The organism is Streptomyces sp. NPDC045956, from assembly GCF_056430705.1.
On the sequence record NZ_JBWKKZ010000005.1, the window covers coordinates 1 to 110932 of the forward strand.

Below are 110932 nucleotides of genomic sequence, written 5' to 3' on the forward strand. Positions count from 1 at the left end.
GCGCATCCCGCTCACCGGCCTGGCTGCGCCAGGCCGGTGACGCTCCGTCCGCTGCGCTCCCGGAGCGCGGGGGCTGCGGCCCCGACGAGGTGGCCTCCGCTGCGCTCCAGCCACCTCGTGGCGCTGCGCGCCAGGAAGGCCGGCCCCGCTGCGCGGTGCGGCCAACGGGCCTGCGGCCCGGGCGGCGAGGAGAGGGGGCCGGGGCCAGGCGGTTCTACTCGGGCTGGGTCACAGTCAGAGCCCAGCGGACACTGTCATCTGAGGCGTCAACGCCCACAGTGAAGGAACCTCGCTGCACGCCCCCGGGATCCATGGTCACCGAGCCCACACCCGCACTGCCGGCAGGACAGTCCACCGAAAACTCAGCCACGCGTGCCTGCTGCGATTCCATCGTCACCGCCACACTGCCTCCGCCTTCACAGGCCACCGTGAGCACGGTCGACAGCCCTTCCCATGCCCCACCGGACGCGACCCCGCCGTCCCCCGTCCACTCCGGCACCCACACCAAACCCTCAGGCCCGGGATGAGGAAGAAGACCACCATCCGCCGCGGCCGGCACCGCCCCTGCGCCCACCGCCCCGAAAGCCGCCAACAACACCACTGCTACGGTCCTACGCGCATTCATCACGTCTGCTCCTCCTGATGGTCTGTCACGGCCAAGACAGTGTGACGAGAGGGAAGACCGCCACGCATGAGTACAACGACTCATGGCATCCAGAGCACTGTGCGCCTCAAACGGTCCGGCCCGAGCAGAAGGGCACGGAGGTGAGGGCTTGGCTCACTCAGCCGTCGCGCGCTGCGGCTTTCCTCCTGGCCCGGCTCGCCACCCACTGCGTCACCACGTTTACTACGGCCACGAGAACCACGAAGACAAGCGCGTCGAGCCATGTTCTGCCTGTAACAGTGCGCCACACCACCGCGGCCGACCCGTAGATGGCCACAACGACCACCCAGCGCACCCACCGTCGAGACCACCACCCGGCCAACCAATCGCGTCCCCGCATGCCACCTCGGCTACCCCAGAACGCGCCTAACGAGCACCGCACCGGAGCCGAGCTACAGAGAGCTCCCGTCGTCTGCCTGGACCGCGTCCTCATGGCGTTTCAGTCGGGTGAAACTCTGGGCCGCGAGGGCCGGCCAGATGAATGCGCAGGCCCCCGGGAACCACAGGTTGAACCCCGCGGGCCCGTACTCCCCCCGCCCCAATGCCAGTCCGAATTAGACCAGCATGAGCACCGCCACGGCGAGCTGCACCCACCGCATCGTCCGCAGCGTCTCGGCCTTACTCTCGGGTAACGGATATGAACGGTCTGCCATGCCTATCGGCTACCCCCAGACAGCGGACGCTTCAACCACCATCTCTCACGCGAGGGGCGCCGACCGCTAGCGCCGGAGCTGCATCGCCTCTTCCTGCCGGTGACGGCGGAGGGTCCGAAGAGTGCCGAGAAGGAAGATCAGAAACATGACGGTGCACGCGGTCGCCCGCACGATCGCTGCCTGGCCTTCATCGCCCTCGATCGTGTCGATCAGCAGTAGGCACCACAGCACCGCACATGCTGCGTGGAACCAGCGCCCGAACCGGATGATTCTCACTGTCCACGCCGGGAGCGGATACTGGCCTCGCCATCTGAACTGACTCATAGGCTTCGGTTACCCGTCGACAGCTAGTTCGCTCCCGGGTCCCCCTCTGCACGGTAGTGCACCCATGCTTCATTCTCTATTGCGGATGGACTCTGGAAAGTTTTGGCAGCACTGATAGCATTGTTCTCGCCTCCGACTCGCCGTGCCCCGATTTTCTGTGCGCTGGCTGTCCGTGGCATCGCTGCTGCCAAGGATGTACATCTACATGCAGCTTTCCACGGCGCACCGTGCGGACACAGCCATGAGAAGGAAGGCGAGAAGACCGTGAAGGAACTCCGGTCTCACCAGCGGGAAGCCGTAGACTCGGTACTTCGAGCCCTCGAATTGTCTGCAAGATCGCGTGTGCCCGAGCGAGGGCTTCGGACGCAGGTGGTCATGGCGACCGGATCCGGAAAGACCCTAGTCGCTGCCCGCAGCGCCGAAGAGCTCCACGCGAACCGTGTTCTCGTCCTCGTGCCCTCACTGGACCTGCTCGCCCAGACCGAGGCCGCGTGGCGTGAGGGGGGCCGCCGGGGGCCGGTAATCGGGGTGTCCTCGCTGCGGGGTGAGGAGGTGTCCTTCCCCAACACCACGGACGTGGACAAGCTGGTGGAGTGGACGCAGGGCCTGGAGAGGGTGACCGTGTACGCCACGTACGCCAGCCTCGGACTGGGGACACTGGAGCGGGCGCACGCCGGGGGCCTCGCGGCCTGGGACCTGATCGTGGTGGACGAGGCCCACCGCGTTTCGGGCCGGATCGGGAAGCCGTGGGCGGTCGTCCATGACAACCAGAAGATCCCGTCCCTGCGCCGTCTGTACATGACGGCCACGCCCCGGCTGTGGCAGCTCGGGGACGACGACGCGGCCGGCGCACCGGGCGAGCTGGTGGCGAGCATGGAAGACGACCCCGAGGGCCCCTTCGGCAGCCGCTGCTTCACCCTGACGCTCTCGGAGGCCATCGACCGGGGAATCTGTGCCCCCTACCAGGTCGTATGCGTGGACGTCACCGACACTCAGCTCCAGGCCGCGCAGCTCCTGGGCGCCGAAGGCCGCTCGGCCGAAGTCCGCGGGGCGCGGCTCGCCGCCCTGCAGACCGCCCTGGTGAAGGCGTCGGCGGAGGAGGGCTTCCGCAGGACGCTGGTCTTCCACCACCAGGTCCGCGAGGCCGAGGCGTTCGCGGCCGGCCTTCCCGACGTCGCCGCGCAGCTGCACGCCAGCGACCCGGAGCTGTACCCGAAGACGATCTGGGCGGACTGGCTGTGCGGCGACCACAAGCCGCTCCACCGCCGTCGGCTCCTCGGGGAGTTCTCGGCCGGGACCGCCACGGACGGCACCGTGGTGGAGAAGTGCTACCTCAGCTCGGTGAAAGTCCTGGGCGAGGGCGTCGACACCAAGAACTGCGACTCCGTGTACTGGGCCGACGTGCGCGGCTCGATGCCGGACCTGGTCCAGGCCGTGGGCCGGGCGCTGCGGATGCAGCCGGGCGAGGGCAAGGTGGCGAGCCTGGTGGTGCCGGTGCTGCTCGGGCCGGGCGAGACGTCCGACAACATGCTCACCTCCCGGGCCTTCGGCGGGCTGGCCAAGCTGCTGGAGGCGCTGCGGGCGCACGACGCCCGCGTCGTGGAGCAGCTCGCCGAGCAGCAGGCACAAAGCAGCGTCCGGGGCGTGCGGAGTCTCTCGGGCAGCGAGGAGGGCGAGGGAGGCGCGAGCGACCGAAGCGACCGGTTGTCGGTGCCCGCCCGGGAACTGTTGAAGTTTTCCGCTCCCCGTGACCCTGCGCAGCTCGCCGTGTTCATCAACCTGCGTGTCCTCAACCCCGAGCGCGAACACTGGCGGCGCGGCGTGGAGGCCGCCGTCATCTACGCCCGCGAGCACGGCGACCTCCGTGTGCCGTTCACGTTCCGGGTGCCCGCCGTCGACGGCCGGGAGCAGGGGGAGGAAGGTGCGGGGTGGCCGGCCGCGCTCGCCGGGTTCCCGCTCGGGCAGTGGACCGCCGACGCCCGCCGGTTCTACGCCCGCGGCCGTCTGGACGAGGACCGCGTCGCGCAGCTGGATAAGCTCGGCATGATCTGGTCGCACTACGACGTCGCGTGGGAAGAAGGCCTGTCCGCCGCGCGCGGGTGGGCTGCCGAACACGGTCACCTTCTGGCCCCGCTGGACGCCACCTACCAGGGCGCGAAAGTGGGCATCTTCCTGAAGAACGCGCGGGCTGCCGCCCGTAAGGCGCGGGAGATCGAGCAGCGGCGTGCCGAGGGGCTGCCGGTTCAGTCGTCGGCCGGGGCACTGTCGGAGGGGCGACGCGAGCAGTTGGAGGACATCGACCCCGCATGGTGCCCCGCGTGGCCGGTTTCCTGGCAGCGGTGCTTCCACCTCGTGCGGATGCACCTGGACGCCGGTGAGGCGCTGCCCACCGAGGTGGGCGGCATCGTCCGCCAGGGCGAGGACCTCGGGCGGTGGGTGCAGTGGGTCCGGCTCGGCTGGGATCAGCTCACGACCGTCCAGCAGTGGATGTGCGAGCAGGTCCTCGGGATCGAGCCCGCTACCGAGGACGAGAAGCCGCCGCCGCGCCGCACGCAGGCCGACAAGTGGGCGATGCACTACCAGGCTGCCAAACAGTTCTACGAGCGCGAAGGGCACCTCCAGGTCCCCAGGAAGCACGTCGAGACGATCGTCGTCGGCGATGGCCAGAAGGAACGGGAGCACAAGCTGGGGGCCTGGATCGGGAACCAGCGCAGCCGGGCCGCGACCCTGACGCCGGAGCGGATGGAGCAGCTGTCCGCCATCGGGATGCGCTGGACGTAGGCGACAGGCTTGATGCGGGTTGAGCGGGGCGTCGGCCGCCAAATGTTCTTCCGCATCGAGGACTACCTGCGGCTCCGTGACCGGGTGGCCGCCGCGGGCTGTGACACCCCGATCATCCCCGAAATCATGCCTGCCACCAACGTACGCCAGTTCGCCCGCTTCGCGCAGCTCAGCGGCGCGGCCTTCCCTGAGGAACCGGCCTACCGCCTGGACGCCGCGTCCGACAACCCCGCGGGCGGGTTTCGCATCGGCGTCGAGTACGCCACCGCCATGGCGGAGCGGCTCCTTGCGGAGGGGGCGCCGGGGCTGTACTACATCACGCTCAACCGCTCGACGGCGACGCTGGAGATTCACCGCAAGCCACGGGGCGCGAGGAGCACCCGGCACCCCCTCGGGGCCCGTCAGTCCCGCACGTCCTGTGGGTACCAGCGCAGCTCGACGGTGTTGCCGTCCGGGTCCTCGATGTAGATCGACTGCGCGTCGCCTCGGGCGCCGTAGCGGCCGACGGGGCCTTCCAGCACGGTGAACTCGCCCGAGGCGATGACCGCCTGCCAGTCCAGCGGCTCGACGCTCAGACAGAAGTGGTCGACGTTCGACTCGGTGCGCGGGCGGTTGAACAGATCGATGATCAGGGTGGGACTGACCCGTGCCGGCGGGAACGGGGCCTTACCGGCCCGCCATTCGTCCACGCGAACCGGTTCCAGGCCGAGTGAGCCGCAGTAGAACTCCAGGGAACGCTCGACGTCGCGCACGTTGAGCACCATGTGATCGAAGTCTTTTACTCGCACTCGCATGGAAACATGCCTTCCAGTGATGACGGCCCCGTACGTTTCGGCAGCCCGTAGCCGTGTCCGCAGGATGATCCGATGTCCATGAAACCGTGGCCGGGAGGGGAAGAACAGACGGTCCCCGGACGGGGCCCGGCCGGTCACTCCTCCTCGATGCCCAGCAGCTCCAGGAAGGCGGCGGTCGCCGGGGTGCGGCTCTCCCGGCAGCAGATCACGTACTCGGCGCGGGCCGGTGCGTCCGTGACTTCGATCGTGGCCATCCCGGCCAGGCCCGCGACGTACGCGGGCGGGAGCAGGGCCACGCCCAGACCCGATCCCCGACCGCGGCAGCTCGATCCGCAACAACTCCGACCGCACCGCCCGTGTCCACGAGAAGCGCAACTACGCCGGCCGCTGGGTCTGCGTCACCCGCAGCGGCGGCTCCATCCACGACAGGCCGACAAGTGGGCCATGAACTACGCCGCCGCGAAGCAGTTCTACGAGCGCAAGGGACACCTCCAGGTACCGCGGAAGCGCATCGAGTGGACCGTGGGCGAGGACGGGCACGTCCGGGAGGACAAGCTGGGGGCATGGGTCGGGAACTGGCGGAGCAGGGCCGCGGCGCTGGCCCCGGAGCGGGTGGACCTGCTGTCCGCGATCGGCATGCGCTGGACCTGATACACCGAAGCCCGCACGCGAGGTCCGGTGGCTTCAGCAGCCCCTGGCCCAACGGGGAGGGGGCCAGAGGCTGCCTGCCGTGACAGGACGCGCTCTCCAGATGAATGAGTCCAAGGGCTTGTAGCCGTAGGCCCTGTGAGCGGTGGCACCTGTCGGTTCCATGGCTTGCGCCGCGTGTGTAAGGCAGCCCACCGTCCGGGCTGTCTGTGGAAACGGCGTGACGCGTGCCCGGCGACTTGGAGTGCCTCGGCCGGGGCCCAGCTGTGGAATAGCCTTGAGTCTCCAGTGACTGGAGACAGCAGGGTAGGGGGCATGGACGCGACGACCCTCTACTCGATCGGGGAGCTGTCCCGGCGGACCGGCTTGTCTGTGAGGACCATCCGGTTCTACTCCGATTCGGGGGTGGTCGCGCCGACGACTCGAAGTCCCGCCGGCTATCGGCTCTACGACGTCGACGCACTGCGTCGCCTGGAACTCCTGCGCACCCTGCGTGAGCTGGGCATCGACCTGGCCACGATTCAGCGGGTCATGGACCGGGAGCTCTCGGTGGCGGAAGTCGCGGCTGCGCACGTCGAGGCCATCGACGTCCAGATCCGGGTGCTGCAACTGCGTCGGAGTGTTCTGCGAGTCGTAGCTGGACGCGGTTCCGATCCCGAGGAGATCACGCTCATGCACAGGCTCACGCAGCTGTCCGTCGAGGAGCGACGGCGCTTGATTGACGACTTCGTGGAGGGCACATTCGGCACGGTGGATGCCGACCTGGCCGCGGCAGCCATGGTTCGTGCTGCCGCTCCCGATCTCCCCGACGACCCCTCCAGCGAGCAGGTCGCCGCCTGGGTAGAAATCGCCGAGTTGGTCAGCGACGACGCGTTCCGGACCCGGATGCGCCGAATGGCCTTGCACCAGGCCGTCGGGCATACGCCCGCCATTGAGACCGAGGTCGGCGAGGAACTGATGACCTTTACACGTCAGCAGGTGACCGAAGCTATGGAGTCCGGCATTGACCCACTCACCGACAGGGCTGCACCCGTCATCGACGACCTTGTGGAACGCTTCAGCGAGGTGTTCGGACACTCTGCTGACAAGGAGTTCCGGTACTGGATGGCCCGGAGGTTCGAAGAAGCGCACGATCCCAAGGTTGACCGGTATTGGAGGCTGGTCTGGATCGTCAACGGCTGGCAGGTAGTACCGAGCCTGGTCCCGGTGTACTCCTGGCTCATCCAGGCCCTGCGGATGGACCGCGACCTATAGTCACCGCGCTGGGGACAGCCCGGATCACCGGATCGCCTGCGGACATGACGCGAGGGCGTCCACGGTCAGTGTGTGAAGACAGATCTGGACACCCTCGCGACTGCACTCTATGCCCGGATCGACGACGAGTTGAGGGCTTCGCAGTGGTTGCTGCCTGCCCGGCCGGCCGGCCGTCGGGATCGCTCCGAGGCTCAGAGGTCCTGACAAAGGCGCTGGACATGGCGGTAAGTGATCAGGCCAGTGCCGTGCGGCTCGCCCCGTTCAGCGATCACGGGGCGGATCCCTCGCTGCCAGAGCAGGCGGCGGTACTTGTCGTGGTCGTAGCCGCGGTCAGCCAGTAGCGCGTCGGGGGCGTCGGCGGGGTCTGCCGCGGGTGGTGTTGCGGCAGGCGGGGCAGGTCCCACAGGAGCACCTCGGGCATGAGCCGGGTGGCTTCGGCGGCGGACACGGTGAGCGGTCCGAGCTTCGGTCAGCGGTCGATGATGTTGACGTCGATGCCGTCATCGGCCTGTACGAGCCCGCTGCCTCACCGCCGGGCCGCGCACCATCGCGCTCCGCAGGATGGTGCCCAGGCCGCCTCACATGTTCGTGAGGCGGCCTGGGCACCAAATGGGCGGACAGCTATCTACTTCGATCCATGCGGATCAGCGCGATCAGGACAATGACCGCAGCTACCCCGCTCACGACGGCGTAGGCCACGTTCTCCGACATGACAGAGACGACTAGCGCGACCAGGAGACAGACGAGCGACGCCAAGAAGAGATACGCCCGTGCACTCATGGCAGAAGACCTCCGAGGAGTCCGCCAGCAGGAGTATCGGCAAGTTCTTCCACTACGCCATACCCGCCCCTCGTGACCCAGCTGGGGCAGGACTGAGTAGCGTTGTAGCCCGAGACCACGGCGCCGATGGACGCACCCGCAAGGCCAAGACTGGCGCCCGCGGTGAAGGGACTGGCCGCGGCGGCACCGCCAGCCCCCAAAGTACCGCCCACCAGCAGCGCTGTGTCCTTGACGCACGCTTCCGTATCGAGGCCGCTCGGGTCGGTCATACTGACAGGGTCACCACCGGCGTAGAGGTAGGGGTTGGTTTCCTGCCCCGACGGGTCGGGCTGGGTGAAGCGGCCGAGGGTGGGGTCGTAGTAGCGATGGCCCATCTTGTACAGGCCGGTCGGGTCGGCGTAGGCGCCCGCGTAGCGGTACGGCTGGGGGACGGCCTCGGTCGGTGTGGTGCGGGGCAGGCCGGTGGGTCCGTACGCGTAGGTGTGGGTGCGCGGGCGTTCGTCGAAGTCGACGGCGCCACCATGGGCCCCGAACGCCTCGCCGCGAAGCTCGGTGCGTACGCCCGCCTCCACGACTACGTGCCCGCGCCCCCGCCCGGCACGGCCCCACCTGGGCATGCAGGAGAAGAGCTGGCGGCGACGCCACCCGCTCTGTTTCTGGATCGAGCGCGGCCAGCCGTGAGCCCGCCCGTACGATGACCGCGTGACAGCCCGCCGCACCCTTGGCTCCGGCCCTCAGTCAGCGCGCACCATCCGCGCCGCCCAGGCCGACCTGATCGACGCACTGCCTGGCGTCCGTCTCCCGGACGTTGCCGAGCTGCGCGCCCGGGGAGTGGTCGGAGGCCCGTCGGCGACGGCCCCGGCCCCGCGGCGGGCCCTCGGAGCCGGCGGCCGCGCCGACGAGGAGCCGACCCCCACCGCCTGAGCTGGCTTACCGGCTTGCTGCTGAAGGCCGAAGACAATCGATTGGTTGTCGGACAGAGAGGCCCGGCGGCGACAGGTCTACGCTGCACCGCGCAGTGAACAGCGGCACGGTGTCTGCGGGACCGGGCCATTGCGCAGCCCCGACCGTGGCCTGCAGAGACCCCGACCATGGACTGTGCAGCCCCGACCACAGACCGATCATGCAGGTCACAGCGTTGTGCAGCCTCAACGGCCGGATGGTGCAGACCGCCCACGCCCTGCACAGTGCGCACATTCCGAGCCACCTCTGCGCAGTCCGTAGGGACCTGCACCGCGGGGAACGAGGTCACATGCCGAACAGCGGCACAGAGTCCGGGGGCAGGTCGAGGCGAGGACGGTGAAGGCGTACGGGGTGGGGCCACCGGCCGGCCCCGTCCCGGGCGACGTCGACCGCTGCCTCCACCACCAGCTGCGGGTCAACGAGCGTGACGTCCAGGACATCGCGCGTACCCCAGCCGGCGGTGAACGTGCGGCCCGCCCACGGATGCCCGCCCACCGCCGGCGCCAGGACTTCCGCGAGTGCGGCGGTCACGGCACGCGAGCTGGCCCACCTCGCCGGCGACCACCTCGCCGATGTCGCCGAACGCGGCATCCGGCGAGTCTGCCGCAGCGAGCAACTCCCATGGTCCTTCCTCGCCCACACCGGCCTGACCGTTCATCCCCAGACACCATAGAACTGACGAAGCACTCAGTAGCCAGCCAGTCACGGTGACGGCCAGCCCTCGTGGTGTGGACTGGCCGTCGCGGGGCCGGGTTGCTGGCGGACGTCATCCCGTTGTGGGGGGTTCCTGTTCGGCGGCGTTGCCGCGTCCGATGGTGAGGGCCCAGGTGACGGTCGAGGGGGCCGTGACTGCCACGGTGCCGGCCTTGTGGGCGGCGTTCATGACGAGTTGGTTGTAGGTCACGGCGGGCTCTGCTGTGCTGCACTCGAGCGGAAAGTCCGTTCCCAGTACGGGCAGCGAGACCTTCACGGTGCCCGTGCCCCGGCAACTGACCGCGACGATGAGCGCCTTGCCCCGGGGACCCGCGTCGTAGGAGAAGCTCGCATTGCCGCGAGTTTCGCCGCGCTGGCCCGCTGTGTCTTCACCGGCCTCAGGATCGAGCGCGGGCGGTGTGAGCGTAGCGCTGTGCGGGCTGGTCGGTGGGCCCGACGTCCTGGGTGCCGCAGGCGTGGCCGCGTCGTCCGTCTCGTTGCCGGAGGTACAGCCTGCTGCCGCCAGGGCCAGCAGCAGAAGGGCCGGCGCCGCTGTCCTGCGGCGGACCGTCACTTGGTTTCCCACAGCACCCAGCCGGTCCGGCGGGGCGTGTAGATGGTCACGTTCTTCTTCACGTCCTTGGTGCAGTTGGCGTACACGTACTGGTTGTAGCCGTAGGACTTGAGCCGGTAGACGCCGTAGCGGGCGTGGGTGGTCCGCTTCGAGGGAGTGTTGACGGCGATGGTGTTGCCCAGCTTCGCCGTGAGTTCCACGGCGACGTTGACGCTGAACTTGCCTTCGATCTCGGCGACTACGACCGAGGCTCCGGCTTTCAGCTCGCCGGTGTAAGAGATGCCGACCTTTCCGGTTACCTCGGAGGTGAAGGTGGATCTCGCGGTGCGCGAGGTGCCGTTGTAGTTGGCCTGCTCGGCGCCAACGCCGTTGTGGTAGTCCTTGTCCTTGTTGGTGGGCGTGTACCGGTAGCCCGGTTCGCAGGGCCTCGCGTCCAGGGTGTCGCTCGGCTTGGACGTCGGCAGGTCGATCTCGTCATCTCCCGCGGTGGCATCAGGTGCGGGTCGTTGGCGCAGGGGCCTCGCCGGTGGGAGCGCCCTCAATGAGGTCGGTTTCCTCGGGCTCCGGCGGCGGAGCAGTCTCGACGACGGTGGTGTCGGTGGCCGTCGGTGACGGCTCCTCAGCGACTGCGGTGCCGCCGGCGGTCAGTCCGGCGAGGGCAGTCAGGCAGGTAAGGGCCGGCATTTTTGTGGATATGCGGGCTCTACTCATGAAGCCACCAGTTCCTGGTGGATCGCCCCCGTGGCGATCGAGTGTCCCGAACACTAGACGTGACGGCATGTACACAGCCAGCACAGGTGTGTTTTCTGAGCACGATGTGAGCAATCAGCGCAATTGAAGCGGCCAGTGACATTGTCGCCGCGTTGTCGCCGCAACTTGAGACGGGACTGGAGGCGGCAGAGCAGTCCTGCCGGGGTGAAGGGGGCCGGTATGACCGTTGCACTGTCACGGGCGGCGCACTCGGCGAACCGCTGATCGCGCCTCTCCCCCGCCGCTGTCAACAGCTCATGTCACGTCTGTGCTGCGCGGCTTGGCCGCCGCCTTCCTCGCCGTCCTGTCCGTCTTCGCGTCCATGCCGGCTCACGCGGTGGAGACGCTTCCGGTCGCCGAAGCCGTCACCCGCTTCCTGCTGAACGGCACCTGGACAACGACATCGAGAGGTCTTGGGCGCGGCGCCCCGCCCGGAGGGAGCAGGCCACCGCATACAGGAATCGGAACTCGCATCGGACGTAATCAGCGCCGGCGGGATGGGCGGGGACGAGGCGCGCCGAGCACCGCCCCGGGGGAGAGAACAAGGGCATGCTGAGAGCCGGAACGACCCGCACCGACGCCATCAATTTCCTGGATAACGATCTCGTGGCCGGGAGCCTCAACGACGTCTCCATTCGGACCCCCCCCCACATGAAAACGGGCGCGGATGCCGAGGCCGAGATGCGGGCCGTGCGCACGCGATACGACGAGTGGACCTGGAAAACCACCGAGGAGCTCAACCGGCGGTTCAGCGACCGGGAAATCGCGGGACAGCTCCGCGCAGGCCGCTACCGGGCGATCCTCACCGCGCCGCTGAACGAGGCCCGGCTGATGATGTACGTGGAACTCTCCGAGCTCCGCGACTACTTCTGATCCGTGGCCAACCGGGTGCGTGCCGTGCAGGAGCGGTACGGGCGCGGCGGTGCCGTCCGGTACGCGGTGCTGGACACGAACACCACGCTGCACTTCACGCGGTTCGGCAAGGTCTCCTGGCAGAAGGTGTCCGGGAAGGGCGCCGCGGTCATGGTGCCGCACCTCGTGGTCGAGGAGATCGACACCAAGAGCTACCAGACCGGGGAGAAGAAGATCTCGGGCGGGCGCGCGGCGTGTTCCGGCTGCTGTGGTCGGTCCTGGAAGCAGGAGCCCAAAAGTCGATCGCGGACGACGGAACCCCGTGTTCGTCGCGGCCGATGAGCCCGGGCACGCCCGCCTTGCTGTGCCGGACGACGAGTTGGTGGCCTCAGCGCTGCGTCTGCACCGGGCCGTCGCTCCCGCGCAGGTGGTCCTCGTCGGCCGCGACATCGGTGTACGAACCCGCGCCCGCACCTGGGGGCTGCCTGCACGGCCCCTGCCCGACACGTACCTGATCGAGGGCGGCGAGCTTCGCCAGCAGGAACTGGAACAGGCGGCCGCCGAGCTCGTGCCTGGTGGTGACGTACCGCAGCAGGCGGAACCGTAGGAATCCGCCGCTTCCTCCCCCGGTTCGGCGGCACGTCAGGCGTGGGGTGTTCCGCGGGGCCAGCGCTGCTAGGCCTGGTGGACCTGGCCCCTCGATCCGCGGCGAACAGCCATCCAGGAGGGGAAACAAGCAGCCCGCGCACAAGCCACCGCACAAGCCCGCGCAAGCACCTGTCCAGGTCCGCTTACGGGTGCGTGTCCAGCCGCGTCGTTAGGATCGGGTGCCATGCCGCTGACGATGACCGATGTGGACCGCTTCGAGGCCGCGCGCCCGCGCCTGGAAGCCATCGCCTACCGCATGCTCGGTTCCGCAGGCGAGGCCGAGGACCTCGTGCAGGAGACGTATCTGCGCTGGCAGGCGGCCGATGTCGAGCGGATCGAGGTTCCCGAGGCCTGGCTGACCAAGGTGCTCACCAACCTCTGCCTCAACCAGTTGACCTCGGCTCGCGCGCGGCGAGAGACCTACGTCGGGCAGTGGCTGCCCGAGCCGCTGCTCGAAGGCGATCCGATGCTCGGCCCGGCGGACACGGCCGAGCAGCGTGAGTCGGTCTCGTACGCCGTCCTGACGCTCATGGAGCGGCTCTCCCCCAACGAGCGCGCGGTGTACGTGCTCAAGGAGGCCTTCGCGTACGGGCACCGGGAGATCGCCGAGATCCTCGAGATCAGCGAGGCCGCCAGCCAGCAGACGTTCAGCCGGGCGAGGAAGCGCCTCGCGGAGGAGAAGGGCGGCAAGACGCGCACCGAGATCGACAAGGCGGCGGCGAAGCGGATCGTCGAGGAGTTCCTCGCGGCCGCGACCAGCGGGCGGACCGAGCCGCTCGTGAAGCTCCTGACCTCGGACGCCATCGCGATCGGTGACGGCGGCGGGAAGGTCCCGGCGAAGGCCACGCCGTTCGAGGGTGCCCTGGCCGTGGCCACCTTCCTGCGCGGGATGTTCAAGCCCGCCGACAGCAAGCGCCGCCTGCTCGGCGGCGCGCCACAGGCCTACGCCACCACGGCCAACGGCTCCCCGGCCCTCGTCGTCGTGGTCGAGGGGCGGGTTTTCGGGGTCATGTGCCTGGAGCGCACCGAGGAAGGCATCGTCGCCGTCCGCAGTCAGGTCAACCCGGACAAGCTGGAGCGGGTCACGGATTCCTGGGCCGCGTCGGAGCACGGTGAACCGCTGGTCCTGGAGGCCTGGTGACCGCACCCGAGGCGGTGTGACGCAGGTCACTTTCTCTGTCTGTCAGGAATCCGGGGGCTGCCCGGTTCAAGGGGCGTAACCGCGAAGAGGGACCCCGATCCGAGGGCTCGGGGACTGACAGGCAGGGGCAGGAACATGACCGCGATCCGCAAGCACCGCATCGTCGTCCTCGGAGCCGGCTACGCCGGAGCGGCCGCGGCAGGCCGCCTCGTCAAACGGCTGCACCGCGAGGATGTCGACCTCACCCTCGTCAACGACCAGCCGGACTTCGTCGAGCGGGTCCGCAACCACCAGCTGGCCGTCGGCCAAGACCTCAAGGACCGCCCCTTCGACGCGATCTTCGCCGGCTCCGGTGTGGAACTGAAGATCGCGAAGGTGACCGGGGTGGACGTGGACCGCAAGGCCGTGACCGCAACCGGTGCGGCGGGCGAGGAGGAGCTCGGGTACGACACGCTCGTCTACGCCCTCGGCAGCCGCTGGAACGACCACGGCGCGCAGGGCGCCGTCGAGCACGCCCACGAGGTGGCGAGCCGGACCGGTGCGCTGCGGCTGCGGACGCGGCTCGCATCGCTCACGCCCGGCCGGAAGGTCCTGGTCGTCGGCGGCGGGCTCACCGGCATCGAGGCTGTGACCGAGATCGCCGAGACCCGCCCCGACCTCGACGTCGCCCTCGCCGCCCGCGGTGAGCTGGGTGACTGGCTGAGCCGCAAGGGCGCCGCGCACCTGCGCAAGGTCTTCGGCCGGCTCGGCATCACCGCCTACGAGCACACCGCCGTCGCCGCCGTCGAGGCGGACCAGGTGAAGACCGCGGACGGTGAGGCGATCGCGGCCGACGTGACCGTGTGGACCACCGGCTTCGCCACCCACCCGATCGCCGGGGCCAGCGGTCTTCAGGTCACCGAGGGCGGCCAGATCGTGGTCGACGCGATGATGCGCTCGGTCTCGCACCCGGACGTGTACGCGGTCGGCGACGCGGGCTACGCGATGGGCGCCAACGACAAGGCGCTGCGGATGTCCTGCGCCACCGGCATTCCGATGGCCTGGCAGGCCGCGGACGCGATCGTGTCGGAGCTGACCGGTCGCAAGCAGCCCAAGGTGCCGCTGCGCTACTTCAACCAGTGCATCTCGCTGGGGCGCGGGGACGGCCTGATCCAGTTCGTGACCGCCGACGACACCTCGGTGGAGCGGGTCCTGACCGGCCGGACGGCGGCGCGCTACAAGGAGCTCATCTGCAAGGGCGCGGCCTGGAACGTGGGCAATCCGGGAGCCACCGTGCTCGCGCGCGGACGGCGCGTGGTGCGTGGGCGGGCCGCGGTGGAACAGGCCGCCGCCTGAAGCCGCCCGGCGGACGTCACGCAGGAGCGGATGTCACGTAGCGGCGGACGTCACGTAGTGCCCGAGACGGACCCCGAAGGATCCGGCTCCTCCTGTTGTTGATGATCCGGGGGGTGTCACCAGGCCCGGAGGCGTCGACAGACCACTGCTGAACAGACCACTGCTGAAGGGCACCGGCTAACACCGAGCCCACGCTCCGCGAGCTGTTCGCCAAGCTGAGGCGAGCACGGGACGGTACTGGTCGTGGTCGACCAGCCGGCCTCGATCGGGGCCCTGCCGTTGGCGGTCGCCCGGGACATGGGCTGCCCGGCCTGACGATGCAACGGATCGCCGGCCTTTGCCCAGCCCGCGGCTCCCTGACCCTGGCCGCCTGCGACCGCGCCCCCGGCCACAGCGTCAGCCTCGGCACCGGGCAGCAAATCTCCATCGGCGACCTCGCCACGGCACTGATCAACGCCTCCGGACTCGACGCGGGGATCGTCGTCGACCAGAGCCGACTGCGTCCCGTCGGCAGCGAGGTGCAGCGGCTGCACAAGGTCCTCCCCTGCGTCTTCCATCCGGCTTCACCGTCATCGGGGCCGACGCGCCCCAAGCAGCCGCGCAGTGCGGCCTGTTCGAGACCGCTCCCGCCGCGGCGCGCGAGAAGGCACCGGCCTGGCGGCGGCACGTGCGGGAAGCCGAATGCGGGCAGCCCGGCGGGCCCGGCGGCGAAGGGACCCTACGACCGCACTACGACCCACAGCGGCACACGCCGGCCCGGCGCGAGCAGGCCAAGGCCGAGGAGCTGACCGCGCTGGGCTGTGGCCGGGTGTCGCGCACCACGGTGCAGCGCATGCGCCTGGCCTACCGCAAGCAAGGACTGTGTGGGCTCCTCGACCACCGCACCTTCACCGTCTCAGCAACGCCATGCCGGGAGTCGCCAGAACGATCGGCGGCCCCGGGGCGCAGGCCCCTGACGCTGTCGAACGCCCCCGGCATGCACCGGAGCGCCCCCGCGTGAGGGGATGACCGTCGGCGCTCTCGCGCCAACCATGGGAGTGGGCCAGGACCGGCGCCATGGAGGCGAGGGCCGTCGAGAGCGTGCGGGAGGCAGCGATGGGGCGACGTTGGCTGGTGACGGGGTGCTCCTCGGGACTGGGCCGGGCGCTGGCCGAGGCGGCGGCGCGGGAGGGGCACGAAGTGGCGGTCACCGCGCGCGACACCGCCGCCCTGGACGACCTGGCCGCTGCCTGGCCCGGACGGATCGTCCCCCTCCCGCTGGAACTGCGCGACGCCGCCCAGTGCGAGGATGCCGTCCGCACCGCCGCCGACCGCCTGGGCGGGGTCGACGTCCTCGTGAACAACGCGGGCGCCGGCCTGTTCGGCGCGGTCGAGGAGGTCTCCGACGTCGAGCTGCGCGACCAGCTGGAGACCCTGGTCGTGGGCCCCTGGCGGCTGGTCCGCCTGGTCCTGCCGCTCATGCGCGCCCAGGGATTCGGGCACATCGTCAACGTCTCCTCCCTGGCGGGCCGGATGGCGTTCCCCGGGCTGGGCGCGTACGTCGCCGGGAAGTACGCCCTGGAGGGTATGAGTCAGGCGCTGGCCGCGGAGGTGGGCGGCCAGGGCGTGCGAGTCACCGTGGTGGAGCCCGGCGGTTTCGCCACCCGTTACGGGACCTCGCTCGCCGAGTCGGGCCGCCGGCTGCCTGAGTACGCCGCGGTCACCGCCGAAACCCTGGACGCGGTGCGCGGCATGGCGGGCGACCCCGCCACCGGACGGCCCCAGGACTTCGCCGCCCGGATCCTCGCCATCGTCGGCGCCGACGTGCCCACCCCGTTGCGTGTCCCGGTGGGGGATGACGCCTACGCCTACCTGGAGATTGCCGAGCAGGCCGCCCGCGAGGAACTCGCCGCCGCCCGCGCCCTGGTCGGGGGACTGTCACCGCTGCCGTCCGTCACGCCGTAGGAGCCGCGCCGCGCACCGCCGACCATATGACAGGGGGGGCACGGCCTGGTCGGTCCCCAGAAGCGGCGCAGCGGTGCCGACGCAAGGAAGCAGGGGCGGGTCGGGACCGGGTGCGGCCGCGGTGAGCATCACGTCCGGCAGTGTCCAGGTCACCCGGGATGGCTTCCACGGCCGTCGCCCGATTGGCTCTGTTCACGAGAACGGGTTCTGGCACGAGTTGTGTGACGCGGGCGCACGTTCCACGACGGCCCTGTGCCTGCCTAGTAGATGTGGTCGTCGGCGCGTTCATCCTCGGGCGTCCGTCGGAGACGCCACGCACCGAAGGCGACCCCAAGAGACCCGCCCATGAGAGCTGCCGCTCCTGCCCACACGCCGCTGGTCGAGAGCGCCGCAGCGAACAAGCCGGCCAACAGGGCGCCCACCAACAGGTACATGACGACGATGAAGCACGCAGCGAGGTAGCGATTCCTCAGAGGCGTCATGCCACCTTGCATGAGGTCCTCCTGTCCCCTTCGGCTGGTTCCCTTCTCGCATATCCCCGAACGTTCACGACAATCCGGTTCACGGGTTCACGTCACAGGAGTTGAGCCAGTGCCCGTCCTCGTGAACAGAGCCACCCGATCGATCCCGTGAAGGCCAGCCTCGCCCGTTCACAGGCAGGCCAGTCGATGACGCGCAGTTCGACGTCCGGCTGGCAGTGCCCGCAGGCCCGCGGCGAGCAGGCGCCGTGCCTCGTCGCGGTCGACGGCGCGGCGTCGCGCGCCCGCCATGGGGCAGTCCCCGGCGTGTACCTGTACTGGCGGGCGCCGATCCCCAGCTCCACGATCCACTCTGGGGGGGCGCGGGGCGGTTGCGGTGGCCGTGCTCCTCCTCCCCCTGGCATGGCGGGCGTCCTGCTGGGCAAGGCCGCGGTCCCCGCCGACGCGCGGGAAGGGCTGGCCCCGCGGGTGGGCGCCCTGTCCGTGCAGTGCGTGCTGCCCGACCGCCTCGGCACGGTGCCCGTCGACCGGATCGTGCAGCTGCGGACCCGCTACGAGGCGGAGTTCCACCTTCAGCGACGCGGTGGAGCGGACCGCGCACACCCTCCGGGAGACCGTGGGCGACGTCGGCAGCCGGCAGGCACTGGAGATGCACCTGCGCGAGGCGGTGCACCGTGACTTCGAGATCCAGGTGGACGAACTGCGCAAGGTGATGAACGGCATCGGGCTGCAGACCATCACCACGGCCGCCGGCAATAGCTTCGAGATGCCCGCCTCAGTCGCCCTGGCCGGGGCGGCATCCGGCGTGGCGGTCGGCACCGCCATGGGCACGCTGGCCGGCGCCGTCGGCACGGCCGCCGTCGCGGCCTTCGGCGTCGTCACCGGGGCACGGCGGCAGGCGGACGCGGCCCTCGCGGCGAACCCGGCCGGTTGCCTGCTGCGCGTCGAACGCGGGCTGCGGCCCGCCACCTTGTGGGGTCGACCGGGCGCTGCGCCGCGGCGTGGGAGCGGGCGTTTGACCGCGGGCGCCTGGCGCTCTCACGGCCGCGGGACCGCCAGTCGGTCTCGCGGCCGCGCGGACCGGGTCAGTCCGCGTGAACGAGGATCAGGACCAGGGCCGCGAACGGCACGGTGGTCGCGCCGAGCAGGGTCAGGGCCGCCGGGACCGCCGCCGTCAGGCGCTCCCTGCCCCGGCGCCGGCCCGAGCGGAGGACCAGGCGGGCCAGGGCGGGCGGCAGGGCCACGAGGGCGAAGAGGACCACCGGAACCGCGACCCGGCGGAACACGGTAGTGCCCGCGTCGGTGACCAGGTGCAGGCTGGTCGTGCCGAAGACCACGGCCAGGGCGGCCAGGAAAACGAGGGAGAGGGCTGACGCCACGGCGACGGTCAGCCCTTCGGTCAGCCGCTCGGCGCCCGCGCGTTCCCGGCGCACCCCCGCAGCCCCGCCGTTCCCGCTGTCCCCCACGACCGTCCCCCCGTTGCCGCCGTCCGTGCCGCCAGGGCCCCGGTCGCATGGCGCCGCTCCCACCGTGACCGGCGGAAAGCGACGGCACCGGGGCGTGCGGCCACGGAGACGATGATCCCATGACCCGCCGGCCGCGCCGCAGGCCGGTGCCCTTGCCGTGGAACCCGTGAAGGAGGCCGCCTGCTTCAGCGGGCACGCAGACCGGAATCCGGCGAGACGTCCGGACGCCGCTCGCCGGACCCCGCGCGTCCTGCTGGAGTACTAGCCGTATCGGCGGCCTTCGCCGCGGCAGCAATGGTGTCCGCACCGGTCGGGTTGTGCCGGAACCAGGGCCGTGTGCCAGGCGGCTGCGATGCTGCTGCCGATCGCCGTCCGAGCCCGGGTGGTAGGGGCTGGACGCCGGCCGGGTCGGTCAGGTCGGCGGACCCGGCCGCTGCGATTAGTCCGGCCTCCCTGATCGGGGTCTCGGTCTGGCGCCGGTGGTCACACGTCTCGCACAGCGTGGCCGCCTGGTCCTGCCCGCAGTCCTCGCACGGCAGAGCCTGGCGCACCGCCTCGGCGGCCGCCCCTGGCGCTCGCGTTCCGCCCGCTCCCGAGCAGCCGCACGGACGGCGTGTGACGGCGGGCCTGCTGCGCCCGCGCGGCGGGGGCGCCCTCGAAGCGGAGCGGGACTCGACCGTGGTCTGCGGCCGCGGAGTCTTCCCGTCCCCGGTGGAGGTGTTGCTGTTGGCCGGGCCGATGACGTCCGGGGCAACCACACTGAAGATCATCGTTTCCCGTCGGGCACACGGCGCCCACCGTGAATGCGCGCGAGCCCGTGTTCCGTTCGAGCGCGCGTAGGACCGCACTGAAGGCATGCAGACCTGCCCCTCATCGCAACTTCCCCCGCACCAGGACATGCTGACAGCAGCCACTGACAGCACGTCAGCAGGTCAGCAGGTCAGCACTCGTGGTGATCAGGGAGGGGGGACAGGTCAGGCCGGACATGACGAGGGCTGCGCGCCCGTCTCGGTGCCGGGCGGGGCAGAGGTGGTTCTTCGGGCGAGTGCGGGGGTGGGGGTGCCGTGCTTCGGGTCGATCGCGCCAGGGAGTGCCGGGCCTGTCTCGTCGTCGGCGACTGGGCAGTTCCCGCCGCGTAGGCGTCAGCTGACCGGAAGGCCGACCGCCAGCGTCAGTTCAAGGACCCGGTGGGGCGATGCGAGGTCCGGAAACACCTCCCGCAGCTGCGACATCCGGTACCGGACCGTCTGGGGATGGACGAACAGCGCCGCTGCCACCTCGTCCCGCCTGCCCTGGTGCAGCAGCCACGCCCGCAGCGTCTCCTCCAGCCGCCGTGCGGTCGCGGCGGGCAAGGTCCGCAACGGTGCGAGAGCTCGGGCACGTAGGTCTGCGAACGCGTCCGCGTCGGCGCTCAGCACCAGTTCGGGCAGGTGGTCCTCGGTGTCGCGGATATCAGGGGAGAGGGAGCGCGCGCGTACGGCTCGTGCGTACGAGGCGGACGCACGAGTCCACGGCCGGGCCGGGCCGACCACGGCGGTGCGGTCGGTCAGCTGCCGCAGGAGATGTGATCGGTCGGCATCGGGGACGAGCAGCACACCGGTGGCGTCCGGCAGGTCGTCGAGGACCAGGGTGCTCGGGTCGAGCGCGCGGTAGGCGGGCCGGGTCTGGGCGGTGGGCAGCAGGACCGCGGTCAGCGAGACCGGAGGCTGCCATCCGGCCCGTTGAGCAGAGGCCAGCAGCACGTCCGGGCTCGCGCCGGCGAGGAGGTCGCGGGCCAGGTGTTCGAGGTGGCGCTCGTGGGCCCTGCCCCGGGCGGCCAGTTCGTCGGCGTGGCCCGCGGCGCTCGCGGCGGAGAGCTCGTCGATGTAGGCGAAGGTCAGCTCGGCGAACTTGGCGACCTCGGCGGCGGGCAGACCTGCGGGTACGGCGCCCGCTGCCAGGCATCGCCAGGCCACGCGGGCGCCGACGCGGTAGGCGCTGAGCAGCGCGTCCATCGAACGGCCGTCGCGCACCTCGCCGCGGCCCAGCTCGTAGGCGGCGTCACCGGCGTCGCCGCCCGTGGCGCTCCCGCTCGCGAGGTCCAGGTAGTGCCCCAGGGCGGTGCGGACGGCTCGGCGGATGGTGGCGCCCATGTGGCCGGAAAGGGCGTTGGCGTAGGGAGGGACCTCGTCGATGATCGCCTGGACGACCTCGTCGGCGGTGGTCTTCAGCGCGGCCCGAAGTGCGGTGACCGTCGTCTCGTCCAGAGCCAGTTCGCTGGCCCTCCGGATCACATGACTCACGTTTTTTGTTCCCTGCGAACAATTCAGCCGACCAGATTCACATCCTGCGGTCAGGACTTTACGCCCTGAGACGCAGCAAGCTGGAGTCATGACGAGTGCAGCCCTCCGCAGCAGGGCATGGAAGCTGCTGGAGATGGTCACGACGCCGCTGCTGCCGTCGGACTACCTCGACCTGGTCAGCCCGCTGCGTGCGGGCGCTGACCTGCGTGGGCGCATCGAGGCCGTACACCCCGAGACGGGTGACGCCGCGACTGTCGTGATCAGGCCGGGGCGGGGCTGGCGCGGCCACACAGCCGGTCAGTACGTGCGGATCGGGGTCGACGTCGACGGGGTGCGCCTGTGGCGTGCCTACTCCCTCACCTCGCCGACCGACCGCCGGGACGGCCGCGTCACGATCACCGTGAAGGCGATCCCGGACGGCAAGGTCAGCAACCACCTGGTCCGCAGGGCGAAACCGGGCACGCTGATCCAGCTCGACCAGCCGACCGGTGACTTCGTGCTGCCGCAGGCCAAGCCCGCCAAAGTGCTCTACCTGACGGCCGGCAGCGGCATCACGCCCGTGATGGGCATGCTGCGCGACACCGAGTTCGACGACGTCGTCATGGTCCACTGCGCGCCGCAGCCGCAGGACGTGATCTTCCGCAACGAGCTGCACGACCTGGTCGCGGCCCGGAAGCTGCGGCTCACCGAGGTGCACACCGACACGGAAGGCATGCTCGACCTCACCCGCCTCGACGAACTCGTGCCCGACTGGGCCGAGCGCGAGACCTGGGCTTGCGGGCCCGCGGGCCTGCTCGACGCCGCCGAAGAGCACTGGACCGGGCACGGCGTGCAAGAGCGCCTGCACACCGAACGCTTCCGCCCCGCCATCGTCGTCACCGGCGAGGGCGGCGAGGTCACGTTCAGCGCCACCGGCAAGACCGTGGACGCGGACGGGGCCACGCCGTTGCTGGACATCGGCGAGGAGGCCGGTGTGCTCATGCCCTCCGGGTGCCGGATGGGCATCTGCTTCGGCTGCGTCACGCCGCTCAAGGCGGGCGCCGTCCGCGACCTGCGCACCGGCGAGATCACCGAGGCCGAGCCGGGCGTCCTCATCCAGACCTGCGTGTCCGCCGCGGCGGGCCCCTGCGACATCGAACGGTAGGAGCACCTTGACCGCCATCGACCCCACTGCCCACCTGTCCGCGGAGCAGATCGAGGAGCTCGGCCGCGAGCTGGACGCGATCCGCGACGAGGTGATCGCCGGCCGCGGCGAGAAGGACGCCGCCTACATCCGTAAGGTCATTGCGGCGCAGCGCAAGCTCGAGCTGGTCAGCAGGGGCGTGCTGCTGTTCTCGATCTTCCCGCCCGCGTGGCTGCTCGGCACCGCAGGTCTGTCCGTGGCGAAGATCATGGACAACATGGAGATCGGCCACAACGTCCTGCACGGCCAGTGGGACTGGATGCGAGACCCGAAGATTCACTCCACCACCTGGGAGTGGGATCACGTCTCGCCGTCCGAGCAGTGGAAGCACTCGCACAACGAGCTGCACCACACGTATACCAACGTGATCGGCAAGGACAACGACCTCGGCTACGGCATCATGCGCGTCGACGAGGACCAGAAGTGGCACCCGTTCCACCTCGGCCAGCCGCTGTGGAACTTCATCAACGCCTGCTTCTTCGAGTACGGCATCGCGGCGTACGACCTGGAACTCGGCAAGAACCTCAGCAAGCGCCGCCGCAGGGACCCGGAGTTCCGCGCGCGGGCCAAGGCCGTGGGCCGCAAGATCCGCAGGCAGGTGCTCAAGGACTACGTGATCCACCCTGTGCTGTCGGGCCCGTCGTTCCTTCCCACCCTCGCCGCCACGTTCACCGCGAACCTGGTCCGCAACCTCTGGTCCCACTCAGTGATCATGTGCGGGCACTTCCCCGAGGGCGTACAGGTCTTCGAGCGCCGGTCGATCAAGGGCGAGACGCGCGGCCAGTGGTACCTGCGCCAGATGATGGGCTCGGCGAACATCAGCGGCAGCAGAGCCATGCACTTCATGACCGGCAACCTGTCGCACCAGATCGAACACCACCTGTTCCCGGACCTGCCGAGCAACCGGTACGCCGAGGTCGCGGTGAAGGTGCGCGCGCTGTTCGACAAGTACGAGCTGGAGTACGTCACCGGCCCGCTGCCCAAGCAGGTGTTCTCCGCGTGGCGCAAGGTCTTCCGCCTCTCGCTGCCGAACAAGAAGCCCCAGGCCAAGACGCCGGACCGCGAGCAGGAACTCGTCGCGGCCTGATTCCCGGTATCGGTTCAGATCTCGGCCGCGCCGGGTTCGGTGAGATCCGCTGCGGACGGTGGCGGCCGCGGCATCAGACCTGCGCATCGGAGGCAGCGCGAAGCCTGCCGGCCTGCGCGCGGCGGCCGAGTCCGGTCAGGTGGTGCTGGCCGCGCTGCCCTTCGGGGCGGGAGCAGAGGTGGCGCGGGAGCTGCGCGCGGCCCTGGAGGGCAAGGTGCTGCTCGACTGCTCCGGCCCGGTCGGGCCGGGCTTCCGGCTGCTGACGCAAGGAAGCCCCTCGGCCGCGCAGCAACTGGCCGCGGCGGCACCGGGGGGTCCACGTGGTCAAGGCTTTCAACCTCTGCCACGAGGACGTGTGGCGCATGCGGCCGCCGGTCTTCGGCGGACGACCACTGGCCGTGCCGGTCTGCGGGGACGACGAGACGGCCCTGGCGCGTGTACGCGAGTTGGTGCGAGACGTGGGCTGTGAACCCGTGGCCGGCGGCGGTCTCGAACGGGCGGGGCTCGTGGAAGCGACCGCCGCGCTGTTCATCGCGCTGCGGGTCGGCGAGGGAGCGGATGCCCAGGCGACCGCTCCTCCGCTGGCGTACGCGGCCGGACCGAGCCACCAGAAGTCGGTGGGCGGCACGGGGGCTTTCCGTCAGGGATTCCTACGCGCAGGCCGGCCCACTCCAGCCGCTGGGTCCTCACGGCCGGCGCCGTCGTCTCCCTCCTCGAAGCCAGCGTCCTACCGCCTCCCGACGTTGGACTGTGCACGGAGGGCTGGTCCCCCGTAAGTGGAGCGAACCGGTTCGCCTCGGGCTCCGTCATGGTCATGAATGATCGGCAGCCGCGCCCGGAGTCCGGGCTCTCCAGACGTCACGCGGCACCGGTGAGACGGAGCGAGCACACTCCAGAAGGAGCCCACTGATGCGTATCAGCAGCTTGAGCCGACGCAGCGAGGCCACATCGACGTGGTCGCGGCGGCTGCCGTGGTACCCGGGCGTGATCGTGGCCGCGCTGATGACCGGCTGCGCGGCGCAGGGAGGCGGCGGGGAGGCGGAAGGGGTATGTGCGATCGCCGCCCTGTACGAGGGCCGCACCTACACGCAAGTGGCCGGCATCGACTTCGCCGTCGGCAAGACGCTCGGCCCCGCCGAGTTGCCGCCCTGCGATGACACACCGGTCGGCGATGACGCCGCAGGGCACGAACCGACCACGGCCTATGCCGTCGACGGCTTGGATCCACGTATCGCCCTTGCGATTCGGTACACCTCGGGCGAGGACATGCTCCTTGCAGTCCGGTCCGGTGGCAGTCTGCCTCGGGAGGTCGGGGCACTGATACAAGGCTGAGGGCCGTCCCGCGACCGGGTTGGCTGGGCCGGGCTCAGGAGGTTTCCGAGGTGGAGGCGTGATCCGCTGTCGTCCGGGTGGCGAGGATCAGGTCTGCGGCCCGTTCGAGCTGGTCGCGCTGGGAGCGGAGGTCCAGGGCGCCGAGACGTACGACGATGTGCCGAACGCCGGCGGCGATGTACCTTCTGAGGCGCTCGATCACCTGGCCGGGCTTGGTGGGAGCAAGCTCAGTCGACGGTGAAGGTCGTGGTCTTGTCGTCGAAGGCGGTGTCGCCGTTGTCCGCCGTGGCGAGGGTGGCGACGTGCCAGCGGCCCCCGGGGGACTCGGCGGCCTCGGCAGCGGTCACCGTGACCTTGTAGGTGCAGCGGGCCGTGTCGTCACCGGCGGGCTTGCACGTGGCCGACTCCACGGCGGCCAGTTCCTCCTCGGTCAGCGGGTTCTTCGCAACGAAGGGGGAATCGGCGGGCCAGGCCAGTACTTTGAGACTCTTGACGCCGGAGGCCGCCGTGACCTCGGTCGTGAAGGTGAAGGAGCCCTCGCGGTCTGCGGCCGGGGCCGTGTAGCGGGCGGTGCTGTTGTTCAGGGCGGGCGGCTGCTCCTCGGCGTGAGCCAGGGCGAACGCTCCGGCGCCCCCGAGGACGACGAGTGCGGCGGCCGAGCCCAGAATGATGCGTCGAGACATGCCAGTTCTCCCCGTGATCGTGTCAGCTTCAGCGGTGCGCTTGACTGCGCCGCCGCCTCAATGGTCACCGCGCGGGGCAGCCCGGCCGTGAGTAGGCATACTCAACTGCGGGTGAGGACTTGGGCTCCTGGTCTGCCTCTTCGCGCAATTCGCCCGTGCGCGGGCTCTACGCGACCGGCCGCCCGCCGCAGGGACACCCAGGTGACGAGGGAACCCCGCCGGCCCGCAGCAGCAGTCCTTCCGCTCGATGGACAAGTCACCGAAGGCCGCCAGGCACCGGACCCTGTTGGGGGTTTGGGCAGGGGAGGGTGTGGGCTGTCGGGCCGACGCCCCCCTCGTATGCCTCGGCCCGCGGCGACGCCGGGCGGAAGGTCAGGCCGAAGGCGGGGCGGAGGCGGTGGCGGTGGCGGTGGCGGTGGCGGTGGCGGTGGCGGTGGCGGTGGCGGTGGCGGTGGCGGTGGCGGTGGCGGTGGCGGTGAGGATCGGAGCGGGCCGTGTCCGGGGCATGTGTCTGATGCCTTCCACCCGGCCACCGGATGTGTGCCTGTCTGCTCCGTCAGCGCAGGTCTTGCCGCGGCGCAGCGCTTGCGAGGCCCCGGCCCGCCACCGGCATACCGCACCCGCGCAGCCCCTCCCCCGCTGCGCGTCAGGGCAGGCAGCGCACGGCCAGGAGGGTGGCGTCGTCGGTCTGCGGTGACTCGGACATCGCCCGCACCACGTGCTCGGCGTAGGTCTGCAGTCCTCCCGCCCCGGGACGGAGCGAGGTGCGTGCGATCCGTTCGGCCCGTTGCCGCAGCAGTTCGGTGTCCGCGTCGATGTCGCTGCCCCGTCGTTCGACGAGGCCGTCGGAGTACATCAGTACGACGTCCCCGGCGGCCAGGACCGTCTCGACGGCCGTGTAGCGGGCGTCCGGAACCACGCCCAGGGGCAGCCCGGTCGCGGCCGGCGTCAGGGAGAGCACCCGTACCCTGCCGTCGCGCAGCAGCAGCGGAGGCGGGTGTCCGGCACTGACCCAGCGCAGCAGGCGGCGCTCCGGCTGGTAGGCGCCCACGATGGCGGTGGCGGTGGACTCGGGTCCGTCGTCGTGGGCGACGTTGCTGAGCCAGCCGGTGAGGTGTTCCACGGGGTGGGCGGTGAAGGCGAGGCCGGCCAGGGCGTAGCGGAGCTTGGCCATGAGGGTGACGGCGGCGAGACCGTGGCCCCGGGCGTCGCCGAGTGCCTGGGCCCGGTCCCGGGCGCGCGTCGCCTCCCGTTCGGCGTGCTGGGCACGGTGGCGGGCGAGGCGGTCGGCGGTGACGTCCCTCATCACGCCCCGTACCGCCCACACGGGTCCCCCGGGCCGGAACACCGGCTCGGCGAGCAGGCGAAGGACGCGGTGGTGCCGGGCCGTCAGGCGCAGATCGCACTCGGCGGTCCGGCCGCGCAGCAGAACGTCGTAGAGCACCTGGTAGAGCGACTGTGCGCCGGTGTGGTCGGTCATGGCGGCCACGTCGACGAGGCCGGGCAGCGGGGCGTCGCGGTCCAGGCCCAGGACGTGCCGGACGCCGAGGGAGGCGCGGGGCCGCTGGCCGGTGAGGTTCCACTCCATCCAGCAGGTCCGGGCCAGGTGCTGTGCCGCCCGGGCCAGGGCCTGCCGGTTGCCGCGCTCCCAGGCCACCAGGAGGTGGTGCGGGCCGCAGCGCGAGACGCGTACCTCAGCGCTGACCCGGGCCACGTCGCCGTCGGGAGCCCGCAGCGCGAACTCCACCACGGCGGGGCCCTGCGCTTCACCGCTGCGGTACGCCTGGGCGAGCATGCGGGGCAGCGCCGAGTGCGCCAGCTCCGGGAACCGCCCGAACAGCGGGACTGGTGGTCCGGACCAGTCCGGGAGGACAGCCGGGGGGAGCACCGTCGTGGAATACCGCAGGGCGGCGTCGTTGCGCCCCAGGTACCAGTAGTCCCGTACGGAGCCGTCCTGACCGAGGTCCGGTGTGACGAGGAGTGCCGGCATCGGGGTGGCGTCCATGACCTGCTGCCACCCCGGCTCGGGCAGGGACGGCGGAGCGGCGCCGGGACCTTGCACGGGGGCCGCGGGCCTGTCGGCGGGGCCCTTGAAGTCGGTGATTCTGCGGCGCTGTTCGGCGAGGAGGTCGGCGACGACCGTGAGGTCCCGGTGATGGGCTGCTTCCTCACTGCCGCCACTCACACCGGGTGCAGGGGACATGCTCGCTCCGCCTTTCGCGGGCCGGGAAGGCCGAACACGCACGGCCCTGGGCCGATCTCGCCCGTGCCTGCGCACGGCAGGCGCGAGAGCCTTCTCGAGGGCGGGCCCTCGACAAGTTCGTCTCGTCTCTACCGTGCGGTGCACCCCGCCCAAACAGCACTGGCGTACGGCCGGGGCACCCGTCTCCCGCAGTCCCCGCTGCTGGGGGGGGTGCCCTGCGCCGCCACGGTCCTCAGGTGCACGGGCTGGGCGAGGTCCTGCGGGTGCGGACCTTGACCCGGCTCGGTGTCGACGTGCGGGTCGGTGTCGGCCCGAGGGTCACCGTTGCCGCTACCGCCTCCGCCTCCGCCTCCGCCTCCGCCTCCGCGGAAGTCGACCCGCCTGGCGGCGTCCTCACCATCACCCCCGGCCAGGCGGCCGGCTGGCGGGCCGCCGCTGCCGGTCGAGGCCCTGCACGGCCGGCCCCCGCCCTGTCGCCCCCCGGGCCCTGCCCGCGGCCGCCGTCCGCGCCGGACTCCTCGGCCTCGTGAGGCAACCGGCCCGCCTGCTGCGCCGCCGCGGCCAGGCTGCCCGTGCCCTGTCGCTCATCGGGACGAGGTGACGACTTCCCCGGCGCGGCCGTGACGCCGGACAGGAGGGCGAAGTCCACGACCGGGGGCGGTGACCTGTGCGCGGATCACCGACCGCCGAGCGGGAACCGGAGCCGGGCAGGGGCCGTCGCTCTTCCCGGCCGGCGCCGGGAGCGTACGACGTGGGGATCAGCAGGGTCGGGGACCGGCGCGGCGGCCTGCGAAGGCCCGTTCCCGGCCTCGCCCGTCCTTATCCCAGCACTCGCCCCAGGAAGCCGCGCAGGTATCCCGCGACGACGTCCAGGTGGCTCTCCAGCAGGAAGTGACCGCCGTTGACCAGGTGCACTTCTGCGTCCTTGGCGTCGCGGGCGAAGGCCCGCGCGCCGGCGGGGCCGAAGATTTCGTCGTTGCGGCCCCACACGGCGAGCACCGGGACCTCGCTGGTGCGCAGGAACTCGTGCAGCAACGGGTAGAGAGGGCGGTTGTTCCGGTAGTCGCGGAACAGCGCCAGCTGGACCTCGTCGTTGCCCTGGCGGGAGACGAGGGCGAAGTCGTGCTCCCAGGTGTCCGGGCTGACCAGGCTCGGGTCGGGCACGCCGTGCACGTACTGCCAGCGAATGGCCTCGGCGCTCAGCGCGACGCGGACGGCGGGTTCGGTGTCGGGGCCGGGGTCTGCCCCGTAGGCCCAGAGGTCGGTCCAGAACGATTCGACGAAGCCGTCCTCGTAGCCGTTGCCGCTCTGTGTGACGAGGGCGGAGATCCGTTCGGGGTGCTTGAGCGCGAGGCGCCATCCGATGGGGGCGCCGTAGTCCTGGACGTAGAGGGCGTAGCGGTCCAGGCCCAGTTGGTCGAGCAGTCCGGAGGTGATTTCGGCGAGGGCGTCGAAGGTGTAGGTGAACTCCCCTGCGAGGGGGGCGTCGGAGTGGCCGAAGCCGAGGTGGTCCGGCGCGATGACGTGGTAGTCGTCGGCCAGGAGCGGGATGAGTTCGCGGAACATGAAGGAGCTGGTCGGGTAGCCGTGCAGCAGGACGATCGCGGGGGCGTCGGCGGGGCCGGCTTCGCGGTAGAAGATCTCATGACCGTCGACGGTGGCGGTCCGGTGGTGCACCGAGCTCATACCTAACCCCTTAAAGTCATTGATGTGGTTAGTTTTGTGCCATGCAAGCACGGGCGGGCTAACCTGTCAAACGGTTGTATCCGGTTAGAGGGGAAGGGGTGGCCGATGGACACCTTGCTGGACCTGCTCAACAGCAGGCCACTGGTCAACGGCGAGGAACAGGACGCACTCGGGGACCCGGCCGGAGGCAGACGCTGGGCGCGCGAGCACGGCGGCGAGGGCAGTCTCGCGGAACTGGCGCTGCTGCGCGAGACGCGGGACGTCCTGCGGGACGTGGTGCGAGGAGAAAGCTCGCCCGCCGCGCTGAGCCCGCTGCTCGAAGGGGTCCAGCAGATTCCGGAGATCACTTCCGAGGGTCTTCAGTGGGTGCTCAGGACTCCCCCGCACGCCCGGCTGGCCGTCGAGGTGGTTCTCGCCTGGGCCGCCGCCGAGAAGCAACTGCCCGGCCGGCTGCGCCCCTGCGCCAATGACGAGTGCAGGCTGTTCCTGATCGACCGCAGCCGCGCCAACCGTGCCCGCTGGTGCTCGATGGCCGCCTGCGGCAACCGCGAGAAGGCCCGCCGCCACTACGAACGCACCCGCTGACCCGCGTCCTCCACGGGCAGACCTTCCGCGCCCGCCTCGGGTTCATCCCCGCGCCCGCCCAGCGGGACTACGGCGGTCCCGGGCCCGACCGCGTGCGCGCCGTTGCTCAGTGGCGGGCGACCTGCTGGACGAGGACGTCACGGCCGGCGTACGAAGAGGCCCCGCCCCTGAGGACACCTCGACCTCACCGACGCGCGAGGAGGGGCAGGCGGTTCAAGGCCTTCTGCCCCCCGGACTGGCGCAGGCCCTCAGCCCTCGTCGGCGTCCTCGTCGTCGCCTTCGCCTTCGCCTTCGGAAAAGACGCCGACCGCCCCTGACAGCCGCCTGACACGCATGCCCGCTGCCCGCTGCCCGCCCGCCGGGGTCGAGCGCAGAGGACTCGGACCACGAGAATTTGGCATGCCCGGCGGGCCCTGTGCGGTGCAGCGGGATCGCGGTGGCCGGACGCCGTCAGGGCCGCCGGGACAGCGGGCGGGTCTCCGTCCGCTGTTCTCCCGGTGGTGAGGTGTCGCGGCCGGTCACGTCCCGCCGGCCTCGTGCCATGCGCACCGGCCACCACATTCCCCGGCCCAGCAGTGCCGCGGCCGCCGGGACCAGCAGGAGTGACACGACGAAGGCGGACAGGAGGATGCCCAGGGCCGTGGCGAAGCCCAGTTGACGGGTGGAGGGATCCGCGTTCACCGCGAGGCTGCCGAAGGAGGCCGCGAGGACCACGCCTGCCGTGGCGACGGCCGGCGCCGTGTGCCGTACCGCCCGGGCCACGGCGGCGCGGACGGGGCCCCCGTGGGCCATCTCCTCACGCAGACGGTCGCTGATCAGGATGTTGTAGTCGGTGCCCAACGCCACCACGAACAGGAACAGCACCAGCGGCAGGACGAAGGTCACGCCCGCCTCGCCGCCGATGTGCTGGAAGACCAGCGCGGAGGCACCGAACGTCGCCGCGAAGCACAGTCCGACCGCGAGCATCAGCACCACAGGCGCCGCCAGGCTGCGCAACAGCACCAGCAAGATCAGCGCGATCAGTGCCGCCGCCACCGGGAACACCGTCCGCAGGTCCTGGTACGAGACGGGCCTGGTCACGGCGCGGCGAGAGGCGTAGGGCCCGGCTGCGGCAGCGGAAGGCCGAGCAGGTCCGGCACGTCGATCACCAGGTGACGTGCCGAGCGCACCGCACGCGCCGGGCGGGAGTTGAGCGGTGACGGTGGAGCAGGCGCTGCCCTCACCGGTGTCGCGGGCGGCGGCGCCCGCGGCTTCGACCATCCTCTGCGCCGGCTAGAGGATGCCGGGCTGCTCGGTACTGGTCGCCGACGGACATCTTGGGGCCGCGGCCTCACTCAGTGGGCGGGGTCCTGGGCGGTGGCCAGTATGTTTTCGATGAGGTCGGCAGCGTGCGGGGTGCCGCCCTCGGCCCGGGCGGCGCTCTGCAACCGCTGGGAGCGGTCGACGCGTTCGGGATCGGTGAGCAGGTCGTTCAGCGCGGTGCGGAGGGTTTCGGCGGTGGCGTCGGCGGTGTCCACACGGCGGGCGACGCCGAGTTCCACGAGCCGGTCGGCGTTCATGAACTGCTCGGCTGCCTGCGGCACGGCGATCATGGGAACGCCGGCGAGGAGCCCTTCGCCGCAGCCGCCCATGCCGGCGTGGGTGACGAAGGCGTCGGCCTGTTCCAGGATCGCCCGCTGCGGGACCCAGGAGTGCACTTCGACGTTGGCCGGGGGGGGGCCGAGTTCTGCGGGGTCGGTGTACTGGCCGATCTGGAGTACGACGTGCAGGCCGGGCAGGTCGCCGAAGGCGGCGACGCACTGACGGTAGAACTCGGGCCGGCGGGTGTAGGCCGAGCCGAGCGAGATCGGCAGCACGTGGTCCGCGTGCGTCGGGCGGGTCCAGGCGTCGGTGTCCGCCCGGGTGTCGAAGCAGGGGCCGACGAAGGTCACCGCGCCGGTGTCCACTCGGTCGGCGTGCGGCTGCATGGCTCGCGGGATCAGGGCGAGGGCCCGGGCGGGCGGGCGGGCCGGAGAAGGTGTCCACGTCCGTGGTGGTCGCACCGCACTCGGCGAGCCACGTTGCGAACCGTGCCCGGTAGGCGTCGGCGCCCGGCAGCTTCCGCAAGTGCGCCGCGATGTCCTCCTGGTAGCCGTCCCAGGCGACGAACGTCGGGGACAGCTGCACGAGGGGGCGGCCCTGTGCTTCGGCGAGGGCGCGTGCGGCATAGGCGCCGATGTCGTAGAGGTACAGGTCGGCCGGATCGTCGTCGTAGGCGGCGCGCAGTTGCGGCAGGGCCTGGACGGCGTCGTCGAGGAAGAGGCCCGCCGCGGCGATGGGATCGGCGGGCCAGTCGTTGTCGGCGACGGGCAGCGTGGAGGTGCAGGGCACCGGCTCCGCGCCGGCGGACTCGATCCGGTCGGCCACGAACGGGTCGTTGGCGTAGGTGACGCGGTGCCCGCGGGCCGCCAGCTCACCGATGAGCGCCAGGCTGGGCAGGACATGGCTGACGATGGGGACGCCGACCATCGCGATGTGGGCGCGGCGGCGGGGCACGGGCGATCACTCATTTCCGGCGTTGCGGGCGGTGGGGCGGGGTCGCGGTGTCAGGACCGGTCGATCTGCGCGGCGGCCTGCTCGAGGTCGGCGACGGTCCCGGACATGACCGTCCGTAGGTGTTCGGTGAGGAACTGCACGGGCCAGTCCCACCACGCCACGGCGAGGAGGCGGGCGATGTCCGCTGCGTCGTAGCGGGTGCGGATGAGCCGGGCCGGGTTGCCGCCAGCGATGCCGTAGTCGGGGACGTCTGCGGTGACGACGGCGCCGGCGGCGATGACCGCGCCGTGGCCGATGGTGACGCCGGGCATGACCGTGGCGCCGTGGCCGAACCACACGTCGTTGCCGACGACCGTGTCGCCCCGGCCGGGCAGGCCGGTGATCAGGTCGAAGTGCTCCGCCCAGGAGCCGCCCATGGTGGGGAAGGGAAAGGTGGAGGGGCCGTCCATGCGGTGGTTGGCGCCGTTCATGAGGAACCGGGTGCCCGTCCCCAGGGCGCAGTACTTGCCGATGACGAGCCGCTCGGGGCCGTAGTGGTAGAGGACGTTGCGTGTCTCGAACGCGGTCGGGTCGTCCGGGTCGTCGTAGTAGGAGAAGTCACCGACCTCGATCAGCGGCGACTTCACCAATGGTTTGAGCAGGACCACGCGCGGGTGCTCGGGCATCGGGTGGAGGACGGTGGGGTCGGCGGGAACGGGCGGCATCGTGGAGGTGGTTCCTTTCCGGGGGGACCTGGAGCGTCGTCCTGGTGGGTGGCGGGAGGTGCTCCGCCGGAGGGGCTGGTGGCGGGACATCTTCCGGCCGAGGCGGTTGTCGTCGTCAACTGCTCTTCGCGGGTGCCGCGTTCAGGGTGGTGGCCGTTTCCGGGCCGGTGGAAGACGGCGGGGCCGCGGAGCTCTGCGCGGGCTGGGCACCGGCCAGCCACAGGCCGGTGAAAGCGGCGGTGGCCAGGGTGACGGCGCCGGCCACGGCGAAGGCGCTGTCGAGGCCGGCCCCGAAGGAGGCGCCGCCGGACTGCCCGGTGCGCACGACAGCTCCCAGTACCGCCACGCCGAGCACCGCGCCGATCTGCCGGGCGGTGCTGCTGATGCCCGAGGCGAGGCCGCCTTCCTGCGGGCCGACCGCCTGGATGGCGGCTCCCGTCAGCGGGGACAGGGTCAGGGCGAAGCCGATGCCGACGGCTCCCAGCCGCCAGCACACGTGCGCGTAGCCGGTGTCGGCGTGCACCATGCCGAGCGCCAGCAGTCCCAGGCCGGCCAGGGCCAGGCCGGTGGTGACCACGGTGCGCAAGCCGTACCGGGAGGCGAGCCGGGCCGCGTACGGGCTGACGATCACCATGGCGAGGGACACCGGCAGGGTCTGCAGGCCGGCGCGCAGGATGGAGCTGCCCTGTACGTGCACGAAGAACTGGGAGAAGAAGAACGACGAGCCCATGAGCGCGAACCCCACCACGGTCATGGCGGTGTTGGCCACGGTGAACAGGCGCTGCCGGAACAGCCGCAGCGGCAGCATCGGAGCCGGGCGGCGCGCTTCGACGGCGACGAAGGCGGTCAGGAGGAACACCGCGGCGGTGAAGGCGCCCAGGATCACCGGGGACGTCCACCCGCGGGCACCGCCCTCGATCAGCCCGTAGGCCAGTGCTCCCACCCCCAGGACGGACAGCGCCGTGCCGGGAATGTCGATCTTGGGGGCGCTGGGGTTGCGGGTCTCCTCGAGGCTGCGCAGACCGGCCAGCAGAAGGAGAACGCCGATGGGCACGTTGACCAGGAAGACGGCGGGCCAGCCGAAGGCGTCCGTCAGAACGCCGCCGGCCACGGGGCCTGCGGCCAGGCCGATTCCGCTGAGTCCGGCCCACAGTCCGATCGCCTGGACACGTTCGCGCGGCACGGGGTGGGCGGCGGCGAGCAGGGCGAGCGAGGCGGGGCTCAGGGCCGCGGCCCCGATGCCCTGCAGCACCCGGCCGGCGATCAGCCAGCCGAGCGAGGGCGCGAGGGCGCACACCACCGACGCGGCGGTGAACACCGCAACGCCGCTCAGGTACACCCGCTTGCGGCCGAACCGGTCGGCGAAGACACCGCCGGACAGCAGCAGCATGGCGACCAGCAGGACGTAGGCGTCGACGATCCACTGCAGACCGGTCAACCGGGTGTGCAGCCGCTGCTGCATGTCGGGCAGTGCCGCTCCGACGATCGTGTTGTCGAGCAGGACCATGAACTGGCCCAGGCAGGTCACCGTGAGCAGCACAGCCCTCTTGGATCGGCTGCCTACGGTCGCAGGCGGTGCAGCGATGGGGGTCCCCCTCGATCGGTGGTGGCGGCCGGCCGCTTTCGACACGGGTGACGGGAGCGACGGGCACCCTAAAGCAGCCGCTGACTGCTTTAGGCGACTATAGGAACGGCCGCCCCGCAAACGCAAGTGACGGCTGCGTTAAGGTGGGGGCATGAACGAACGACAGCCGGCCCGGCGGCCCGGCGGGCGCAGCGCCCGCGTCGGCGCGCAGGTGCACCGGGCCGTCACCGAACTGATCAGTGAGCGCGGCTACGGCAGCTTCACCGTCGGCGACGTCGCGGCCCGCGCGGGCGTGGCCGACAGCAGCATCTACCGCCGGTGGGGCGACCTGGAGACCCTGCTCACCGACGTGGCCCTCACCCGTCTCAACACGCAGTCGCCGATGCCCGACACCGGGAGCCTGGCCGGCGACCTGCGCACCTACGCGGCCCAGGTCGCCCGCGAGATCACCGGACCCGACGGGCCGGCGGTGCTGCACCTGGCCGTCGCCCTGTCGAGCAGCGGCCAGCAGGGCATGCGGGCCGGTGCCGGCCTCCGCGCCGAACGCACCCGCCAGCTGCAGTCCATGCTCGATCGCGCCCGCGACCGTGGCGAGCGCGCACCCGACGCGTCCGACGTGCTGGACCACATCCTGGCCCCGATGTACATCCGCGTCCTGTTCGGCATGGCCCCGCTCACCCCGGACTACGTCGAAGGGCTGGTCGACCGCCTGCTGTGAGCGCGAACCGGCCCCCGGGAACGTGCACGTCCCGCCTCCCTTCCCAGAGCGAGTAGATGATCAGCGCCGTGTCCGGGGCGCTGAGCCACCAGCGGGTCCGTGAGGTGAGCGGACCGCGCCGGGCCGGGGCGCGGTCCACGGACAGCCGCGGCAGGGCGCGACAGCGCGTTGCACTGCCCCGGGACGTGGGTGGAGGCCCGGCAGCGCTCGTCGTCCGTACCGCTCGGCGCCCGGGCCGGTGCCGTGGTTGCGGCTCCGGGAGGCGCCGGTCATGCGGGGCGTGGCTGGAGGTAGCGGGTCAGCAGGTCGTCCAGGCTGACGATGCCGGTGAGCCGGCCCGTGCCGTCGCGGACGACGGCCAGTGAGGCGCGGCGCCGGCGCAGGGTCTCGATCGCCTCGGCGACCGTGGCGTCCTCCGCGAGTTCCGGTACGGGGCGGGCCATCGCGCGGGCGTCGGCCGTCCGGCCCTGTGCCCGGGCCACCAGGACGTCGCGGGCGTGCACCGAGCCGAGGACCGTCTCCTGGTGCCGGACCAGCAGCCGGGTGCGGTCGTGGGCGGCGGCCAGGCGCAGGATCTGCTCGGCGCCCGCGTCGGCGTCGACCGCCACGATGCCGGCGGCCGGGATCATCACCTCGCGCACCGGCGTCTCGGGTTCGGTCAGTGAGCGGGTCAGCAGGTCGGAGTCCGCTTCGCTGATCAGGCCGAGCCGTTCGGACTCCGCCACCAGGTGGGTGAGCTGCTCCCGGTTGTGGACCGAGGCCAGTTCGTCGCGCGGGGTGACCCGGCAGAGGCGGACCAGGGCGTTGCTGATGCTGTTGAGGGCCCGGATCAGCGGCCGTACGGCGGTCGCGACGGCGCGGAAGGGCGGGGAGAGCAGCATCGCGGAGCGCTCGGGGTGGGCGATGGCCCAGGACTTGGGTGCCATCTCGCCCAGGACCATGTGCAGGAACACCACCACGATCATCGCCACGGCGAAGGCCACGCCGTAGCTGAGCGCGCTGGGCAGGCCCAGCCGGTGCAGCAGCGGGTCCAGTTCGTGGGAGATGGCGGGCTTGGAGACCGAGCCCAGGCCCAGGGTGCACACGGTGATGCCGAGCTGGGCGCCTGCCAGCATCAGCGAGAGCTCCCGCATGCCGGCCAGGGCGGCCTTGGCGCCGCGCCGCCCCTCGGCCACGGCCTTCTCCATGCGGTGCCGTCTGGCGGCGACCAGCGCGAACTCGGCCGCGACGAAGAATCCGCTGCCGATGAGCAGCAGGAGGGTGACGAAGAGCGCCGCCGGGAAACTCATGCCTGCTCCCCCGTCTTCTCGGACCGCCGCTCGATGCGGACCCGCCTGGGCACGTGCCGGTCCAGGGTGCGTACGTCGATGACCGCGCTGCCGCCGGCCGGCAGCGCCACGGTGAGCCGGTCGCCGATCGCCGGGAAGCGGCCCAGCCGGTCGACGACGAGGCCGGCCACGGTTTCGTAGCCGTCCTCCCCGGGCAGCTCGACACCGGTCGCGGCGGCGACCTCGTCCAGGCGGCGCCCGGCGTCAACCAGCCAGCCGCCGCCGTCCGCGAGTGCCACCTCGGTGACGGTGTCGGACTCGTCGGCGATGTCACCCACGAGTTCCTCGGCGATGTCCTCGTAGGTGACGACGCCGGCCACGCCTCCGTGCTCGTCCAGGACGACGGCGAACTCGTCGTCGTGTTCGCGCATCCGCTCCACGGCGTCCGGCAGCGGCAGCGTGTCCGGCAGCAGCAGCGGCCGGCGGGCCGCCGCCCCGGCCGTGGTGGCCGTGAGCGCCCCGGCGGGCAGGCCCATCAGCTCCCGTACGCCAAGGACGCCCGCGACGTCGTCCGGGTGGTCGCCGAGCACGGGGTAGTTGGAGTGGCCGTGTCCGGCGATGAGGGTGATGGCCTCGGCCGCGGTGGCGTCCTTGCGGACGAAGACGGCGTCGGCCCGGGGCACCATCACCGCGTGCAGCGTCCGCTCGGAGAACTCCAGGGCGTGGTCGAGCAGCTCGGCCGTCCGGCGGGGCAGCTCTCCCTGTTCGTGGGACTCGCCGATCAGGTGGCCCAGCTCCTCCAGGGTGGCTCCGTGGTGCAGTTCCTCGACCGGTTCGATGCCCACCGCGCGCAGCAGCCTGTTCGCGGCGCCGTCGAAGATCCGGACGAGGGGGCCGACGACTTTCAGGTAGGCGAGCGTGGAGGCGGCGAGCGACCTGGCGAGCCGTTCGGGGACGGCGAGGGCGAGGTTCTTGGGGGCCAGTTCGCCCAGCACCATCTGCACGGCCGTGGCGAGGACGAAGGCGAGCACGACGGAGATGCCGGTGACGGCGCCGTCGGGGACGCCGACGCCGGTGAGCGCGGGCCGCAGCAGCGCCGAGACGGACGGCTCGGCGATGAAACCGACCACCAGACCGGTCACCGTGATGCCGAGCTGGGCGCCCGAGAGCATGAACGACAGCCGCTCCAGCACCTTCAGGGCGCGGGCGGCCTTCCTGTCGCCCCGGCCGGCCGCACGGGCCAGGGCGAGCCGGTCGGCCGAGACGTAGGCGAACTCCTGGGCGACGAAGTACCCGGTCCCCGCGGTCAGTACGAACACGGCCAGCACCCCCAGCCAGGCCTCCGCGGCGCTCACCGGGCACCACCGTGCCGCGTGCCGTGCCCGGCGCGTACCGGGCGGGAGGGCAGAGGACGGTGCCCGGGGGGCTGCGTCGGTCTGGGCCGCATGGAGTGCTGGCTCCGTTTCGCCGGGGACATCCCCGAAAGGGTGTCATCCTCCGGCCCCGCCGGCCGTGATCTGCCGGCCGCGTGTGGCGCCGGCCCTGCGCCGGATGCCCTCGGGGCGGGCCCTTCCGCCATGCGGGCCGCCCCTGGAGCGGGGGCCGGTGCGGTGCCCCGTGCGCCGGGGCACCGCACCGGGTGGGCTCAGCCGGCGCGGCTCAGCACTCGGGCACGCCGTCGATCCGGTTGGAGGCGTTGTCGATGTAGTAGCTCGACATGTAGCCGCGCTCGCCGTGGGTCGGCATGACCCACAGCCAGTACGGGTTGCCGCCCACGGACTCGATGCCGTACGTCTGGCAGTACACGTAGACCGCCTCGGGGGCGCTGACCTGGTTGACGACGCGGAAGCAGTTGACCGTGCCCGGTCGGAGCTGGCATGCCTCGCCGCCGGTGCGGAGGTTGACGCCCGACGCCCACACGCCGTACCAGCCGGCACCGTGTCCGTCGGCGTGCGCGGTGCCCGCCGCGCCGGTGAGGGTGCCGGTGGCGGCGAGGGCGGTCGCGCCGATGACGGTGGCGGCACGCGTGCGCAGGCCGGAGGCGACGCGCCCGGCGAGGCTCGTCCTGCCCGCCGCCTTCGCCGCCCTGGCCGTCTTCGGCGTCTTCGTCGGTGGCTTCGTGGAGAGGGAGGTCATGGGTTCCTCTGTCCTGTCTGGGGTGCGGTCGCCGGGACCGCGAACGGGAGGGTGGAGCAGGGCCGTGCGCGCGGGGCGGGCGGTCAGTACCAGCCGGTGCAGGCGATCGTCCCGCCCTTGCCGTTGGTGCCGCAGGCGCGCATCACCAGGCCGTTGTCGTTCCACTGGGTGGTGTACGCGTCGCCGCCGGAGGTGACGGTGGTGTAGCCGAGCATCGGCTCCCACGTCTCGCCGCCGTCGCTGCTGCGGTCGACCCAGATCTCGTCGCCGACCGTGCCGCCGATGATGCGGCCCCAGGCGCACGCGGTCGTGCCGTTGTAGCGCAGTTCGACGGTGCGGCCCCACACGGTGGCCGACTTGGCGGTCCAGGCGCCCGTGGAGTTCGGCTCGGTGCCGTCGCCGCAGGACGTGTTCGAGTCGGCGCCGTCCAGCGTGCCCCCGATGGCCGCGTACTGCCCGCAGGACGGTACGCCCGGCATGATCGCGGGGCCTTGCAGGAACAGGTTGCTCACCCAGCTGCGGTAGTCCGGCAGGTAGGTCCAGACGTTGTTGACCATGCCGTCGACGGTGACCCGTTCGCCGACCCGCTGGCACAGCGCCCGGACGGCGACGGAGATGCCGTTGCCGTTCTGCCACTTGACCGGGCTGCCGGTGTGGGAGCTCTCCCGCAGGTTGGGCTGGCCCCACGTCTTCACGTGCTGGCCGAGCCCGTCGTACTCCCAGACCGGGAACACGCCGCCCGTGTGCGGCCGGAACGCGCCCTGGTAGCGGTCCCAGCGGGCGTCGGCGACCCGGACGACGTCACCGGAGTTGGGGGCCTCGACGACCTTGCCGCCGCCGAGGTAGAGCGCGACGTGCGTGATGCTCGTACCGAAGTAGAGGATGTCGCCGGGCAGCAGCGGGGCCTCGCCCTGCTCCTTGGTGAACTTCGTGTGCGCGTAGCCCGGGTTCTGCCAGGTGGACTGCGTGGTGCGCTCGCTGACGATGTCCTGCCGGGTCGCCTTGTACCAGGCCCAGCGCACCAGTCCGATGCAGTCGAAGCTCCAGAGCTTGGGGTCCCCGTACGAGCGCGGGTCGGTCGGGTCGATCATGCCCTGGCTGGGGCCGGGCAGGCCCTGGGCGTGGCCGCCGCCCCAGGCGTAACTCCAGCCCACGTAGCGGCAGGCGACCTCCACCGCGTCCTGAGCGGTGGCGCTCGCCCCCGCCTTCAGCGGGGCGCAGGCATCAGCGGCGACCCGGCCGGCGGCAGGGGTGGTGGTCCGGCCGGCGGCGGGGGTGGTGGCGGCCCTGGTCTCGGGGGCCGCGGAGGCCGCGGGGGCCGCCGCCGGTGTCGCCGGGGCGGCGGTCGCCGTCGTGGCCGGCAGGCCCAGACAGGCCGCCGCCATGACCGCGGCGAGCAGCAGTCTCAACGGGCGCCCGCGCTCCAGGGGTCTTCGGCCACGGTCACCGCGCTCACTTGGTCTCATCTCGTTCTCCCCGGTTTCTCATCGTGTGTCGGCGTGCCCGGGCGTGCGTCGTGGCGGCCCGGACGGGCCCAGCAAAGCGCCGCCGGGCAAGAGCTTTGTCCCGCTGGACAATCCGTGGACAATTGGCGGACAAAAGTCGGCCGTTCGGGGCCGGGCACGGTCGGGGGACTTCGTCATGGGCAGGCACGAACAGCCTCTCGACCCGAGAGGCGGGCCGCTCGCGCTCTTCGCCGGGGACCTGCGCGGGCTGCGGCGCGCCGCCGGTTCGCCGTCGTACCAGCGTCTTGCCGCACGGACCCATTTCGCCGCCTCGACGCTGGCCGCGGCGGCGGGCGGCAAGCGGCTGCCGAGCGCCGCGGTCCTGGCCGCCTACGTGGCGGCGTGCGGCGGAGACGTGAAGGCGTGGGAGACGCGCCGCCGCGCCCTGTCCGCGGAACTCGCCCACCGCACGGAACGCTCGGAACGGCCGCAGGCCGCGGAAGTCACCCGCCTCGCGGAACGGTCGGAAGCCGCAGAAGCCGCGGAAGCCGCGGGGCCGTCCGGGGCCGTCCCGGTGTCCCGCGCGCCGGCGCAGGTCGCGCCTGCCCGCACCGCGGCGCAGGGCCCGTCCGAGGCACCTCCCGTGCGGGAGGTGCCCGCGGCGGTGTTCCCGGGCCGGCGGCACCTCCTGCGGCGCGCCGTCGGCATCACGGGAGCCGCGCTGCTGCTCGCGACCACCGGCGCCGCCTCCGCGCCCCGGGGAGATGCCGAAACCCGCGTGCTCGACTCGTGGTTCGCCCGCGACGCCGGCATCCCCGCCCGCTACCGGCGTGCGATCGTGGCGGCCGGCACCGCCTGCGCGGCTCCGCAGGTCTCGCCCGCCCTCGTCGCGGCGATGCTGAAGACCGAGAGCGACTTCGATGCGCAGCTGAGCGATCCCGCCGCGGACGAGTACGGCATCGCCCGCTGGACCCCCCGCGTGCTGCGGTACTACCTCCCCGAAGGCCGGCAGGACCACGTCCCCCGGCCCCCGCTCGACGCGGAGACGTCCATCGCGGCCCTCGGCCGGATGCTGTGCACGCTGGCACCGCAGCTGGAGGGCGTCGCCGGGGACCCCGCCCTCAACCTCGCCGCGGCCTACCGCACCGCGACCTGGGTGGTGCAGAAGGAGAACGGCATCCCGGACCGCATACGTCCCTACACCGACCGGGTCCGCTCCCACCTCCTGCGGTACGCGCCCGAGCACGGCGTGTGCCTGCCGTACGCCACGGCGGAGAGTTCCTATCCGGCCCCCTGCGGGAGGGCGGTGGCGGGCTCCCCCGCCGCATGATCTCGCAGCCGGGGCCCCGGCGCCGGGCACGACGCCGGCCGGCGGTCGGGCGGTCTGCTCCTCCCCCTTTAGGGTGCTGTCCTGGGCCGGGCCTTCGGCCGGGCGGGGATCAGGGGGACGACAGTTCGATGAACGGCACCACCGAGGTGTTCCAGCCTCTCCAGGCGGGCGACCCTCCCGTCGTGGCCGGCTACCGGCTCGCGGCCCGGCTCGGCGCGGGAGGCATGGGCCGGGTGTACCTGTCGCACACCCGGGGCGGCCGCCCGGTGGCGATCAAGGTGGTGCGCCCGGAACTCGCCGACGACCCGGCCTTCCGGCGGCGCTTTCGCCGGGAGGTGGAGGCCGCCCGCCGGGTCAGGGGCGCCTACACCGCGGAACTCGTCGACGCCGACGCCGACGGCGTACCCCCCTGGCTCGCCACGCTGTACGTGCCCGGGCCGTCCCTGACGGCGGCCGTCGCCCGGCGTGGCCCGCTGCCGGTGCCCGCGGTGCTGTGGCTGATGGCCGGCGTGGCCGAGGCGCTGTCCGCGATTCACGAGGTGGGGGTGGTGCACCGGGACCTCAAGCCGTCCAACGTGCTGCTGGCCGCCGACGGACCGCGGGTGATCGACTTCGGTATCTCGGTCACCGCCGACCTCTCCTCGCACACCGCCACCGGCTCCACGGTCGGCACGCCCCACTTCATGGCGCCCGAGCAGGCGACCGCCGGTGAGATATCCCCGGCGACCGACGTCTTCGCCCTGGCCCAGACGGCGGCCTTCGCGGCGCTGGGCGAACCGTTGTACGGGGAGGGCACGGCGCCGGTGGTGCTGTACCGGATCGTGCACGAGGAACCCGACCTGTCCCGGCTGCCGCAGGCGTTGCGTCCGCTGTTCGCCCGGTGCCTGGCCCGCGACCCGCGGGAGCGGGCCACACCGGCGCAGGTCGTCCAGTGGTGCCGGGAGCATCTGGGAACGGACGCCGACGCGGGCGCCGGGCCGGCCGTCTGGCGCGAGGTCACCGGAGAGGAGGCGCGTGTCCCGGACCCGGTGCGCACGCCGGTGGATCCCCCGACGGCGGCCTCGACGCTGGCGCTCCGCCCGGCCCGGCGGCGGGCGCCGCTGGGGCGGCGCACCGCGCTGATCACGGGTGCGGCCGTGGGGGCGGGCGCGCTGCTGGCGGGGCTGACGTGGTTCGCCGACGACGGGTTCGGCCTCGGTGAGCGGTCCGGCCTCGGTGAGCGGGCCGCGGGCGCCCCCACGTCGGCTCCCGCGCCGACGCGGTCCGCGAGGTCCGCGGTGTCGCCTTCGACCTCCACCCCGCAGGCGGCCGGCGGCTCCTCTGGGGCGTCGCAGCCCGCCCCGGGCGCCTCGGGCGCGTCTGATCGCAAGCAGATGTCCCCCATGTGGCTGCGCCGGGCGAACTCCCTGAGCCTGAACGAACCGATGCTCCCCGAGGACCGGACGGGCGACATCCGCCTTAACTGCGAGGACGACGTCGACTGCGCGTTGCAGAGCGACACCAGCCGGTTCGTGCAGCTGTTCAACGGCAAGGCCGCCTCCCTCGACGCCTGCCGCCACCTCCTGGGCGGTGCCACCGGCCCCGAGTACCACACCTGGAACCTCGCGGCGGCCGACGAGGGCACCCAGATCTGCGTCGGGAACGACTCGGGCGACATCGCGGCGCTCACGATCCAGGTCAAGCAGACGGCCCTGCGCGAGGAGGCCTTCCTGCAACTGGGCATGACCGTCTGGAGGAAGGCGGCCTGAGGCCTGCGGGGGCATCACCCGCAGGCCGGCGGCTGCCGGCCGGGGCCCGGGTCCCCGGTGCGGGCGGCCGGGTCAGCTCTGCTGCCGGCCCTGCTTCATCACCTCGGCCGTCATGTCGGCCACCTGGCCGGCCGGGGGTGCCTGTGCCTCGACCTCGGTGCCGAAGTCGGAGTAGTTCATCACCATGGTCATCTTGATCTGCTGCGGCGCGGCGCTGTTCTCCGCCTTGGCGCCGGCGGAGGGCACGCCCTTGATGCTCATGTCGAGCTGCTGGCGCCGCAGCCGTCCGTCGCCGTCGAGCCAGACCTGCATCGGCAGCGTCGGGCCGACCTGGCGGCGCAGCTGGTCGCCGCCCGGCAGCTCGGCGACGTCCACCGACACCTTGTAGTGGGTGGTGTCGACGCCGTCGATGTTCTCCTGGCCGACCTCGGTGACGTCCTGGTCGGTGATGGCCTTGGCGTAGGCGGCCGACTGGGCCGGGTCACCGATCTGCCCGGCGTTCACGCCCAGGGCCTGCGCGGCCTGCTTCAGGTCGATCTTCATCCAGGTCTTGCCGCCCGGGGCCTTCTGCCCCGGCACCTTCTGGTAGAGGACCTGGTCGACCACGCGCTGCTCGATGCTCTTGCCCTGGGCGGTCACGGTCATGAAGCTGTCGCCCTCCTGGAAGTCGAGGGCGCCCTTGCCGTCGGTCGTGATCGACTCCTGCGGCGCGGAGAGCTTCATGTTGATCGTCATCTTGGCCGTCTCCGCCGCGGCCGTCTTGTCGTAGGCGGCCCGCACCTGCGTGGTGCCCTGCTCCTGCGCCCCCGCATCGGCGCTCGCACTCGCGCTTGTGCTCGATGCTGTGCCGGCCTTCTGCGACTTCGGCTCCTCGTCACCGCCGCAGCCCGTCAGTACGGCACTCGCCATGACGGCGGCCACGCCGATCGCGCTCGCCTTCATCCCCCTGCTCGGCATGTGAACTCCCCATCTCCTCAACGGCTTGCGGCCACTGCGGCCCCGCGGCTGTCTGCCGTCCCGAATGCCCCGGGGCAGGCGGAACACACGCCGTCCGGTGCGCAGTTGACGCCGTGCGTCGTCCGCCGTGGCGGTGCGGGCGGGCGGGTTCAGCCGCGGTGCGGAGGCCGGCCGCCGGGTGCGGGCCGGGGGGCGAAGGGCCCGTGCAGGGCTGCCCATTGCAGGAGCAGGATCGTCTTTCCGTCGGTGATGCGTCCGTCGGCGGTCATGGCGAGGGCCTCGGTGAAGGGGAGTTCGAGGACCTCGATGTCCTCGCCCTCCTCCTCCACTCCCCCGCCCGCGGCGATCCGGTCGGCCGGGGTGTAGGGGGCGGCGAAGAAGTGGAGGCGTTCGGTGACGGAGCCCGGGCTCATGTAGGCGTCGAGGACGTGGGTGAGCGGGCCGAGCCGGACGCCGAGTTCCTCGGCGCTCTCGCGGCGGATCGCGGTGGCCGGGTCGTCCTCGTCGAGCAGTCCGGCCGCCGCCTCGACGAGCATGCCGTCACGGTGGCCGTTGACGTAGGCGGGGTAGCGGAACTGGCGGGTGAGCAGGACGTGGCCGCGTCCGGTGTCGTAGGGCAGGACGACGGCGCCGTTGCCGCGGTCGTAGGTCTCGCGCTGCTGGGTCTCCCAGCGCCCGTCGCGGCGCCGGTAGTCGAAGGTGGTGCGGCGCAGGACGTGCCAGCCCCGGGAGGTGAGTTCGACGTCGCGGATCCGGACGCCGGGGTTGCGGTCGAGGCCGCGTCCGGCGAGGTGCAGGCCGGTGCGCCCGCGGTGGTCGGGGGTGTCGGTGCCCGGGAGGCAGTTCACGCGCTCTCCTGCGGGGCACGGCGGGGAAGGTCGGCGACGTCGTGGTAGACGGGCAGGCCGCGCCTGCGTGCGGTGGCGACGTCCTGGTCGGCGCCGGCGGATGCGCCCGGCAGGCGCAGCACGGCGTCGCAGTGGGTGAGGAGCCGGTCGGCGGCCGGGTAGAGGACCTGGTCGGCGAGGGGGTCGGTGGGGCCGGCGCCGGCGGAGCGCAGGACGGGCAGGGCGATCCACTCGCCGATCACGGGGAGGTGGCCGGCCGCGAAGACGGGCCAGGCGGCGGCTTCCAGGCGGGCGAGGTTGGCGGCCATGGCCTGCGGGTCGCCGTCGGTGCCGGAACGGTAGGGGCCGGCGATCAGGATGAGCAGGGGCTTGTCGTTCATGACCGCTAAGATACATGCAAAAACGTGCAACATCTGGAAGGAACGTGAATGCTGGCTGCTGAACGACGCGAGCACCTGCTCGGGCTGCTCGCCCGGACGGGCAAGATCGTGGCCAAGGACGTCGCCGCCGACCTGGGCATTTCCGAGGACAGTGTGCGGCGCGACCTGCGGGACCTCGCCGCGGAGGGGCTGTGCCAGAGGGTGTACGGCGGCGCCCTGCCCGCCTCTCCGGCGGTGGTGGACTACGACGCCCGCCGGGCGGTGGCCCCGGACGGCAAGCGGAAGGTCGCCGCGGTGGCCGCCGCGCTGGTACGGCCGGGCAGTTCGCTGATCCTGGACGGCGGCACCACCGCCCTCGCGGTGGCGCGGGCGCTGCCGAAGGAGCTCACCTGCACGGTGATCACCCACAGCCCGACGATCGCCACGGCTCTGATCGACCACCCGGGGGCGGAGCTGTTCCTGCTCGGCGGGCGCGTCTTCAAGCACTCGGCGGTCACCTGCGGTGCCGCGGCGGTCGAGGCCGCGCAGAACGTCTCCGCCGAGCTGTGCCTGCTCGGCGTCACCGGTGTGCACCCCGAGGCGGGGCTGACCACCGCGGACGCCGACGAGGCGGCGATGAAGCGCGCTCTGGCCGCGCGGGCCGCGGACACCTACATCCTCGCCTCCCGCGAGAAGATCGGGACGGCCTCGCCCTACCGTGTCCTGCCGTGGGAGAAGATCACCGCTCTGATCACCGACGCCGATCCCCACGACCCGGCCGTCGAGCGGCTCGGGGCGCTCGGTGTCCAGGTCCTCGCAGCCGCATGAGGAGACGGCCCGGGGCCGGCCGGCCGGAGCGGGAGCACCCGCTGGTGCGCGAGGTCTTCCCGGAGCCGGCCGCCGAGCTGGCCGCCCTTCTGGAGGATGAGGGGGAGAGCGAACCGGCGCTCTGCGCGCGGGACCTGCGGCTGGTCGAGGAGTGCGGCTGCGGCGACGGCTTCTGCCAGAGCATCCGCACGGCGGACCATCCGCCAGGGCAGCCCTACGGGCCGGGCCACCGCTGCGTACCTCTCTCCCCTACGGCGGGGATGCTGGTCCTGGACGTCGTGGACGGCCGGATCGTGTACGTCGAGATACTCGACCGGCCGCCCCTGCACCGCCGGGCGCCGCAAGCCGGGCGGGAGGGGCCGCCGGCGTAGGCGCGGTGCGGGCCCGTCCCCGGCGGCAGGAGGAGGCGGCCGGGTGAAGGCGCCGGCGCATCCGGCGGAGCCTTCACCGACGCCCGCCGAACTCCCAGCCGTGGACCTCGATGTCCGCGTACCGCTCCGCCGTCAGGACGGCGCGTGCCGCCTCCGGGTCCGGGGCCCTGAGCAGCACCGCCGTACCCAGCCATGTGCCGCCGTCGTCGGACAGCAGCGGCCCGTACGCGATCACCTCGTCCGGGCCGGGCGGCGGGGCGGGGTCGGCGGCCGGGCCCTCGCCGAGGCCGAGCACCAGGTACCGGTCGCCGCCGCTGCGGCCACCGGGAAAGTCCCACATGGTGCGCCCCAGCACGTTGCGCCACCGGCGCAGCAGCACGTCCCGGTACGCACCGGCCTGGTAGGCGGGCTCGTCGAAGGCGAAGGCGCGGGCAGCGGCGGGAGTGGGCAGATCGATGATGTGCACGCTCCCCGTGGGCGTCTCACCGTCGTCGGCGAAGGTCGGGCCGCGGGCGATCAGCTCCTTCGCGTACCGGTCCATGTAGGCCCAGTGCTCTTCCTGCAACTGTTCGCGCAGTGCGAGGGAGCCCGGCCGGTCGCGGTGATAGCAGAAGTACTCCATGACCCGGACTCTTCCTCACCGAGGACACCGTCTCCACCGGCTTTCGGCGCCGAGCGCCCCGCGCCCCGCGCCCCGCGTCCCGCGCCCCGCGCCCCGCTCCGCAGGCTCGACGACGTCGATCGCTCACGGGCGATGACTTCGCTCCGCGGCGGGAGTCTCCTTCACGAGCCTGCCTGCCGGACGCACCCCCGCTTCCGGCCCGGACGCGAACGCAGAGCACGACCCGTGACAGGAGACCTTCCCCGTGACCGACCCCGAGCCGAGCGTCGACCGCAGCCGCGGACGAGGCCTCTGGCCCCTGATCCGCACCGAGCGGGCGGCGCTGGCGGCCGACCTCGAAGACCTGACCGACGAGCAGTGGACCACGCCCTCGCTGTGCACCGGCCTGACGGTACGTGAGGTGCTGGCCCATCTCACCGCGGGTGCGAGCCTCGGCACCGTGCGCTGGCTGACGGGGGTGATCCGCTGCCGGTTCGACTTCGACAAGCAGGTCGCCGTACGGCTGGCCGAGCAGCTGGGCGCGGCTCCGGCCGAGACCCTCGGGCGGTTCCGGCGGATCGTCCCGAGCACCACCAAGCCTCCGCTGCCCGTCATCGCCATGCTGGGCGAGACACTCGTGCACGCAGAGGACATCCGGCGCCCGCTGGGCATCCGGCACGAGTACCCGGTCGACGTCCTCACGCGGGTGGCCGGGTACTACCGCGGCTCGGACCTCGTCGTCCTGGCCGAGGGACGCATCGGCGGGCTGAGACTCACCGCGGACGACGGCCCTTTCACGACCGGTTCCGGGCCCGTGGTGTCCGGCCCCACCCTGGCCCTGGTGATGGCCATGACCGGACGCGCCGCGTACTGCGACGACCTCGAAGGCGAGGGAGTGGAGATTCTCCGCCGCCGCTGCGGGAGGGCGTGAGGCGACGCCGGGGCATCCGGGCCGGCTCCGGTCCGGGTGCCCCGGCATGCGCGGTGTTGCGTACACCGCGCGGCCCGGGGCCCTAGGCTGGCCCGCATGCCGATGCGTGTGCCGATCAGCGACGAACTGCGTTCCGTGTTCGGCTCCCCCACCCGGGCCAGGCTCCTGGACAGCAGTCCGCGCTCCCGGGTGTGGCGGGTCGAACTGAGCGATGGCAGCCGGGTGATCGTCAAGCAGATCGCCGACGGGGGCGGGACCGGGTCCGACGGGGACGCGCGCTACGCGCGGGAGGTCGCCGCGCTGCGGCTCGCCGCGCGGGCGACCCGGCCGGCCGTCGCACCCGCCCTTCTGGCGACGGACGCGGCGTCCCGCGTGATGGTCCTGGAACACCTGGAGGACCTCGGCGCGGCCGATGACTGGATGCCCGGGTACGCCGAGTCCCTGGCCCGGCTGCACGCGCTCACCGGGCCGGCCGATACGGGAACGCTGCCCGCCTGGTCCGGGCCGGCCGCCGCCGACGCGGAGTCCTTCCTCGCGCTCGCCGCCGCCCTGGACGTCCCCGTCCCGCCCCGGGTGCCGGACGAACTCGCCGCCCTCATCGAGCGGCTCGACCCGGCCTCCCACCATGCGCTGCTGCACGGCGACCCCTGCCCCGGCAACGACCTGCGCACCGCCACCGGCGTCCGCTTCATCGACTTCGAGCAGGCGTCACTGGGCAACGGCCTGGTCGAACTCGCCTACCTGCGCATCGGCTTCCCGACCTGCTGGTGCGCCATGTCGGTCGCCGTCGCGCCGCTCGCGGAGGCCGAGGCCGTCTACCGGGCCACCTGGCGCGCCCTGACCGGCCGGGAGGTTCCCGGCGACCTCGCCGACGCCTGCGCCGGCTGGCTGATCCGTGGCGACGCGCTCGTCGAACGCGCCCACCGCGAGACCGTCGACCATCTCGCACGCGTGCCCGCCAAGGACTTCCGGTGGGGTGACGTCTCCGCCCGCGAACGCCTCGTCCACCGGCTCGGCGTGGTCGCCGACCTGGCCCGCGGGCACGACCGCCTGCACGCCCTCGGGCAGCTCAGCTCGGCGCTGGCCGTACGCCTGCTGCACCGGTGGCCGGCCCTGCGCCCGCTGCCCGCGCACAGCACACGGCCCTGGTCCTGAAAGGGAGCGGGCAGCATGGCGATCCAGCGGATGGACAACGTCGGCATCGTCGTCGGGGACCTGGAGGCCGCCGTCGCGTTCTTCGTGGAACTGGGCATGGAGCTGGAGGGCCGGGCCGAGGTCGAGGGCCTCTTCGCCGACCGGTGCACCGGACTCGACGGCGTCCACTGCGACATCGCGATGCTCCGGACTCCGGACGGTCACAGCCGGCTCGAGCTGGCGAAGTACCGCAGCCCCGCGGCGGCCGGCGCCACTCCCCGCAATCCGCCGCACAACATCCTGGGCACGCACCGGGTGATGTTCGCCGTCGACGACATCGAGGACACCCTCGCCCGCCTGCGCCCCCACGGCGCCGAACTCCTCGGCACCGTCGCCCGGTTCGAGGACAGCTACGCGCTCTGCTACCTCCGCGGCCCCGAGGGGATCATCGTCGGACTGGCCGAGCAGCTGCGCTGAGCGGAAGGACGCCGCACGTCACCGGCCCGGGCGGTGCCGGACGCCCGGGGGCGCCCCTTCGGTGACCCCCTCACGAGCGATGTGGAGGCGGCGTGTTGACAGTGTGGGGATGGCGTGCCGGAGGGTCGGTTATGGTTCAGCCGTCAACATGTGAACGAGAGGGGGGCGTCTGTGAACACGCCTAATCAACCGCCACAGCAGTACGGGCAGCAGGCGTACGGGCAGCCGCCGCAACCGCAGTACGGGCAGCAGGGGTACCCCCACCCGCCGCAGCCCTACGCGCCGCAGCCGATCATCATCAACAACAACGTCTCGGCGGCCGCTTCGGCGTCGGCCGCGGCGTTCGCCGGCGGGTACGGCCGCAGGAAACGCCAGTCCTTCTGGGCGCACTTCTGGCTGTTCCTGTTCACCGCGGGCCTGGGCAACATCGCCTACGCCTGGTACGTGAGCGACTGGAACAAGAAGCGCGGCCTGTAGCCCGGCCGCGGGCGGGGCACGGCTTCCCGGAGCGTGCCGTGCCCGGGGTCCGGCCGGTGGGCTCGGGCGGCTCTGGCCGGTGGTGGCGGCAGGGGTGTCTCACGCAATCTCGCCGGGCCGGCGTACCCGGTAGCGCAGGTGGGTGACGTCCCGGGCCTCCAGCCGGCGTACGAGGTCGAGCTCGGTGGGGTGGCCGCCCAGGTGGTCGAAGAGCCGTCGGCCCTCGCCGAGGAGGACCGGGACCAGATGGATCTCCATCTCGTCCAGCTGCCCGGCACGCAGAAGCGCCTGGGCCGCGCCCGCTCCGTGGACCATGACCGGCCGGTCCCCCGCGGCCGCGCGGGCCTGCCGGGCGCAGTCCCGGACGTCGGTGACGAAACGCGCGTGGCCCGGTGGCACGTCCCCCTCGTCGACGTGGTGGGTGAGGACGAGGATCGGCACACCGTCGTGGTGGTCGCCCTGCCAGCGCCCGGCGAGTTCGAAGGTCCGCCGGCCGCAGAGAACCGCGCCGGTCGCCCGTGCCTCGCGGTAGACCTGGCCGCTCGGACCGTCGGACTCCCGGTCGTCGAGCCAGTTGAAGAGCCGCCCGCCGCCGCGTCCGAGTTCCTGGCCCGGCCGGTCCTCGGGCCCGGCGACGAAGCCGTCGAGCGACATCGACATGTACAGCCGGATCGGGGTGTCCATCCCTGGCCTCCCTGTCTCCTCCAGCCGGATCGGTGTGTCATCGGGTAGACCCCGGGCGGCCGGCGGACTCATCGGTGCGCCGGGCCGGGCCGGGGCGGCGGTGGTCTCAGCCGGTGCGTACTTCGGTGTTCTGGCCGGCGTGCAGCAGCCACCTGCCGTCGTCCTGCCTGGTCATGACGTACAGCGGGGTGCCTTCGGTGTCGCCCTGCGCCGAGTGGTGGACCTGGCGGATCTTGACGGCCGCCACGTCGGCCCGCAGGAACTGGATGTGCGCCGCCTCGTAGGTGACCTCTCCGTCCCAGGTCGCGGCGGGCAGCACGGCGCGGGTGAACCCGGCGATGGCGTCGAGGCCGATGAGGACCTTGCCGTGGGCGGTCGTCCACAGGGCGTCGGGGTGGAACAGGGCGAGGAATCCGTCCACGTCCCTGGCGCGCTGAGCGCGCTCGACGGTGGCCACGACCTGTTCGATGGCTCTGATGTCCGCGGGGTCGGTGTTCATACGATCAGCCTGCGACCTCAGGCGGACTTGAGGTCAAGAACCGGTGCGGGAGGCCGGCGGGCGCGGGCCCGCGGCTGTCGGTGGTGCGGGCCATACTCGTGCCGCGGCGCCGCCCGGGCGCCGCGGCACGAGGGGAGCGACATGGCTGAGGTACTGCTCTTCCACCACGCACACGGGCTGACCGCCGGCGTCCTCGGGTTCGCCGACCGGCTGCGGCAGGCCGGACACACCGTCCATACCCCGGACCTGTTCGAGGGGCAGGTGTTCGACAGCCTCCAGGAGGGTGTCGCCCACGTCGAGAAGGCCGGGTTCGGCACGTTCGTCGCGCGCGGGGCCGCCGCCGCCGAGGGGCTGCCCGCTGAGCTCGTCTACGTCGGGTTCTCGCTCGGGGTCCTGCCGGCGCAGAAGCTGGCCCAGACCCGCCCGGGCGCCAAGGGCGCGGTGCTGCTCGAGGCGTGCCTGCCCGTCGCGGAGTTCGGCGGTGCCTGGCCCCGGGGCGTCCCCGTCCAGGTTCACGGCATGGACGGGGACCCGTTCTTCTCCGGTGAGGGGGACGTGGACGCGGCCCGTGCGCTCGTGGGGACGGCCGCGGATGCCGAGCTGTTCCTCTACCGCGGCGACCGGCATCTGTTCACCGACGGCGGCCTGCCGTCGTACGACGCCCACGCGGCGGCGCTGGTCACCCGCCGGGTGCTCGACTTCCTCGGCCGCACCGCACGGCCGGCGGAGGCCGGCTGACGCGTCCTTCGTCAGGCGGCGTGTGCGGGCCGGGGCAGGTCGACCGTCAGGTGGGGGGCGAGGGCGCGCAGGAAGTCGGGGGCGTCGAAGATCTCGCCGGCGGAGGTGACGCCGACGGCCCTGACGCGGCCGGTCAGGACGCGCTCGAGGGCTTCGACGACGAGGGGCGCGGTGACGGCGTAGATGTCCTGGCCGGTGGCGGTGGCCCGGCGCCGGGTGTCGCCGGAGCGGACGACGACGTCGACGAGGAAGGTCTGGCCGGAGCGTCCGCTCCCGTCGGCGGCGGTGGGGGCGGGTGTGTCGGGGGCGGCGACGTCGCGGACGGCCTCGGCGGTCATGTAGGTGGTCACGTCGGGGATGGCCAGGTGCTGGGGGACGGTCACGACGTCCGCCATGGTGAACTCCGCGATCACGGGGCGGCGTCCCACCGGCTCGGGGAAGTCCCAGTGGGCCGTGGGCGCGGCGTCGGTGCGCTGCTCCCACTGTCCGCCGCGGTAGCGCAGGCGGACGTTGCCGCGCCGTTCGCGGGAGACGGCGCCCGAGCGCCGGGTGCCGGCGGTGGGGTGCCAGTCGCTGAGCGCGTAGGCGATGTGGGCCTCGTCGGCCGTGGTCCACTCGCCCATCGCCGCGGTGGCCAGCAGGTCGCCGAGGCCGCCGAAGAAGGCCATGGCCGGGACGATCACGGCCGAGGCGTCCCGGGCCCGCTCGCGGAAGTGGGCGTAGGTGTCGAGGTTGGCCTCGATCTCGGCGGCCACGTCCAGGTAGGGGATGCCGGCGCGCAGGGATGCCTCGATGACGGGGCCGGTGGTCGAGGCGAAGGGGCCGGCGCAGTTGATGACCGCCGCCGTGCCGGCCAGGGCGCGGTCCAGGGAGGCGGGGTCGTCGGCCGACGCGACCCGGGCCCGCAGCCCGTGTGCGTGGGCCAGTTCGTCCAGCGCCCGCCGGTCGCGTCCGCAGAGCACGGGGAGGAATCCGCGCGCGGTGAGTTCCGCGACCACGAACCGTCCGGTGTGACCGTACGCGCCGAACACCGCCACCAGCCGGCCTGGCTTCATGAGACTGCTCCCGTGATCTCGGTCGTCCGCCGCGGCGGTGGTCCGCCGGCGGTCCGACCCCCACATCCTGTGCTGTGGGCGGGTCACCGCACGAGCGTCGGAAACGACGTGCGGCATACACTTTCGGACATGCATCGCGTCGCGCTGGCCGTCACCGACGGCATGCTCCACTACGAACTGTCCGTGGCGCTGGAGGTGTTCGGGTCCGACCTGAGCCATGTCGTGGACCCCTGGTACGAGTTCGTGCTGTGCGGGCCCGGGCCGGTGCGTGTGGGCCGTTTCCTGCTCCAGCCCGACCAGGGGCTCGACGCTCTGGCGCGGGCCGGCACGGTGGTGGTGCCCGGGTGGGCCGACACCGGCCGCGAGCCCCCGGCGGAGCTGGTCGGGGCGGTGCGCGCGGCCCACGCGGCGGGAGCGCGGGTGGCGTCGCTGTGCACGGGTGCCTTCGTCCTGGGCGCCGCCGGCCTGCTCGACGGCAGGCGTGCCACCACGCACTGGGCCCACACCGGGGAGCTGGCCCGGCGGTACCCGGCCGCCACCGTGGATGCGGACGTCCTGTACGTGGACAACGGTGACGTGCTCACCTCGGCGGGCAAGGCCGCCGCCATGGATCTGTGCCTGCACCTGGTGCGTCTGGACCACGGTTCGGCCGGCGCCAACAGGATCGCCCGTCGTCTGGTCACCGCACCGCACCGGGACGGCGGCCAGGCGCAGTTCATCGCCACGCCCGTTCCCGAGCCGGGCGGCAACCACCCCCTCGGTGAGCTCCTCCCCTGGGTTCTGCAGCGCCTCGACCAGCCCCTGACGGTGGAGGATCTGGCCCGGCGGGCGGGGCTGAGTTCACGTCATCTGGCGCGGCATTTCAGGCACCTGACCGGCACCACGCCCCTGCAGTGGCTCCACGCCCAGCGTGTCCGGCGCGCGCAGGAGTTGCTGGAGACGACCGACGCGACCGTCGACACCGTCGCCGAGGCCGCGGGGATGGGTACCGCGACCACGTTGCGCCGCCACTTCCAGCGCACCGTCGGTGTCCCGCCCGACGTCTACCGCCGCACCTTCCGGCCCTGAGGGAAGAGCTGCCGGGGGCAGGAACCGGAAGGGGGCGGGCCGCTCAAGGTGCGGCCCGTGCGTCCCGGTCAGGGACGGCTCGTGCTGCCGTGTGCCTCCTGCGGCGTGCCGGGGGCCAGGCGGGTGGCGTCCAGGGCGGGGTCCAGGCCGGCGGCCAGGGACAGCAGCCGCAGCGGCTGCGGGCCCAGCCCGCACACCGTCGTCGTGCGCTGCGGGCCGCCGGGCGGGGTGGGGTCGAAGAGGAGGTGGAGGCCGGCGACATCCATGAACGTGGCCCCGCCCATGTCCCACAGCAGATCGGTCACCCCTGCCGGGAGTGCGGCGGTGGCTGCCCGCAGCGGGGGCAGGGTGTCGTAGTCGATCACTCCGCGCGGGCTGATGCGGGCGCGGGTGCCGTCGATCGTGGTGGTGATGTCCATGCTGGGCGCGCCCCCTTCCGGGGGTTGGTGAGCCCAACGGCGGAACGTCCCTCGGTGACGGGACGGGCCGACGATGGCGGGATCCGGGTGCCCGGAATGGGGGCGACTCCCGAAAGCCCAAAGGCCGGCGCCCACGGGGTGCCGACCGGTCTCGCGTCCCTCCACCGTCGCACACTCCGACGCGAGGGGCCAGGTGCCCCGGGCCGGTGTTCCTCGGGGGCGCCGGCGGCACCTTCCCGGGGCGGACGGGCCCGCGGCCGGGTCCTTGGGGGCCGGTGGCTCGCGGAGGGCGTCCTGACCTGCCGCTCGGTGCGGGCGGTGGGTGGTCTCCGCCGTCCGGGCGGGAGGGTCCGGGCGGGCCGGTGCGCCGGCGGTTTGTGGAGCAGCCGGGTTCAGTGCTCGTGGGAGTGGTGAAGAAACCCGCGTATCAGGTCGTGTGTTCCATGCGGGTTTCGTGCTGGAGGTGCTGGGGTGGTGCGCCGTGCCGGTGGTCCCCCGGTCCGGGGCCCCGCCGGGCATGCGCCCCCCCTTCCGGTGCGCGGTGGTGTCCGGGTCGAGGGGCGCTGGAGGAGCGGTCGAAAGGCGGGGCGGGGGGCTGCGGGGGCGGGGCATGCTGGCGGGGCCGGTGGCGGCCCTGAAGTTTTCTCCGGGCGCCGGTCACATTTTCTGTTTCCGGGTCGTCAGTGCGGTGAAGGCATCGCGGCCGTTCGCTACCGGCCGCTTATGAAACTGGTGGAGGAACCCATGACTGCTCGTATGCCCAACCCCGCGATCGTCGCCGGTCCCGAGGTCATCCCGGCCCTGCTGGGTGTGGCCGGTGCGGTGAAGAACACCGGGGTGCCGGAGGCCACGATCAACCTGATCTACCTGCGTGCCAGCCAGATCAACGGCTCCAGCTGGAACGTGCACAAGCACGCCGGTGACCTGAAGGCGGCCGGTGAGAGCGACGAGCGGATCCACACCGTCGCGGCCTGGCGCGAGACGCCGTTCTTCACCCCCGAGGAGCGTGCCGCGCTGGCGCTGGCCGAGGCGGCGACGCGGCTGAGCGACCGTGAGGACGCGGTGTCGGACGAGGTGTGGGCCGAGGCCGCCAAGTACTTCAGTGAGCAGCAGCTCGCCGGGATCCTGCTGGCCACGGGTCTGAGCAACCTGTGGCACCGGCTGATCCCCACCACCCGCCAGGCCGCGGGGCCGATCGCCGGCTGACCACCGGCGCGGGTCGGGGCGGGGCGGACGCACACGGCGTCCGCCCCGCCTCGCTGTCGGCTGTCTGCCGGGCTGTTCCTACGGGGTGGCGGGGCGGGCCAGGGAGCGGTCCACCAGGGCCGCGGCCGCGCCGGTGTAGGCGGCCGGGTCCAGGAGGCCGGCCAGTTCCGCGGGGGTGAGCACGCCCTTGAGGGCGGGGTGTTCGCCGAGGACGTCGGCCAGTGGGCGGGCGGTTTCGGCCGCCTGGCGGGAGGCCTGGGTCAGCAGTTGTGCCGCCTCGGTCCGGCCCAGGCGCGGGGTGAGGGCGGCGCTGACGCGTTCGGAGACGATCAGCCCGCCGGTCGCCCGGAGGTTGGCGCGCATCCGGTCGGGGTGGACGACCAGTCCCCGGGCCAGTTCCACGGCCGTCTCGGCGGCGCCGCCGCTCAGGCGCAGCGCCTCGCGCAGGGGCTGCCACTCGGCGTGCCACAGGCCGGCGGAGCGTTCGTCCTCGGCGGGCATGCAGTGGGCCAGGACCGAGGCGAGGGCGGGTACCTGGAGGGCGGCGGAGCGGATGAGGGTGGCCAGGACGGGGTTGCGTTTGTGCGGCATGGCCGAGGAGGCGCCGCGGCCGGCCGGGCCGGGTTCGGCGACCTCGCCGATCTCGGTGCGGGTGAGCACCTGCACGTCGGCGGCGATCTTGCCCAGGGCGCCGGCGGTGTGGGTGAGGGCGGCGCCCAGGTCGGCGACGGGGGTGCGCAGTGCGTGCCAGGGCAGGGCGGGCGCGCGCAGGCCGGTCTCGGCGGCGTAGGCGGCGCCCAGGTCCTCGATCAGGGTGCTCGGGGTGGTGTGGGGGCCGGCGTGCTGGAGGTAGCCGGCGAGGGTGCCGGCCGCGCCGCCCAGGGAGACGGGCAGGCTGCGGGCGGTGCGGGTGAGGCGCTGGGCGGCGTCCAGGACCAGTTCGCGCCAGCCGGCCGCTTTCAGGCCGAAGGTGGTGGGGACGGCGTGCAGGGTCAGGGTGCGGCCGGCCATGGGGGTGTCGCGGTGGCGGGCGGCCAGGCGGGCCAGGTCGTCGGCGACGGTGTGCAGGTCGGCGGCGGTCAGGTGCAGGGCGCGGGAGGCGACGAGCATGGCGGCGGTGTCCAGGACGTCCTGGCTCGTGGAGCCGCGGTGGACGTACTCGGCGGCCTGCGGTGAGCGGGCGGCGACGGCCCGGGTGAGGGCCTTGACGAGGCCGACGACGGGGTTGGCGGTCTCGCGGGAGGCCAGGGCCAGGGCGCGCACGTCGAAGTCGGCGGCCCGGGCGCAGTCGGTGATGGTGCGGGCCGCGGCGGCGGGGACCGTGCCGCAGCGGGCCTGGGCGCGGGCCAGGGCGGCCTCGGCGTCGAGCATCGCCTGGAGCCAGGCGGTGTCGGCGACGGCCGCCTCGGCGCGGGTGCCGGCCCGCACCGGGGAGAGCAGGCCGGTGTCCCCCGGGCAGGCGGTGTCGGCGGCCTCGGGCCGGTCGTGGCTCATGAGGCCTTCCTCGCCGGCGGGGTGGCGGTGGCGGGGGGTGTGAGCGGCGCCGGGGCGGGCGGTGCGGCGGCCGCGGCCGGCCGGGGCAGGGCGAGGGCGGCGGCCGCGATGGCGTCGGAGTCCTCCAGGGTCACCGAGCCGACGCCGGGCCGGATGCCGGCCGCGGTCACCCAGTGGACGGACTCGGTGGGCACGCCGTAGGCGAAGCGCCGGGGGTGGGCGGTGCCGGCGGCGTCGATCAGGTGGTAGGGGCGGGGGGTGACGGCCAGGCCGCCGGTCTCGTAGTCCGCGCCGTCCGCGCCGTCCGCTCCGGGGACGCGGTGGGGGCGGCACTGGCCGGTGTGCAGCAGCTGGTTCATCAGCGGGTCGGCGGTGCGCCGCAGGTCGATCTCGGGCAGCCGGGACTCGATCAGCGTGGTGGCGTGCACGCGTACCCCGGGGATGTCGCCGGTGCCCGTGAAGCGGGGGCCGCCGGGGGCGTCGGGGTCGGCGCGCACGCGCAGGCCGGGCCCGGTGACCTCCAGGACGCCCGCGTCGATGAGGGCGGCCATCTCCTCGATGCGCGAGGCGGGCGGGCCGATGGAGAGGTAGGCGTTGAGCGGGGTGTACCAGCGGTCGAGGTCGTCGCGGTGCGAGGCGGCGTCGAGGCCGGCGTGGTCGACGGCGAGGCGGATCTCGTTGCGCAGGTCGCGCAGGACGTCCAGGGCGGCCTTGCGGGGGCCGCTGACGTTGCCCAGGCGGGCCTGGTGGACGTCGTCGTCGAGGTGGGCGCGCAGCCAGGTGCGGAAGGCGGCCGCATCGGCGAAGGTGCGCTGCCCGTAGGGGCGGGAGACCCAGGACCAGTCCCAGCGCTCGGACGCCCGCACGGCGTGCTCGTCCAGGAGGCGGTCCTGTCCGGCGCCGGGCGGGGTGTGCAGGTACCGGGCGGCGAACGCGGCGACGCGGGCGGCGTCCAGGCCGCGGGCGGTCAGGAGGGTCTCGTAGTAGACGCTCTCGACCTCCCGGGAGATCAGGGGCCACAGGTCGGCGGTGAAGCGGACGGGGCGGGGCCGGCCGTCGGGGGCGCGCAGGGCCTGGGCGTGCTCGGCGGTGAGCAGGCGGGGGAAGTAGCGGCCGTGGGCGCCCTTCTCGTTCTCGCCGCGTGCGTGGTAGGGCACGCCGCGCCGCGAGCCGGCGTACAGGCGGGGTTCGCGGCCCGAGGGCCGGTAGGTGAGCCGGCCGTCGGTGCGGGTGAAGGTGCCGCCGCGGCCGTGGGTGAACAGGGCCATGTAGTCGAAGAAGTTCAGGCCCAGTCCGCGCAGCAGGACCGTCTCGCCGGGGGCGATGCCCTCCAGGTCGGTGTCGGCGGGGTTGGCGGGGGGCAGGTAGGTCAGGCCGTGCCGGTCGGCGAAGGCGGCGAGTTGCCGCTCGGTGGCGGTGGGCCGGGCCGGTACGTGGCCCTGGGCGAGGACGACGGCGGACAGGCCGCTCAGGCGGGTGCCGTCCTCCAGCAGGACGCTCTGGGCGGCGTGGGGGCCGGGGGCGTCCTGGCTCAGGGCGACGGCCCGCGCGGGGTGCACGCGGACGGTGACGTGGGCCGGGGCGTCGGCGGTGACCTGCCGGAACACCCACATCAGGTAGTGGCCGTACAGGGCGCGGGTGGGGTAGTCGTCGGGTCCGAGCGCGCGCGCCTCTTCCCGTGCCGCGGGGTCGGCGGCGAGTTCGGGGCCGGTGCTCAGGGCGCCGGCGCCGACGGCTCTGGCCCACTGGTGGAGGCTGGGTCCTTCCTCCAGGGGGCCTTCGGTCCGGACGCTGGCGTCGGTGAAGACCGTGACCTGGGAGGCCACGGTGTTCATCAGCAGCTGCCGGGACTGGGTGGGCCGCCAGACCCGGCCGGAGCCGGGGGGCGAGGGGTCGGCCACGTGGATGGTCACGCGGTCCCAGCGCGGGTTCTTGCGTTCGTGGGCGCACAGCCGTTCCAGTACGGACAGGCCGCGCGGTCCGGCGCCCACGATGCACAGGCCGGCGTGGGTGCCGCCCGTGAGGGTCCCGGGCCGGGCGGCCGCTGCCCCTGGGCCGGCGGCGTCGGGGTGCGGGAGCGGGAGCGGGAATCCGGCGGGCCGGCCCGGCCCGTCGTCAGGTGAACGGTCCACAGCGCCTCCTTGTCCGCGCCACCGTCGGCCGCCGCGCTCAACCACCGCTCGGTCCCTGCTGGAGGCCGGGGCCGTCCGGCGCGCGGCGGGGGCCGGGCGGTCACATCGGTGCCCTCTCGTGCGTCAAGGTGGTGAGGAACCGATCGGGAGGAGACCTGGCGTGGACGAGCAGGAATGGCTGGCCGAGCAGTTCGAGGGTGCCCGCGGGCATCTGCGGGCGGTCGCGTACCGCATGCTGGGCTCCCTGACCGAGGCGGACGACGCGGTGCAGGAGGCGTGGCTGCGCCTGAACCGGGCCTACGACAGTGACATCCAGAACCTGCGGGGCTGGCTGACCACGGTGGTGGGCCGGGTGTGCCTGGACATGCTGAAGTCGCGGCGGATCCGCCGGGAGGACTCCTTCGACTCGGTTCTCCACGTGCCGGACTACGTCCAGGAGGAGGAGGGCGATCCGGAGCAGCGGGCGCTGCTGGCGGACTCGGTGGGGCTGGCCCTGCTGGTGGTGCTGGAGGCGCTGGATCCGGCGGAGCGGCTGGCGTTCGTGCTGCACGACATGTTCGGGGTCCCCTTCGACGAGATCGCGCCGATCGTGGAGCGCAGCCCGGCGGCGGCCCGGCAGCTGGCCAGCCGCGCGCGGCGCCGGGTGCGGGGCGGGGCCGCGGTGCCGGACCCGGATCTGGCCAAGCGGCGTGAGGTGGTGGAGGCGTTCCTGTCCGCCGCGCGCGGGGGTGACTTCGAGGCGCTGCTGAACGTGCTGGACCCCGGGGTGGTGGCCCGCTCCGACGGCCGGCTGGGGGCGCGGGGGGCCGCGGCGGTTGCGTCGACGGCGGCGGCGTTCGCGCGGATCGCGGAGGTGGCGCAGCTGGCGCTGATCAACGGTTCGCCCGGGGTGATCGCCGCGCAGGCCGGGGAGGGGTTCCGGGCGATGACGTTCGACGTGAGCGAGGGCTGCATCACCGAGATCGACGTCATCACCGACCCGGAGCGGCTGCTGACCCTGGACCTGGCGCTGCTGGAGGGCTGAGGAGGGGCGGCGCTCGGCCGCCGCTGCGGGGACGGGGCCAGCGGCTCTGTCCCCGTTCCTTTTCCCTTTCGTACCGGTTCCCGTCCCCTTTCGTACCGGTTTTGGATCCCGGCCCCAGCCAGATTCGAGCCACCTGCCGTCTAATCGCCCGCGCAGTGGTGCTCTGCCCCGTCCGCAGAGCACGTTCTTCTGGGCGAGGAGGCTCTGGCGTGGCACACGACGAGATGACGGGTGGTGCTTATCCGCCCACGGCGGCGGGACCCGGCGGGCCGGCCGCGGCCCCGGTGCCGGCCGCCTCCGGTGCGCCCACCGAGGTGGCGGGGCGGGCCCGTTCGGCGCGGCTGGACTCCCTGACGGGGCTGCGGTTCGGTGCGGCGCTGCTGGTGTTCTTCAACCACGTCGGCCTGCCCTTCCCCCATCTGCGGCTGCTGGAGTCGGACTCGGCGGCGATGAACCTGTTCGACGTGACCGGCAACGCGGGCGCGCTGGGCGTGACGTTCTTCTTCGTGCTGAGCGGTTTCGTGCTGACGTGGTCGGCGCGCGAGCGGGACACCGCCGGGCGGTTCATGCGCCGCCGGCTGGTGAAGATCTACCCGAACTACGTGATCACCTGGGCGCTGGCGATGGTGCTGTTCGCGTCGGCGTACACCACGACGGGGACGGCCATCGCCAACCTGTTCATGGTGCATGTGTGGGTGCCGGACTTCGACGTGTTCTCCAGCGTGAACCAGCCGAGCTGGTCGCTGGGGTGCGAGGCGTTCTTCTACGCGTGCTTCCCGCTGCTGCACTCCTGGTTCACGCGGATCCGTGCCGAGCACCTGACGTACTGGATCGCGGCGGTGACGGCGGGGATCATCGCCACGCCGTGGGCGGCGTACGTGTTCATCGCGGACAAGCCCTACTTCCCCGGTGCCTCGCTGGGGGCGACGGTCTCCGCCGAGCAGTACTGGTTCGCCTACAACCTGCCGGTGACCCGTGTGCTGGACTTCGCGCTGGGCATGCTGGTCGCGCAGGCGGTGATCCGCGGACGCTGGTTCAACATCGGCATGGTGTGGTCGGGTGTGCTGCTGGCCGGCAGCTACGTGCTCTGCTCGCACGTGCCGTTCCTGTACTCGCAGCGTTCGGTGACCATCATCCCGATCGTGCTGCTGATCGCGGCCGCGGCGACGGCGGACATCCGGGGCACCAAGAGCTGGTTCCGGGGCCGGACGATGCTGTGGCTGGGCGAGATCTCGTTCGCGTTCTACCTGGTCCACTTCATCGTGCTGACCTACCTGCGCAAGGAGCTGGAGGGGACCTTCTCCATCGCCGAGACCACCGGGCTGGTGGCGCTGGGGCTGGCGGTCAGCGTGCTGGCGTCCTGGGCCCTGTACGCGCTGGTGGAGCGGCCGATCACCCGGCGGTTCTCCTCCTCGCGGCGTGCCCGGCGTGCGGCGGCGTCCTGAGGGCGCCCGCCGCCCGCGCGGGGCGGCCCGGCACCCGCGCGGGGGTACCGGGCCGCCGGTGCGTTCACCAGGCCTGGCCGGCCACTTGACGGGTGGTGGCGTTGAGCCGGTTGAAGAAGTTGGCCACGGCGCTCATCATCACGAGCGCGGCCAGGCCCTGCTCGTCGTAGTGGCGGGCGGCCTCCTGCCAGACGGCGTCGGGGACGGGGTCGGTGCGGTCGGCCAGGCGGGTGGAGTGCTCCGCGAGCGCCAGCGCGGCGCGTTCGGCGTCGGTGAAGAACGGCGTCTCCCGCCAGGCCGCGACGGTGGCCAGGCGGTCGTCGCTCTCGCCGGCCTTGCGGGCGCTGCGGGTGGCGGCGTCGACGCAGGCGCTGCAGCCGTTGATCTGGCTGACGCGCAGGTGGACGAGTTCCAGCGTGGACTGGGGGACGCCGCCCTGCCGGGTCGCCTTCATCAGGGCGCCGACGGCCTCCATGGCGCCGGGAAGGACACCGGCGGGGTTGCTCATCCGTGCTTCCATGATCGGACTCTGCTTTCGGTGTGTGCGGACGGGGTGGTGGGCGGGCCGCGGGCGGCCGCGCCGGGGTCAGGCGGGTGCCTCGTCGTGGCGGACGAGGGGCCAGTCGACGCGGACGCGTGCGGCCCGGCCGAGGTAGGTGGTCAGGGTGTTGAGGGCGAGGTGGGCGACGATCTCGGTGATCTGCCCGCCGCTGAGGCCGCCGCGGCGGGCCGCGGCCAGTTCGGTGTCGCTCAGCTGGCCCTGACGGTGTATCAGGGACCGGGTGAGGGCCAGGGCCGCCCCGGTGAGGGGATCCTCGGCCTCGCCGCGGCGGGCGCGGTGGGCCTGGTGGTGGCTGAGTCCGGCCACGCGGGTGCCGGTGTAGGTGTGCCAGGACAGGCCGTAGTCGCAGGCGTTCTCCTGCGCGACCAGCAGCGCGATGCTCTCCTGGACGGCCGCGGGCAGGGTTCCCGCGGCCAGTGCGTGGCGCAGGCCGAGGAATCCCCCCAGTGCCGCGGGGCTGTTGGCCATCGCCTTGGCGAGGTTGGGGGTCAGGCCCAGCGCGTGCTGGACCGCTTGCAGCAGGGCCGCCGCCTCGCCGATGGCGTTCTCCGGCTGGATGAGGGGAAGTCCGCTCACGGTGCGGGCCTCGCTTCCTTGGGGTTGAGCCGCGCGTGGTGCTCCGGCCCGCCCGGCGGCGGGCCCGGGCACTCACCAGGGCAGCGGGCCCTCGTGCTGGAAGAACCGGGCGCTCGGGCCGTCGGCGTCCAGCGTCGCCAGGTGCACGGCGATGCGGGCGCCCTCGGCTGCGGTGATGAAGCCCATGCCGTTGTTGATGTCGGTGGCGCAGTAGCCGGGGTCGCAGGCGTTGACCTTGATCGGGGTGCCCCACAGTTCCTTGGCGTAGGTCACGGTGATCATGTTGAGGGCGGCCTTGGAGGAGTTGTACGGCATGTTGTTCAGCGGCCACAGCGGGCTGTCCTCGACCATGACGCGGGTCATGGAGGCCAGTTCACTGGACTGGTTGACGATGCGGGCGGCCGGCGCGCGGCGCAGCAGCGGCAGCATCGCGTTGGTCACCGTGACGACGCCGAACACGTTGGTCTCGTAGATCCGGCGCAGCGTCTCGGTGGTGGTGGCGCTGGGCAGGCCCAGTGGCGGCGGGACGGTGACGCCGGCGTTGTTGACCAGGATGTCCAGCCGGCCGTACTCCGTCTCGATGAAGCGGGCGGCGTCCCGGACGCTGTCCGGGTCGCTCACGTCGAGCTGCACGTGGGGCTGGGCGAGCTGCTCGCCCGCTTCCTTGCCGCGCTGTTCGTCGCGTGCGCCGATGACGGCGGTGATGCCCCGTTCGCCGAGCTGGCGCACGATCTCGAAACCGATTCCCTTGTTTGCTCCCGTGACGAGAGCGATCTTGTCGGTCATTCCTGCCTCTCCACTTCAGCATCCGGAAGGTGTCCTTCGGGTCTTCTGCCAGCGTGGACGAGCCCGTTCATAGGTAGGCGATCGCTATAGGTGCCGGCGGATGGACATGGCCGGTTTCAGAATGAACATGGCCGGTTTCAGAAAGGGACTGCGGCAGTCATGACGGTGCGTTTTTCGATCCTGGGTCCGGTGGAGGTGTCGGTGGCGGGGCGGCCCCTGCCGGGGACGGCGCCCCGCCACCGGGGGGTGCTGGCCCTGCTGCTGCTGAACGCCCGGACCGTGCTCGGCGCGCAGCAGATCATCGACGCGATGTGGGGGCCGGCCCCGCCGGCGACGGCCCGGGCGCAGATCCACGCGGCCGTCGCGGCCCTGCGGCGGGTCCTGCGCACCGCGGACGCGGACCACCTGCTGCAGACCCGGCCCGGCGGGTACGTGATCGCGCTGGAGGCCGGGCAGCTGGACTGGGAGGAGTTCACCGACCGGCTGCGCGAGGTGGCCGAGACGGACGACCCGGCCCGGTCGGCGGCCCGGATCAGGCAGGCGCTGTCGCTGTGGCGGGGGCGGCCGCTGGCGGACGTGCGGGCCGACTACGCCGACAGCGCGCGGGTGCGTCTGGTGGAGCGGCAGCTGACCGCCCACGAGCAACTGGCCGAACTGGAGCTGTCGCTGGGCCGGCACGAGCAGGTCGCCGACGAGCTGGCCGCGCTGGTGGCCGCGCATCCGCTGCGGGAGCGGCTGGCGGGGCGGCTGATGCTGGCCCTGCACCGCTCGGGCCGCCAGGCCGACGCCCTGGCCGTCGCCCGCGGGCTGCGCCGTGCGCTGAGCGAGCAGCAGGGCCTGGACCCCGGGCGGGTGTTCGTCGCGCTGGAGCGGGCCGTGCTGCACGACGATCCCGCGCTGGCGGCGCCGGCCCCGGACCCGGCGCCGCCGGCCGCACCCGCGCCCGGGGCGGCACCCGGGGCGGCGTCGGCGGTGGCGGCCGGGCGGGCGGGGCGGGCACGGCAGGCGAACTTCCTGCCCTACGACTCGCCGGACTTCTCCGGGCGCGCCGCGGAACTGGCGCAGTTGCTGGACGGGTACGGCGGCCGGGAGGGGGCGGTGACGGTGTCGGTGATCGACGGCATGGCGGGCATCGGCAAGACCGCCCTGGCCGTGCACGCCGGCCACCGGCTCGCCGAGCGCTACCCCGACGGGCGGCTCTTCGTCGACCTCCAGGCGCACACCGCCGGCCGGACGCCCATGGACACGGGCAGTGCCCTGGGGGTGCTGCTGCGCCAGCTCGGGGTGGCGGCCGAGCGCATCCCGGCGTCGGCGGCGGAACGGGCCGGACTGTGGCGGGCGGAGCTGTCGGGCAGGCGGGTGCTGGTGGTACTGGACAACGCGGCCGGCACCGACCAGGTGCGGCCGTTCCTGCCGGGAGCGACCCGCAGTCTGCTGCTGGTCACCAGCCGGCGGCGGCTGACGGGCCTGGACGGGGCGGCGTACCTGTCGCTGGACCCGCTGCCGGCGGCGGACGCCCTGGAGCTGTTCACCCGGATCGTGGGCCGGCGGGTGGACGACGAGCCGCTGGCCGCGCTGGACATCCTGCACCTGTGCGGGTTCCTGCCGCTCGCGGTGCGCATCGCCGCCGCCCGATTACGCCACCGGCCGCGGTGGAGCGCGGCGCACCTGGCCGACCGGCTGCGCGACCAGCGCCACCGGCTGGCGGAACTGTCCACCACCGAACGGGGCGTGGCCGCCGCGTTCGCCATGTCCTACCAGCAGCTGGACGCCGAACAGCGGCGCATGTTCCGGCTGCTGGGGCTGCACCCGGGGCCCGACGCGGGCGGCCGGGCGGCGGCGGCGCTGGCGGGCGTGGCGCCCGAGCGGGCCGAGCGCCTGCTGGAGGACCTGCTGGACGCGCACATGCTGCGCCAGCACGAGGCCGGCCGCTACACCTTCCACGACCTGCTGCGCCGCTACGCGCACACCCTGGCCGAGGAGGAGGAGAGCCCCGCCGCGCGGCGGGCGGCGCTGGACCGGCTCTTCGGGCACTGCGTGGCGGGCGCCTCGCAGGCCGCCGCGCTGCTCTTCCCCCAGAGCGCGGGCCGCAGCGTCCACTCCCCCGCCCTCGCCCCCGACGAGCCGGCACCCGACGCGGCGCCGGTGGTGCTGCGCGACGCGCAGGAGGCGGAGGCGTGGCTGGACGCCGAGCGGCTCTCCCTGGTCGCGGCCGGCGCCTACATGGCCGCCCACGGCTGGCCCGCGCACACCGCCCGGCTGGCCTCGGCCCTGCACCGCTACCTGTACGACCGGGCCTTCCACGCCGACGCGCTGGCCCTGGGCGAGCAGGCGCTGCAGGCCAGTGCGCTCAGCGGCGACCACACCGCGCAGGGCCGGTTCCTGACGGACCTGGCGTGGCTGTACTGGCGCCGGGGCTGCGACGAGCGGGCGGCCCGGCACGCGGCGCGGGCGGTGCGGCTGGCCCGGCGCACCGGTGACCGGCTGGGCGAGGCGCGGGCGCGGGACTGTCTGGGCCATCTGTTCCTGCGCGGTCACAACCAGGAACAGGCCCGGCACTGCTTCATGGCGGCGCTGCGGCTCTTCCGCGCCGTCGGCGACCGGCACGGCGAGGCCCGCGGCCAGGTGGGGCTCGGCCTGGTCCAGGAGCGCCAGGGCTGCTACGAGGCGGCCCGCATCCACCACCACCGGGCGCTGGAGCTGTACCGGGAGCTGGGTGACCTGGGCGGGGAGGCGGTGGCGCTGGTGGGGCTGGGGTCGGTGCACGGGCGGCAGGGGCGTCCCGGGCAGGCGCACGGTCTGGCGCTGCGGGCGCTGCGGGTGCAGCGGGCGCTGGGCAACCGGGGGCACGAGGCGGAGGCGCTGAACGCGCTGGGCGAGGCGGCGCTGGCGCTGGGCGCGCCCCGGCAGGCGGCGCAGCAGCACGAGGCGGCGCTGGCGCTCGCCAGCGAGGTGGGCTTCCGGCCCGAGCAGGCGCGGGCCTTCCAGGGGCTGGCGCGGGCCCATGACGCGCTGGGCCGTCCCGATCTCGCCCGCGGCTACGCCCGGCGGGCGCTGTCGCTGTCGGAGGCCCGCACGGCGGCGGGGGCCGGGCGGGCGCCGTCGGCGGCCGTCGGCGGGGCCGGGTGAGCCTCCCGTCACGGCCCCCGGCCGGGCTCGACCCCTGGTCCAGCGGGCTGCGATGCACTGTGTGCCCGGCCTGAACGGGCCGGCTTTTCCGAGGGAGAGGGACGGCCGCACGATGACGCGACCCGTGGTGGCGGTGACCGCCGACGCGACGACAGTGAACTGGAACATCTGGGGCGACGTGGCGGTCTCGCTGCTGCCGCAGCCGTATCTGGACAAGGTGGCCCGCGCCGGCGGCGCCCCGGTGCTGCTGCCTCCGATCGTGGAGGCGGTCGAGGCGGTGATGGAGCGGGCGGACGCGCTGCTGATGAGCGGCGGCGCGGACATCGATCCGGCGCTGTACGGGGCGGAGCGGGAGAAGTTCACCTTCCCGCCGCACCAGGCGCGGGACGCGGCGGAGCTGGCCGCGCTGGCGGTGGCCGAGCGGCGCGGCATCCCGGTCCTGGCGGTGTGCCGGGGTCTTCAGCTGATCTCCGTCTCGCGGGGCGGCACGCTCGACCAGCACCTGCCCGAGCACTCCCCGGCCGTGCCCGGCCGCTACGAGCCGCGCACCATCCGGGTCAAGCCCGACTCCGTGCTGGGCTCGGCGATGGGGACGTCGCCGACCGTGTACTGCCACCACCACCAGGGCATCGACCGGCTCGGGGCCGGGCTGGTGGCCACCGCCTGGTCGGACGACGGGATCATCGAGGGGGCGGAGGCCGAGGACCCCTCGGCACCGTTCCTGGCGGGTCTGCAGGCGCACGGTGAACTCGGCGAGGACACGGTGCCGTTGTTCGAGGCGTTCGTCGCGGCGGCCAAGGCCGGCCCCCGTAGCTGACCGGCCCCCGGCCGGACGTGAAACGGCTGCTGCCCGCGGCCCCGCGACAGGCGGGGGCCGCGGGCAGCAGCCGTTGTGGCCGGTGGCCGGCCGTCCGGGCGCGGGCGGCCGGCGGGGCGGGCCGGTCCCAGTGAGCCACCGCACCGCACCGGCGGTGCGGGGGATGTGACCGTCGGACGGTGCGGTGGCGGCACCGGATGGGACCCGACCCCTCGTCTGTCTGACGATGCGCGGCCCGCGAGTGTGACAGGAACGGCGAAACCGGTGGGAGAAGCGTGCCCGCCCCGGATCTCAGACGCGGGCCGCGCCGACGGCCTGCGGCCGGCCGGCCGTGTCCGCCGAAGCGCCGAACCAGCGCTCGAGCGCCTGGTCGAGCAGGTCCGTGCCGTCCGGGGCGGCCCAGGCCACGTGCCCGTCGGGGCGCAGCAGCACCGCGGCCGGGCGGTCGGGGCCGGCGGGTTCGGCCCAGTCGGCCTCGACGGTGCGCACCCGCTGTCCGTGGCCGGCGGCGGCCTGGCGCAGGTGGGCGGCGTCGGCGGCCGCGCCGGTCACCAGCAGCACGCCGCGGGCGGGGTGGAGCAGTTCGGCCACCGTGGTGCGGGTGCCGTCCGCGTGCAGCAGTTCGTGGCCGGGGGCCAGGCGCAGGCCCAGCAGCGGGTGGCTGCCGGGGCCCATGTCGTAGCGGATGTCGATGCCGGAGACGATGCCGGCCAGGTGGCGGGCCGCCTCGGGCAGGGCCACCAGTTCGCGCATGACGGCGCGCAGCGGCTCCATCTCGTCGCCGGTGAGGTAGAGGCGGGTCTGGGCGCGGGTGTTGCGCATCAGCTTCTGGCCGACCGGGTGGCGTTCGCTCTCGAAGGTGTCCAGGAGGCCCTCGGGTGCCCAGCCGTTGATGGCGGCGGCCAGCTTCCAGCCGAGGTTGGCGGCGTCCTGGACGCCGACGCTCATGCCCTGCGCGCCGGCCGGCATGTGGATGTGGGTGGCGTCGCCGGCGAGGAAGATCCGGCCGCTGCGGTAGTGCTCGGCCTGGCGGGTGGTGTCGGTGAAGGAGCTGATCCAGCGGACCTCCGCGTGGTGCAGGGACTCGCCGGTCATGCGCTGCCAGGCGTCGGCGATGTCGCCGAACCTCAGGGCGCTCTTGTCCTCCGGCGGGCGCAGGCTCTCGTCGTGGATGACGATCCGGTCCACGCCGTTCTCCAGGTTGAACGCCATCACCATGCCGCCGGGCACCTTCTCCCCGATGGGCCGCTGGCGCACCCCCGCACCGACCAGGTCGGCCATGTACATGCCGCGGGTGGCGCCCCAGCCGGGGAAGTCGATGCCCGCGAGGGTCCGCACGAGGCTGCGGGCGCCGTCGCAGCCGATCAGGTACTGGGCGCTGTCCTCGCCGTGGCCGCCGGGGCCGTCGTACTCGACGACGACGCCGTCGGGGGTCTCCCGGTAGCCGGTCACCTCGTGGCGGCGGTGTACGGGCACGCCCAGTTCCTTCAGCCAGTCCTCGAGGATCTCCTCGGTGCGGAACTGGGGGACGCCGCGGACGCTGAAGTGGTTGTCGTCCAGCTTGCCGAAGTCGATGCGTACGCCGCCGAAGTGGCCCTGGGCCCATTCGACGTCGCCGAAGCGGCGCAGCAGGCCGCGCTGTTCGAACACCTCGGCCGCCCGCCGGGTGAAGCCGACGCCGCGCGACTCCCCGCTGGGGCCGGGCAGCTTGTCGTAGACGGCGACGTCCACTCCGCCCAGCCGCAGTTCACCGGCGAGCATGAGCCCGACCGGGCCGGCGCCGACGACTATCGCGCCCTTTGCCATTTCGTACTCCTCATGCAGATGGATGTGTCCGGCGGGTGCCGTCAGCCGAAGAAGCCGCGCAGGGCCCCGGCGATGACGTCGGGTTCCTCTTCGGGCAGGTAGTGCACGGACTTGGCGGCGCGCACCATGCGCACGTCGGTGGCCTGCCCGGTCAGCTTGCGTTCCAGGTCCTCGTAGGTGAAGTTGCCGCCGATGCCCAGGACGGGCATGGTCAGCGTGGGGTAGCCGGCCAGGTCGGTGATGTCCTGGTGGCAGGCCTGGTACCAGCGGGTGCCGGCCCGCACGGCCTGCGGGCTGTCGTAGCGGTGCGCGAAGATGTCGCGGTCCTGGTCCGTGACCAGGCTCTGGTCGGCCAGGGAGTGGGCGTACAGCCAGTCGATGACGTGCCGCATGCGGCCGCACATCAGCTGTTCGGGCAGCTGCTGGAGCTGGTTGACCGCCCACCACCACAGGGCCGTTCCGGTGCCCGGCCGGTACAGGATCCGCATCTCGTACTCGCTCTGGTCGGGGTGCGGGGTGTCCAGCAGCGCGACCTTGCGGGTGGCCTCGGGGTGGTTGGCGGCGAAGGCGAAGGCGACCATGGAGCCGATGTCGTGCCCGGCGATGTTGACCTGCCGGTGGCCCAGCGTGCGCACCAGGGCGTGCAGGTCGGCGGCCATCGTCTTCTTGTCGTAGCCGCCGTCGGGCTTGTCCGAGCCGCCCATGCCGCGCAGGTCGACGGCGATGACGCGGTAGCGGCGGGCGAGCTGGGGCATGACCTTGCGGTAGGCCCACCAGGTCTGCGGCCAGCCGGGCACCAGCAGCAGGGGCTCGCCGTGTCCGCCGCTGACGTAGTGCAGGCGCACGCCGCCCACGGTCGCGTACCGGCTGGTGAAGCCGCCGGGCAGCGAGCGGGCCAGTTCCCGGTCACTGGGCACGTCGCCGGGGTGCGGGCCGGGGTGGGCGGCGGCGGGGGTGCCGGTGACGGCCAGGGCCGTCGCGCCCGTGCCCAGGGCGAGGATCTTGCGTCGGTTCAGCGTCATCTGCCCATGTCCTCGTGGGTTCGTGGCCTCGGTGGTGAGTGTCAGGGGCGGAAGGCGTCGGCGTGCTGGGCCGCCCACTGGGTGAAGGGGCGGGCCGGGTGGCCGGTGAGCTGCTCGACGTGGTCGGTCAGCGCGACCGGCTCGGTGCTGGCCGCCCACAGCTCCAGCAGGGCGTCGGCGATGTCGTCGGGCATGAAGCCGGGCTTGTTGGCCCGCCACACCTGCGGCTCGATCCGCTCGACGGGGATGTCCCGGCCCGCGGCGGCGGCGATGACGTCCACGTGCTCGGCGAAGGTGAGGGACTGCGGGCCGGTGAGGTGGTAGGACCGGCCGCGCAGCGCGGGGTCGGTGAGGACCGCGCAGGCCGCCTCGGCGATGTCGCGCTCGTTGACCGGGTCGGCGTGGCTGTCGGGGTAGGGCAGGCCCACCGCGCCGCGCGCCTTGAGCGAGAAGGCCCAGGGCAGCGCGTTGGAGGCCAGGGCGCCGCAGTTCAGGGGGGTGGAGGTGAGCGGGGAGGCGGCCAGGGCCTGTTCGACGGCGAGGTGGGGGGCGGCGATGGGGTCGTCGGCGGCACCGGGGCGCAGCACGGCGTCCGCCGACATGATCACGACGTGTTCCACGCCCGCCGCACGAGCCTGCTCGACGAAGGCGTCGACCGCGGCCGGCTCGCAGTACAGGAAGACGGAGTCGACCCCTTCGAGGGCGGGCGCGAAGTCGGCGGGGGTGTCGAGCGCGAGGCGTACGGTCTCGGTGCCGGCCGGCGGTGACAGCTTCTCGGGGTTGCTGGAGGCGGCGCGCACGGCGACGCCCCGCTCGCGCAGGATCTGCACGAGCAGGGAGCCGACCTTGCCTCGGCTGCCGGTGACGAGGACGGTCATGACGGGGGCCTTTCCGGGGTCGGGGGGCGGGAGACGGCCGTGCGGTGCGCCACCGCAGCCGCGGTGGCGGCTGCGGCTGCGGTGGCGGCGACGGCTGCGGTGGCGGCCGCGGTGGCGGTCGCGTCCGGCGGCAGGGGCAGACCGGTGGCGGGCCGGTGGCGCGGCACCGGGGCTGCGGGCCGGGGCCGGCTCACGCGGTGGCGGTGCCGAACCAGCGGGTGAGGGCGTCGTGCAGCTCGCCGCCGTCGGGGTCGGTCCACACGACGTGGCCGTCGGGGCGCACCAGTACCGCCTGGGGCCCGCCGTCCTCGGCCCAGGTGCCGGTGACCACGTCGACGCGGTCGGACCAGCCGGCGGCGGTCTTCTCGGCGGTGGCCGGATCGCCGGTGCTGATGAGCACGCCGCGTGCACCGTGCAGCAGTTCGGCGACGCGGGTGCGCTCGCCGCCGGCGCGGACTAGCTCGGCTTGCGGGGGCAGGCGCAGGCCCAGCAGCGGGTGCTCGCCCGCCCCGACGTCGTAGCGGATGTGCAGGCCGCTGACCTGGCCGGCCAGGTAGCGGGCGGCGTCGGGCAGGCGTACGAGTTCACGCAGGACGGCGCGCAGCGGCTCCCCCTGGGGGCCGCTGAGGTAGAGCAGCGACTGGGCGTGGACGTTGCGCAGCAACTGCTCGCCCAGCGGGTGCCGTTCGCCGTGGTAGGTGTCCAGCAGGCCTTCGGGGGCCCAGCCGTTGATCGTGGCGGCCAGCTTCCAGCCGAGGTTCACGGCGTCCTGGATGCCGACGCTCACGCCCTGCGCGCCCAGCGGGGCGTGGTCGTGGGCGGAGTCGCCGGCCAGCAGGACGCGGCCGCTGCGGTAGCGCTCGGCCAGCCCGGTGGCGTTGGTGAGGGCGGTCATCCAGCGGGTGGTGCCGTGGTGGATGGACTCCCCGGTCAGGCGCTGCCAGGCGTCGGCGACCTCGGCGAAGGTCAGGGTGCCCTCGCCGTGGTGGGGGCGGACGCCGGGCTCGTGGATGACGATCCGGTCGTAGCCGTCGCCCAGGCCCACCGACAGGACCATGCCGCCGCCCTCGATGCGCTCGCCGATGGGCCGCGGGCGGATGTCGGCGCCGGTGACGTCGGCGAGGTACATGCCGCGGGTCGCCGCGTCGCCGGTGAAGGGGATGCCGGCCAGGCGGCGCACGGTGCTGCGGGCGCCGTCGCAGCCGATCAGGTACTGGGCGCTGTCCTGGCCGGGGCCCTGGGGGCCGTCGTAGTGGACCAGGACGCCGTCGTCGCTCTCCTGGAAGCCGGTGACCTCGCGGCCTCGGTGCACGGGCACGCCGAGGCGCTCCACCCAGTCGCCGAGCAGCTGCTCGGTGCGGGACTGGGGCAGGCCCATCACGCCGAAGTGGCTCTCCTCCAGCAGGGTGAAGTCGATGCGGACGCCGCCGTAGTGGCCGTGCTGGCCCCAGCGGAAGTCGCCCAGTTCGGTGAGCAGCCCGCGCTGGTCGAGGACCTCGGCGGTGCGGCTGGTGAAGCCCAGGCCGCGTGATTCCCCGCTGGGGGCGGGCAGTTTGTCGTAGACCACCACGTCCACGCCGCCGAGCCGCAGCTCGCCGGCGAGCATCAGTCCGACCGGCCCGGCGCCGACGACTATCGCGCCCTTTGCCATGACGTACTCCTCACGCAGATCGTTTGGGGACCGCTCCCGTGTGCGCGGCGGCAGCCAGGCACCAGCAAAGACCTCGTCGATCGAGCGGCGCTTCAGGCGGAGTGCAGGGCCTCTCAAAGGGCGGCCTGCCGCCCTGTGCGGGGTCCTGCCGGGCGGGGCGGGGGTGCCGGCAGGGGGCGGCCGCGCCGGGAGACTGCCGGGGCGCCGGTCGGTTCCGCCGGGGGCGCAGGGCGGCTTCGCCGATTGCCACCGGGGCGGGAGGCACCGATGTGGGAGCACGTGCGAGTACCGGGCCGCTTCGTGCGGCGCCGGGGCATCACCGGTGCGGCGAGGGGCGGCCCGCTCCGAGGGCTGCGGGCAGGCTGGGCTGAGCGCGGCGGGAACAGCCAAGCATCTACTGGTGCGGTCGCTCGCCGGGACGGTGCGGGTGTGGTCGCCGGGAGTTCGATCGGCTGAGGGGCCTCGCCAGTGGCGTCTACCACGGCACACGCGCAAAGCAGGCTCCTATTGTCGTGCGCCACTCGTGGGGGTCATCTCGGCCTGAACGTCTGACAACCACCCACCCGCGCAGCACACTTCCCCCACGCCCCAACACCACGGGAGAACCCATGGCCAGCCCTTACATCAATGCGCCCCTCACCCCCCTCCGGCCTCGCATGTACGCCTCCACACTGGCCAAGGTCGTCTGGACCCTCGTCCCCATCGCCACCCTCGGACTCGCCGCCGCTGTCCCCTTCGCCGTGGCCGCCGTCAAGGGCGTCGTGAAGCCGTGGCTGGCCATCACCTACGCAGTCGGTGAGATCCTCATCGTCGCGACCTCGCTCGCCCTCGACCCGCAGGGTGACACCGGCAACCCCGTCGCCGGCTTCCTCCTCATCCTGCTGATCATCACTGCGGCCACGCACACAGCACTCCTCGACAACGAGAAGATCGCCATCGGCAAGTAGGCGACAGCATCGCATCGTTCCGCTGCCGCGCGTGTGACCAGCCCTCCGATTGCGCGCAACCAGTGGGCCGCCGCCTTCCGCTGCAATACACTGCAATCCTTTGGCATCAGCAGGCACTCCCGCACATCCTGAGAGTCCAACCCCGGGTAGCGGAGGCGAGATGACGCTCAGGTTCCTCGGCACAACCAGCGACGACGGTGACTGCCCCACCCTTTACGAGATCCCGGAGACGGACGAGATCCTCGTACAGGGCGACCGCGAGAGCGACCCGGAGCACCTCGTCCAGCTGCGGGACGTCAAGCCGTCCGAGGCGTTCGTCCGCGTCCCCCGCACGCTGCTGACCCGATTCAGCCCTCGCACAGCCGCGCCCGAGCTTCAGCCGTTCGCCTCCATCAGCCACCTCTTCCGCGAGTTCCGGCATACCGCCTGGCGGCTGGAGACCCGCCACGGCTACGCCGCCGACCGCAGCTCCCCCCTCTGGCCGCGCTTCCTCGCCGGCGAGGACGTCGCCGACGAGCCGGCGAACGCGTGGCGGCAGAACGTCCGCGAGCAGGCCGACCAGGGCAAGGTGATCGGTCGCGTCCGCCTGGTCGACGAACCTCTCACCCAGGGGCAGGAGTTCCTCCTTGCCCGCGCTCCGAGCAACGTGGCGGCCGGCGAGGACATCCGCTACCTCCCGCGCGGCAAGGCACACGCCCTGCACCTGCCCGACCACGACTTCTGGCTGTTCGACTCGAAGATCCTCGCGCGGTTCGCGTTCGACGAGGACGACACCACCCTCGGCGTGTACGTCACCGAGGACGCCGCGGAAGTCCTCGGCGCCTGCCAGGTCAGGGATGCTGCCCGGCATCACGCAGTGGCTGCCGCGGACTACGCGGAACGGGTAGCTTCCAGCGTGTGACCACGGACTTTCAGACCGCCCGCGAGGCCCTCGGTACCCGACTGCGTGAGCTGCGCGTCGAGGCCGGTCTGGACGGCAAAGGCCTGGCCGAGCGCCTCGCTTGGCAGCGCTCGAAGGTGTCCCGCCTGCAGAACGGCAAGCAGACCCCCACCCGGGAAGACCTCACCGCGTGGGCTCACGGCGTCGCCAGGCCCGACGTCGAGCCCGAGCTGCACGGCCTGCTGTCCGCACTGGACATGAAACAACGCCACCGCTCCTGGCGCCGGCAGTTGGCCGGTGGGCACCGCGGGCGGCAGGAGATCGCAGTCCGGCAGACCGACGCCACCCACCAGATCCGCGGCCTTGAGGTGTCCCGGGTGCCGGGCCTGTTCCAGACACCCGAGTACGCACGGGTCATCTTCGAGGCGAACGCCGAGTTCCGGGGCATCCCCCCGACCACGGAGGCCGCAGTCGAAACGCGGATGCGCAGGCAAGAGGCCTTGTACGACCCGGAGAAGACGTTCCGCTTCCTGGTGTGTGAAGCCGCCCTGTACCACCGCGCCTGCCCCGCGGACGTCATGGCCGAGCAGCTCGACCGTCTCTACAACCTCGTCGGCCGGCGCCGCATCGAACTGGGCATCCTCCCGTTCGGGGCCGAACTGCGCCGCACCGCCCCTCACGCCTTCTGGATCTACGACCGGCGCCTCGTCATCGTCGAGACGATCAGCGAGGAACTCTGGCTGACCGGGGACGACGACCTCGCCCTGTACGAAAGAGCGTGGGACTGGCTCGCAGAGTCCGCCGCCCACGGCGCGCCTGCCCGCCACCTGATCGGCCGGGCCAGGGCCGCGCTGACCGCGCTGGAGGCGACCTAGGCAATCCACCGCATCAGGCAGACCAGCGCGAACAATCACACGCAATCCGCGCCCGGCCGTGCGATGGCAGACCCTACAGTCCGCGCATGCCCTGTCCGACTTCCCTTGCCGAGCGGTATGAGGCGGCCGACACCTGGCTCGCCAGCTGCTCCGACCACCCTCACCTCGTGCGCGCCCTGTGGGACCGCGACGCCCTGGCACCCATCGACTCCGGCGCCCACTGGCTGGTCGCGGAGGCCCGGCTCAGCAACGGCATGCCCGCCGCCGCTCGGATCCGCCAGGAAGACCGCGGTCCCGTCCTCGCCGACCCAGAGGCCGACCGCACCTGGTGGCTGGTGCCGCCCACAGCCACCGAGGAACTCGCCGGCGTGCGGCAGGTGACCGTTCAGCCGGCGGGGTGGCCACTGCGCTGTCCGCCATGCCGGGGGTCGGTGGCTGGCCGGTGGTGGCTGTGGCGCCCCCACGGCACGGGGAGACTCACCGATCCGGCTGTCCTCGCCGCGGCATTCGGCCCGGGCGGCTCGTACCGGCACACCCGGGAGACGGTCGTATGAAGACGAGGGCAATGGAGCCCGCGCCCCTTGTGGACCTGCCGCTCACCCAGCCCGCACCGTCGGCCACCTGCGGTGTCTGCCAGGCCCTGGCCCGGCAGCGGGCCGCGGCCAGGGAGTCCGGGAACTGGTCCCGCGTCTCGGACTGCAACGTCGAAATCCGCAACCACCCGCACCAGCCGGGGCGGCCGTGAGCGCCGGATGGCAGGGCGGGCGGTGACGCCGTACGGAGTGGCGGTGTCGGGGCGTGGAACGGCCCCGCCGGTTCGGGGGATGGCCGGCGGGGCCGTGTCTGTGGGCCGGTGCGGCCCGGGGGCGGGTTACTTGTCGGCGTCGGCCTTCACCAGGGCGGGGCCCTCGCCGGTCTCGGCGGCCGGGGTGGAGCTCATGGACTGCTTGCCCCGCGGCATCATGAAGGTGACCACCAGCAGCGCGACCGTGCCGAGCAGGGCGCCCGAGATGAACGCGTCGTGGTTGGCGGCCTCGTGGACCTTGGTGACCAGGTCGGGGTCGCCGCCGGTCGCGGCCATCTCGGAGCTCATGCCGCTGTAGGCGATGGTCGCCACGACGGCCAGGCCGAGCGCGCCGCCGGCTTCCTGGCTGGTGTTGATCAGACCGGCGCCGACGCCGGCGTCCTCGTCGGTGACTCCGACGAACGCGGCGATCTGCAGGGTCACGAAGACCATGCCGCAGCCGAGGCCGAGCAGGATGAAGGGGGCCAGCAGGTCGACCGCGTAGCTGCCGTCGGCCGGGGCCCGCCACATCAGCAGCAGACCGGCGACGGTGAGCGTGAGGCCCAGCATCACGACCGGGCGGGCCGCCATCTTGGTGACCAGGCCGGAGGCGATGCCGGCGCCGGCCGCGACGGAGAACGCGAGCGGCACGTAGGCGAAGCCCGCCTTGAGGGGCGAGTAGCCGAACGCCTGCTGCATGAAGAGGCTGGCGAAGAAGAACAGCGAGCCGAAGGTGCCGAAGACCAGGACGGCGGAGATGTTGGCGACGCGCATGGTCTTCAGGCGGAAGATGCGCAGCGGCATCATCGGGGAGGCGACCTTGGCCTCGATGACGACGAAGGCCGTCAGCAGGGCCGCGACGCCGGCCAGCGAGCCGATGGTGCGGAAGGTGTCCCAGCCGACGGTGGTGGCCTCACCCAGGGTGAAGATCAGCAGCAGCAGGCCGGCGGTGAGGGTGACCGCGCCCAGGGTGTCGAACTTGCCGCGGGTCTCGGCCTTGCTCTCGGGCAGGATGCGCGGCGCCAGCGCGGCGGCGGCCAGGCCGATCGGCACGTTGATCCAGAAGATCCACTCCCAGCCCCAGGTGTCGGCGAGGACGCCGCCGAGGATCACGCCGACGATGGACGCGATGCCGGACAGGGAGCCCCACACACCCAGTGCCTTGTTGCGCTCGGGGCCCTCGGCGAAGGTGTTGGTGAGGATCGCCAGGGCGGCGGGGGTGATCAGTGCCGCACCGAAGCCCTGGACGGCGCGCGAGACGATGAGCATCGTGCCGCTGTCGGCGAGGCCGGAGGTGAGCGAGGCCAGGGCGAAGATGAGGAAGCCGACCTGGATGAGCCGGCGGCGGCCGAAGGTGTCCGCCAGGCGTCCGCCCAGCAGCAGGAAGCCGCCCAGGACGGTCGCGTAGGCCGTGACGATGTAGTTCAGGCTGACCTCGGACATGCCGAGGCCTTCCTGGATGGAGGGCAGGGCGAGGTTCACGATCGACACGTCGGTGAAGACCATGAACTGGCCCATGCAGACGAATGCCAGGATCAGCCCGGGGCTGAGGCCCGCCCCTGGTGCTGACCGGGCCGTGGTGGCGTCGGAGGCAGCCATCGATTAACTCCTCAAGAAGGTGCAGGATCGGGTCATCGAACGCGGTTCCACCCGCCAGAGCGGTGCTGGTGGGAGCCGCTGGGACAGCCGCCGGAGAAGGTCCCGGCGGCCGGAGTGGGCGTCCGTCGGTGCTTTGACGAACGGGGACCGGTGGATGTGACCGGTCAGGCGGAAATTCCTGCGGGCCCACCCCGCAGTCCCTGTGCGCTGTCCTCGTAGCGGCTGGTCATCTGGGGTCGGGCGGCACGCAGCTGCGGCGGGAAGTTCTCGATGAGCAGGTCCCGGCCGCGGGCCGGCTCGGGGTCGTCGAGCAGCCCGAACAGGAAGTGCACGCCGAAACGGGGCGAACCCTGGATGAACGCCTCGCGCAGCCGGTCGATGTCGTCCTCGGGAACCTGCGGGAACAGGTCCTCCACCACGGCCTCCTCGGCGCTCAGGTGGGTGTCGAGGACCTCGTGGACCTGCCGGGCGGCCTCGGCGCCCGCGCGGGCGCCGTCCGTCCCGGCGCTGTCCCACCCGGCCGCGCCGGCCGCCGCGAGGTCGTCGAGGGCCCGCTCCAGGGCGTTCAGCCGCCCGTCGAGGACCACGTGGTCGTCCGAGAGCTCCTTGAGCTGTGCGTGGGCTTCGGGGTACAGCCCCTGGAGCACGGGCCAGAACAGGTCGTCCTCCGCCTTGTGGTGGGCGTGGGTGAAGGCGAGCAGCCACCTGCCGGCGTCGGCCAGGGTCGCGGTGTCGACGCGGTGGCCGTCGGCGAGGCGCTCGTAGGCGTCCACGACCAGGCGGGTGCCGCGTCGCAGCACCGCGTGGATCGCGACGAACTCCTCGTACATGCGGGCGCCCGGGCTCTGCACCGGATCGCTCATGGAAACTCCCGTTTCGCAGGGGCAGGCCATGGCCGGCACGGAATTCCGGTTCGGTTCCGTGGGCCGCGGCCAGTACACCGGAACGTGGACGAAGTGGCCTTGAGGAACGCTGGAGGGCGCCGGAGGGCGGCTTTGCCGGCGTCGTCAGCGGCTGCCGTCCGGTTGCGGGCGGGCGGGCCGTGCGGGGTCCGGTGCCGCCCGGCGCAGGGCGACCTCGCGCACCAGCAGTGCGGCGGCGCACACGGCGGCGGCGGCGACCGCGCTGACCGCGAACGCGGTGTGGGTACCGGCGGCGGTGGCGTGGCGGTAGGCCTCGTACAGGGCGGGTTCGAGGCGCTGGAGGCTGGCCGCGTCCAGCTGGGCGTTGTCCAGGGCGGGGCGGCCGGGGGCGCGCTCGGCCATCACCCGCTGCACCTCGCGGTTGAACAGGGTGCCCATGAGCGCCACGCCCAGGCAGCTGCCCAGGGTGCGGAAGAGGGTGATCGCCGCGGACGCGGCGCCCAGGTCTCGGTTGTCGACGCTGTTCTGGGCGACGACGGTGACGATCTGGGTGAGGAAGCCCAGGCCGGCGCCGAGCACCGCCATGTACAGGGCGGCGGTGGGCCGGGAGGTGGTGGTGTCCATGCGCGACAGCAGCCAGGTGCCGGCGGTCAGCAGGGCGCCGCCGGCCACCGGGAACATCTTGTAGCGGCCGCTGACGGTGGCGGTGCGGCCGGCCGCCAGCGAGGTGGCGATCATCGCGGCCAGCATCGGCAGGAGCAGCAGTCCGGAGTTGGTCGCCGAGGCGCCCTGGACGGCCTGCTGGTACAGCGGCAGGTAGAGCAGGGCGCCGAAGAGCACGAAGCCGGTCAGGAAGCCGATGACGGACATCAGGGTGAAGTTGCGGACGCGGAACATGTGCGGCGGCATGATCGGGTGCTCGGTGTGGCGCTGGCGGCGCACGAAGGCCCACAGGGCGGCGCCGGCGGTGGCGGCGAGGGCGAGGGTGGGAGCGGAGGTCCAGGCGTGGCGGGTGCCGCCCCAGGTGGTGAGGAGGACGGCCGCGGTGATGCCGGTCATCAGCAGGGCGGCGCCCGCGTGGTCCACGCGGGCGGTGGAGCGGCGCTCGGGCAGCCGCAGCAGCAGCCAGATCATGGTCAGGGCGAGCAGGCCCAGGGGCAGGTTGAGGTAGAAGGCCCAGCGCCAGCCGGCGTGGTCGGTGACGGCGCCGCCGGCCAGGGGGCCGCCGATCATCGCGATGGCCATGGCGGCGGAGATCATGCCCTGGTAGCGGCCGCGTTCGCGGGGCGGGACGAGTTCGGCCACGGTCGCCATGACGCCGGCCACCAGGCCGCCGGCGCCCAGTCCCTGCAGGGCGCGGAAGCCGATGAGCTGGCCCATGCTCTGGGCGGCGCCGCACAGGGCGGAGCCGATGAGGAAGAGGGTGATCGCGGTGAGCAGGGTGCCCTTGCGGCCGCGGGTGTCGCCCAGGCGGCCCCACAGGGGGGTGGAGGCGGCGGTGGCCAGGGTGTAGGCGGTGACCACCCAGGAGACGTGTTCGAGGCCGCCGAGTTCGGCGGTGACGGTGGGCACGGCGGTGGCGACGATCATGTTGTCGAGCTGGGAGAGCATCATCGCGAGCATCAGCGGGACGAGCAGGACGCGCACCGGGCGGGGGTGCGGCAGGCGGCGGGCGGCCGCGGCGGGTGTCTCGTCGAAGGTGGTCACCGTGTCCCCCGGCCGGGGCAGGGGTGGGCGGGCGCGGTGGTTATCCGGCGCCCAGTTTGAAGCCGACGCCGCGGACGGTGACGATCCAGCCGCTGGCGCCGAGTTTGCCGCGCAGGCTGCTGACGTGGGTGTCGACGGTGCGCTGGGACCAGGAGTCGCCCCAGACCTGTTTGAGGAGCTGTTTGCGCGGGATGACGGTGTCGGGGTGCGAGGCGAGCAGACACAGCAGATCGAACTCCTTGCGGGTCAGCGGTATCCCGCTGCCGTCCACGGTGACCTCGCGGGAGTTGACGTCGATGTGCAGGCGTCCGCGGCGGATGTGCCGGCGGGCGGCCGGCTGCCAGTGGGCGCGGCGCATGACGGCCTCGATGCGGGCCATCAGTTCGCGCAGCCCGTAGGGCTTGGTCACGTAGTCGTCGGCGCCGGCCTGGAGGCCGAGGACGCAGTCCAGTTCGGACTGGCGGGCGGTGACGATGACGACGGGCACCCGGCTGACGGCGCGGATGGCGCGGCACACCTCCAGGCCGTCCAGGTCGGGCAGTTCGAGGGCCAGCAGGACCAGGTCGGCGTCCGTGTGGGCTTGCAGGGCCTGGCCGCCGCACTGCACGGCGTGGGGTTCGTGGCCGTAGCGGCGCAGCTGGGTCACCAGGGAGTCGGCGGGGTCGACGTCGGCGTCCACGACGAGGATGCGGCGGCCGCCGGGGGCCGGGGCGGGGGGTGGCGCGCCGTCCTGGGCCGGCCGGATCAGCTGCGCCGCGGGTGTCCGCAGGTCCGGCAGCGTCGGTAGCGACATCTGGCTCATGCCTCCCCCAAAGGTCATGCACGTCCGTGGGCCGGGGTGCAAGGGACCGGCCCTCCGGGGAGGTCCGGTCCCTGTCGTACACCCCACCTGGACGCTACAAACCGGTGGTCGAGCCCCGGTACAGGCCGGGGCCGAAAGGCGTGGAGGGGCGGGCGGGCGGCCGGAGTGCCGTCACGGGTTGAGGACCCAGGCGGAGTTGTGGCGGGTGAAGCCGATGTGGGGGTAGTAGTCGGCGGCGGCGGGCGCCGACAGCAGCACGATCTTGGCTGTGGGGGCTTCCTTGCGGGTGGCGTCGATCAGGGCGCGGCCGATGCCGGAGCGCTGGAGGCGGCCGGTGACGGCGATGTCGGACAGGTAGGTGACGTAGGAGAAGTCGGAGACGCTGCGGGCGATGCCCAGCAGGGTGCCGTCGGTGTCGCGGGCGACCAGGACGAGGTTGGCGCCGGCGAGCATGGCGGCCATGCGGTCGCGGTCCTCGACGGGCCGGCGCTCCCCCAGGCCGGACGAGCGGTAGAGGGCGAGCACCTCGTCCAGGTCCAGGTCCTTGCCTTCGGTCCGCTCAGTCGTCCAGTTCACGGAGGGTCTCCAATCGGGTGCGGATCACGTCGTGCCGGGTGAGGAAGCGCTCGGGTTCGAGGCTTCCGGGGTCGATGCCCTGGCGGGCCAGGCCGGCGGTGAAGTGCTCGCCGGTGGTGAGGGTGTGGGTGGCGGCGGCCTGCACCGAACGGTAGGCGTGTTCGCGTTCCACGCCGCGGGTGAGCAGGTCGGCCAGGACCCGGGAGCTGTGGACGAGGCCGTCGGTGGTGTCGATGTGGGCGCGCATCCGGTCGCCGTGCACGGTGAGGGAGTCGACGAGGTCGGTGGCCGCGACCGTCTGGAAGTGTCCCACGGACAGGCTGTCGGGCAGGATGACGCGTTCCACGGACTGGTGGGCGAGGTCGCGTTCGTGCCACAGGGCGACGTTCTCCAGGGCGGTGTCGGCGTAGCCGCGCAGCAGCCGGGCCAGTCCGCACAGCCGTTCGCTGGTGGTGGGGTTGCGTTTGTGGGGCATGGCGCTGGAGCCCTGGTAGGCGCCGGTGCGGTGTTCTTCGACCTCGCGGACCTCGGTGCGTTGCAGCAGGCGCAGCTCGAGGGCGATCTGTTCGATGCAGGCGCCGAGCGCGGCGACGGCCTGCATGAGCTGGGCGTGCCGGTCGCGGGCGACGACCTGGCTGGGTACGGGTTCCACGCCCAGGCCCAGGCTGTCGCAGACGTGGCGTTCGACGGCGGGGTCGATGAGGGCGTAGGTGCCCACGGAGCCGGAGACGGTGCCGACGGCGACGGCTTCGCGGGCGGCGGTGAGCCGGGCCAGGGAGCGGTGGACGGCGAAGGCGTGGACGCCGAGTTTGTGGCCGAAGGTGGTGGGTTCGGCGTGGACGCCGTGGGTGCGGCCGACCATGGCGGTGTCCCAGTGTTCCAGGGCCCGGGTGACCAGGGTGGTGCGCAGGCGGCGGGCGGCGGCCAGCAGCAGGTCGGTGGCGCGGGCCAGGGTGTGGCCCAGGGCGGTGTCGACGAGGTCGTAGCTGGTCATGCCGTGGTGGACCCAGCGGGCGGAGTCCTCGGGGATGTCCTCGCAGTAGGCGGCGAGGAAGGACAGGACCTCGTGGTCGCGTTCCTTCTCGATCTCGGCGACGCGTGCGGCCAGCGGTACCCGGGCGCGGCGCATGTCCTCAACGGCCTGCTCGGGCACCAGGCCCAGGCGGGCCTGGGCCTGGGAGGCGAGGATCTCGACCTTGACCCAGGTCGCGTAGCGGGACTGGTCCGCGAAGAGGTCGGCCATCTCGGGCAGCGTGTAGCGAGGGATCATCGGGTGGCCTTCGTCGAGTCAGGGGTGGACGGGAGCCGGGCGGGTGCCGGGCGCCGGGTGCCGGCGGCCGGGGGGTCAGTAGGCGCCGAAGTACTCACGCTGTTCCCAGTCGGTGACCTGGCCCGGGCCGGGGGTGTGGGTGTCGCTCCAGGCGGTGAAGCGGCTCAGTTCGCTCTCCTTGAGCTTGGTCATGCAGGCGGCCAGGGGTGCTCCCAGGACCTGGCCGGCGCGGCCGGTGCGGAAGGCGTCCAGGGCCTCGGCCAGGGACTGGGGCACGGTCTGCGGCTGGGCCGGGCCGTCCAGGCCGCCCTGGCCGCCCTGGCCGCTCTGGCCGCCGGGGGCGGCGGGCGTGTGGGGGGCGGCGGGCTGGGCCTGCATGCCTTCGAGGCCGGCGAAGAGCTGGGCGGCGATGTTCAGGTAGGGGTTGGCGCAGGGTTCGCCGATGCGGTTCTCGATGTGGGCGCCGGCGCCGCTGCCCACCACGCGCAGCATGGCGGTGCGGTCCTCGAAGCTCCAGCCCAGGCGGGTGGGGGCCAGGGCGTGTTCGGCGGCCAGGCGCCGGTAGCCGTTGACGGTGGGCACGGACAGCAGGAACAGTTCGCGTGCCCAGCTCAGCAGCCCTTCGGCGTAGGACTTCCCGCTGGGTGACAGGCCGCCGGACAGGCCTTCGGCGCTGAAGACGTTGCGGCCGGTGGTGGTGTCCACGACCGACTGGTTCAGGTGCCAGCCGCTGGGGTCGGCGGCGTCCAGCAGGGGCTGGGACATGAAGGAGGCGTGGTGGCCGCGGCGGGCGCAGTACCGCTTGGTGACGGTGCGGAACAGCAACATCGCGTCGGCGGTGTCCAGGGCGGACATGGGGCTGAAGGTGGTCTCGACCTGGCCGGGGCCCGACTCGTGCTCCATCGACCGCAGCGGCAGCCCGAGCTTTTGCAGGTACAGGCCGAGCGGGCCGGTGATGGGGGCGACTGTGTCGTAGGCGGCGTCGAGGTTGAACTGGTAGCCGGCGTTGACCGCGGCCACGCGCGGGGCCCGGCCCTGGAGTCCGAAGCCGTTGCCCTGGTTGCCGGGCTCGTCGTCCAGGCGGCGGGTGAGGTACCACTCGACCTCCAGGCCCAGGACGGGCTGGAGGTCCAGTGCGGTGTAGCGCTCGAGGACGCGGCGCAGCACGGCCCGGGAGGACAGCGGGTGGGGGGTGCCGTCGCGCAGGTACTCGTCGCCCAGCACCCAGGCGGTGCGCGGGCCGCGGCCGGGCAGCACCTGGAAGGTGACGGGGTCGGGCACGAGGACGAAGTTGCCGGCGCCGGAGATCTCGTCGACGCCGATGCCGTGCTCGCCGAGGAAGTCGACAGCGACGGCGTGTCCGGTGTCGAACAGGAACGGGCCGGGGCTGAAGTTCATGCCGTTGCGCAGCACGGTGCGGAAGGCGTCGGTGGTGAGGGTCTTGGAGCGGGCCAGACCGTGCGGGTCGCCGAAGACGAGGCGGACGAAGTCGACGTCGTCCAGGGTGGCTTCGACCTGTTCGGCGGCGGCGAGGCGCTCCTCGTCCCACAGTTGGTGGTCGGTGACGAAGGACGGGCGCCCGACGCTGCCGTCGCTGACGGGCGTGGACCATGACCGGGCATACATGGTTCAGGACGTCCTTTCGCCGGTGGAGGCGGTGATGGCGGTGGAGGCGGTGACGCCGGTGGAGGCGGTGACGCCGGTGGAGGCGGTGACGCCGGTGGAGGCGGTGACACCGGTGGAGGCGGTGGCGGTGGGAACGAGGTGGGCTGTGGGCGGCTGCGGAAGCGGTGCGAGCATCGCCTCCAGGCGGCGGGCCACGGTCAGCACGAGGTCGTCGGCGCCGACCGGGCCGACGAGTTGCACCCCGGCCGGCAGTCCGGCCGAGGTGAGCCCCGCGGGCAGGGACGCGGCGGGCTGGCCGGTCATGTTGTACGGGTAGGAGGCGGGCGCCCACGCCAGCCACAGCAGGTCGCGGGCGTCGGCGGCCCAGTGGGGGCCGATGGCGCCGGCGTCGAACGGTTCGACGGGCACGGTGGCCATGGCGAGCAGGTCGTAGTTGTCCATGACCGAGCGCAGGGTGGCGCGCAGGTTCTGGCGGATCTCCTCGGCCTGGATCACGGCGACGCCGCTGAGGGTGCGTCCGTGGCGCACGACGTGCAGGCGGCCGGGGTCGATGAGGGCCTCGTCCTGGGGGCGGGTGCCGGCCGCCTCGTTGGCGGCGAGGATGTCGACGACGGCCGGGTAGAGGTTGTTGCAGCGCACCTCGACCTCGTCGACGTGGTGGCCCTCCTCCAGGAGCACTTCGCGGGCGGTGTCGGTGACGCGGCGGATCTCCGGGTCGGTGCCCTCGTACTCGATCCAGCCGATGCGCAGGGAGCGCATGTCGCGCGGGGAGTCCAGCGAGCCGAGCCCGGAGTCGGGGTCGGTGGGGTGGGGGCCGGCGATGACCTGGCCCAGCAGCGCGGCGTCGGCGACGGAGCCGGCCAGGGGGCCCTGGTGGGCGAGGCGGTCGGCGCCGTTGGGGTAGTAGGGCACGCGGCCGTAGGAGGGTTTGTAGCCGACGACGCCGCAGAACGCGGCGGGGATGCGGATCGATCCGGAGCCGTCGGTGCCCAGCGCGCCCTCGCACAGGCCTGCGGCGACGGCGGCGGCGGCCCCGCCGCTGGAGCCGCCGGCGGTCAGCCGCGGGTCGTAGGGGTTGCGGGTGGGCGGGGCGACGCGGCCCACGGTGGAGGCGCTCCAGCCGAACTCGGAGGTGCTGGTCTTGCCGACGACGATCGCGCCGGCCGCGCGCAGCCTCGCCACGGCCGGGGCGTCCTGCGCGGGCCGGGTGTTGGGCAGCAGGGAGCCTCGCGTGGTGGGCAGGTCGCGGGTCTGCAGCAGGTCCTTGACGGAGACCGTCACCCCCAGCAGCGGCATGTCCCACCAGGCCTCGCGGCCGCGTTCGCGGATCAGGGCGTCCGCGTGCTCGGCGGCCCTGAGCGCCTCCTCGCCGGCGACGGCCACGTACGCGTCCAGGTGGTCGCGTTCGCGGACGGCCGTCAGCACGTCCTGGACGTGTTCGACGGCGGTGAGCTCCCGGCGGGACAGCAGTTCCTTGGTCCGGCGGATGCCGCGGGCGGTCATCGCTCACTCCTTCTGCTCCTGTGCTGCCGCGGGGCATTCAGGGGCGCTGCGGACGGTGCTCGTCGAGGAGGGGGCCGGTGCCCGGCGGGGCGGGGGAAGGACCCGCCGGGCGGCCCGTGGGGCGCGGCCGTTTCAGGACGCGCGGCTGGCGGGGGTGTCCTGGCCGGTGACGGCCGACCAGTGCCACGGGGAGTCGAACACGGTGATCTCCGGTCCCGCTCCGGCCGCGGCCAGTTCCGCGGCCAGGCCCGTGGCCCGGCCGGTGAACGCCGACACCCGGTGCGCGGCGAGCAGGTCCTGCTCGTCGAAGGGGTCGCCGTCGCAGCGCAGCAGCCGCAGGTCGACGAAGCCGTTGAAGCGCCGCCCGTCGACCACGACGGACTGCGGGGAGCGGATGGAGAACCGCACGTGGTTGTTGACGTGCCCGTGGTGGTGCTGGTCGGAGTAGAAGGCGACGTCCGGGATGGTGGGCGGCACGAAGTGGTCGCGGTCGACGACCTCGGGGCCCTTGGGCAGGTTCCCGGCGATGAAGTGCCAGGAGTTGTACTGCATGCGCGAGGACATCGCCCAGGCGGCGTCGGCCAGGGCGGCGGTGGAGCCGCCGAAGTGCCGGGCGGCGGAGGGGTGGGGCACCACGCAGCAGAAGAAGCGGGTGATCTCCCAGTCGCAGATCTCCGCCCACCGCTCCTCGCGCAGCGCGCTGATGAGGTCGGGCAGGGACCGCATGCCCCGGCTCATCGCGAAGTCGGCGTCGAAGGCGTCGGTGGCGGCGGCCGCCGACTCGAACACCAGGGACTCCAGGCCGGTGGGGAAGCCGCCGTGCGGGGCGCTGAGCCAGGCGGGGTCGTCGGCCAGGGCCCGGCCCAGGTCCTGAAGGGTGTCACCGGCCAGCGGCAGCCGGGCGGTCAGCCGGGCCACCACCGCTTCCTCACGGGAGCGGGCGCCGTCGGCGTAGGGCCGCGCCACCTTCTCGATCTTGTGCATGAGGGCGCCGTGGATCTCGCGGTAGAGCTGCGCACTGCCGGCGACCTCCCCGCGGTGGGCGGCCAGGGCCCGGGCCAGCTCGTCGAGGTCGGCGACCTGGGCGGTGGGGGCGGGCGGCACCTGCTCGCGGCCCAGCGCGGCGTTGTAGCCGACCCGGATGCGTTCCAGCATGTGGGCGAGGTGGTCGACGGTGAGCTGGGTGCCGTTGGCCTCCTCGACGCGGCCGGGGCCGGCCGAGCGCACGAGCAGGGTCAGCCCGACCAGCAGCTGCACGTCGTGGTCGGACCACAGGGCCAGCGGCAGGCCCTGGAGGCTGCTGAGGGAGCAGTCGGGGTGGCCCGGCCACAGTGTCTTGCCGGTGAGGGTGTTGTGGTCGCGGAAGTTCGTGTACTGCCGGCCCTGCTGGTAGAGGACGAACGGCGCGGTGCGCAGCGCCGCCTCCTTGGCCTGCTCCAGCAGCGTCTCGCGGCCCTGCTCGCCCTGTGCCTCCAGCCAGGCGCGGCAGTCGGCGACGGTCTCGGCGACGCGGGCCTCGGCCCGTTGCAGGTACTCCTGGTAGGCGTCCAGGTCGGCCTGGGTCCAGGGCACGCGGCGTACCCCGCCGACGAGCTGGTCGGCCTTCAGCGGCGCCTGCGAGGGCACGCGCAGCACGACCCGCCCGCTGGTGGCCAGGGCGATCTCGCCCCAGAAGACCGGCTCCCCCGCGCCCGGCGCGGGCAGGGCGGCGGTGGCGGTGTCCTGGGCGCGCCACGTCAGGCCGCACAGGACGGCCAGCGCCGCCTCCTCGGGGGCGCTGAGCGCACGCAGCTGGACGTCGGCCGGTACGTGGCCGTCCAGGGTGAGCAGCACCTCGGTGAACGAGCGCAGGTCGTCGGCTTGTTCGGCGCGCTGCCAGGCCCGCTTGAGCAGGCCCGGGAAGCCGGCGTCGGCCTCACGGACCCGGTCGGGCTTGAGCGTGGCGCCCGCGACCAGGCCCAGACGGCTGGGCCGGCGGCTGACCCGCTTCCTGGCGTTGGCGGCGCGGCGGGATTCCCCCCGCTCGGGCGAGGCACTCATCATGCACCCTTTGCGGTGAGCTCGATGTGGTTCCACATGGCGTCGTCGGTCGGCGTCCAGTCCTCGTCCACGTAGATGCAGTCCACGGGGCACTCCAGCACGCAGGCCGGGCAGCCCGAGCACAGCTCGGGGATGATCACTACGTCCAGGCCGCGGTCGAAGATGGCACCGAACTCCGCGGGGCAGCTGCGCAGGCACGTGTCGCACGTGATGCACTCGGACTTCTCGATGCGCCGCGGAGGCTTCTTCCAGGCGTCCGAACGGTCGCGCTGGGCGATCCGCTCGGCGCGACCGGACAGCGCGGCCGGCGAAGCGATTTTTTTCATGAGCTCGGACCCCTTTGGGTGAGTCTTCTGGCCACAACCGGGATGCTCAGATGCTCGTGCGGCCCTCTCGACCGGCCCCTGAGCGCTGATGGGAACCGGGTCGAGCCCGCCCGGTGGGCGGCTTCCCGCCAGGAGCGAGTCCGGCGAGGTGGAGCAGGAGTTGTTTCACGTCGGTGGCTTTGATGCGGTCGCCGAGGGCGCGGGGGGTGGAGCAGAGGAGGAGCGGGCCTTCGTCGTCGCTCGCGGGGAGGCGGCCGTGGCTGCCGCGGATGGGTGAGGGGTCCAGGGGGACGACGGCCATGCGGTAGCGCATGCCGAGTTTCTTGCGGGCCAGGGCGGTGGCGGCCTTGACCTTCACGTAAGGATCGTGGGGGTCCATGAACAGCTCGACGGGGTCGTAGCCGGGTTTGCGGTGGATCTCGACGAGCTGCGCGAAGTCCGGCGCCCGCTCGTCCTCCAGCCAGTAGTAGTAGGTGAACCAGGCGTCCGGCTCGGCCACGGCGACCAGTTCCCCGGCGCGGGGGTGGTCGAGGTGGTGGGCCTTCTTGCCCGCGTCGTCCAGCAGTTCCTCGATACCGGGCAGCCCGGTGAGGGCTTCGCGGGTGGCGTCGAGGTCTTCGGGGCGGCGGACGTAGATGTGGGCGATCTGGTGGTCGGCGACGGCGAAGGCGCGCGAGGCCATCGCGTCGAGGTATTCCATACCGTCCTGGGTGTGGACCTCCAGCAGGCCGGCGCGGCGCAGGGCGCGGTTGATGTCGACGGGCCGGCTGACGGGGGTGATGCCGTACTCGGACAGTGCGACGACGGTGCGTCCCTCGGCGCGGGCGTCGTCCAGGAGCGGGGCCAGCGCCGTGTCGAGGTCGGTGGCGGCTTTGAGGGAGCGGGGGTCGTGGGGGCCGTAGCGCTGGAGGTCGTAGTCCAGGTGCGGGAGGTAGGCGAGGGTGAGGTCGGGGTGGCGGGTGGCCATGATGTGGCGGGTGGCGTCGATGATCCACTGGCTGGAGACGAGGTCGGCACCGGGTCCCCAGAAGTGGAACAGGGGGAAGGTGCCGAGTTTCTCGGTGAGTTCGTCGTGCAGGGCGACGGGGCGGGTGTAGCAGTCGGGTTCCTTGCGGCCGTCGGCGTAGTAGACGGGGCGGGGGGTGACGGTGATGTCGGTGTCGGCGCCCATCGCGTACCACCAGCAGATGTTGGCGACGGTGTAGCCGGGGTGGGCGCGGCGGGCGGCGTCCCAGAGTTTGTCGCCGGCCACCAGGCCGTTGTGCTGGCGCCACAGCAGTACGTCGCCCAGTTCGCGGAAGTACCAGCCGTTGCCGACGATGCCGTGCTCGGCGGGCGGAGCACCGGTCAGGAACGTCGACTGGGCGGCGCAGGTCACCGCGGGCAGCACCGTGCCCAGAGGGGCGCGGGAGCCGGACTGGCCGAGCTGCTTGAGGTGGGGCATGTGGTCCAGGAGACGGGGGGTGAGGCCCACGACGTCCAGGACCAGGAGGGGGGTGGGGCGGGTCATGGCAGTTCCTTGAGGCCGAGGTCGGTCAGCAGGTCGCGGGCCAGGGTGAGTTCGGCGGCGATCCCGTCGGTGAGCTGGGCGCGGGCACGCGGGCGCAGCTCGGGCGGCAGGGCCTGCCAGGTGTAGGTCTCCACCTCCAGGTGCCGGGTGAGGGGACGGGGGCCGCCCACCAGCCGCGCCAGCGTCGCCTTGAGGACGTCCATCGTCGAGGTCAGGGGCGGGGCGGGGGCGGCGTGCAGGGGCACGTGGAAGTGGGCGCGCCAGGGCGCGGTGACGGGCAGTGCGTCTTCCGCGAGGGCTTCGTCGAGGTCGTCGGTGCCGTGCAGGGCGCCGTTGGGGGTGGTGGTGCGGGTCTGGTGCAGGAAGCGGGGCTCGGCAAAGGCGGTGAGTGCGCGGCGCACGGCGGGCCGGGAGGGTTCTTCGGCGTGCAGGGCGGCCGACAGCTGGGACTTGACGACCGGGATGCGGGCCGCGGCCAGGGCGTCCAGGGCGGTGTGGGGGTCCTCGAAGGAGGTGGCGAGGTGGCAGGTGTCGACGCAGACGCCGATGCGGTCGTGGCCGACCGCGCTCAGCGGCGCGATCGCGTCACGGGTGGTCTCCACCACACAGCCCGGCTCCGGCTCCAGACCGACGCGCACGGAGCGGCCGGTCAGTTCCTGGAGGGCGTCCAGGCGTTCGGCGAGGGTGGCCAGCGCGGTGCGGGCCTTGTCGGCGCGGGTGGTGTCGTAGGCGGTGCGCCAGGCCAGCGGCAGCGTGGAGATCGTGCCGTCGGTGACGTCGTCGGGCAGCAGGCCCGCCAGGACCCGGGCCAGCGCTGTGGTGTGCTCCAGGCGCTCGGGGTCGGCCCAGTCCGGTGTGTAGACGCGGTACTTGACCTCGCCGGAGCCGAAGCCCTCGTAGGGGAAGCCGTTGAGGGTGACGACCTCCAGGCCCCTCCGTTCCAGCTCGCCGCGCAGTCCGCGCAGCGCGGCCGGGTCGGTGACCAGGGCGTGCGCGGCGTCCCGGGCCAGCCACAGGCCGATGCCCAGCCGGTCGCGGCCCAGCCGGCGGCGCACCGGCTCGCAGTGCTCGCGCAGCTGCGCCAGCACCCCCTCCAGGGTCTCCGCGGGATGCACGTTGGTGCAGTAGGCGAGGTGGACGGTGGAGCCGTCGGGATGGCGGAAGCGCACCGTTCACGCGCCTGCGGGCAGCGGCTCGGCGGCGGGGGCGCCGCGCAGGACGGAGTTGCCCTCGTGGGTGGTGCCGGTGGCCGTGGGGTCCAGGTCGAGGCGCCCGCTGAGGCCGTAGAAGGCCACGGGGTTGCGCCACAGCACCCGGTCCACGTCGTCGTCGGTGAAACCCTCGGCGAGCATCAGGTCGCCGACCTTGCGGGTCTTGAGCGGGTCGCTCCTGCCCCAGTCCGCGGCGGAGTTGACCAGGACCTTCTCCGGGCCGTACTCGCGCAGGAGGGCGACCATGCGGGCCTCGTCCATCTTGGTGTCCGGATAGACGGAGAAGCCGAGCCAGGCCCCGCTGTCCTTCGCGGCCTCGACGGTGGTCTCGTTGAGGTGGTCCACCAGCACCCGGTCCAGGGACAGCGCGGACTCGCGCACCACGTCCAGGGTGCGGTGGAGTCCGGCGAGCTTGTCGCGGTGGGGGGTGTGCACGAGGGCGGGCAGGCCGTGGTCGGCGGCGAGCTGGAGCTGGGCCGCCAGGGCGGTGTCCTCGGCCGGCGTCATCGAGTCGTAGCCGATCTCGCCGACCGCGACCACCCGGTCCTTGACGAGGTAGCGGGGCAGGTCGTCCAGGACGGGCAGGCAGCGCGGGTCGTTGGCCTCTTTCGGGTTCAGGGCGATGGTGCAGTGGTGGGCGATGCCGTACTGGGCGGCGCGGAAGGGCTCCCAGCCCAGCAGAGCGTCGAAGTAGTCCCGGAAGGAGACGGGCGAGGTGCGGGGCTGGCCCAGCCAGAAGGACGGCTCGACGACGGCACGGACACCGGCGGCGTGCATGGCCTCGTAGTCGTCGGTGGTGCGGGAGGTCATGTGGATGTGCGGGTCGAAGATGCGCAAGGTCACTGCTCCTGGGTCAGGGCGAGCACGTGCGGGAGGCCGTCGGGTATGTCGCGGTGGGCGGCGGTGCGTTCGGCGGCGTGGGCGCGCAGCATGCGGGCCAGTTCCGTGTCGCCGCGGGCGCGCAGGGCGAGGTCGGCGACCTGGGTGACGGGCACGCCGGTGAACAGGCACTTCAGTACGGCGTGCCGCCACTGGTGGGTGTCGAGGTGGCGGGCGGTCCAGGGGCCGAGGGCGGCGGTGAAGAGGGTGGTGTCGTTGGTGCGCAGGGCGTCCTCGACCAGGGGCAGGCCGGTGGCGGGGTCGCAGTGCAGGGGGTGCAGGGCGAGCAGGACCGCGCGGCGTTCGGGGGCCGTTCCCTGCCGGTAGAGGCGGGTGAGGGTGGCGGGGTGGGGGTGGGCCGCGGTGAGCAGCAGGACGCGGGCGGCGTCCGCGTGGGCGGTGCCGCAGCGGCGGCCCGCTTCGGCGAAGTGCACCTCCCAGCGGGGGTCCTGGCCGGTGGCGGTGGCGCAGGCGGCGGTCAGCCAGCGGCGTGCTGGGGCGCCGAGGCCGGCGGGGAGCGGGGGTGCGGTGGGCTGGAGGGTCATCGTGTTCCTCCGGCGCGCAGGAAGTGCAGGGACTGCGCTGCCAGTTCGGGGCCGGCGTGGCTGTGGCGGGGCAGTTCGACGACGGTCAGGCCCTGGTAGCCGGTGTCGGCGAGGGCCTGGAGGACGGGCGGGAAGTCGATCTCGCCGTCGCCGAAGGGCAGGTGCTCGTGGACGCCGCGGCGCATGTCCTCGATCTGCACGTGCCGCAGCCAGGGCGCCGCCTGGCGTACGCAGTCGGCGGGCGGCAGCACCTCCAGGCACTGGCAGTGCCCGATGTCCAGGGTCAGGCCGAGCGGTTCGGGGTCGCCCAAGAGGCGGCGCAGGTGGTGGAAGTCGGCGAGGGTGGCCAGCAGATGGCCCGGCTCGGGCTCCACCGCCAGTGGCACGCCCGTCTCCTCGCAGGCGTCCAGGACCGGGCCGAGTGCGTCGGCCAGGCGCTTGTAGGCCGTGTCCTGGTCGGTGCCCGGTGCCGGGATGCCGCTGAAGCAGTGCACGGCGTGGGCGCCGAGGTCGGCGGCGACGCGGACGGCGCGGATGAGCAGGCGGATGCGGGCCCAGCGGGCGTCGGGGTCGGCGTCGAGGAGGGTGGGGCCGTGTTTGCGGCGCGGGTCCAGGACGTAGCGGGCGCCGGTCTCCACGGTGGCGGAGAGGCCGAGCGCGGCCAGGCGCTCGGCCACCCGGCCGGTGCGGGCGGCGAGGTGGGGGGCGAGCGGGTCGAGGTGCATGTGGTCGAGGGTCAGGCCGACGCCGTCGTAGCCGAGGTCGGCCAGCAGGGCGAGGGCGTCGTCGAGGCGCAGGTCGGTGAGACCGTTGGTGCCGTAGCCCAGGCGCAGGGGGCTCATGTGGTGCTCACCTTGCGTGCCAGGCGGGCGGCGAGGGGGGCGAGCGCGGCGGTGGCCAGGGCGGTGGCGGGTCGGCCGGCCCGGGCGGTGAGGGCGGCCTGTACGGCGATGGTGGCGCGGATGCCGGCGCCGACGGCGCGCTGGGTGAGCTGGGGTGAGGGGTTGAGGGCGGCGTGGGCCAGGGGGCGGGTGAAGGTGGCGGCGTAGGAGGCGGCCAGGGCGGTGCGCAGGGCGTCGGCGGGGGCCGGGGCGGGGCGGGGGCGGCGCAGGAGGGCGCGGGTGGTGCGGCGGCCGGTGAGGGCGGCGGTGAGGGCACTCGCGGCGGCGAGGGCGGCCAGGGGGGCGGTGCTGGAGCCGCCTTGGGTCTCGCGGCGGGAGACGAGGGTGACGGTGAGGGTGTGGGCGGCCAGGACCGTGGCCGGGGCGAGGGCGGGGCGGGGGGTGCCGCCGGTGGCGGCGGCGCCCAGGAGCAGGTCCAGTCCCCGGGCGGCGGCCATGGCTGCCGGCCCCGCGGGCGTGTGCTTGAGCCCCAGGTCGTAGGCCCACACGGTCACCGCCAGCGGCGCGGCCACCGCCAGGGCGGGCCGGCCGGCGCCGGCGGCCAGCATGAGGCCCGCGCCGGTGAGAACGCCCGCCGCGCCCAGCGCGGCGGCGGGGCGCACCCGCCCCGAGGGCAGCGGGCGGTGCGGGCGCTCCACGGCGTCCTCGCCGCGGTCCGCCCAGTCGTTGAGGGCCATGCCCGCCTCGTACAGGCACAGTGAGGAGCCGATGGCCAGCAGTGTGTGCGGCCCGGGACGCACGCCGGTCGCCGCGGCGCCCGCCAGGACGTCACCGGGGACGGTGAACAGGGCGGGCAGGCGCAGCAGTTCGGCCCAGGCGCGGGCCGTACCGCCGGGGGCGGGGTGCGGGCGGGGCCGCAGGGGCGGGGGCGGCGCAGGGACGGGGCGCAGGTGGGGGCGGCGGGTGCGGGCCAGGGGTGCGGTGGCGGGCCTGGGTGCGCTCACCGGGAGTGGCCCAGCCGTGCGGCGAAGGCGAGGAGGCGGGCGTACTGCTCGGTCAGGGCCGACTCGTCGCCGTCGGGGTCCTTGAAGTAGAAGCCGAGTTCGGGCCGGGGGCCGGACAGGCCCTGCTCGTGGGCGCGGGCCAGCAGCCGGGCGAGGTCGAGGACGAGGGGGGCGGCCAGCGCGGAGTCGCAGCCCTGCCAGATGGTCTGGAGGATCATGCGGGTGCCGAGGAAGCCGTCGAAGGCGACGTGGTCCCAGGCGGTCTTCCACTCCCCCAGGGCGGGCACGTCGTCGATGTGGACCTCGCCCTGGGGTGCGGCGCCGAGGGTGTCGGCCAGGACGCGTTCCTTGCCGGCGTTCTTGGCTGCGGCCGCCGCCGGGTTTGCGAGGGCGGCGCCGTCGCCGCCGCCCAGGAGGTTGGTGCCCGACCAGGCGCGTACGGTCAGGGCGCGCTGGGCGAACATCGGGCCCAGTACGGCCCGCAGCAGGGTCTGTCCGGTCTTGCCGTCGCGGCCCGCGTAGGGCAGGCCCGACACCCGTGCGGCCGGGGCCAGTTGGGGGTGGCGCAGTCCGGTGGAGGGGGTGAAGTCGGCGAAGGAGCAGCCGGCGCGCAGGGCGGCGGCCGCGTACAGGGAGCTGGCGGGCCAGGTGCCGGGGGCCGGTTCGGGTTCGGTGGAGGCGACGTTGACGACGACGGTGCGGGCGACGCCGGTGCGGCGGGCGAAGTCGCGCAGGTCGGTGGCGAAGTCGGCGATGAGTTCCTCGGGGGCGCGGTGGTCGCCGTCCGCCGGGCCGCCGGGGCGGATGCGCTGGTCGGCCGCGGTCAGTTCGGCGTGTACGGCGGCGGGCAGCCAGTGCGGCAGGACACCCTGGGCGGCCAGGTGTTCGGCGCGTTTGGGCAGGGGGGTGCTCGCGGTGTCGTGGCCGCCGAAGACGAGGGAGTCCAGGGCGGGCAGGCCGGCGGCGGCGAAGGGGGCGGTCTCGGTGACCAGGCCGGTGGGCGGGTGGAGGCCGGCGGCGACGGCGGCGCAGCCCGCCACCGCGGTGGTGGCCACCGAGCCGCGGGCTCCGATGAGCCACACGCCGGTGGCGGCACCGGCGGCTGGGGTGGTGGCGTGTTCGGTCACGGACGGCCTCCCTGGGCGTGGGTCTGGGTGGTGGCGCGGGGGGTGTGGGGCCAGGATGCCGAGCGGGGCCGGGCGGGGGTGCGGTCCTCCGCCGGATGTCGAGCGGGCGCCGAGCCGGATCCCACCGCCCCGCCCTTGCGGCGCGCCGCCGGGCCGCGGGTGCCGGCGGGGCGCAGGGGCGGGGCGTGCGTGGGCCCCGCCGGCCGTGCAAGGGGGCCGGCGGGGCCTTGGGGGGATGGCGTGCGCGGGGCGCGCCCGGGATCAGTAGGTCACGCGCAGCAGTTCGCCGTTGGTGCCCACGGTGTTGTTGGTGACGTACACCTTGCCGCAGCGGTCGACGGCCAGGCCGGTGGGCTGGCGCAGCCGGTCGCCGGTGGGGATCACGGAGACGGCGCCGGTGGCGGTGTCGACCTTGGACAGGGTGCCCGGCTGCGGCGGGCCGGCCAGCTGGGCGGAGCTGTAGGACAGGGCGAGCAGGTCGCCGTGGCGGTCCAGCTCCAGGTCGACCAGGTTGGTCAGTCCGGTGGCCAGGACCTGCGGCTGCTGGCCGGGGGCGATCTTCCACACGCGGGAGGCGCCCAGGCGTCCGCCGCTCATGTCCGCGATGTACACGGTGCCGTCGGCGGCCTTGGTGATGCCGGTGGGCACGGTCTCGGCGGCGCCGGTGGGCAGTTCGTTCTTGGGCAGCAGGTACTGGGTGGTGGTGGTGCCGTCGCTGTGGCCGCGTACGACGGTGTTGGCGCCGGCGTCGGTGACGAGGTAGCCGCTGCCGCTGCGCACCAGGCGCCAGGGGTTGGCGTGGACGTCGCCGCCGTCGGGGTTGAGGCGGGTCTCGTGGTCGGTGAGGTCGGCCAGGACCTTGCCGTCGCGGGTGCGGAAGACGGTGCCCAGGGTCTTGGCGCCCTCGCCGAGGGCCGCGCGGGAGTCGTTGGTGCCGCCCAGGGCGCTGGCGACGACGTAGCCGCCGAACCGGTCGGGCAGGACGTCGCTGGGGCCGTTGGCGGAGATGGGGGCGCCGGGGGCGACGCCCTTGGCGGTGGAGGCCAGGCCGGTGGCGACGCGGCCCTTGAAGCTGCCCTTGACCTTGTAGACGGAGCCGGTGGCGCCCAGGCACGTCTGGTCCAGGGGGCAGCCGGCCAGGCCGGTGCCGGACTCGGCGACCAGCAGGGAGCCGTCGGGCAGCGCGGTGACGCCGCGCGGGTTGTTCAGCTGGGAGGCCACGACGGTCAGGACCGGCTCGGCGGCCGTGCGGGCGTGGTGGCGGTGGGCCTGGGGCTGCGCCTGGACGGGGCCGGCGGTCAGCGGGACGGCGACGGCACCGGCCACGCCGGCCGCCAGGATTATCTTCGTCCAGGAACTGCGCGAGTTCGGCATTTCTCTCCTCGGTTCCATTGCTCCCCCCAATTGTCCGGAGAGCGGATGCGAAATCAGCGCCACCTTAGGGCAGTCGCCTCGTTCATCGCGTCAAATGTTCCGCAGGAAAAGACGGGGGAACCTATAAACCACCGGCGTTCGAGTTTCTCTCCAGGCGGCTTCGACCTTTTTCCTTATCGTGGTAGTCCCGGGTCCCTTCCGGCGGTTGGGACACGGTGGGGACAGACCATGCACTCCTGCAACGGAGGATTCTCATGCCCGAATTGCCGCCCCCGCACGTCGTCCGGGAAGCGGAGAGAGCGCGAGCGGATCTGCAGCGGCAGAGCCGGGAGCTGGCGCCGCCGCCGTTCGCCCTGCTGGAAATGATCATGGGAGTCATGGTGTCGCGGGCGGTGCACGTGGCCGCCGAGCTGAAGGTGGCCGAGGCGCTCGCGGAGGGGCCGCTGTCCGCCGAGGAGCTGGGCGGGCGGGTCGGCGCGGACGCGGACGCGCTCGGGCGGGTGCTGCGCCTGCTGGCGAGCAACGGGGTGTTCGCGACGCGCGCGGACGGCACGTTCGAGCTGACGCCGATGGCGGACGCGCTGCGCGCCGACCACCCGATGTCGATGCGTCCCATCGCGCTGCTGATGGGGCATCCGATCCACTGGGAGGACTGGAGCGGTTTCCCCGAGACCGTGGTCACCGGTGAGCCGGCGCTGCCGAAGCTGCGGGGCATGCACGCCTTCGAGTTCCTGACGAAGAACGCCGAGTACGGCCAGGTGTTCTTCGAGGGCATGGGCAGCATGTCCGCCTCGGAGACCGGGCCGATCGTGGCGGCCTACGACTTCTCCTCCTTCGGCACGGTGGTGGACTTCTGCGGCGGCCAGGGCGGACTGCTGGCGGGCATCCTGGCCTCCTCCCCCGGCACCAGGGGCGTTCTGTACGACCCGCGGGTGGAGGAGAACGGGTCGGCGCAGTTCCTGGCCGCGCAGGGGGTCGCCGAGCGGACCGAGCGGGTGGCCGGGGACCTGTTCGAGGTGCCGCCGGCCGGGGCGGACGCCTACGTCCTCAAGCACATCGTGCACGACTGGCCCGAGGAGCAGGCGCTGCAGATCCTGCGCAACGTGCGTGCGGCGATCAAGCCGGGCGGGCGGCTGCTGATCGCGGAGATGGTGATTCCGGAGCAGGGCGACGAGCCGCACTCCGGCAAGCTGGTCGACCTGTGGCTGATGCTGCTGGTCGGCGGCCGTGAGCGCACTCCGGGCCAGTACGCGGAGCTGCTGGCGCGTGCCGGGTTCCGGCTGGAGCGCGTGGTGGAGACGGCGGCGGCGATCTCCCTGGTGGAGGCCGTGCCCGTGTGATCCGCCCCTGGTGACCGGAAGGCCCCGCCGCGGAAGAGGGACCGCGGCGGGGCCTTCCCGTGTCCGCGGGGGCGGGGGGTGTCCGGCGCACGTCCGGCGCGGGGGCGTGCGCACTCCGACCGGGCCCCGGCGGGGGCTGTTCCGTGGAGCCCGGCGCGCGGTGGGGCTGTCGCGCGGAAGCGCAGCGGGGGCGTGCTTGCCCGGCGGGAGCCGGGCGCGGGCGTGGTGGTCCGGCACATGGCAGTGCTGTGGGCGCCGTTGGCCGGCCGTGAGGGGCCGGGGGGCCGGGGGGCCGGGGTGGGGTCTGGGGTGGGTGGGGACGGGCATGGGGGTGCCCCCGGCGTGCCGCACACGCGCCGGGGGCAGGAGCGGGCCGGGTCAGCGGGTGGGGCCGAACCAGCGGGTGAGGGCGTCTTCCAGGCCCTTGGGTGAGGTCCCGGCCCAGGCGACGTAGCCGTCGGGGCGGATGAGGACGGCGGTGGCGCCGGCGAGGGCGTCGGGGCCGTCGGTGGGCTTGGCCAGGACGGTGGCGACGTCGACCCGGCCGGGCCGGCCGGCCGCGGCGCGGCGTAGCGCGGGGTCGTCGGCCAGGTCGAGCAGGACGCCGTGTCCCTGGTGCAGGAGGCGGGCGGGGGTGGTCTCGCCGCCGGTGCCGATCAGGGTCCGCGGCGGCATCCGGCGGCCCACCAGCGGGTGCGCCGTGCCGGTGCCGTCGCCGTCGCCGTCGCCGTCGCCGGTGAGGTCGTAGCGGATGTCGAGGTGGCTGACGATGCCGGCCAGGTGGCGTTTGACGTCGTCGTAGCGGACGAGTTCGGCCATCAGTTCGCGCAGCGGGTCGGACTCGGGGCCGCCGAGGAAGACGATGCCCTGGGCGCGGGTGTTCATCAGCAGGCGGGCGCCGACCGGGTGGCGTTCGGCGTGGTAGGTGTCCAGGAGGGTGTCGTCGGCGTCGCCGCGGACGGCGGCGGCCAGTTTCCAGCCGAGGTTGGCCGCGTCCTGCACGCCGGTGCTCAGGCCCTGGCCGCCGGCGGGGAGGTGGATGTGGGCGGCGTCGCCGGCCAGGAAGACGCGGCCGCGCCGGTAGTGGGCGGCCTGGCGGGTGGCGTTGGTGAAGGAGCTGACCCAGCTCGCGCCGCCGTGGCTGATGTCCTCGCCGGTGATGTCCTGCCAGGCGCCGGCGACTTCCTCGTAGGTGACGGTGCGTTCGCGGTCGTGGGCGGGGCGGCCGTCGGGGCAGACGATGATGCGCCATACGCCCTCGGACAGCGGGGCGGCCATGACCATGCCGCCGTTGAGGCGTTCGCCCAGGAAGCGGGGGGTGAGTTCGACGCCGGTGATGTCCGCCAGGTACATGCCCTGGGTGGCGTCGGTGCCGGGGAAGTCGATGCCGGCGGCCCGGCGGACGCGGCTGGAGCCGCCGTCGCAGCCCACCAGGTAGGCGGCGCGCAGGGTCTGCGGGTCGCCGGCGGGGGTGCGGACGGTGATCTCGACACCGTCGTCGCCGGCGGGGTGGCCGTCGGTGAGGGAGACGAATTCCCAGCCGCGGCGGATGTCGGCGCCCAGTTCGCCCGCCCAGGCCTCCAGGACGGCTTCGGTGTCGCCCTGGGGGATGCCGCGGGCGCCGAAGTGGGCGTCCTCGAGGACGGTGAAGTCGAACTGGGCGCCGCCGAAGTGGCCCATGGGGCTGGTGGCGAGGGTGTCGCCCTGGCCGAAGCGGGGCAGCAGTCCGCGTTCGTCGAAGGTCTCCATGGCGCGGGCGGTGAAGCCCAGGCCGCGGGACTGGCCGGTGGGGGCGGGGAGTTTCTCGATGACGACGACGCGGGCCCCGCCCAGGCGCAGTTCGCCGGCGAGCATCAGTCCGGTGGGGCCGGCGCCGACGACGATGACGTCGGTGTCCGCCGCTGTCCCTTCCATGGTGGTTCCTTCCTGAACGGTGGGTCGGTCGGGGTCCCGGCGGTGGGGGGCTCGGTGCCGGTGCCCCCGCCGGGAAGGGGGCGCGGCCTCTCAGCGGGGTGGCCCGAACCAGCGGGTGAGGGCCTCGGTGAGGCCGTCGGTGCCCGCTCCGGCCCAGGCGACGTGTCCGTCGGGGCGGACCAGGACCCGTTCGGTGCCGTGCAGGGCGCTGGTGGGGGCGGCCCGGGCGGACAGTGCGGTGACGCGGTCGGCCCAGCCGGTGGGGGCGGGCGGGGCGGTGGCGGCGCCGGTGAGGTCCAGGAGGACTCCCCCGCCCGAGCGGACCAGGCGCGTGGTGGTGACGGTGCGCTCGGGCAGGTGCAGTTCGGTGCAGGGCAGCCGCGCTCCGAGCAGCGGGTGGGCGGGGCCGCCGACGTCGTAGCGCACGTCCAGGCCGCTGATCATGCCGGCGAGGTGGCGGCGTACGTCGTCCAGGGCGGTCAGTTCGCCCAGCAGGGTGCGCAGCGGGCCGATGTGGGGCGGGCCGAGCAGCATCAGGGCCTGGGCGCGGATGTTGGCCAGGACGCGGCGGCCGGTGGCGTGGCGTTCGCTGTGGTAGGTGTCCAGGAGGGTGTGGGGGGCTTTGCCGCGGACGACCAGGGCGAGTTTCCAGCCGAGGTTGAAGGCGTCCTGGACGCCGAGGTTGAGGGCCTGGCCGCCGATGGGCATCTGCTGGTGGGCGGCGTCGCCGGCGAACAGGATGCGGCCGTGGCGGTAGTGGGTGAGCTGGCGGGAGGCGTCGCCGAAGGCGTTGGCCCACAGGGGGGTGCCGGAGCTGATGTCCTCGCCGGTGACGCGTTTCCACACGGCGGTGATCTCTTCGAAGGAGACGTCGCCGCCGGGGCGGTGCTGGGCGGTGGAGCCGAACTCGTGGACCATCACGCGGGTCACCCCGTCGGGGCGGCGGGCGGCGATGGCCAGGCCGTGTTCCAGGCGCTGGAAGCGGCGGGCGGGCACGTCGATGCCGGCGACGTCGGCGCGCAGCAGTTCCCGGGTGGCGCTGTGGCCGGGGAAGGGGGCGCCGGTCAGGCGGCGTACGGTGCTGTCCTCGCCGTCGCAGGCGATGAGGTAGCGGCAGCGCAGGCGCAGGGGGGTGGCGTCGGGTCCGGTGGCGTGGACCTGAACCGCCTCGCCCGTGTCGCGCACGGCGGTCACCTCGTGCTTGCACTTGAGCCGGGCGCCCAGGGACAGGGCCCATTCCTGGAGGATGACCTCGGTGCGGGTCTGGGGCACCTTCCACTGGCCGGGGTGGGAGGTGGGCAGGGTCAGGTCGAGGGGCAGGCCGCCGAAGTGGCCGCGGGGTTCTCGGGGCGGGTCGCCGAACTCGCCCAGCAGGGCCCTGCTGTCGAGGATCTCCATGGTGCGGGCGTGCAGGGTGGAGGCCCTCGACTCGGTGTTGGGGGCGTGGCGCTTCTCCACGAGGACGACGCCGGCGCCGCCGTGGGCCAGTTCCCCGGCGAGCATCAGCCCGACGGGTCCGGCCCCGACGACGACGACGTCGGTGTCCAGGAGGTCCGCTGTCACGGCTCAGGCCTGCTTCTGCTCGGCGTGGGCCTTGGCGTGGGCGAGGGTGGCGCTGCTGTTGGTGGACAGGGCGCTGTGCACGTAGGCGCGGGCGTCGGCGACGGTGGCGTCGGGGCCCAGGATGCGGGCGATGTTGGCGGTGTTGAGGGTGACGGTGTGCTGGGAGGAGGCGGTTGTGCCCTGGTCGTTCTCGGTGAAGGTCCACTCGCCGGTGTGCAGGGTCATCAGGGCGGGCAGGGTGACCTGCTTGTAGGCGATCTTGTGGTGGGGGAAGACGACCCGGTAGGACTTGGTGGTGTGCACCGAGCCGTCCTTGGCGCGGGTGTCCATCTCCAGTTCCTGCAGGCCGGGGGTGTCCTCGGTGAGGCGGACCACGGCGACGTGCGGGAGCCGCTCGGACCACAGGTGGGCTTCGTTGATGAAGTCGAAGACGTCCTTGGCGGCGCCGGCGATGTGCACGGTGTCGGTGAAGGAGAAGGTGAGGTCGTCGGTGGCGGCGGCGTGCGCGGCTTCGACGTTGGTCTTGAGGGCGGCCAGTTCCTGGGTGCTGTTCTTGTCCACGGCCTGTTCGATCCACAGCAGGTCGTGGGGGTCGTCGCCCAGGGCGCTGTAGTCGTGCAGGAGGCGCACGCGGGAGGTGTCCTCACTGAGCGCTTCGATGATCCAGGTGCCGCCCATGTGCTTGACGGGGGCGGCCGGTATCTCCTGGCGGAAGGTGATGGTGAGGTTTGCCGCGTCCAGGGTGCGGCGGGAGGTCCAGTCCTTGGGCTGTCCGTTGGCGGTGGCCCAGATGCGGATGCGTTCCTGGTCGCCGCCTGCTTCGAGGCGGTCCACGTGGATGGTGGGCGGGAAGATCCGCGGCCAGTGGGTCACGTCTGCGAGCAGTTCGTAGACCTGGGCGGCCGGGGCGCCGATCGTGGTCTCGTGCTCGACCTCACGCGTGGTCATGAGGCGTGTCTCCTCGTCGGGTTCGGGTGCCGGGACGGGTGGGTCAGAAGTTGCCGAGGCCGCCGCAGACGTTCAGGGCCTGGGAGGTGATGGAGGCGGCGGTGTCGGAGGCCAGGTAGCCGATGAGGCCGGCGACCTCCTGGGGGGTGGAGTAGCGGCCCAGGGGGATCTTGGCCTGGAACTTGTCGAGGATGGCTTCCTCGGAGGTGTCGTAGGCGGCGGCGTAGCCCTGGCGTACGCGCTGGGCCATGGGGGTTTCGACGTAGCCGGGGCAGACCGCGTTGACGGTGATGCCGGTGGGGGCCAGTTCGTTGCCCAGGGCCTTGGTGAAGCCGACGACGCCGTGCTTGGAGGCCGAGTAGGGGGCGCCCAGGACGACGCCCTGCTTGCCGGCGGTGGAGGCGACGTTGATGATGCGGCCGCGGTCCTTGGCGCGCAGGCCGCCGGTGGTCAGGGCGGCGCGGGTGACGCGGAAGACGCTGTTGAGGTTGGTGTCGATGACGTCGTCCCACAGGTCGTCGGCGATGTCGGCGGTGGGGCCGCCGCCGGAGCGGCCGGCGTTGTTGACGACGACGTCCAGGGTGCCGAAGCGGTCGACGGCGGCCTGGATCCAGCCGTCGACGGAGGCGGTGGAGCGGACGTCGACGACGGCGCCGTCGACGTCCAGGCCCTCGCCCTGGAGTTCCTTGACGGTGGCGGCGACGTTGTCGGCGCTGCGGGCGCCGATGAACACGCGGTGGCCCTGGCCGGCCAGGAGACGGGCCGTGGCCAGGCCGATGCCGCTGGTGGCACCGGTGATGACGGCGACGCGCTGGGTGGTGGTGTCGGTCATGGCGGGGCTCCTTCAGGCGGCCTGGGCGGGCGCGAGCTGGGCGTTGACGACCTCGATGAAGGTGCGGGGGGTGTTGGCCTCGCCGACGGCCTCCTCGTCCAGGGAGATGCCGTACTCGCGCTCGATGAGGCTGCCGGCCTCCAGCAGGGCGAGGGACTCGTAGCCGATGACCTCGAACTCGGTGTCGAGGATGTCGCCGTCCAGGTCCACGCCCTCGGCGACGCCGGCGGCGTCGCGCAGGGTGCGCTTGAGGTCGTCGAGGGTGAAGAGCTTGGTGGCCATGCTGGTTCCTTCCGTGGTGCGGCGTGCGGTGGGGTGGCGGGGTGGTCAGACGGTGCGGACGGCCATGGCGGAGTTGAAGCCGCCGTGTCCGCGGGCCAGGACCAGGGCGGTCGCCAGCGGGGCCGGGCGCGGCTCGCCCAGGACCAGGTCCAGGGGGTAGTCGGCGCACGGGTCGATGTGCACGGTGGGCGGGATGACGCCGTCGCGCAGGGCGAGGAAGGCGGCGGCCAGGTCCAGGGGGGCGCCGCCGGAGTAGAGGCGGCCGGTCATGGTCTTGGGCACGGTCACCGCCACGCCGCGGTCGCCGAAGACGGCGCTGATGGCGTCGGCCTCGGCGAGGTCGCCGGCCGGGTCGCCGGCGCCGTCGGCGAAGACGACGTCGATGTCGCCCGCGTCCAGGTGTGCGTCGGCCAGGGCGATCTCGATGGCCTTGCGCAGGCCGCCTTCGCGTCCGCTGCCGGGGCGGGGGTCGATGGTGGCGCCGTAGCCGGCGATCTCGCCGTAGGGGCGGGCGCCGCGGGTGCGGGCGGCGTCCGCGTCCTCGGCGATGAGGATCGCGCCGCCCTCGCCGGGCACGAAGCCGTGGGCGTCGCGGTCGAAGGGCAGGTAGGCGTGGTCGGGTTCGTCGCTGGTGGAGAGCTTGCCGCCGGCGAGCTGGGCGACCCAGCCCCAGGGGCACAGCGAGGCGTCGACGGCGCCGGTGACGATGAGGGGGGTGCCCTTGCGGATCTGGCGGCGGGCCTGGGCGACGGCGTCCAGGCCGCCGGCGCCTTCGCTGACGACGACGCCGGCGGGGCCCTTCATGCCGTTGCGGATGGAGATCTGGCCGCTGTTGACGGCGTAGAACCAGGCGAAGGACTGGTAGGCGGAGACGTACTGGCTGCCCTGGCTCCACAGGGCCTGCAGTTCGCCCTGGCCGAACTCGAAGCCGCCGGCGGCCGAGGCGGTGATGACGCCCATGTCGAAGGCGGGCAGGGAGGCGGGGTCGGCCCCTGCGTCGGCCAGTGCCCAGTCGGCGGCGACCAGCGCCAGGCGGGTGACGCGGTCGGTCTGGGGCAGCAGCCGGCTGGGCAGCAGCCGCTCGGCCTCGAAGCCGTCGATCTGCCCGGCCAGGCGGGCGGGGTAGTCGGTGGGGTCGAAGCGGGTGATGCGGCCGATGGCGTGCTTGCCGCCCAGGGTCGCGGCCCAGTAGTCCTGCAGTCCCAGGCCGTTGGGCGCGGCGACGCCCAGGCCGGTCACCACCGTGGAGGCGGTCATACCAGGCTCCTTTCCGGGCTGGCGAGCACCATGGCGCTCTGGAAGCCGCCGAAGCCGCTGCCGACGGTCAGGACCGCGTCGACCAGCTGGTCGCGGGCGACCAGGGGCACGTAGTCCAGGTCGCACTCGGGGTCGGCCGTGTGCAGGTTGGCGGTGGGCGGGACGACGTCGTACTCCATGGCCAGGGCCGAGGCGGCGATCTCGATGGAGCCGATGGCGCCCAGCGAGTGCCCGACCATGGACTTGATGGAGCTGACCGGGGTGCGGAAGGCGTGCTCGCCCAGGCTGCGCTTGAAGGCGGCCGTCTCGTGCCGGTCGTTCTGCTTGGTGCCCGAGCCGTGGGCGTTGACGTAGTCGATGGCCTGCGGGTTGAGGCGGGCCTCGTCCAGGGCCAGGGTGATCGCCTCGGCCATCTCCGCGCCGTCGGGGCGCAGGCCCGTCATGTGGTAGGCGTTGGAGCGGGTGGCGTAGCCGGCGATCTCGGCGTAGATGTGGGCGCCGCGCTTGCGGGCGGCCTGGAGTTCCTCCAGGACGAAGAAGGCGGTTCCCTCACCGAGGACGAAGCCGTTGCGGGTCTTGTCGAAGGGGCGGGAGGCGCACTCGGGGTCGTCGTGGCGGGGGGTGGTGGCCTTGATCGCGTCGAAGCAGGCCATGGTGATCGGGGAGATCGGCGCGTCGGAGGAGCCGGCGACGACGACGTCGGCGGAGCCCTCGCGGACCAGTTCGACGGCGTAGCCGACGGAGTCGATGCCGGAGGTGCAGCCGGTGGAGACCACGGTGCTGGGGCCCTCGGCGCCCACCGCCCAGGCGACTTCGGTGGCAAAGGAGCTGGGCACCATGTAGTCGTACAGGTGGGGGACGGCGTAGGTGTGGTCGACCGCCTCCAGGCGGCCGCCGTCGCTGACGACGCGGTACTCCTGGTCCAGGCCCATGGTGGCGCCGACGGCGCTGCCGACGGTGACGCCGACGCGGTGGGGGTCCAGGGCGGTGATGTCCAGGCCGCTGTCGGCGACCGCGCCGCGGGAGGCGACGACGGCGAACTGGGCGGCCCGGTCCAGGCGGCGGACCTCCTGGGGGCTCAGGCCGTGCGCGTAGGGGTCGAAGTCGGCCTCGGCGGCCACCCGGGAGCGGAAGGGGGCGGGGTCGAAGAAGGTGATGCCGCGGGTCGCGGTGCGCCCCGAGCTGAGCAGGTTCCAGAACTTCTCGCGGCCCACTCCGCCCGGTGCGATCACCTCGATCCCGGTGATCACGACGCGTCGCCTGCTCAACGGGAGGCCTCCCAGTCGTAGAAGCGGGTGGCCATGGCGTCGGCCGGCGAGCGCCAGGTGGCGGGGTCGTAGGCCTCGATGAACGGCTTGAGGTCCTCGCTGATGCCCACGAAGCGCGGGTCGGCCTTGGCCGCCTCGATCAGCTCGCCGCCGTTGTCCTCGTCGAAGTCCTGGAGGTGGAAGTACAGGCCCCGGTAGGAGAACAGCTGGCGGCGCCGGGTGCCCATGCGGTGCGGCATCTCGGTGGCGTCGAAGTCGGCGAACAACTTCGCCACGTCGTTGCTGGAGGCGGCCGCCATCCGGGCGACGATCAGCGTGCTGTGCATAGGGTTGGCTCCTCGGCGGTTGCGCGGAAGGGTTCTCGCAGCGGGGCACGGGGTCCGGCGCGGCGGCCGGGCCGCGGCGCCGTCGACCACGACGGTTACGACGGTGCGGTGCGGCGGTAGCGGCCCGCACGGGGCCTGCCTGAGCCGTGGCGGAGCCGGACCCCGCGCCGGGGGCGGCCGTTACATGCCCGCGGACGCCCGCCCCCGGACGGTGTCGCGGGGAGGGGCGTCCGCGGGAGCGGCCCGGCTCCCGGCTACGCCGTGCGGCGCTGCGGGCTCACTGGCCGGCCGAACGCGTGTGCACGACCTGGTAGGTGTTGCTGTAGGGCTGGCCGGCGACGACGGCGCGGACCCGGCCCACGGCCGCCTTGCGGGCCTCGTCCTGGTCCTGGGGGGCCTGGTCGCGGTAGGTCTCCCAGGCCTGCTTGCTGTCCCACTGGGAGTAGGAGATGACGAAGGTGCCCTCCAGGCCGCGGGCGCGCAGTCCCTTGAGGACGACGTGCGCGCGGAAGCCGGGGACGCCGGCGAGGAAGGCCTGGCCGGGGCCGAGGGCGTCCAGGGCCTCCTCCTGTCCCTGGGGGGTGACCGGGAAGACGGTGAAGACGGTGTAGGCGTCGACGTCGGGGCCGATCTCGATCTTCCCGCCGAGCGCGTCGGAGGTCAGCGTGTGGGCGACCTCGTTCTGCATGAGGCGGATCGAGGTGGTGATCTCACCGAAGACCGGCAGGGTGCGGTGCTTGAACTCCTCGCCCGCGTACCGCTTCTCCAGGTCCTCGCCGCTGCGCCACTGGATGAAGTTGAGGGTGCCGTGGGAGTCGACGCCGGAGTGCACGGTGGAGGACATCCAGCCCTCGTACGTGGCCGCGTCGACGATCTTCGTCATCTCCTCGATCAGCTTGTCCTGCTTCTCGGGAGTGTCCGTGGTGAACAGGTTCAGGACGGTGAGGTGCTTGTCCTCGGCGGAGATGATGGGCATGGGTCTGTCGTTTCCCTTCGCAAGGTGGGCGGCGCCCGGGGCGGGCGGCGGGGCGGGTCTCAGGCGGTGGGACCGAACCAGCGGTCCAGGGCGGTGGTGAGGCCGTCGGTGCCGGTCCCCAGCGGGGCGACCCAGGCGACGTAGCCGTCGGGGCGCACGAGGATGCCGTCCACCGGTGCCTCGCAGCCCTCGAAGTCGGCGGCGATGAGGTCGACGCGGTCGGCCCAGCCGGCCGCGGCGGTGCGCAGGCCCCGGTCGCCGCCGAGTTCCAGGAGCACGGCGCGGCCCTTTCGCAGCAGCGAGTAGAAGGCGATCTTCTCGCCGTCGACGACCAGTTCGCGGTCGGGCAGGCGCCGGCCCAGCAGCGGGTGGTCGCCGTCGCCGAGGTCGTGGCGGATGTCCAGGCCGGTGACCATGCCGGCCAGGTGCTGCTGGACGGAGGTGTGGGCGCCCATGAGTTCGGCCAGCACCTCGCGCATCGGGGTGATCTCCTCACCGCCGAGGTAGAGGATGCGCTGGGCGAGGGTGTTGGTCAGGATCCGCTCCCCCACCGGGTGGCGCTCGCTGTGGTAGGTGTCCAGCAGTCCCTGGGGGGCGCGGCCGCTGATGTCCAGGGCCAGCTTCCAGCCCAGGTTCACGGCGTCCTGCACGCCCGCGCTCATGCCCTGCGCGCCGATCGGCAGGTGGATGTGGGCGGCGTCGCCGGCCAGGAAGACGCGGCCCTTGCGGTACTGGGCGGCCTGGCGGCTGACGTCGGTGGTGGAGCTGACCCACAGCGGGGTGGCGGCGCTGATGTCCTCGCCGGTCAGCTTCTGCCAGCTCGCCGTGACCTCCTCGAAGGTGATCGGCTCCGGGTCGGTGCGCAGCGGCTGGGAGCTGTCGAAGTAGATGACGCGGCAGCGCTCGGGGCCCATCGGGATGACCATGACCATGCCGCCGGGGACCCGCTCGCCGCTGAAGCGGGGCCGCAGGGGCACTCCGGCCAGGTCCGCGAAGCGCAGCTCGATCTCCGGCTCGGTGCCGGGGAAGTCGATGCCGGCGAGCTTGCGCACGCTGCTGCGGGCGCCGTCGCAGCCCACGACGTAGCGGGCGCGCAGGGAAAGGGGGGAGCCGTCGGCGCCGGCGGCCTCGACGGTCACCGACGTGCCGTCGTCCTTGAGTCCGGTGACCTGGTAGCCGCGGCGGACCTCGGCGCCCAGCTCGCGCGCCCAGCCGCCCAGGATGCCCTCGGTGCGGGCCTGCGGGATGCCGCGCGCCCCGTAGGAACCGCCCTCGATCACCTGGTAGTCGAGCGGTACGCCGCCGAAGTGGCCGACGGGAATGACGCCGACCTCACCGAAGCGGTCCATGAGGCCGCGCTGCGCGAACTCCTCGATGGTCCGCGCGGAAAATCCCAGCGCACGGGATTCCTTAATCGGTTCGGCGAGTTTGTCGAGCACCACCACCGATATTCCAGCAAGCCTCAATTCACCTGCGAGCATGAGACCGGTGGGACCGGCTCCCACGACAATGACGTCCGAATCGTAGAGTTCCATCTGCCCTCTTCTCACTGGTGTTCAGCCAGTATGGAGAGAGCGGCGGGCGGGCGTAAATAGACGCTGTTACAGGTCTTGTGCAGTGAATGCCAGAAAAACGTGCGGTACGTCAGAGCTTCGACAAACGCTCTTGCCGCGGGCGCCCCGGGTGACGGCATTCTGCAACATGACCTCCACCCTGACGAACGATCAATCGGCATACGGTCTCGATGTCGGCGCGCGCGCCGAGGTCGCCGGCCTCCTCGACCGCTACCTCCTGTCGCTGGACGAGGGAGGGCTCGACGAGGCGTGGGCGGCACGCCTGTTCACCGAGGACGCGGTGGTGGCGTTCCCGGTCAGCCGCCACGAGGGCGTCGAGGGGATGGCCGCCTACCACCGGGCGGCGCTGTCCGCGTTCGCGGCCACCCAGCACCTGGGCTCCCCGGCGGTGGTCGAGGGGGACGGGCAGCGGGCGGTGCTGCGGGCGAACCTGGTCTCCACCCATGTGCACCACGCCCGTCACACGCAGGGCGAGGGGGCGCTGGCGCCGCTGTTCTCCACGGGCACCTTCGTCGACGGGCAGGCCCGGTACACGCCGCAGGGCTGGCGGCTGAACCTGCTCACCTTCCGGCTGCTGTGGTCGCAGGGCTCGCCGCCCCCGCGCTGACCCGCACGCGCCGTGGCGGCGCCCCCTGCCCGAGGGTCTCGGTCGGGGGGCGCCGCCACGGCGCGTGTGCGGTCAGGTGTTGAGGCTGAGCACCCGGTCGACCGCGATCTCGATGACCACCCGGCCCGGCGGGGTGGGCGGGGCGGACCAGTAGCGGCGGGCGTAGAGCCGGGCGCCGCGCTCCACCCGGGCGGGGTCGGCGACCACCTCGGCGGTGCCCTCCAGGGTGACCCAGCGAAAGCCGTCCACCTGGCACAGGGCCACCCGGCCGCCGGGCGCGGCCAGCAGGTTGCGGGCCTTGCGCGAGGTGGCCACCGTCATCACCCGGGCCAGGCAGGCGGCCGCGTCGAAGGTGAAGCGGACCGGTGCCACGTGCGGGGTGCCGTCGGGGCGCAGGGTGGTGAACGCGGCGACGTGCACCGTGGTGGTCAAGAACGCCTCGACCGAGTCGGGCACCGTGACGGCGTCCGGGCGCTGTATCGAGGGCGGCATACGGGTGTCCTCACTTCCAGGGGGCGCGGTGCGGGG

Annotated in this window: 104 protein-coding genes and 9 pseudogenes; 43 read left to right on the forward strand and 70 right to left on the reverse strand. The window is 73.0% G+C overall.

Translation table 11 applies throughout. The features are described 5' to 3' along the window. Positions 1-1383: 1383 nt before the first annotated feature. Positions 1384-1641: a hypothetical protein gene (locus tag AC07FV_RS14705; protein ID WP_479087381.1), complete on the reverse strand. Its 258-nt coding sequence runs from the start codon at positions 1639-1641 to the stop codon at positions 1384-1386. Between the two features lie 264 nt (positions 1642-1905). Between AC07FV_RS14705 and AC07FV_RS14710 the strand changes: the two genes are divergently transcribed. Together AC07FV_RS14710 and AC07FV_RS14715 are read left to right on the forward strand one after the other, a co-directional pair. Next, positions 1906-4422 carry a helicase associated domain-containing protein gene (locus AC07FV_RS14710; protein WP_479087382.1) on the forward strand — a complete coding sequence of 839 codons (2517 nt, stop codon included), beginning with the start codon at positions 1906-1908 and terminating at the stop codon, positions 4420-4422. Positions 4423-4461: 39 nt separating this feature from the next. After that, positions 4462-4890, forward strand: a pseudogene (locus AC07FV_RS14715) (methylenetetrahydrofolate reductase); the annotation flags it as partial. Here AC07FV_RS14715 and AC07FV_RS14720 read toward each other — a convergent pair. Together AC07FV_RS14720 and AC07FV_RS14725 are read right to left on the reverse strand one after the other, a co-directional pair. Next, positions 4824-5186 carry a VOC family protein gene (locus AC07FV_RS14720; protein WP_479087383.1) on the reverse strand — a complete coding sequence of 121 codons (363 nt, stop codon included), beginning with the start codon at positions 5184-5186 and terminating at the stop codon, positions 4824-4826. The pseudogene AC07FV_RS14715 and the gene AC07FV_RS14720 overlap by 67 nt on opposite strands. Positions 5187-5350: 164 nt before the next feature. Further along, a pseudogene (locus AC07FV_RS14725) lies at positions 5351-5527 on the reverse strand (LysR family transcriptional regulator); the annotation flags it as partial. A gap of 17 nt (positions 5528-5544) precedes the next feature. Between AC07FV_RS14725 and AC07FV_RS14730 the strand changes: the two are divergent. The 4 genes and pseudogenes from AC07FV_RS14730 to AC07FV_RS14745 form a co-directional block, all read left to right on the forward strand. Continuing rightward, entirely contained in the window at positions 5545-5664 is a 120-nt protein-coding gene (locus AC07FV_RS14730) for a hypothetical protein (RefSeq protein ID WP_479088016.1), read from the forward strand. After that, entirely contained in the window at positions 5610-5867 is a 258-nt protein-coding gene (locus AC07FV_RS14735) for a helicase associated domain-containing protein (protein WP_479088018.1), read from the forward strand. The genes AC07FV_RS14730 and AC07FV_RS14735 overlap by 55 nt, the downstream gene beginning before the upstream one ends. 312 nt (positions 5868-6179) lie before the next feature. Continuing rightward, positions 6180-7118: a MerR family transcriptional regulator gene (locus AC07FV_RS14740; protein ID WP_479087385.1), complete on the forward strand. Its 939-nt coding sequence runs from the start codon at positions 6180-6182 to the stop codon at positions 7116-7118. 72 nt (positions 7119-7190) lie between these two features. Next, positions 7191-7286, forward strand: a pseudogene (locus tag AC07FV_RS14745) (IS982 family transposase); the annotation flags it as partial. A 47-nt stretch (positions 7287-7333) separates the two neighbouring features. Here the strand turns inward: AC07FV_RS14745 and AC07FV_RS14750 are convergent. Together AC07FV_RS14750 and AC07FV_RS14755 are read right to left on the reverse strand one after the other, a co-directional pair. Beyond that, positions 7334-7490: pseudogene (locus AC07FV_RS14750) on the reverse strand (IS5/IS1182 family transposase); the annotation flags it as partial. A gap of 404 nt (positions 7491-7894) precedes the next feature. Continuing rightward, a complete protein-coding gene (locus AC07FV_RS14755) occupies positions 7895-8470 on the reverse strand; it encodes an RHS repeat-associated core domain-containing protein (protein WP_479087386.1) in 576 nt (191 codons plus the stop codon). 130 nt (positions 8471-8600) lie between these two features. On the opposite strand from AC07FV_RS14755, the gene AC07FV_RS14760 reads away from it, so the two are divergent. Beyond that, on the forward strand, positions 8601-8822 hold the full coding sequence (locus AC07FV_RS14760) for a hypothetical protein (protein WP_479087388.1): 222 nt from the start codon (positions 8601-8603) through the stop codon (positions 8820-8822). Positions 8823-9146: 324 nt separating this feature from the next. Here the strand turns inward: AC07FV_RS14760 and AC07FV_RS14765 are convergent, their stop codons facing one another. The 3 genes from AC07FV_RS14765 to AC07FV_RS14775 all read right to left on the reverse strand — a co-directional run bounded on the left by AC07FV_RS14765 (position 9147) and on the right by AC07FV_RS14775 (position 10670). Further along, positions 9147-9392: a hypothetical protein gene (locus tag AC07FV_RS14765; protein ID WP_479087389.1), complete on the reverse strand. Its 246-nt coding sequence runs from the start codon at positions 9390-9392 to the stop codon at positions 9147-9149. A gap of 235 nt (positions 9393-9627) precedes the next feature. Beyond that, the gene (locus AC07FV_RS14770) at positions 9628-10128 is read right to left on the reverse strand and encodes a hypothetical protein (protein WP_479087390.1); all 501 of its coding nucleotides are present in this window, start codon (positions 10126-10128) and stop codon (positions 9628-9630) included. After that, on the reverse strand, positions 10125-10670 hold the full coding sequence (locus AC07FV_RS14775; RefSeq protein WP_479087392.1) for a hypothetical protein: 546 nt from the start codon (positions 10668-10670) through the stop codon (positions 10125-10127). Before AC07FV_RS14775 ends, AC07FV_RS14770 begins: the two co-directional genes overlap by 4 nt. Before the next feature lie 757 nt (positions 10671-11427). Here AC07FV_RS14775 and AC07FV_RS14780 point away from each other — a divergent pair. The 7 genes and pseudogenes from AC07FV_RS14780 to AC07FV_RS14810 all read left to right on the forward strand — a co-directional run bounded on the left by AC07FV_RS14780 (position 11428) and on the right by AC07FV_RS14810 (position 16798). Continuing rightward, the gene (locus tag AC07FV_RS14780) at positions 11428-11751 is read left to right on the forward strand and encodes a hypothetical protein (RefSeq protein WP_479087393.1); all 324 of its coding nucleotides are present in this window, start codon (positions 11428-11430) and stop codon (positions 11749-11751) included. 3 nt (positions 11752-11754) lie between these two features. Then, on the forward strand, positions 11755-12072 hold the full coding sequence (locus tag AC07FV_RS14785; RefSeq protein ID WP_479087394.1) for a hypothetical protein: 318 nt from the start codon (positions 11755-11757) through the stop codon (positions 12070-12072). A 40-nt stretch (positions 12073-12112) separates the two neighbouring features. Further along, entirely contained in the window at positions 12113-12337 is a 225-nt protein-coding gene (locus AC07FV_RS14790; RefSeq protein WP_479087395.1) for a hypothetical protein, read from the forward strand. Between the two features lie 225 nt (positions 12338-12562). Further along, positions 12563-13519: an RNA polymerase sigma factor SigJ gene (gene sigJ / locus AC07FV_RS14795; RefSeq protein WP_479087396.1), complete on the forward strand. Its 957-nt coding sequence runs from the start codon at positions 12563-12565 to the stop codon at positions 13517-13519. Between the two features lie 135 nt (positions 13520-13654). Further along, positions 13655-14854, forward strand: coding sequence for an NAD(P)/FAD-dependent oxidoreductase (locus AC07FV_RS14800; protein WP_479087398.1), 1200 nt, complete (start codon positions 13655-13657; stop codon positions 14852-14854). A gap of 179 nt (positions 14855-15033) precedes the next feature. Continuing rightward, positions 15034-15163, forward strand: a pseudogene (locus tag AC07FV_RS14805) (IS110 family transposase); the annotation flags it as partial. A gap of 786 nt (positions 15164-15949) precedes the next feature. Beyond that, positions 15950-16798 carry an SDR family NAD(P)-dependent oxidoreductase gene (locus AC07FV_RS14810; RefSeq protein WP_479087400.1) on the forward strand — a complete coding sequence of 283 codons (849 nt, stop codon included), beginning with the start codon at positions 15950-15952 and terminating at the stop codon, positions 16796-16798. Between the two features lie 650 nt (positions 16799-17448). Here AC07FV_RS14810 and AC07FV_RS14815 read toward each other — a convergent pair. Next, positions 17449-17568, reverse strand: a complete 120-nt coding sequence (locus tag AC07FV_RS14815; protein ID WP_479087402.1) for a hypothetical protein — start codon at positions 17566-17568, stop codon at positions 17449-17451. Here AC07FV_RS14815 and AC07FV_RS14820 point away from each other — a divergent pair. Next, a pseudogene (locus tag AC07FV_RS14820) lies at positions 17567-18223 on the forward strand (DUF6236 family protein); the annotation flags it as partial. The gene AC07FV_RS14815 and the pseudogene AC07FV_RS14820 overlap by 2 nt on opposite strands. Positions 18224-18362: 139 nt before the next feature. Here AC07FV_RS14820 and AC07FV_RS14825 read toward each other — a convergent pair. Next, positions 18363-18743 (reverse strand): hypothetical protein, encoded by a 381-nt coding sequence (locus tag AC07FV_RS14825; protein ID WP_479088044.1) that lies wholly within the window; start codon positions 18741-18743, stop codon positions 18363-18365. A 1142-nt stretch (positions 18744-19885) separates the two neighbouring features. Continuing rightward, a complete protein-coding gene (locus AC07FV_RS14830) occupies positions 19886-21025 on the reverse strand; it encodes a PucR family transcriptional regulator (RefSeq protein WP_479087404.1) in 1140 nt (379 codons plus the stop codon). Between the two features lie 88 nt (positions 21026-21113). On the opposite strand from AC07FV_RS14830, the gene AC07FV_RS14835 reads away from it, so the two are divergent. The 4 genes and pseudogenes from AC07FV_RS14835 (at position 21114) to AC07FV_RS14850 (ending at position 24627) form a co-directional block, all read left to right on the forward strand. Next, positions 21114-22169, forward strand: a complete 1056-nt coding sequence (locus AC07FV_RS14835; protein WP_479087405.1) for a ferredoxin reductase — start codon at positions 21114-21116, stop codon at positions 22167-22169. Between the two features lie 7 nt (positions 22170-22176). Next, the gene (locus AC07FV_RS14840; protein WP_479087407.1) at positions 22177-23295 is read left to right on the forward strand and encodes a fatty acid desaturase family protein; all 1119 of its coding nucleotides are present in this window, start codon (positions 22177-22179) and stop codon (positions 23293-23295) included. An 82-nt stretch (positions 23296-23377) separates the two neighbouring features. Then, a pseudogene (locus tag AC07FV_RS14845) lies at positions 23378-23903 on the forward strand (NADPH-dependent F420 reductase); the annotation flags it as partial. Between the two features lie 301 nt (positions 23904-24204). After that, positions 24205-24627: a DUF6281 family protein gene (locus AC07FV_RS14850; RefSeq protein ID WP_479087409.1), complete on the forward strand. Its 423-nt coding sequence runs from the start codon at positions 24205-24207 to the stop codon at positions 24625-24627. Between the two features lie 34 nt (positions 24628-24661). On the opposite strand, the gene AC07FV_RS14855 is transcribed toward AC07FV_RS14850, so the two are convergent. From AC07FV_RS14855 to AC07FV_RS14875, 5 genes are all read right to left on the reverse strand, one after another. After that, positions 24662-24829, reverse strand: a complete 168-nt coding sequence (locus AC07FV_RS14855) for a hypothetical protein (RefSeq protein WP_479087410.1) — start codon at positions 24827-24829, stop codon at positions 24662-24664. 25 nt (positions 24830-24854) lie between these two features. After that, entirely contained in the window at positions 24855-25310 is a 456-nt protein-coding gene (locus tag AC07FV_RS14860) for a DUF5707 domain-containing protein (protein WP_479087412.1), read from the reverse strand. A 372-nt stretch (positions 25311-25682) separates the two neighbouring features. After that, the gene (locus AC07FV_RS14865; RefSeq protein ID WP_479087414.1) at positions 25683-25817 is read right to left on the reverse strand and encodes a hypothetical protein; all 135 of its coding nucleotides are present in this window, start codon (positions 25815-25817) and stop codon (positions 25683-25685) included. A gap of 139 nt (positions 25818-25956) precedes the next feature. Further along, positions 25957-27513 carry a PP2C family protein-serine/threonine phosphatase gene (locus tag AC07FV_RS14870; RefSeq protein WP_479087415.1) on the reverse strand — a complete coding sequence of 519 codons (1557 nt, stop codon included), beginning with the start codon at positions 27511-27513 and terminating at the stop codon, positions 25957-25959. Positions 27514-28332: 819 nt separating this feature from the next. Further along, positions 28333-29199, reverse strand: coding sequence for an alpha/beta fold hydrolase (locus AC07FV_RS14875; protein ID WP_479087416.1), 867 nt, complete (start codon positions 29197-29199; stop codon positions 28333-28335). Between the two features lie 105 nt (positions 29200-29304). On the opposite strand from AC07FV_RS14875, the gene AC07FV_RS14880 reads away from it, so the two are divergent. Further along, positions 29305-29784 (forward strand): CGNR zinc finger domain-containing protein, encoded by a 480-nt coding sequence (locus AC07FV_RS14880; protein WP_479087418.1) that lies wholly within the window; start codon positions 29305-29307, stop codon positions 29782-29784. A 450-nt stretch (positions 29785-30234) separates the two neighbouring features. Here AC07FV_RS14880 and AC07FV_RS14885 read toward each other — a convergent pair whose 3' ends face one another. The 4 genes and pseudogenes from AC07FV_RS14885 to AC07FV_RS14900 form a co-directional block, all read right to left on the reverse strand. Next, positions 30235-30864, reverse strand: coding sequence for an MMPL family transporter (locus tag AC07FV_RS14885; RefSeq protein WP_479087419.1), 630 nt, complete (start codon positions 30862-30864; stop codon positions 30235-30237). 254 nt (positions 30865-31118) lie between these two features. Further along, positions 31119-32292: pseudogene (locus AC07FV_RS14890) on the reverse strand (macrolide family glycosyltransferase). A 77-nt stretch (positions 32293-32369) separates the two neighbouring features. Then, complete coding sequence (locus AC07FV_RS14895; RefSeq protein ID WP_479087421.1) at positions 32370-33023, reverse strand: CatB-related O-acetyltransferase; 654 nt, start codon at positions 33021-33023, stop codon at positions 32370-32372. Positions 33024-33138: 115 nt separating this feature from the next. Next, positions 33139-34608 (reverse strand): DHA2 family efflux MFS transporter permease subunit, encoded by a 1470-nt coding sequence (locus tag AC07FV_RS14900; RefSeq protein WP_479088019.1) that lies wholly within the window; start codon positions 34606-34608, stop codon positions 33139-33141. 151 nt (positions 34609-34759) lie between these two features. Here AC07FV_RS14900 and AC07FV_RS14905 point away from each other — a divergent pair, with 151 nt between their 5' ends. After that, positions 34760-35326 (forward strand): TetR/AcrR family transcriptional regulator, encoded by a 567-nt coding sequence (locus AC07FV_RS14905; protein WP_479087422.1) that lies wholly within the window; start codon positions 34760-34762, stop codon positions 35324-35326. A gap of 269 nt (positions 35327-35595) precedes the next feature. On the opposite strand, the gene AC07FV_RS14910 is transcribed toward AC07FV_RS14905, so the two are convergent. The 4 genes from AC07FV_RS14910 to AC07FV_RS14925 form a co-directional block, all read right to left on the reverse strand. Then, a complete protein-coding gene (locus AC07FV_RS14910; RefSeq protein WP_479087423.1) occupies positions 35596-36615 on the reverse strand; it encodes a hemolysin family protein in 1020 nt (339 codons plus the stop codon). Next, positions 36612-37949, reverse strand: coding sequence for a hemolysin family protein (locus AC07FV_RS14915; RefSeq protein ID WP_479087425.1), 1338 nt, complete (start codon positions 37947-37949; stop codon positions 36612-36614). Before AC07FV_RS14915 ends, AC07FV_RS14910 begins: the two co-directional genes overlap by 4 nt. Before the next feature lie 304 nt (positions 37950-38253). Next, entirely contained in the window at positions 38254-38730 is a 477-nt protein-coding gene (locus AC07FV_RS14920) for a hypothetical protein (protein ID WP_479087426.1), read from the reverse strand. 83 nt (positions 38731-38813) lie between these two features. Next, entirely contained in the window at positions 38814-40139 is a 1326-nt protein-coding gene (locus tag AC07FV_RS14925) for an NlpC/P60 family protein (RefSeq protein WP_479087427.1), read from the reverse strand. Between the two features lie 232 nt (positions 40140-40371). Between AC07FV_RS14925 and AC07FV_RS14930 the strand changes: the two genes are divergently transcribed. Together AC07FV_RS14930 and AC07FV_RS14935 are read left to right on the forward strand one after the other, a co-directional pair. Continuing rightward, on the forward strand, positions 40372-41505 hold the full coding sequence (locus AC07FV_RS14930) for a serine/threonine-protein kinase (protein ID WP_479087429.1): 1134 nt from the start codon (positions 40372-40374) through the stop codon (positions 41503-41505). A 128-nt stretch (positions 41506-41633) separates the two neighbouring features. Then, entirely contained in the window at positions 41634-43253 is a 1620-nt protein-coding gene (locus AC07FV_RS14935; RefSeq protein ID WP_479087431.1) for a serine/threonine-protein kinase, read from the forward strand. A 72-nt stretch (positions 43254-43325) separates the two neighbouring features. Here AC07FV_RS14935 and AC07FV_RS14940 read toward each other — a convergent pair whose 3' ends face one another. From AC07FV_RS14940 to AC07FV_RS14950, 3 genes are all read right to left on the reverse strand, one after another. Then, positions 43326-44210: an SCO4651 family lipoprotein gene (locus AC07FV_RS14940; RefSeq protein WP_479087432.1), complete on the reverse strand. Its 885-nt coding sequence runs from the start codon at positions 44208-44210 to the stop codon at positions 43326-43328. 149 nt (positions 44211-44359) lie between these two features. Further along, positions 44360-45058, reverse strand: a complete 699-nt coding sequence (locus tag AC07FV_RS14945) for an NUDIX domain-containing protein (protein WP_479087434.1) — start codon at positions 45056-45058, stop codon at positions 44360-44362. Continuing rightward, complete coding sequence (locus AC07FV_RS14950) at positions 45055-45438, reverse strand: DUF4406 domain-containing protein (RefSeq protein WP_479087436.1); 384 nt, start codon at positions 45436-45438, stop codon at positions 45055-45057. The genes AC07FV_RS14945 and AC07FV_RS14950 overlap by 4 nt, the downstream gene beginning before the upstream one ends. A gap of 48 nt (positions 45439-45486) precedes the next feature. On the opposite strand from AC07FV_RS14950, the gene AC07FV_RS14955 reads away from it, so the two are divergent. Next, positions 45487-46245, forward strand: coding sequence for a DeoR/GlpR family DNA-binding transcription regulator (locus AC07FV_RS14955; RefSeq protein ID WP_479087438.1), 759 nt, complete (start codon positions 45487-45489; stop codon positions 46243-46245). Continuing rightward, on the forward strand, positions 46242-46616 hold the full coding sequence (locus tag AC07FV_RS14960; protein WP_479087440.1) for a hypothetical protein: 375 nt from the start codon (positions 46242-46244) through the stop codon (positions 46614-46616). The genes AC07FV_RS14955 and AC07FV_RS14960 overlap by 4 nt, the downstream gene beginning before the upstream one ends. A 73-nt stretch (positions 46617-46689) precedes the next feature. On the opposite strand, the gene AC07FV_RS14965 is transcribed toward AC07FV_RS14960, so the two are convergent. Continuing rightward, entirely contained in the window at positions 46690-47238 is a 549-nt protein-coding gene (locus AC07FV_RS14965) for a YciI family protein (protein WP_479087442.1), read from the reverse strand. Positions 47239-47482: 244 nt separating this feature from the next. Here AC07FV_RS14965 and AC07FV_RS14970 point away from each other — a divergent pair, with 244 nt between their 5' ends. From AC07FV_RS14970 to AC07FV_RS14985, 4 genes are all read left to right on the forward strand, one after another. Further along, positions 47483-48148 carry a maleylpyruvate isomerase family mycothiol-dependent enzyme gene (locus tag AC07FV_RS14970; RefSeq protein ID WP_479087444.1) on the forward strand — a complete coding sequence of 222 codons (666 nt, stop codon included), beginning with the start codon at positions 47483-47485 and terminating at the stop codon, positions 48146-48148. Positions 48149-48244: 96 nt separating this feature from the next. Further along, the gene (locus tag AC07FV_RS14975) at positions 48245-49303 is read left to right on the forward strand and encodes a phosphotransferase (protein WP_479087446.1); all 1059 of its coding nucleotides are present in this window, start codon (positions 48245-48247) and stop codon (positions 49301-49303) included. A 15-nt stretch (positions 49304-49318) separates the two neighbouring features. Then, complete coding sequence (locus tag AC07FV_RS14980) at positions 49319-49759, forward strand: VOC family protein (protein ID WP_479087448.1); 441 nt, start codon at positions 49319-49321, stop codon at positions 49757-49759. A gap of 171 nt (positions 49760-49930) precedes the next feature. Further along, positions 49931-50236: a DUF8108 domain-containing protein gene (locus AC07FV_RS14985; RefSeq protein WP_356611004.1), complete on the forward strand. Its 306-nt coding sequence runs from the start codon at positions 49931-49933 to the stop codon at positions 50234-50236. Between the two features lie 99 nt (positions 50237-50335). Here the strand turns inward: AC07FV_RS14985 and AC07FV_RS14990 are convergent, their stop codons facing one another. Then, on the reverse strand, positions 50336-50920 hold the full coding sequence (locus AC07FV_RS14990) for a dihydrofolate reductase family protein (RefSeq protein ID WP_479087450.1): 585 nt from the start codon (positions 50918-50920) through the stop codon (positions 50336-50338). Between the two features lie 106 nt (positions 50921-51026). Next, positions 51027-51419: an SgcJ/EcaC family oxidoreductase gene (locus AC07FV_RS14995; RefSeq protein ID WP_479087452.1), complete on the reverse strand. Its 393-nt coding sequence runs from the start codon at positions 51417-51419 to the stop codon at positions 51027-51029. 141 nt (positions 51420-51560) lie between these two features. On the opposite strand from AC07FV_RS14995, the gene AC07FV_RS15000 reads away from it, so the two are divergent. Then, positions 51561-52157, forward strand: a complete 597-nt coding sequence (locus tag AC07FV_RS15000; RefSeq protein WP_479087454.1) for a dienelactone hydrolase family protein — start codon at positions 51561-51563, stop codon at positions 52155-52157. Between the two features lie 11 nt (positions 52158-52168). Here the strand turns inward: AC07FV_RS15000 and AC07FV_RS15005 are convergent, their stop codons facing one another. Beyond that, on the reverse strand, positions 52169-53212 hold the full coding sequence (locus tag AC07FV_RS15005) for a saccharopine dehydrogenase family protein (protein ID WP_479087456.1): 1044 nt from the start codon (positions 53210-53212) through the stop codon (positions 52169-52171). 129 nt (positions 53213-53341) lie between these two features. Here AC07FV_RS15005 and AC07FV_RS15010 point away from each other — a divergent pair, with 129 nt between their 5' ends. After that, positions 53342-54280: a helix-turn-helix domain-containing protein gene (locus tag AC07FV_RS15010; RefSeq protein ID WP_479087458.1), complete on the forward strand. Its 939-nt coding sequence runs from the start codon at positions 53342-53344 to the stop codon at positions 54278-54280. Between the two features lie 68 nt (positions 54281-54348). Here the strand turns inward: AC07FV_RS15010 and AC07FV_RS15015 are convergent, their stop codons facing one another. Further along, positions 54349-54699 (reverse strand): STAS domain-containing protein, encoded by a 351-nt coding sequence (locus AC07FV_RS15015; RefSeq protein ID WP_479087460.1) that lies wholly within the window; start codon positions 54697-54699, stop codon positions 54349-54351. A gap of 744 nt (positions 54700-55443) precedes the next feature. Here AC07FV_RS15015 and AC07FV_RS15020 point away from each other — a divergent pair. Further along, complete coding sequence (locus AC07FV_RS15020; protein ID WP_356610992.1) at positions 55444-55905, forward strand: carboxymuconolactone decarboxylase family protein; 462 nt, start codon at positions 55444-55446, stop codon at positions 55903-55905. Positions 55906-55983: 78 nt separating this feature from the next. On the opposite strand, the gene AC07FV_RS15025 is transcribed toward AC07FV_RS15020, so the two are convergent. Together AC07FV_RS15025 and AC07FV_RS15030 are read right to left on the reverse strand one after the other, a co-directional pair. Further along, complete coding sequence (locus AC07FV_RS15025) at positions 55984-57399, reverse strand: nitrosuccinate lyase (protein ID WP_479087462.1); 1416 nt, start codon at positions 57397-57399, stop codon at positions 55984-55986. Next, on the reverse strand, positions 57396-59390 hold the full coding sequence (locus tag AC07FV_RS15030) for an FAD/NAD(P)-binding protein (protein WP_479088020.1): 1995 nt from the start codon (positions 59388-59390) through the stop codon (positions 57396-57398). The genes AC07FV_RS15025 and AC07FV_RS15030 overlap by 4 nt, the downstream gene beginning before the upstream one ends. A gap of 301 nt (positions 59391-59691) precedes the next feature. On the opposite strand from AC07FV_RS15030, the gene AC07FV_RS15035 reads away from it, so the two are divergent. Continuing rightward, positions 59692-60555, forward strand: a complete 864-nt coding sequence (locus AC07FV_RS15035) for a sigma-70 family RNA polymerase sigma factor (RefSeq protein WP_479087464.1) — start codon at positions 59692-59694, stop codon at positions 60553-60555. 209 nt (positions 60556-60764) lie between these two features. Beyond that, positions 60765-62000, forward strand: coding sequence for an acyltransferase family protein (locus AC07FV_RS15040; RefSeq protein WP_479087466.1), 1236 nt, complete (start codon positions 60765-60767; stop codon positions 61998-62000). Positions 62001-62064: 64 nt separating this feature from the next. On the opposite strand, the gene AC07FV_RS15045 is transcribed toward AC07FV_RS15040, so the two are convergent. From AC07FV_RS15045 to AC07FV_RS15055, 3 genes are all read right to left on the reverse strand, one after another. Continuing rightward, complete coding sequence (locus AC07FV_RS15045; protein ID WP_479087468.1) at positions 62065-62508, reverse strand: carboxymuconolactone decarboxylase family protein; 444 nt, start codon at positions 62506-62508, stop codon at positions 62065-62067. Positions 62509-62586: 78 nt separating this feature from the next. Continuing rightward, positions 62587-63138, reverse strand: coding sequence for a carboxymuconolactone decarboxylase family protein (locus tag AC07FV_RS15050; RefSeq protein WP_479087469.1), 552 nt, complete (start codon positions 63136-63138; stop codon positions 62587-62589). A 72-nt stretch (positions 63139-63210) separates the two neighbouring features. Further along, positions 63211-63924, reverse strand: a complete 714-nt coding sequence (locus AC07FV_RS15055; RefSeq protein WP_479087471.1) for an SDR family oxidoreductase — start codon at positions 63922-63924, stop codon at positions 63211-63213. 159 nt (positions 63925-64083) lie between these two features. Between AC07FV_RS15055 and AC07FV_RS15060 the strand changes: the two genes are divergently transcribed. Continuing rightward, positions 64084-67053 carry an AfsR/SARP family transcriptional regulator gene (locus AC07FV_RS15060; RefSeq protein ID WP_479087473.1) on the forward strand — a complete coding sequence of 990 codons (2970 nt, stop codon included), beginning with the start codon at positions 64084-64086 and terminating at the stop codon, positions 67051-67053. 112 nt (positions 67054-67165) lie between these two features. Then, positions 67166-67870, forward strand: a complete 705-nt coding sequence (locus tag AC07FV_RS15065) for a gamma-glutamyl-gamma-aminobutyrate hydrolase family protein (protein ID WP_479087475.1) — start codon at positions 67166-67168, stop codon at positions 67868-67870. A gap of 291 nt (positions 67871-68161) precedes the next feature. Here AC07FV_RS15065 and AC07FV_RS15070 read toward each other — a convergent pair whose 3' ends face one another. The 4 genes from AC07FV_RS15070 to AC07FV_RS15085 all read right to left on the reverse strand — a co-directional run bounded on the left by AC07FV_RS15070 (position 68162) and on the right by AC07FV_RS15085 (position 73227). Further along, on the reverse strand, positions 68162-69676 hold the full coding sequence (locus AC07FV_RS15070; protein WP_479087477.1) for an FAD-dependent monooxygenase: 1515 nt from the start codon (positions 69674-69676) through the stop codon (positions 68162-68164). Between the two features lie 41 nt (positions 69677-69717). Then, on the reverse strand, positions 69718-70698 hold the full coding sequence (locus AC07FV_RS15075; RefSeq protein WP_479087479.1) for an alpha/beta fold hydrolase: 981 nt from the start codon (positions 70696-70698) through the stop codon (positions 69718-69720). Positions 70699-70739: 41 nt separating this feature from the next. After that, positions 70740-71576 carry an NAD(P)H-binding protein gene (locus AC07FV_RS15080; protein ID WP_479087481.1) on the reverse strand — a complete coding sequence of 279 codons (837 nt, stop codon included), beginning with the start codon at positions 71574-71576 and terminating at the stop codon, positions 70740-70742. Positions 71577-71766: 190 nt separating this feature from the next. Continuing rightward, entirely contained in the window at positions 71767-73227 is a 1461-nt protein-coding gene (locus AC07FV_RS15085; RefSeq protein WP_479087482.1) for an FAD-dependent monooxygenase, read from the reverse strand. 608 nt (positions 73228-73835) lie between these two features. Here AC07FV_RS15085 and AC07FV_RS15090 point away from each other — a divergent pair. The 5 genes from AC07FV_RS15090 (at position 73836) to AC07FV_RS15110 (ending at position 76674) form a co-directional block, all read left to right on the forward strand. After that, complete coding sequence (locus AC07FV_RS15090) at positions 73836-74174, forward strand: hypothetical protein (protein WP_479087484.1); 339 nt, start codon at positions 73836-73838, stop codon at positions 74172-74174. Positions 74175-74334: 160 nt separating this feature from the next. Next, a complete protein-coding gene (locus AC07FV_RS15095; protein WP_479087486.1) occupies positions 74335-75075 on the forward strand; it encodes a DUF6879 family protein in 741 nt (246 codons plus the stop codon). Further along, positions 75072-75929 (forward strand): helix-turn-helix domain-containing protein, encoded by an 858-nt coding sequence (locus AC07FV_RS15100; protein WP_479087487.1) that lies wholly within the window; start codon positions 75072-75074, stop codon positions 75927-75929. The genes AC07FV_RS15095 and AC07FV_RS15100 overlap by 4 nt, the downstream gene beginning before the upstream one ends. A gap of 86 nt (positions 75930-76015) precedes the next feature. Further along, a complete protein-coding gene (locus AC07FV_RS15105; protein ID WP_479087489.1) occupies positions 76016-76483 on the forward strand; it encodes a hypothetical protein in 468 nt (155 codons plus the stop codon). Beyond that, the gene (locus AC07FV_RS15110) at positions 76480-76674 is read left to right on the forward strand and encodes a hypothetical protein (protein WP_479087491.1); all 195 of its coding nucleotides are present in this window, start codon (positions 76480-76482) and stop codon (positions 76672-76674) included. The genes AC07FV_RS15105 and AC07FV_RS15110 overlap by 4 nt, the downstream gene beginning before the upstream one ends. Before the next feature lie 126 nt (positions 76675-76800). Here AC07FV_RS15110 and AC07FV_RS15115 read toward each other — a convergent pair whose 3' ends face one another. The 18 genes and pseudogenes from AC07FV_RS15115 to AC07FV_RS15200 all read right to left on the reverse strand — a co-directional run bounded on the left by AC07FV_RS15115 (position 76801) and on the right by AC07FV_RS15200 (position 97517). Then, positions 76801-78312 carry an MFS transporter gene (locus tag AC07FV_RS15115; RefSeq protein WP_479087493.1) on the reverse strand — a complete coding sequence of 504 codons (1512 nt, stop codon included), beginning with the start codon at positions 78310-78312 and terminating at the stop codon, positions 76801-76803. A gap of 164 nt (positions 78313-78476) precedes the next feature. After that, positions 78477-79175 carry a hemerythrin domain-containing protein gene (locus tag AC07FV_RS15120; RefSeq protein WP_479087495.1) on the reverse strand — a complete coding sequence of 233 codons (699 nt, stop codon included), beginning with the start codon at positions 79173-79175 and terminating at the stop codon, positions 78477-78479. A 144-nt stretch (positions 79176-79319) separates the two neighbouring features. Then, positions 79320-80882 carry an MDR family MFS transporter gene (locus tag AC07FV_RS15125; protein ID WP_479087497.1) on the reverse strand — a complete coding sequence of 521 codons (1563 nt, stop codon included), beginning with the start codon at positions 80880-80882 and terminating at the stop codon, positions 79320-79322. A gap of 40 nt (positions 80883-80922) precedes the next feature. Next, entirely contained in the window at positions 80923-81684 is a 762-nt protein-coding gene (locus AC07FV_RS15130) for a response regulator transcription factor (RefSeq protein WP_479087498.1), read from the reverse strand. Positions 81685-81855: 171 nt separating this feature from the next. Then, a complete protein-coding gene (locus tag AC07FV_RS15135; RefSeq protein WP_383650849.1) occupies positions 81856-82260 on the reverse strand; it encodes a GNAT family N-acetyltransferase in 405 nt (134 codons plus the stop codon). After that, positions 82244-83530: an adenylosuccinate lyase gene (gene purB / locus AC07FV_RS15140; protein WP_479087500.1), complete on the reverse strand. Its 1287-nt coding sequence runs from the start codon at positions 83528-83530 to the stop codon at positions 82244-82246. The genes AC07FV_RS15135 and purB overlap by 17 nt, the downstream gene beginning before the upstream one ends. Before the next feature lie 75 nt (positions 83531-83605). Beyond that, entirely contained in the window at positions 83606-85156 is a 1551-nt protein-coding gene (locus AC07FV_RS15145) for a glutamine synthetase family protein (RefSeq protein WP_479087501.1), read from the reverse strand. 3 nt (positions 85157-85159) lie between these two features. Continuing rightward, positions 85160-86659, reverse strand: a complete 1500-nt coding sequence (locus AC07FV_RS15150; protein ID WP_479087503.1) for an amidase — start codon at positions 86657-86659, stop codon at positions 85160-85162. Positions 86660-86791: 132 nt separating this feature from the next. Further along, a complete protein-coding gene (locus AC07FV_RS15155) occupies positions 86792-88699 on the reverse strand; it encodes a hypothetical protein (protein WP_479087505.1) in 1908 nt (635 codons plus the stop codon). After that, positions 88699-89025, reverse strand: a complete 327-nt coding sequence (locus AC07FV_RS15160) for a 4Fe-4S dicluster-binding protein (RefSeq protein ID WP_053125832.1) — start codon at positions 89023-89025, stop codon at positions 88699-88701. The genes AC07FV_RS15155 and AC07FV_RS15160 overlap by 1 nt, the downstream gene beginning before the upstream one ends. Positions 89026-89161: 136 nt before the next feature. Then, positions 89162-90535 (reverse strand): annotated as a pseudogene (locus AC07FV_RS15165) (alkaline phosphatase family protein); the annotation flags it as partial. Continuing rightward, a complete protein-coding gene (gene eboE, locus AC07FV_RS15170; protein ID WP_479087507.1) occupies positions 90532-91704 on the reverse strand; it encodes a metabolite traffic protein EboE in 1173 nt (390 codons plus the stop codon). The pseudogene AC07FV_RS15165 and the gene eboE, both read right to left, overlap by 4 nt. Before the next feature lie 3 nt (positions 91705-91707). Further along, entirely contained in the window at positions 91708-92583 is an 876-nt protein-coding gene (locus AC07FV_RS15175) for a TatD family hydrolase (protein WP_479088022.1), read from the reverse strand. A gap of 2 nt (positions 92584-92585) precedes the next feature. Then, complete coding sequence (locus AC07FV_RS15180) at positions 92586-93170, reverse strand: EboA domain-containing protein (RefSeq protein WP_479087509.1); 585 nt, start codon at positions 93168-93170, stop codon at positions 92586-92588. Continuing rightward, entirely contained in the window at positions 93167-94012 is an 846-nt protein-coding gene (locus AC07FV_RS15185) for a sugar phosphate isomerase/epimerase family protein (RefSeq protein ID WP_479087511.1), read from the reverse strand. Before AC07FV_RS15185 ends, AC07FV_RS15180 begins: the two co-directional genes overlap by 4 nt. Further along, positions 94009-95016: an SCO3242 family prenyltransferase gene (locus AC07FV_RS15190; RefSeq protein WP_479087513.1), complete on the reverse strand. Its 1008-nt coding sequence runs from the start codon at positions 95014-95016 to the stop codon at positions 94009-94011. The genes AC07FV_RS15185 and AC07FV_RS15190 overlap by 4 nt, the downstream gene beginning before the upstream one ends. Further along, positions 95013-96143: an inositol-3-phosphate synthase gene (locus tag AC07FV_RS15195; RefSeq protein WP_479087515.1), complete on the reverse strand. Its 1131-nt coding sequence runs from the start codon at positions 96141-96143 to the stop codon at positions 95013-95015. Before AC07FV_RS15195 ends, AC07FV_RS15190 begins: the two co-directional genes overlap by 4 nt. A 261-nt stretch (positions 96144-96404) precedes the next feature. Next, positions 96405-97517: a ScyD/ScyE family protein gene (locus AC07FV_RS15200; protein WP_479087517.1), complete on the reverse strand. Its 1113-nt coding sequence runs from the start codon at positions 97515-97517 to the stop codon at positions 96405-96407. 254 nt (positions 97518-97771) lie between these two features. Here AC07FV_RS15200 and AC07FV_RS15205 point away from each other — a divergent pair, with 254 nt between their 5' ends. Further along, positions 97772-98857: a methyltransferase gene (locus tag AC07FV_RS15205; protein WP_479087519.1), complete on the forward strand. Its 1086-nt coding sequence runs from the start codon at positions 97772-97774 to the stop codon at positions 98855-98857. Between the two features lie 378 nt (positions 98858-99235). On the opposite strand, the gene AC07FV_RS15210 is transcribed toward AC07FV_RS15205, so the two are convergent. The 10 genes from AC07FV_RS15210 to AC07FV_RS15255 all read right to left on the reverse strand — a co-directional run bounded on the left by AC07FV_RS15210 (position 99236) and on the right by AC07FV_RS15255 (position 109758). After that, entirely contained in the window at positions 99236-100771 is a 1536-nt protein-coding gene (locus AC07FV_RS15210) for an FAD-dependent monooxygenase (protein ID WP_479087521.1), read from the reverse strand. Between the two features lie 90 nt (positions 100772-100861). After that, a complete protein-coding gene (locus tag AC07FV_RS15215) occupies positions 100862-102334 on the reverse strand; it encodes an FAD-dependent monooxygenase (protein WP_479087523.1) in 1473 nt (490 codons plus the stop codon). A 3-nt stretch (positions 102335-102337) separates the two neighbouring features. After that, positions 102338-103282, reverse strand: a complete 945-nt coding sequence (locus tag AC07FV_RS15220; protein ID WP_479087524.1) for an aromatase/cyclase — start codon at positions 103280-103282, stop codon at positions 102338-102340. A gap of 43 nt (positions 103283-103325) precedes the next feature. Further along, positions 103326-104114, reverse strand: a complete 789-nt coding sequence (gene fabG, locus AC07FV_RS15225) for a 3-oxoacyl-ACP reductase FabG (RefSeq protein ID WP_479087526.1) — start codon at positions 104112-104114, stop codon at positions 103326-103328. Positions 104115-104126: 12 nt separating this feature from the next. After that, on the reverse strand, positions 104127-104396 hold the full coding sequence (locus AC07FV_RS15230) for an acyl carrier protein (protein WP_053125866.1): 270 nt from the start codon (positions 104394-104396) through the stop codon (positions 104127-104129). Between the two features lie 45 nt (positions 104397-104441). Further along, positions 104442-105653: a ketosynthase chain-length factor gene (locus AC07FV_RS15235; protein ID WP_479087528.1), complete on the reverse strand. Its 1212-nt coding sequence runs from the start codon at positions 105651-105653 to the stop codon at positions 104442-104444. After that, positions 105650-106921: a beta-ketoacyl-[acyl-carrier-protein] synthase family protein gene (locus tag AC07FV_RS15240; protein WP_479087530.1), complete on the reverse strand. Its 1272-nt coding sequence runs from the start codon at positions 106919-106921 to the stop codon at positions 105650-105652. Before AC07FV_RS15240 ends, AC07FV_RS15235 begins: the two co-directional genes overlap by 4 nt. Further along, a complete protein-coding gene (locus AC07FV_RS15245; protein ID WP_053125873.1) occupies positions 106918-107247 on the reverse strand; it encodes a TcmI family type II polyketide cyclase in 330 nt (109 codons plus the stop codon). The genes AC07FV_RS15240 and AC07FV_RS15245 overlap by 4 nt, the downstream gene beginning before the upstream one ends. A 277-nt stretch (positions 107248-107524) precedes the next feature. Beyond that, positions 107525-108223, reverse strand: a complete 699-nt coding sequence (locus AC07FV_RS15250) for an antibiotic biosynthesis monooxygenase family protein (protein ID WP_479087532.1) — start codon at positions 108221-108223, stop codon at positions 107525-107527. Between the two features lie 59 nt (positions 108224-108282). Next, entirely contained in the window at positions 108283-109758 is a 1476-nt protein-coding gene (locus AC07FV_RS15255) for an FAD-dependent monooxygenase (RefSeq protein ID WP_479087533.1), read from the reverse strand. Between the two features lie 166 nt (positions 109759-109924). On the opposite strand from AC07FV_RS15255, the gene AC07FV_RS15260 reads away from it, so the two are divergent. Beyond that, a complete protein-coding gene (locus tag AC07FV_RS15260) occupies positions 109925-110404 on the forward strand; it encodes a nuclear transport factor 2 family protein (RefSeq protein WP_479087535.1) in 480 nt (159 codons plus the stop codon). A gap of 72 nt (positions 110405-110476) precedes the next feature. On the opposite strand, the gene AC07FV_RS15265 is transcribed toward AC07FV_RS15260, so the two are convergent. Beyond that, positions 110477-110896 carry a pyridoxamine 5'-phosphate oxidase family protein gene (locus AC07FV_RS15265; RefSeq protein ID WP_479087536.1) on the reverse strand — a complete coding sequence of 140 codons (420 nt, stop codon included), beginning with the start codon at positions 110894-110896 and terminating at the stop codon, positions 110477-110479. Positions 110897-110932: the final 36 nt, after the last annotated feature.

Excerpts from the sequence above, each read along its gene's own strand:
- AC07FV_RS15185 (WP_479087511.1), bottom strand. The coding sequence starts at position 94,012 with ATGAGCCCCCTGCGCCTGGGCTACGGCACCAACGGTCTCACCGACCTG.
- AC07FV_RS15075 (WP_479087479.1), bottom strand. The coding sequence starts at position 70,698 with ATGACGCTGAACCGACGCAAGATCCTCGCCCTGGGCACGGGCGCGACG.
- AC07FV_RS14740 (WP_479087385.1), top strand. The coding sequence starts at position 6,180 with ATGGACGCGACGACCCTCTACTCGATCGGGGAGCTGTCCCGGCGGACC.
- AC07FV_RS15200 (WP_479087517.1), bottom strand. The coding sequence starts at position 97,517 with ATGCCGAACTCGCGCAGTTCCTGGACGAAGATAATCCTGGCGGCCGGC.
- AC07FV_RS14880 (WP_479087418.1), top strand. The coding sequence starts at position 29,305 with ATGGACACCTTGCTGGACCTGCTCAACAGCAGGCCACTGGTCAACGGC.
- AC07FV_RS15065 (WP_479087475.1), top strand. The coding sequence starts at position 67,166 with ATGACGCGACCCGTGGTGGCGGTGACCGCCGACGCGACGACAGTGAAC.
- AC07FV_RS14960 (WP_479087440.1), top strand. The coding sequence starts at position 46,242 with ATGAGGAGACGGCCCGGGGCCGGCCGGCCGGAGCGGGAGCACCCGCTG.
- AC07FV_RS15110 (WP_479087491.1), top strand. The coding sequence starts at position 76,480 with ATGAAGACGAGGGCAATGGAGCCCGCGCCCCTTGTGGACCTGCCGCTC.
- AC07FV_RS15015 (WP_479087460.1), bottom strand. The coding sequence starts at position 54,699 with ATGGACATCACCACCACGATCGACGGCACCCGCGCCCGCATCAGCCCG.
- AC07FV_RS14815 (WP_479087402.1), bottom strand. The coding sequence starts at position 17,568 with ATGGCGGGCGCGCGACGCCGCGCCGTCGACCGCGACGAGGCACGGCGC.
- AC07FV_RS15250 (WP_479087532.1), bottom strand. The coding sequence starts at position 108,223 with ATGCCCATCATCTCCGCCGAGGACAAGCACCTCACCGTCCTGAACCTG.
- AC07FV_RS14895 (WP_479087421.1), bottom strand. The coding sequence starts at position 33,023 with ATGCCGCCCGTTCCCGCCGACCCCACCGTCCTCCACCCGATGCCCGAG.
- AC07FV_RS15260 (WP_479087535.1), top strand. The coding sequence starts at position 109,925 with ATGACCTCCACCCTGACGAACGATCAATCGGCATACGGTCTCGATGTC.
- AC07FV_RS15150 (WP_479087503.1), bottom strand. The coding sequence starts at position 86,659 with ATGACCGCCCGCGGCATCCGCCGGACCAAGGAACTGCTGTCCCGCCGG.
- AC07FV_RS15145 (WP_479087501.1), bottom strand. The coding sequence starts at position 85,156 with ATGTATGCCCGGTCATGGTCCACGCCCGTCAGCGACGGCAGCGTCGGG.
- AC07FV_RS14910 (WP_479087423.1), bottom strand. The coding sequence starts at position 36,615 with ATGAGTTTCCCGGCGGCGCTCTTCGTCACCCTCCTGCTGCTCATCGGC.
- AC07FV_RS15120 (WP_479087495.1), bottom strand. The coding sequence starts at position 79,175 with ATGAGCGATCCGGTGCAGAGCCCGGGCGCCCGCATGTACGAGGAGTTC.
- AC07FV_RS15000 (WP_479087454.1), top strand. The coding sequence starts at position 51,561 with ATGGCTGAGGTACTGCTCTTCCACCACGCACACGGGCTGACCGCCGGC.
- AC07FV_RS15220 (WP_479087524.1), bottom strand. The coding sequence starts at position 103,282 with ATGACCACGCGTGAGGTCGAGCACGAGACCACGATCGGCGCCCCGGCC.
- AC07FV_RS15130 (WP_479087498.1), bottom strand. The coding sequence starts at position 81,684 with ATGAGCCAGATGTCGCTACCGACGCTGCCGGACCTGCGGACACCCGCG.
- AC07FV_RS14940 (WP_479087432.1), bottom strand. The coding sequence starts at position 44,210 with ATGCCGAGCAGGGGGATGAAGGCGAGCGCGATCGGCGTGGCCGCCGTC.
- AC07FV_RS15055 (WP_479087471.1), bottom strand. The coding sequence starts at position 63,924 with ATGACCGACAAGATCGCTCTCGTCACGGGAGCAAACAAGGGAATCGGT.
- AC07FV_RS15155 (WP_479087505.1), bottom strand. The coding sequence starts at position 88,699 with ATGAGTGCCTCGCCCGAGCGGGGGGAATCCCGCCGCGCCGCCAACGCC.
- AC07FV_RS14780 (WP_479087393.1), top strand. The coding sequence starts at position 11,428 with ATGCTGAGAGCCGGAACGACCCGCACCGACGCCATCAATTTCCTGGAT.
- AC07FV_RS14905 (WP_479087422.1), top strand. The coding sequence starts at position 34,760 with ATGAACGAACGACAGCCGGCCCGGCGGCCCGGCGGGCGCAGCGCCCGC.
- fabG (WP_479087526.1), bottom strand. The coding sequence starts at position 104,114 with ATGACCGACACCACCACCCAGCGCGTCGCCGTCATCACCGGTGCCACC.
- AC07FV_RS15070 (WP_479087477.1), bottom strand. The coding sequence starts at position 69,676 with ATGGCAAAGGGCGCGATAGTCGTCGGCGCCGGCCCGGTCGGGCTCATG.
- AC07FV_RS15025 (WP_479087462.1), bottom strand. The coding sequence starts at position 57,399 with ATGAGCCACGACCGGCCCGAGGCCGCCGACACCGCCTGCCCGGGGGAC.
- AC07FV_RS14965 (WP_479087442.1), bottom strand. The coding sequence starts at position 47,238 with ATGGAGTACTTCTGCTATCACCGCGACCGGCCGGGCTCCCTCGCACTG.
- AC07FV_RS14930 (WP_479087429.1), top strand. The coding sequence starts at position 40,372 with ATGGGCAGGCACGAACAGCCTCTCGACCCGAGAGGCGGGCCGCTCGCG.
- AC07FV_RS15115 (WP_479087493.1), bottom strand. The coding sequence starts at position 78,312 with ATGGCTGCCTCCGACGCCACCACGGCCCGGTCAGCACCAGGGGCGGGC.
- AC07FV_RS15080 (WP_479087481.1), bottom strand. The coding sequence starts at position 71,576 with ATGACCGTCCTCGTCACCGGCAGCCGAGGCAAGGTCGGCTCCCTGCTC.
- AC07FV_RS15265 (WP_479087536.1), bottom strand. The coding sequence starts at position 110,896 with ATGCCGCCCTCGATACAGCGCCCGGACGCCGTCACGGTGCCCGACTCG.
- AC07FV_RS15230 (WP_053125866.1), bottom strand. The coding sequence starts at position 104,396 with ATGGCCACCAAGCTCTTCACCCTCGACGACCTCAAGCGCACCCTGCGC.
- AC07FV_RS15105 (WP_479087489.1), top strand. The coding sequence starts at position 76,016 with ATGCCCTGTCCGACTTCCCTTGCCGAGCGGTATGAGGCGGCCGACACC.
- AC07FV_RS14980 (WP_479087448.1), top strand. The coding sequence starts at position 49,319 with ATGGCGATCCAGCGGATGGACAACGTCGGCATCGTCGTCGGGGACCTG.
- AC07FV_RS14720 (WP_479087383.1), bottom strand. The coding sequence starts at position 5,186 with ATGGTGCTCAACGTGCGCGACGTCGAGCGTTCCCTGGAGTTCTACTGC.
- AC07FV_RS15160 (WP_053125832.1), bottom strand. The coding sequence starts at position 89,025 with ATGAAAAAAATCGCTTCGCCGGCCGCGCTGTCCGGTCGCGCCGAGCGG.
- AC07FV_RS14860 (WP_479087412.1), bottom strand. The coding sequence starts at position 25,310 with ATGTCTCGACGCATCATTCTGGGCTCGGCCGCCGCACTCGTCGTCCTC.
- AC07FV_RS15235 (WP_479087528.1), bottom strand. The coding sequence starts at position 105,653 with ATGACCGCCTCCACGGTGGTGACCGGCCTGGGCGTCGCCGCGCCCAAC.
- sigJ (WP_479087396.1), top strand. The coding sequence starts at position 12,563 with ATGCCGCTGACGATGACCGATGTGGACCGCTTCGAGGCCGCGCGCCCG.
- AC07FV_RS14810 (WP_479087400.1), top strand. The coding sequence starts at position 15,950 with ATGGGGCGACGTTGGCTGGTGACGGGGTGCTCCTCGGGACTGGGCCGG.
- AC07FV_RS15090 (WP_479087484.1), top strand. The coding sequence starts at position 73,836 with ATGGCCAGCCCTTACATCAATGCGCCCCTCACCCCCCTCCGGCCTCGC.
- AC07FV_RS15245 (WP_053125873.1), bottom strand. The coding sequence starts at position 107,247 with ATGCACAGCACGCTGATCGTCGCCCGGATGGCGGCCGCCTCCAGCAAC.
- AC07FV_RS14950 (WP_479087436.1), bottom strand. The coding sequence starts at position 45,438 with ATGAACGACAAGCCCCTGCTCATCCTGATCGCCGGCCCCTACCGTTCC.
- AC07FV_RS14705 (WP_479087381.1), bottom strand. The coding sequence starts at position 1,641 with ATGAGTCAGTTCAGATGGCGAGGCCAGTATCCGCTCCCGGCGTGGACA.
- AC07FV_RS15180 (WP_479087509.1), bottom strand. The coding sequence starts at position 93,170 with ATGACCCTCCAGCCCACCGCACCCCCGCTCCCCGCCGGCCTCGGCGCC.
- AC07FV_RS14975 (WP_479087446.1), top strand. The coding sequence starts at position 48,245 with ATGCCGATGCGTGTGCCGATCAGCGACGAACTGCGTTCCGTGTTCGGC.
- purB (WP_479087500.1), bottom strand. The coding sequence starts at position 83,530 with ATGATCCCTCGCTACACGCTGCCCGAGATGGCCGACCTCTTCGCGGAC.
- AC07FV_RS14870 (WP_479087415.1), bottom strand. The coding sequence starts at position 27,513 with ATGTCCCCTGCACCCGGTGTGAGTGGCGGCAGTGAGGAAGCAGCCCAT.
- AC07FV_RS15095 (WP_479087486.1), top strand. The coding sequence starts at position 74,335 with ATGACGCTCAGGTTCCTCGGCACAACCAGCGACGACGGTGACTGCCCC.
- AC07FV_RS14935 (WP_479087431.1), top strand. The coding sequence starts at position 41,634 with ATGAACGGCACCACCGAGGTGTTCCAGCCTCTCCAGGCGGGCGACCCT.
- AC07FV_RS15210 (WP_479087521.1), bottom strand. The coding sequence starts at position 100,771 with ATGGAAGGGACAGCGGCGGACACCGACGTCATCGTCGTCGGCGCCGGC.
- AC07FV_RS15005 (WP_479087456.1), bottom strand. The coding sequence starts at position 53,212 with ATGAAGCCAGGCCGGCTGGTGGCGGTGTTCGGCGCGTACGGTCACACC.
- AC07FV_RS14850 (WP_479087409.1), top strand. The coding sequence starts at position 24,205 with ATGCGTATCAGCAGCTTGAGCCGACGCAGCGAGGCCACATCGACGTGG.
- AC07FV_RS15010 (WP_479087458.1), top strand. The coding sequence starts at position 53,342 with ATGCATCGCGTCGCGCTGGCCGTCACCGACGGCATGCTCCACTACGAA.
- AC07FV_RS15085 (WP_479087482.1), bottom strand. The coding sequence starts at position 73,227 with ATGGCAAAGGGCGCGATAGTCGTCGGCGCCGGGCCGGTCGGACTGATG.
- AC07FV_RS14955 (WP_479087438.1), top strand. The coding sequence starts at position 45,487 with ATGCTGGCTGCTGAACGACGCGAGCACCTGCTCGGGCTGCTCGCCCGG.
- AC07FV_RS15205 (WP_479087519.1), top strand. The coding sequence starts at position 97,772 with ATGCCCGAATTGCCGCCCCCGCACGTCGTCCGGGAAGCGGAGAGAGCG.
- AC07FV_RS14865 (WP_479087414.1), bottom strand. The coding sequence starts at position 25,817 with ATGCCCCGGACACGGCCCGCTCCGATCCTCACCGCCACCGCCACCGCC.
- AC07FV_RS14990 (WP_479087450.1), bottom strand. The coding sequence starts at position 50,920 with ATGGACACCCCGATCCGGCTGTACATGTCGATGTCGCTCGACGGCTTC.
- AC07FV_RS15255 (WP_479087533.1), bottom strand. The coding sequence starts at position 109,758 with ATGGAACTCTACGATTCGGACGTCATTGTCGTGGGAGCCGGTCCCACC.
- AC07FV_RS14835 (WP_479087405.1), top strand. The coding sequence starts at position 21,114 with ATGACGAGTGCAGCCCTCCGCAGCAGGGCATGGAAGCTGCTGGAGATG.
- AC07FV_RS15020 (WP_356610992.1), top strand. The coding sequence starts at position 55,444 with ATGACTGCTCGTATGCCCAACCCCGCGATCGTCGCCGGTCCCGAGGTC.
- AC07FV_RS15045 (WP_479087468.1), bottom strand. The coding sequence starts at position 62,508 with ATGAGCAACCCCGCCGGTGTCCTTCCCGGCGCCATGGAGGCCGTCGGC.
- AC07FV_RS14875 (WP_479087416.1), bottom strand. The coding sequence starts at position 29,199 with ATGAGCTCGGTGCACCACCGGACCGCCACCGTCGACGGTCATGAGATC.
- AC07FV_RS14920 (WP_479087426.1), bottom strand. The coding sequence starts at position 38,730 with ATGACCTCCCTCTCCACGAAGCCACCGACGAAGACGCCGAAGACGGCC.
- AC07FV_RS14995 (WP_479087452.1), bottom strand. The coding sequence starts at position 51,419 with ATGAACACCGACCCCGCGGACATCAGAGCCATCGAACAGGTCGTGGCC.
- AC07FV_RS14800 (WP_479087398.1), top strand. The coding sequence starts at position 13,655 with ATGACCGCGATCCGCAAGCACCGCATCGTCGTCCTCGGAGCCGGCTAC.
- AC07FV_RS15060 (WP_479087473.1), top strand. The coding sequence starts at position 64,084 with ATGACGGTGCGTTTTTCGATCCTGGGTCCGGTGGAGGTGTCGGTGGCG.